The following is a 112,973-nucleotide window of genomic DNA, read 5'->3' on the forward strand; positions in this document are numbered from 1 at the left end:
TCCTTCGTCACCACGCTGAAATATATGGCGGTCGCCGACGCGATCGCGATCTTCTTTATCGAGCCGATCATCGTGACGATCCTCGGCGGCATTTTCCTCGAGGAGACGATCGGCTGGCGGCGCTATACCGCCTGCGGCGTCGGCTTCTTCGGGGCGATGCTGATCATCCAGCCCAGTTTCGAGGAGGTCGGCTACATCGCGCTCCTGCCTGTCGTCAGCGCGCTCTGCGTTGCGATCTTCGTGTTGATGACCCGCGTCCTCTCGCACCGGGAGGACCCCTGGTCGATGCAGTTCCAGATGGGCATCTGGGGCTTGCTCTTCTGCGCTTTCCTGCTTTTTGTCGGCGAAGGACGCGGCTCCGATCTCTTCGATCCCGTCATGCCTGCAGGCAGCGCCTGGTTCTACGTGGCCGGCGTCGGCGCCATGGCCGCGATCGCTGGCATCCTCGGCGTCTATGCCTTTCGTGCGGCACCGGCGTCGACGCTGGCGCCGCTGCAATATTTCGAGATCGTTTCGGCAACGATCTTCGCCTGGCTTGTTTTCGGCGATTTTCCGGATGCGATCAAATGGCTCGGCATCACGATCATCATGGCGTCGGGCTTCTACATCCTCTGGCGCGAGCGCCGCTTTGCTTCAAAGCCGGTATCCGATACATCTGAGGTGACGCTGGCGCCGTAGACACCGACGGGAGGAACATGACCGAGACCGCGACGAACATGCCGCCGCTTGCCGGCATCCGGGTGATCGAGCTTGCCCGCGTGCTCGCCGGCCCCTGGGCGGGCCAGATGCTTGCCGATCTCGGCGCCGACGTCATCAAGGTGGAAAATCCCGACGGTGGCGACGACACCCGCCAATGGGGCCCGCCCTTCGTCGAAGGTGCCGACGGCGAAAATCTCTCGGCCGCCTATTACCACGCCGCCAATCGCGGCAAGCGCTCAATCACCGCCGACCTCAAGAGCCCTGGAGGCCAGGAACTCGTCCGTCGTCTCATAGCCACAGCCGATGTGGTGATCGAGAATTTCAAGGTCGGAGGCCTCGTCAAATACGGGCTCGATTACGACAGCCTGCGCAAGCAGAACCCGAGGCTCGTCTATTGCTCGATCACCGGCTTCGGCCAGACCGGCCCCTATGCCGGTCTCGCCGGCTACGATTACATCGTCCAGGGCATGTCCGGCTTCATGTCGATAACAGGCGAGCCGGACGGCCAACCGATGAAGGCGGGCGTGGCGATCGCCGACATCTTCACCGGCATCTATGCCGTCTCGGCGATCGAGGCCGCTCTGATCCATGCCTTGAAAACCGGACAAGGCCAGTTGATCGACATGGCCCTGCTCGACGTGCAATCGGCTGTCCTCGCCAATCAGAACATGAATTACCTCATCTCCGGCGCAGCACCGACCCGCCTCGGCAACGCCCATCCGAACATCTCGCCCTATGAGGTCGTGCCGACGGCCGACGGTTATCTCATCCTGGCCGTCGGCAACGACGGCCAGTTCCGCCGCCTGTCTACCATCCTCGGCCTGGAGACGATCGCGGATGACGAGCGTTTCTCCACCAACAAGGCCCGCGTCGCCAACCGCGGCGAGGTGCGCCGCCTGATCTCCACGGAGACGCTGAAATGGCAGAAGGCGGATCTCCTGAAGGCCTGCGAGCAGAACGCGGTTCCATCGGGCGCGATCAACACGATCGAGGAAATGTTCGCCGACCCGCAAGTGAAGGCTCGCGGTCTGCGCATCGACCTTGCCGATGCCGCCGGCACCGTCATCCCCGGGGTCAGGACGCCGGTGGGGCTGTCGGAAACACCATTGCGCTACGTCAGGCCGAGCCCGCGTCTCGGCGAACACAGGGAAGAAATTCTGGCGGAACTCGCCGAGCTTGAGAGGAAGACATCGTCATGAAGAAGGTATCATTATGAAACAAACGGGCGGGGAACTGATCGTCGAGGCGCTGAAGGCGAACGGTGTCAAACGCCTCTCCTGCGTGCCCGGCGAGAGTTTCCTCGCCGTGCTCGACGCCTTGCGTGACAGCGATATCGACGTCCTCGTCTGCCGGCAGGAAGGCGGGGCGGCGATGATGGCGGATTGCTGGGGCAGGCTCACCGGCGAACCCGGCATCTGCATGGTGACCCGCGGCCCCGGCGCCACCAACGCCTCCGCCGGCCTGCATATATCAAGGCAGGATTCGATCCCGATGATCCTCTTCATCGGCCAGGTGCAGCGTGATGCACGTGAGCGCGAGGCCTTCCAGGAGGTCGAATTCCGCCGCGCCTTCACCGAATTCGCCAAATGGGTGGGTGAAATCGACGATGCCGCCCGAATTCCCGAATTCGTCACCCGCGCCTTTGCGATCGCAACCTCCGGCCGTCCCGGCCCCGTGGTGCTGACGCTGCCGGAAGACATGCTGCGCGACGAGGTCGAGGCGCCCCTCGCCAGGCGTTATGCCAACGTCGAGGCGCATCCCGGCCCCAGCCAGATCGACGATCTCTATCTGCGTCTGCTCAAAGCTGAGCGACCGGTGGTGATCCTCGGCGGCACGCGCTGGGATGCCGATGCCGTCGCCGATTTTGCAATCTTCGCCGAGCGTTTCCAATTGCCGGTCGGCTGCTCCTTCCGCCGGCAGATGCTGTTCGATCACCTTCATCCCTGCTATGCCGGCGATGTCGGCATTGGCATCAATCCGGCGCTCGCCAAGGAGATCAAGGAGAGCGACCTGGTGATCCTGCTCGGCGCCCGCATGTCGGAAATGCCCTCGTCGTCCTACACGCTGATCGACATCCCCTACCCCCAGCAATCGCTGGTCCACGTCTATCCCGATGCGTCCGAACTCGGCCGTATCTATCGCCCGGATCTGGCGATCTGCGCGGCACCGGCCGATTTCGTCGCTGCACTTACCGATCTGAAAGCGCCGACCGAGCCGCACTGGGCGGAGCGCACGGAGCGCATGCACCAAGCCTATCTCGCCTGGTCGAAGCCGCCAGCGATAGGTCCTGGCGCTGTCCATATGGGACCGATCATGGAGTGGCTGGAGGCGAATACCAGGCAGGACGCAATCTTCACCAACGGCGCCGGCAACTATGCCACCTGGCTGCATCGCTTCCATCGTTTCCGCCGCTTCAACACCCAGGCCGCGCCCACCTCCGGCTCGATGGGTTACGGGTTGCCCGCCGCGGTGGCCGCCAAGCGGCTTTTTCCCGAGCGTGAGGTCATCTGTTTTGCCGGCGACGGCTGTTTCCTGATGCATGGCCAGGAATTCGCCACCGCCATCCGCTACGGTCTGCCGATCATCGCAATCGTCGTCAACAACGGCATGTACGGCACGATCCGCATGCATCAGGAGCGCGAATATCCCGGCCGCGTCAGCAGCACCGATCTCACCAACCCCGACTTCGCGGCCCTTGCCCGCGCCTATGGCGGCCACGGCGAGACGGTGGAAAGCACGGAGGAATTCGCCCCGGCTTTCGAGCGCGCGCGAAGAAGCGGCAAACCGGCGATCATCGAGGTGAAGCTCGATCCGGAAGCGATCACACCGACCAGAACGCTTTCGGAAATCGCGCAAACAAAAAGCCGGTAAGGGCGCCCCACCGGCTTTGAGAGACGGAACTGCGGCGAACTTAGTCGAGCGCAGCCGTAACGATGAACTCGACCTTGTATTTCGGCGCGGCGAGCTTGGCTTCGCTGGTGGCGCGTGCCGGCGGATTGGCCGGATCGATCCAGGCTTCCCAGGCTGCGTTCATCTCGCCGAAATAAGCGATGTCGGAAAGATAGACGAGGGTCTGCAGGATCTTCGACTTGTTACTGCCGGCGGCCGCCAGCAGACGGTCGACTTCGGCGAGCGCAGACTTGCACTGATCGGTGACGCTTTCGCCCTCACCCACCTGGCCTGCGAGGTAGACCGTGTTGCCGTGAATGACGGCGCCGCTCATGCGCGCGCCGACGTCGATACGCTTAATGCTCATTATCGTCTCCTGCATCAATGAAAGGTGCCGGCGCTGAGGTTCAACGCCGGAAGTAGGAGCCCGGAAAGGGCGGTTAATTGCGGATATGCTGAGTTTTCTGATAGATCGCCGTCGAGCGCGCGCCCGAGCGGCAATAGCCAAGCATTGGCCGCGGGAATTCGTCGAGCGCGTCGACCATGCCCTGCACTGCCTCTTCGGTCACGCCCATCGGTCCAACCGGCACATGAGCGATGTCGAGTCCGAGCTCTTTGGCACGCGCCTCGATGACGGAAAACGACGCCTGGTCGTGGCTTTCATGGTCGGGGCGATGGCAGACGATCGATTTGAAGCCCAACGCCTTGATCTCATCGAGGTCCTCAAGCGTGATCTGTCCCGAAACCGAATATTCATCGTCGATCTGGCGAATATCCATCGTCTTGTCTCCTCAAAGATCGTGGGCTGAAGGTCTACGACGGGAGGCCCGCAAGCGTCAACAACACTTCACTCACAGGAAGGCAAAGGTCAGCGCATAGCTGCGGCTTTCGCCCGGGGCGAGCATGTTGAATTCACCGGCCGCATGAAGCTCGTCGCGCAATACCCAGCGATGCGACACCGGCTCGATGCCGATAATATGAGCGGGCGCCTTCTGGTTCCGCCAAACCTGCAGATAAGGCAGCGTATCGGCGCGGAAGCGCACGTTGAGCGTCCTGCCGCCAATTGCGGCGATCGGCCCGAGCCGGACTTCCGCCGAGCCCTCCTCCGTCGCCGTCGCCGGCACACAGAAGATGCCGCCGGGCTCCTCGCCGAATGTCCAGGGGAAGCCGCCATTCTCCAGCATCCGGCCTTCGAGCCGCGTGCCGTCGTCCAGCCATTTGCCGCCGACATTCATATGGTACATCAGGAAGGTCGGCACCGCCTGATCGCTGGTATTGATAACCCGGTCTTCGAGCCGCACCTCGCCGTTCGCGCCGTCGATCCGCCACAGCCGCTCGATGCGCTGCGGCAGTCCCTCGACCGTGGTAATGTCGATATCGGCGCGGCATTCGGCATTGCCATTCTCGTGTTTCGTCCACAGGATCTTGGCGGCGTGGCCGGAGGCCGATCCGTGCAGCGGATAGACCTTGCCGTCGGCACGGCCGGCGATCGGCTGGCGATGGCGGATATGGTCCGGGCCGCAGGTGAAGAGGAAACCTTCGAGCGAGTGATCGATTCGCGGATCGCCATCGTCCGGAATGGCACGCTTTGGCGCAATATCGACGCCGTCGACAATGCATCCGCCGATATCGAGCACCGATGTTTCATCCAGCATCAGGCGCGGCCCGCTTGCAGCGGCAAATTCGATCATCTCGGTCTCCTCAAGGTTAGCGGCCGCCGTAGCGTTAGAGCTTTTCCGGGTTAGATTGCAGCATTCTGTTGGCTCAAACGGTCGGATGGTCGACCGGCCGGCGCGCGTCGTAGCCAAGCTCTACGGCCAAGCCGGCCGGTCGATCAGCCGCCCTGTTTCAGCCAACCCTCCCGCAAATTTGGCTGGCAAATCTGCAAGACTTTGGAATCGCCGGACGCACATCGCTTCGCCACGGCGAAGCGGTGCGGCCGGTGGGCCGGGCATGTTTCCGCCAGGATCAGAGGCGATCGGCTCGGACGTACCTTGGGGTATGCCCTTCGCCAATCGCCTTTGCCCTGACGAAAACCTGCTCCGGCAGAATGCCGCAGTCTAACCCGGAAAAGCTCTAAGTTTCGCGCCCTCTTTCGTCAATCGCGCCGTTCTCCTCTTGCGCTTTTGCCGCAACCGTGGATTTTGCGGAACGGACACAAGGATGCAAACGTTTATGAGTAAAAGGAAATCTTAGGGATTTTCATATTTTGTTCAGCACGCTTTCATAAATTCCACACTAGCGTCAAAATTCGCGGGTGTGTGTCGGCCCAGTCACTGTTCGAGGTGTGAGACGTGAATCGCTTTTTGAAGTCGGCATTTTCGCTTGCGGCCGTGCTGGCAGCCGTTGCGGCTGCAGCACCGCAGGCCGGCGCGCAGCAGTTTCGTGACCGTCGCCAGAGCGATGTCGTGCTGGTCACGCCGAACGGCGAAATCCTCGATTATGTCCCGCGCGGCTTTGCCTATGCCCGCGACCGCAGCGGCAACCGCGTGCTGATCGACGCCTACGGCAACGTCGTCGCCACCGAAATGCGCGCCCGCGGCTACTATCCACCACGGCCCGGCCCGCGCGAGGTTTATACCGACCAGGGTGGCAACGATCCCTATTATGCCGACGACAATTCCTATGGCGATACGCGTTATTCCGAACGCGGCGCCGTCACCGGTGGCATTCCGCGCGACGCTGCAATCGAGCGCCTGCCGCTCGGCGAGGAGCCCTATCCGAAGGACAACAGCATTGGCAATCCGCAATCGGGCGACGATTACGCTTCGATCGATCCCGATCAGCAGATCCCGCCCGCCGATGCGCCGAAGGCAGCACCCGACGAGCCCGTGATCACGCTGAAGAACAAATCGAAGCCCGAGATCGTCGCGCTGCAGGTCTTCCTCGACCGCGCCGGCATCTCTCCCGGCGTCATCGACGGGCACATGGGCTCGAACGTCACCAAGGGCATTTATGCTTACGACCAGATGACGGGGTCAAAGCTCGACCCCAACGACACCGATGCCATTCTGGAAGAGCTGCGCATGAACGGCGGCCTGCCCGTCGTCAGCTATACGATCACGCCGGCCGATGCCGCCGGCCCCTTCGTCGCGGAGATCCCGGAAGATTATTCGCATAAGGCGCTGCTGCCGTCGCTCGCCTATACCTCGACCACTGAAATGCTGGCCGAGCGTTTCCATATGGACGAGGCCTTCCTCAAGGAGATGAATCCCGGCGCCGATTTCAGTGTTCCCGGCACGGTGATCAAGGTCGTCAATCCCGGCGAGATGAAGACCGGCGAGGTCGCCCGCATCATCGCCGACAAGGGGCGCAAACAGGTTTTCGCCTATGACGGCGCCGGCAATCTTATCGCCGCCTACCCGGCTTCGATCGGCTCAACCGACACCCCCTCCCCGTCCGGCACGGTGACGGTCGAGCGCGTCGCGTTCAATCCCGGTTATACCTACAACCCGAAGATCAACTTTCAGCAGGGCGCCAACGACAAGATCCTCAACATTCCCCCAGGCCCGAACGGCCCGGTCGGCACCGTCTGGATGGCGCTTTCCAGGCCGACTTACGGCATCCACGGCACGCCGGAGCCCTCCAAGATCGGCCGCACCCAGAGCCACGGCTGCATTCGCCTGACCAACTGGGATGCAACCGAGCTTGCGAAAATGGTCAAGCCCGGTGTGACGGTCGAGTTCGTCGACTGAGCCAAAGCCAAACTGGTCACAAACGATAAGGCCGCCGGATCGCCCCGACGGCCTTTCTGTTTCAATGCTTGGGTATTCAGGCCGCCGTCGCCATGCGAGCCGAGGCTGTCAACCGAACAGGCACCTTGCGCATGATTTCCTGGGCGAAACAGGCGGCGTTCTCACGCGCCTTGTCGAGATTGCTGACGCGCGTGGGGTCCATGGTCTGCAGCGTGCCGCCACAGTCGAAGATGTCGCGGAAGGCCGAACGTTCGATAATCGCCGTGTCCAGCACCGGCACGTGCCGCTCGCTGAGCAGCGACTTGACGAGTTGCAGCGCCCGGGTCGTCACCATCGAGCTGACGCGGGTCAGCACCACCGAATGGCCGATCTTGATGCCTGCCTTCTCGTCCAGATACTGCAGCAGTTCGAGCACCTGCGCGCCGCCGCGCGCATCCATGGCACAGCCCTGGATCGGGATCAGTACATGGTCGGAAAGACCGACGGCGGTGGCAAGCAGCGGATTGCGCGCGCCCGGCAGGTCGACGATGAAATAGTCGGTATTATGCTTGTTTTCGCTGATATGCTGCGGCAGCGAGGCGGTCGTCACGAAATCGATCACTGAAATATTAGGCACGTGCCCCGATATCTCGTGCCAACGTGAAATCCAATGCTGCGGATCGGCATCCAGAATGGTCACGCGATAGCCCTGACGGGCAAGCTCGGTCGCGAGCAAGAGAACAGCGGTCGTCTTGCCGGCGCCGCCCTTGGTATTTGCGAATGTAATGACTGGCATGTTCGGTCCTCGGAGGAAATGGCGCGAGCCGGCATCGCTCTTGTGCGCACTGTCGGAGCATCGTGCGGTTAACCCATCCTTTACAATCATGGTTAACAAATTGCGAACGCGCGCGGCGAAATTGCAGGCGGTATTTTTCACATCCCTAAAATTCAGGATGCCTCCAAAATGAAAGAGCCCGGAAAGCAAGAGCTTTCCGGGCCGATCTGCAGGTCCATCTGATCTTATCAGAAGCAGTCCCTGAAAAGCGCCTTGGTGTTTTCGAGCGTCATGGCAACCGGATTGCCCCCGGCGCTCGGATCTTCGATCGCCATGGCCGACAGTTCGTCGATGCGGTCGGACGCGATTCCCATTGCCGTCAGCGTATCCGGCACACCGAGATCGGAACGGAGCTTCAGCACATAATCGTAGAAGCCGTCGAAACCGCCCGAAATGCCGAGATAGGCGGCCGCCCGGCCGATCTTCTCCTCGATGACAGCGCGGTTGAAGCGCAGCACCGCCGGCATGACAACCGCATTGGTCATGCCATGATGGGTGTTGTAGACCGCGCCGATCGGGTGCGACAGCGCATGGATGGCGCCGAGCCCCTTCTGGAAAGCGACCGCGCCCATGGCAGCGGCGGCCATCATGTTGGCGCGGGCTTCGAGATCGGTCCCTTCCCGATAGGCGCGCGGCAGGAATTCCTTGACGAGACGCATGCCTTCGAGCGCGATGCCGGCCGACATCGGGTGATAGAAGGGCGAGGAATAGGCCTCCAGGCAATGGGCGAAGGCATCCATGCCGGTGCCGGCGGTGATGATCTTCGGCATGCCGACCGTCAGTTCCGGATCGGAGATGACGACGCCTGGCAGGAACTTCGGATGGAAGATGATCTTCTTCACATGTGTGACGGAATTGGTGATGACGCTGGCGCGGCCGACTTCCGAGCCGGTGCCGGCCGTCGTCGGCACGGCGACGATCGGGGCGATGCCTTCGAGGCTCGCGCGTGTCCACCAGTCGCCGATATCCTCGAAATCCCAGACTGGCCGGCTCTGGCCGGCCATGAAGGCGACGCACTTGCCGAGATCGAGACCGGAGCCGCCGCCAAAGGCGACGACACCGTCATGGCCGCCATCCTTGAAAGCCTTGACGCCGGCCTCGAGGTTCTTCTCGTTCGGGTTCGGATCGACATCGGCAAAGATCGCCCGGCCGAGACCGGCATCTTCGAGGATATCGAGCGCGTTCTTGGTGATCGCCATCGAGGCGAGGCCGCGGTCGGTGACGAGCAGCGGCTTTTTGATGCCAAGGCTCTTGCAGGCGTCGGACAGTTCCTTGATGCGGCCCCGGCCGAGCTTGACCGATGTCGGATAGCTCCAGTTTGCAGTGATGTTGCTGCTCATGCTGTGACTTTCTTCAGGTGGAAGGATTTCGGGCGAGTCAGATTCTGGAAACCGATGATCGAGAGCGAACCGCCGCGGCCGGTCTCCTTGACACCGGTCCAGCAGAGCGCCGGATCGAGATAGTCGGCGCGGTTCATGAAGACGGTGCCGGTTTCGATCTCGCGGCCAAGCCGCGCCGCCCGCTCGGCATCCTTGGTCCATAGCGAAGCGGTCAGCCCGTACTGGCTGTCGTTCATCAAGGCCAGTGCCTCTTCGTCGCTCTTCACCTTCATGATGCCGACCGCCGGGCCGAAGGTCTCCTCGCGCATGAAGGCCATGGAATGGTCGACATCGACGAGGACCTGCGGCGCGAGATAGGCGCCGCCGTCATCCTGTGGGAAAAGCTTGGGGTCGACAAGCGCCTTGGCGCCCTTGGAAACCGCATCGGCGATCTGCTCGCGCACGACCTTGGCGAAGCGCTTGTTCGCCATCGGCCCGAGCGAAGTCTCAGGATCGAGCGGATTGCCGAGCTTGTAGTTCGACACCCAGGCGACCGATTTCTCGACGAAGGCATCGTAAAGAGACTCATGCACATAGATGCGCTCGATGCCGCAGCAGCACTGGCCGGAATTATAGGTCGCGCCGTCCATCAACGTGTCGACGGCCGCATCGAGATCGGCGTCTTCCATGACGTAGCCCGGATCCTTGCCGCCGAGTTCGAGGCCGAGGCCCGTGAAGGTGCCGGCGGCGGCCCGCTCCATCGACCGCCCGCCTTCGACCGATCCGGTAAAGTTGACGAAATTGAAGCTGCCGGCGGCAATCAGCGCCGAGGTCGTCTCATGGTCGAGGAAGACGTTCTGGAACACATCCTCGGGAACACCGGCCTCGATAAAGGCCTGCACCAGCCGTTCGCCGACGAGCAATGTCTGCGAGGCATGTTTCAGCACCACCGTATTGCCGGCCATCAGCGCCGGCGCGATCGTGTTGATCGCCGTCATATAGGGGTAGTTCCAGGGTGCAACGACGAAGACGACGCCATGCGCTTCGCGTTCGATACGGCGCTCGAAACGGTCGCTCTCCTCGACGACAACAGGTGCCAGCGCACCCGCCGCAATCGACGCGACATAATTGGAGCGCTCGTTGAAGCCCTTGTATTCACCGCCGTATTTGATCGGCCGGCCCATCTGCCAGGCAAGCTCCGGCACGACGACGTCGGACATTTCGTTCAGCCGTGCGGCGCCTTTCAGGACAAGCTGGACACGCTCTTCAAGCGGTCGCCTCGCCCAGGCCTTCTGCGCCTTGCGGGCGCGCGCCACCACGTCCTTGGCGGCGTCGAGCGAAAGTGCCGGGCGCTCCGCGTAAACCGATCCGTCGACCGGTGAAATGCATTGGATCATTGCCATGATCGATTTCCTGTCCTCGTATTCATCAAAAATTGAGTGAGGCCGCAGCCCCTCATCCGCCTGCCGGCACCTTCTCCCCGCTTACGGGGAGAAGGGATATGCAGCACCGTTTTCCTCAACCGCCAGCCCCGCAAGGGCACGTCCCCTCCCCGTTTCTACGGGGGGAGGGTTAGGGTGAGGAGCAATCCCGCGAAATCCGTATTAAGCTCTTTCGAAACCCCGCGCCACTTCCCAATCGGTGATGCGGCGGTCGTATTCTTCCTGCTCCCATTCGGCAGCACGGGTGTAATGGTCGATGACGTCGTCGCCGAAGGCTTTGCGCAGCATCGCCGATTCCGTCATTTCAGTCGTTGCCGCGCGCAGCGTGCGCGGAATTTCGCGAATGTCCTTGCCGCCATAGGCGTCACCGACGAACGGAGCTTCGAGCTCCAGCTTGTTCTCGATGCCGTCGATACCGGCGGCAAGCAGCGCGGCGAAGGCGAGATAAGGATTGAGATCGGAGCCTCCGACGCGGCATTCGATACGGATTCCCTTGGTCTCCTCGCCGCAGAGGCGGTAGCCGGCAGTGCGGTTGTCCTTGCTCCAGATCGCCTTGGTCGGTGCGAAGGTGCCGGCCATGAAGCGCTTGTAGGAATTAATGTAGGGCGCCAGGAAATAGGTGATCTCGCTCGCATGGGCGAGAAGCCCGGCGATGTAATTGTGCATTAGCGGCGACATGCCGTATTTGCCGGTGTGATCGAAGAACAGCGGCTTTTCCTCGAGGCTCCAGAGCGACTGGTGGATATGCGAGGAGCTGCCGGCGGCATTGTAGTTCCACTTGGCGAGGAAGGTGATGGCCTTGCCCTTCGACCAGGCGATCTCCTTGCAGCCGTTTTTGATGATCGCATGCCGGTCGGCCATGGCGAGCGCGTCGGCATAGCGCACGTTGATCTCCTCCTGACCGGCGGAAGCCTCGCCCTTGGAGTTCTCGACCGGAATGCCGGCGCCCTGCAGCCCGGTGCGGATCGCCCGCATCACCTCTTCTTCCTTCGTGGTCTGGAAGATGTGGTAGTCCTCGTTGTAGGCGCTGGCGAGCTTCAGGTTGCGGTAACCCGAGGCATGCGCCGCCTCGTAGCTCTGGTCGAACAGAAAGAATTCCAGCTCGGAGGCCATATAGGCCTTCATGCCCATGTCTTCGAGGCGCTTCACCTGCTTCTTCAGGATCGCACGCGGCGAATGGGCGACTTCCTCATGCGTGTGATGGTCGAGCACGTCGCAGAGTACGAGCGCCGTGCCCTCGAGCCAGGGAATGCGGCGCAGCGTCGCAAGATCCGGCTTCATCGTATAATCGCCGTAACCCTTCTCCCAGCTCGTCGCCTTGTAGCCGGAGACGGTCTCCATCTCCATGTCGGTGGCTTGCAGGTAGTTGCAGCTGTGCGTTTCCTTCCAGGCGCTTTCGACAAAATATTCGGCCTGGAAGCGCTTGCCCATCAGCCGCCCCTGCATGTCCACCTGGCAGGCCAGAACGGTGTCGATGCGCCCTTCGGCAACATCCTTCCTGAGATCGTCGATTGTATAGCTGCTGCTCATGAGTAATCCGCCTGAAATTGGGATTGAAAAAATCGGGGCAACAAAATCGCATGCGCCCGGCCTAGTGTGGCGGCCCGATGCCTTTTCGTTGAACCGGTGATGGGGCCGCAGGAGCGGCCCCGCCATTTGAGAGGGAAGCCTCGTTGCTTAACGTTCGCCGCTTTCGCCGACGGCCGCTTCCGCCGCCGCGATTTCGGCCTGGCGCTTCGCCACTTCGGCGCCGATCGGCGGCCCCTTGAAGCGCCGGCTCTCGAAGCCGAACCAGACGATCGCCGTCAGCAAGAGGAACCCGACGGTAACGTAAAGCGCAGCACCGTTCGGCGGCTGGACTCCGAGAACGAAGATCAGGACCATCGCGATGATCGAGAGCACGGCAAAGAGCTTGAAGAGGCCTTCGCCGAGGTTCCACGGGCCCATCTTGTCCCACTTAGACGTACCCCAGGCGAAGAGGCCGAGCGTTATCGGGATCGCAAAGGAGAAGAACAGGAAGATGACCGTGCACGAAACTACGATCGTGTAAACCGGCGTATCGCCGATTTTCACGAAGTCGAGTGAGGTGAACCAAACGAACAGAACCGACAGGATCGATCCCGTCCAGATCGCGGCCACCGGAGTGCGGTATTGCGGGCTGACCTTCGACAGCGCCTTGGCGGCCGGAAGGCCACCGTCACGCGAGAAGGCGAAGATCATGCGCGAGACCGAGGTGACGGTCGCAAGGCCGCACAGCCATTGGCTGACGAAGATCGCTAGATAGAGGATGTCCTTGACGACGGGGTTTACCTGGCTGTCCATCGCCCAGAAGAACACGTTCCAGCCCTGTTTGGCCGCGTCGTCCATGTTCGGCAGCATGAGCACAAAGGCGCACAGCATGATATAACCGAACAGCGCCGACCACAGGACCGAGGCGACCATGCCGCGCGGCACCGAATGGGCGGCCTTGACCGTCTCCTCCGACGTATGAGCCGAGGCGTCATAGCCGGTGATGGTGTAGATCGGCAACAACAGGCCGAGAAGGAAGACCCAGGCGCCCGAGGTCGACGGCCATACGCTACCGCCGATTTCGCCGGAATAGTTGGCGAACGTGAAGAGGCGGCCGAACTCATAGGAAGGGGCCGCGATAAGGCAGACGGCCGCCAGCGCGATCGAGGTTGCGAAGATCAGGTAGCCCGAGAAGTCCGTGAGCTTCGCGGTCAAGCCAATCCCCATGTGGTTTACCAGCGCCTGCGCGCCGGTAATTATGACGAGGAAAATGATCCGCACCGTGATCGTGTCCGTCAGCCCGAGATAAGTGGTGCCGAAGGAGCCCATGAAGAAGTAATAGGTACCGACGTTGATGGCGCCGAGAACGGTGACGAGACCGAGCAGATTGAACCAGGCTGTCAGCCAGCCGGTGAAGCGGTTGCCGAGGATCGAGCCCCAGTGATAGAGGCCGCCCGCCGTCGGATAGGCGGAGCTGATCTGCGCCATGGCGACGGCGAAAACGAGCGAGATGAAGCATCCCACGGGCCAGCCGATGCCGATCGCCGCTCCGCCGGCGCCCGAAGTCGCCTGCGCCAGCGAATTGATGCCGCCGGAGAGAATGCAGATAATGGAGAATGAGACGGCGAAATTCGAGAATGAGCTCATTCGCCGTTCGAGTTCCTGGGCATAGCCCATGGAATGCAGGATGTGCACATCCTGCTTCTTGTCCAGTTCGGTGTAGTCCGACATGACTTCCCCCTGTTGACGAACCGGCCGCGGGATTGCAGGCCGGTTCAGTGCCAATTGCCCGCGGCATTTTCGCCGTGCGGACGTCCGCAGATAAACTGCTCCCTCGGGTCTTTTTTTATTCAGGCTTCCAGGCTGCGCTGGAGAAGCCCTGTCAGATAGTCGGCCATGACCCTTTGGCCGCCATCGTCTGCGACGAGGTCGTTGCGGACCTCGATCATCACATTGCGCAAGCCGTTCGAAAGCCCGTGCAGGATCAGCGTGTGGGTCACGCCGTCCTCCGGCCCATAAGGCTGGTTGCGTTCAGTCCTGTAAAGCGGCGCTTCAGCAGCAGCATCCATCATGCGGTCGGCCAGCCGGCTATCTTCGTCGTGCAGTATGCCAAGTTCGACGGCGCGTTGCCGGCCGTGATAGACCGGCGTGAAGCTGTGCATCGTCACGATAATGCTGTCTTGCCCCCTCGCCCTGCGATCGCGGATCAGCTCGCGAATGGCGTCGTGAAATGGCACGTAGAGCGCATCGGTGCGCGCCAGGCGTTCTTCGGCGGTCAAATCTTTGTTGCCGGGAATGGCATAGATTTCGCTGGTCTCCGGCATGGCGCCCGGTGAACTCGGCGGCCGGTTGCAGTCGTAGATGAGTCGGGAGAAGCGCTGGTAGACGAGCGTTGCGTCGAGTGCTTGCGATATGGCGCGGGCAACGGCGAGCGCGCCGGGGTCCCACGCAATATGGCTCGACAGCGCTTCGCTCGGCAAACCGAGATCGCTGAAGCAGGCAGGAAGCGCATTGGAAGCGTGCTCGCAGACGAGCAACACCGGGCTCTGGCCGCCGACGCGCTCGATCCCGACGCAGTTGCCGTCCGCTTCGCTGAGGATTTTCGGCCGGGCCAGCACCAAAGGCGCCACTCCTATCCATTAATAAAATGTTATAAGAAAAGAATTCTTCAGGTTTCCATCACTGTCAAGCATCCTCTGAAAAATTCTTTTCATGACACCGGTTGACATGGATTATGACAGCGTTGTTAACTTTGGTTGGGAAAGTGGCGCTAGACCATCCCGGGGAGCAAGATTAGGTGACAGTTGCGTCAAAGACGGTTTCGGACGTCATACACTCGCATTTCGGGCTGTTGACGCGCGCCGAAAAACAATTAGCTGAAAGCCTTCTCGACAATTATCCGGTGTCCGGCCTCGGCAGTATTACCACCATCGCCGAGAATGCCGGCGTGTCCACGCCGACCGTCGTGCGCATGGTGCAAAAGCTCGGCTTCAAAGGCTATCCGGATTTTCAGGCGCACCTGCATCTGGAGGTCGAAGCGACGATCTCCAACCCAATTGCCAAGCATGATCGCTGGGCGCAGAATGCACCGGGAACCCATATCCTCAACCGTTTCGCCGATGCCATCATGGGCAATCTGCGCCAGACGCTGACCGATCTCGACACCGCGACCTTCGACAGCGTCGCCTCGCTGCTGTCGGACCGCAAGCGCGGCCTCTACTTCGTCGGCGGCCGCATCACCGGCGCCCTTGCCGAATATTTCTTCACCCATATGCAGGTCATCCGGCCTGCCACGACGCTGCTGTCCTCCAATTCCAGCAGCTGGCCGCAATATGTCCTCAACATGAATGCCGGCGATATCCTGATCATCTTCGATATCCGCCGTTACGAACAGGAGATGGTGAGCCTGGCAACCGCCGCCCGAAAGCGCGGCGCCGAAATCGTCGTCTTCACCGACCAGTGGGGCTCGCCCGCCGCCAAGCTGGCCAGGCATGCCTTCCGTGTGCGGATCGAGGCGCCCTCAGCCTGGGATTCGTCCGTCGTTACTCTTTTCATCGTCGAGGCGCTGATCGAGGCCGTTCAGAATTCCACCTGGGATGAGACGAAGGAACGCATGAAGACCCTGGAGGGCTTGTTCGAGCAGACCACGCTTTTCCGCAAACTCGGTTAGGAGGACAAGACTAAAGGAGAGGAAAAACAATGACGGATTTGGCGGAAGTGAGCGATGCAGTCGCAATCGAAACATCTGTCGCAAGCGCCTGCTATCCCGGCAAAATTAACGTCATCCAACCGTCACACAAGCTTCATGTAAGCTGATTAACAGCATCGCCAGACACTGAAAACCCGAAGGAGAACAACAGTGATCTCTAATCTTTCTCGACTCCTGTCGCTTTCTACTGCGATGATCGTGGCTTCGACCGCGATTGCTGCCGCAGAACCGAGCGCTGAACTCATCGCCGCCGCCAAGAAGGAAGGCACGCTGACCACGATCGCCCTTCCGCATGACTGGTGCGGCTACGGCGACGTCATTGCCGGCTTCAAGGCCAAGTATGGTCTCGAAGTCAACGAACTGAACCCGGATGCCGGTTCGGGCGACGAAATCGAAGCCATCAAGGCCAACAAGGGCAACACCGGCCCGCAGGCTCCCGATGTCATCGACGTCGGCCTCTCCTTCGGCCCGTCCGCCAAGAAGGACGGCCTGATCCAGCCCTACAAGGTCTCCACCTGGGACTCGATCCCGGATTCCGCAAAAGATTCCGAAGGCTACTGGTACGGCGACTATTACGGCGTTCTCTCGTTCCTCGTGAACAAGGATCTCGTCAAGGAATCGCCGGCAGACTGGGCAGACCTGAAGAAGAGCGACTATGCAAACACCGTCGCACTCGCCGGCGACCCGCGCACGGCCAACCAGGCCGTCCAGGGCGTGTATGCCGCTGGCCTTTCCGCGTCCGGCGGTGATGCAGCCAAGGCAGGCGAAGAAGGCCTGAAGTTCTTCGCCGAACTCAACAAGGCCGGCAACTTCGTGCCGGTCGTCGGCAAGGCTGCCCCCTTCGCGCAGGGCTCCACGCCGATCATCGTCGCCTGGGACTACAACGCACTTTCGTGGGGTGAAAGCCTGAAGGGCAATCCTCCGTTCGAAGTCGTCGTTCCGAAGACCGGCGTCGTTGCCGGCGTCTATGTGCAGGCGATCTCCGCCTTCGCTCCGCACCCGAACGCTGCCAAGCTCTGGATGGAATACCTCTACTCCGACGAAGGTCAGCTCGGCTGGCTGAAGGGCTATTGCCACCCGATCCGCTTCAACGATCTTGCCAAGAACAACAAGATCCCGAAGGACCTGCTCGACAAGCTGCCGCCGGCAGCAGCCTATGAAAAGGCTGTCTTCCCGACGCTCGAAGAACAGGCTGCCGGCAAGGAAGCCATCACCAAGAACTGGGATTCCGTCGTCGGCGCAGCCGTCAAGTAATCTCCGATCCGGCCTCCCCGCCCAAAAGGCGGGGAGGCTTTCTCACTCCGACGCCCCAGGATGAGCTTTCCATGAGTACCGTTTCAACACCGATGGTAAGCAGCGCCCCCTTGATCAACAAAGACCGCGTGATCGACTGGCTGGGTATTGCACCCTTCATTATTTTTTCCCTGCTGTTCCTGATCATCCCCACGCTTTATCTCGTGGCCGGCGCGTTCCTGACGCCCGAGGGCGATTTCACGCTGAAGAATATCGGCGATCTCTTCACTCCATCCATTATCAGCGCCTACTGGATCAGTATTCGCGTGTCCGTCGCCTCCGCTCTCGGCGGCGCGCTGATCGGCTTCTTCCTCGCCTGGGCCGTCGTGCTCGGCGGCCTGCCCGCCTCGGTGCGCTCGACGCTTCTGACCTTCTCCGGCGTCGCCTCGAATTTCGCCGGCGTGCCGCTCGCCTTCGCCTTTCTCGCAACACTTGGCCGCACCGGGCTCGTGACGGTTTTCCTGCGGGAATGGTTCGGCTTCAATCTCTATGGCACAGGTTTCAACCTGCTGTCTTTCCTCGGCCTCACTATCACCTACATGTATTTCCAGATCCCGCTGATGGTGCTGATCCTGACGCCGGCGCTCGACGGCATGAAGAAGGAATGGCGCGAAGCATCGCAAATCCTCGGCGCCACCAACCGCCAATACTGGACGATGGTCGCCCTGCCGATCCTCTGGCCGAGCCTGCTCGGCACGACTCTGCTGCTCTTCGCCAACGCCTTCGGCGCCATCGCCACCGCCTTCGCGCTGACCGGCAGTTCGCTGAACATCGTGCCGATCCTGCTCTACGCGCAGATCCGCGGAGACGTTCTGCACAATGCCAACCTCGGTTACGCCATCGCTCTCGGCATGATTGTCATCACAGGCGTATCCAACATCCTTTATCTCATGCTGCGCATGCGCGCCGAGCGGTGGCAGAAATGAAAACACAACGTCTCGGAGCCTGGGCTGCCATCATTCTCGGCGCATCCTATTTCATCATCCCACTGATCGGCACCGTCGAATTTTCGCTGCGCATGCGCCGCGGCGAATACAGCCTCGACGCCTATCAGTCGGTTTTCTCGGACATTCAGTTCCGCGAGACCTTCGGCTATTCCATGCTGATGGCGTTGCTCACCATCGTCTTCGGCATGCTGCTCGTGGTGCCGACGGCCTATTGGGTGCGGCTGCGCCTGCCGCAGATGCGTCCGGTCGTCGAGTTCATCACGCTGCTGCCGCTCGTCATTCCGGCGATCGTCATTGTCTTTGGCTACCTCAGAATGTACAATTCGTCATCCTACTTGCCGCTGACGGGTTCGACGACAGGGACTAACGCCCTGCTGGTCTTCTCCTATATCACGCTGTCCCTGCCCTACATGTACCGCGCCGTCGATACCGCCATGCGCGCCATCGATGTCCGCACGCTGACGGAGGCGGCCGAAAGCCTCGGCGCCCGCTGGACGACCATCATGTTCCGCTGCATCTTCCCGAACGTGATGAGCGGCGTACTCTCCGGCGCCTTCATCACGCTGGCGATCGTCATGGGCGAATTCACCTTCGCCGCGCTGCTCAACCGCCCGGCCTTCGGTCCGTACCTGCAGCTCGTCGGCGCCAACAAGGCCTACGAGCCTTCGGCGCTCGCCGTCATCGCCTTCTCGATCACCTGGCTCAGCATGGGCCTGCTCAACCTCGTTTCCCGCTTCGGCAAAGCCCGCCCGGCAAAGGCTTAAGGTAACTGGCTCATGTCCTTTCTCGCACTGAACAACATTCAGAAATCCTTCGGCCCGGTCCAGGTCGTCAAGAACTTCAACATGAACATCGAGAAGGGTGAATTCGTCTCCTTCCTCGGACCGTCGGGCTGCGGCAAGACGACCGTTTTGCGCATGATCGCCGGCTTTGAAACACCGACCGGCGGCACGCTGACCATCAACGGCAAGGACCAGAGCTCGCTGAAGCCGAACCAGCGCAATATCGGCATGGTCTTCCAGGCCTACGCGTTGTTCCCGAACATGACGGTGCACGACAATGTCGCCTTCGGCCTCAAGGTCGCCGGCGCCGCCAAGCCCGAGATCGACGCCCGCGTCAAGGAAATGCTCGGCCTCATTAAGCTCGATCACCTTGCCGATCGCTTCCCTTACCAGATGTCGGGCGGCCAGCAGCAGCGCGTGGCGCTCGCCCGCGCGCTTGCCGTCAAGCCGCAGGTGCTGTTGCTCGACGAGCCGCTCTCCGCACTCGACGCCAAGATCCGCGTGTCGCTGCGCGAGGAAATCCGCCAGATCCAGCAACAGCTCGGCATCACCACTGTTTTCGTCACCCACGATCAGGAAGAGGCGCTGTCGATCTCCGATCGCATCGTCGTCATGAATGCCGGCAAGGCCGATCAGATCGGTTCGCCCTTCGAGATCTACAACACGCCAGCCACGCGCTTCGTCGCCTCCTTCGTCGGCACATTGAACCTCATTGAGGCCAAGGTCGTCGATCCCGATGCCAACCTCATCCAGATCGGCGATCAGAAGATCACGCTGAAGCAGTCGGTCGCAGCCAACAAGGCCGGCGAAACCATCTCGCTGGCGCTGCGCCCGGAAGCCGGCTCCCTCTCCGACAGCGCCAGAAGCGACACCGCGCTGACGGGCCAAGTCGTCTCGGCTCACTTCTTAGGCTCGGTCATCCGCACCCGAATGGATGTCGGCGGCAACGTCATCTCCTTCGACATGTTCAACAGCCCCGGCACCACGCCACCGCAGGCCGGCGAAACCGTGACGCTGCGCTTCATGGCAGCCGACCTGCTGATCATCCGCGACTGATCCGGAAACGCAACTCGTGCGAAAGGCGCCGCCGACGCAGCGCCTTTTTCATTTCAGGCCGCCCGAACTGTCAGAAAAGGTGATGCAGCCATCACGACAAAGCGCTTGAACTCTCCCAGCTTCGTGCCAGAAGTTGAATAAACCAAACGAGCCGGGCAGCCCGCGGCCCGGTATTTTGCGCGAGGGGATATTTCAATGATTACCTGCCACCTGCGCTATGTGATCGATCCATACAAGCTTGCCGAATTCGAGGAATATGCCCGGCTCTGGATTCCGATCGTCAATAGGATGGGCGGCACCCATCACGGTTATTTCCTGCCCTCTGAAGGCGCCAACAACATTGCCGTAGCATTGTTTTCCTTCTCAAGCCTTGCCACCTACGAGGACTACCGCACGCGCATGGCAAGCGATCCGGAATGTCAGGCGGCTTTCGAACTCGACAAGCGAAACCGCAGCATCGTCAGCTATGAGCGCAGCTTCATGCGGCCCGTCCTCGGCTGATCGAGCCCGCGCCGACTGGAAGCAAAAAGCCCCGCACGCTGGCGGGGCTATTCGTTCCGTCAACCGCTCAGCGGATCGCCCGGTCGTCGGCATCGAAGCGATGCACGCGCGCCTGGTCCGGCGTCGCATAGACGATTTCGTCGGGCTCATACTGGTGCTCGCCGAAGAGGCGCGCCGTCAGCAGGCCGCACTGGTCGGATTCCAGATAGATGATCGTGTCGGCGCCGAGATGCTCGACATGCACGACCTTCGCAGCCCAGCTCCCCTGCTCGCGCGACAGCGTCATGTGTTCGGGGCGCACCCCGATCGTCTTGGCGCTGTGATCGCCGACCTTCTCGCCCGGGATGAAATTCATCTGAGGCGAGCCGATGAAACCGGCAACGAAGACGTTGGCCGGGCGATTATAGAGTTCCATCGGCGAGCCGATCTGTTCGATCGCGCCGGCATTCAACACGACGATCTTGTCGGCAAGCGTCATCGCCTCGACCTGGTCGTGGGTGACGTAGATCATCGTCGCCTTCAGGCTACGATGCAGCCGAGCGATTTCCAGGCGAGTCTGCACGCGTAGCGCCGCATCGAGGTTCGACAGCGGCTCATCGAACAGGAAGAGTTCCGGTTCGCGCACGATGGCGCGGCCGATCGCGACGCGCTGGCGCTGGCCGCCGGAAAGCTCTGCCGGCCGACGTGCGAGATAAGGTGCCAGCGATAGCATGCCGGACGCCTTGCCGACGCGTTTGTCGATCTCCTCTCTGGAGGTGCCGGCCTGCTTGAGGCCGAGGCCCATATTGTCCTTGACCGTCAGGTGCGGATAGAGCGCATAAGACTGGAACACCATGGCGATGCCGCGTTTGGCCGGCGGCGTCAGCGTTTCGTCGCGGCCGTTGATGACCACGGCGCCCGAGGTGACATCCTCAAGGCCCGCAATGCTGCGCAGCAGCGTCGATTTCCCACAGCCCGACGGCCCGACAAAGATGACGAATTCGCCGTCCCTGACTTCGAGGTCGATGCCTTTCAGCACCTCATGCGTGCCATAGGTCTTGCGGATGGATTTGAGTTGAAGTGATCCCACTGTCTTTCCCTTACAATCTGACCGGCTGGCCGGTGCGCACGCTCTCGTCGGCGGCAAGGCAGATGCGCAGTGACGCCACCGCATCCGCCATATGGCGGTCGAGGTTCAGATCCTCACGGATCGCCCTCAGCATGAAGGCCTGTTCCAGGTCGCAGAGCTCCTGATGACCGGGCTCACCCGTCATCCTCATGTCCTGGTCTGGCCGGATGAACTTGCCGTCCGGGCCGGTTTCGGCCGTATGCAGACGGATCACGGAGGTCTTGGTGTGCGTGTCGATATCGTCGGACTTGGCGTTTGGATCCATGACAATCGACACCGCCCCCTTCGGCGACATCACGTCCTTCACGAAGAAAGCGGTCTCCGAGATCATCGGCCCCCAGCCGGCCTCGTACCAGCCGACCGAACCGTCCTCGAAAAGCACCTGCAGCTGACCGTAATTATACATGTCGGCAGCGATCTCATCGGACAGGCGCAGCCCCATGCCGCGCACCTCGACGGCCCTGGCGTCGGTGATCTGGCACATCACGTCGACATAATGAACGCCGCAATCGACAATCGGCGAGGTCGTGCGCATCAGCGACTTGTGCGTCGCCCAGGTCGGGCCGCTGGACTGCTGGTTGAGGTTCATGCGGAAGACGTAAGGCGGGCCGAGCTTGCGCGCCTCCTCGATCAGCTTCGTCCAGGATGGGTGATGCCGCAGGATATAACCGATCACCAGCTTGCGCCCGGCCTTCTCAGCCGCCGCCACGACCCGCTCGGCATCGGCGACGGTGGTCGCCAGCGGCTTCTCCACGAAAACATGACAGCCCGCCTCGAAAGCGGCGACAGCGTAGTCGGCATGACTGTCGGAATAGGTGTTGATCGAGCAGAGATCCGGCTTCAGCTCCGCAAGCGCCGTCGCGAAGTCGGGGTGGACAGTATAGCCCTGCAGCGCGGGCTCCAGCTCCGGTGTCGAGCGGTTGACGAGACCGACGATCTCGAAGCCCGGATTGTTGTGATAGGCGAGCGCGTGGCTGCGGCCCATAGTGCCGAGGCCGGCAACGAGGACGCGGATCGGTTTCTCCTGGCTCATTTGACGGCTCCCGACGTGATGCCGCGGATCAGCTGCCGCGAGAAGATGACGTAAAGGACGAGGATCGGCAGGATGGCGAGCGACAAGGCGGCCAGCACGGCGTTCCAATTGGTGACGAACTGACCGATGAAAATCTGCGAGCCGAGCGTCACTGTCTTGGTGCTTTCGGCAGGCGCCAGGATCAGCGGGAACCAGAGATCGTTCCAGATCGGGATCATCGTGAAGACGGCGACCGTCGCCATGGCCGGGCGCACCAGCGGTAGCACCAGGCGGAAGAAGATCGCATATTCCGAGAGCCCGTCGATGCGCCCGGCATTCTTCAGGTCGTCCGACACCGTGCGCATGAATTCCGACAGGATGAAGATCGCGAGCGGTATGCCCTGCGCGGTATAGACGAGGACGAGCGCCGTCAGCGTATTGACGAGGCCGGCCGCCACCATGCCCTGCAGGATCGCCACAGTGCCGAGACGGATCGGGATCATGATGCCGATCGCCATGTAGAGCCCGAGCAGCAGATTGCCGCGGAAACGGTATTCCGACAGCGCGAAGGCCGCCATGGCGCCGAAGAGCAGCACCAGCAGAATCGAAACAACAGTCACGATGAAGCTGTTCTGGAAATAGGTGGCGAAATCGCCCTGCCCGAGCACAGTCTGGTAGCCGACGAGGCTGAAGGTCGACGGCGTCGGGATCATCAGCGGTTCGCGAAAGATCGAGCTGCGATCCTTGAACGAATTGACGATGGTCAGGAACACCGGAAACAGCGCGACCAGGGTATAGGCGCCGAGCGCCAGGTGCACGAGGCCGGTGCGGATGGGAGATGTGCGTGCCTTGGACATGCGCGCTCCTCAGAACTGGTAGCGACGCATGCGCCGCTGGATGACGAAGAGATAAAGCGAGACGCCGGCGAGAATGATGAGGAACATCACGGTGGCGATCGTCGCACCCATCGAGCGGTCGCCGAGCTGCAGCTGGAAACCGAAGAAGGTGCGGTAGAGCAGCGTGCCGAGAATGTCGGTCGACATGTCAGGCCCGGCAAGCGCCCCCTGCACGGTGTAGATCAGGTCGAATGCGTTGAAATTGCCGACGAAGGTGAGGATAGAGATGATGCCGATCGCCGGCAGGATGAGCGGCAGCTTGATCTTCCAGAACTGCGCCCAGCCGGTGACGCCGTCGCATTCGGCAGCCTCGATCACCTCTTCGGGGATGCTGAGAAGCGCTGCATAGATCAGCATCATGGGAATGCCGATATATTGCCAGTTGGAGATCAGCGACACGGCGATCAGCGCCGAACCCGGCTTGCCGAGCCAAGGTGCGAACAGGAATTTCAGGCCGATGAGATCGAGCATCCAGGGCGCGACACCCCAGATCGGTGAAAGGATCAGCTTCCAGATGAAACCGACGATGACGAAGGAGAGCAGCGTCGGCAGGAACATCGCCGTGCGGTAGAAGGCGACACCGCGCAGCTTCGGCACCGAAAGCAGGGCTGCGAGCGCAATGCCGATCGGGTTCTGCACGCACATATGGATGGCGAAGAAGATCAGATTGTTGACGAGCGCGTTCCAGAAATCATGCGCCCAGCGCGGATCGCCGAACAGAACCTTGAAATTCGCAAGTCCGACAAAAGCTGATTGCCCGTCGACCGTGTTGTAAAGCGACAGCCTGAGCGTCTCGATGAGCGGCAGCACCATGACGGCGGAATAAACGATCACGGCGGGCAGCATGAAGACGAAGATGTGCCAGCGCACCGGGCGCTTGATCGGGACGATTTCGGCCGCGTTGTGGGTTTCGCTCATGGCTTTTGCCTTGTTGCTAGATAGATCTTGGAGCCGGGAAGCTGGACTTTTATGCACCGTCAGGGTGCTTCTTCGCTAAGGCGAACCGCCATGCCTCTGCGTGACGAAAGACCCCTTCTGGCCTTCCGGCCATCTTCCCCACAAGGGGGAAGAAGACTCGCGGAGCGATTCCCTCCCTGCCGGAACCGCTTATTTGCGGCAGGCTAAACCCCTCCCCTTGTAGGGAGGGGTTGGGGAGGGGTATCACATCACTTGGCCGGCTTGTACCAGCTGTCGAGGCCCTTCTGCAGCTTCTCGGCGGCGACCTTCGGCGTATCCGTGCCGTTGATCACATTGGCCGATTCGACCCAGGTCTCGTTTTCAAGGTTCGGCGTGCCGCGCGACAGGATCTGGTAGGTCGAACGCACGGTCGACTTGTACGGGCCGCGCCAGGAGACGAATTCCTGAGCAAGCGGATCGGACATCTTCACCGGGTTGGAGTTCAGGCTGAAGAAGCCCGGCAGTGCATTGGCGTAGATATCGGCGAACTCAGGCGAAGCGACCCAGCTGAGGAACTTCTTGGCTTCCTCGGCATGCGTGCTCTTCGCGTTCAAGGCGACGCCGATATCGGGATGGTCGGAGATGTAGCCCTGGTCACCGGCCTTCGGAACCGGCGGCGGGAAGGCGCCCATCTTGAACTGCGCCTGCGTGTTGAAGAGCGCAATTTCCCAGGAACCAGCCGGATAGATCGCGGCGCGGCCGAGCGTGAAGAGGTTCTGGCTGTCCGAATAGGTCTGGGCTTCGAAACCGTCACCGAGATAAGGCTTCCACTTGGCAAGCTCCTCAAACGGTTTGACCCACTCCGGATCGGTCAGCTTCTGCTTGCCCGCGATCAGGGCTTCGCGGCCCTCTTCACCCTTCCAGTAGTTCGGGCCGATGTTCTGGTAGCCCATGGTGGCGGCTTCCCAGAGATCCTTCGTGCCCATGGCAAGCGGAATATAGGTGCCATCGGCCTTGATCTTATCGAGGGCTGCGTAGAACTCGTCCTGCGTCTTCGGCACGGAGATGCCGAGCTTGTCGAAGGCATCCTTGTTGTAGATGAAGCCGTGGATGACCGAAGCCATCGGCACGCAGAAGGTCGACTTGCCGTCGTCGGTCGTCCAGGCGGCCTTGGCGACCGGCGAGAAATTCTCCATGCCCGGCAGGCTGGTGATATCGACGAGCTGCTTCTTATTGAAGAGTTCGAGCGAGGCATCGAACGGACGGCAGGTGATGATATCGCCTGCGGAACCGGCATCGAGCTTGGCGTTCAGCGAAGCGTTGTATTCAGTCGGCGCGGTCGGCGAGAAGACGACTTTGATACCGGGGTTTTTCGCTTCGAACGCCGGAATGATCTTTTCCTGCCAGATCTGCAGGTCGTCGTTACGCCAGCTTTCGACGGTCAGCGTGACATCGGCGGCATGGACGAGACCTGCCGACGTCAGCAGGCTTGAGGCAAGCAGCAGGCTTTTCAGAGCAGTGTTTTTCATTTCCCTCTCCTGTTTTTAGCGCCGGAAAGCGCCGTTTTCGATCTGAAACAAGCAATTGGCGTGTATGAGGAAACACCCAACGCCCCTTGGAGGACCGCCAGCGGCTGCCGGTCCCGAAAGCTCGACGGACACGAAGGCGGATCGCCTGCGGCCGGACTGCGCGCTTTTCGGTGACTGCACCGGACGCGCCGAAAATCATGGGAAAGCCATTGGATGCCTGAATTCCATCGCCGGACCAACAGGGCCGCTGGCATTCTGGCAATCATCCTCGAAGCGGTTCCGGCTTGGCTCTGCTGCCGGTTTTCGTGGGCTTCGAAACGCTGTTCCCTTTTGTCGAATTAAGGCCAAAAAAATACCAATTGTCCAGACGAATTTTAACTTTTTGGCCTCCACGGCTTCATTAAAAATTTTTATCAAGCAAAATCAAATAGATAAAAAGGCGCAATTTCTCAGCCATTCCCACTTGGTAAATGGTATTTTTTTGGTATTGTAGGAAAAACAGGTGGGAACGGCGTATTCGGAGGTCCGATGACAGAGCTTGCAATCGGCATAGATGGCGGCGGAACGAGCTGCCGGGCCGCGGTCGCGGACAGAAACGGCACTATCATCGGCCGCGGCAAATCGGGGCCTGCCAATATCCTGTCCGATCTGGACAATTCTCTTCTCAATATCGTCGACTCCGCCCGGCAGGCTTTGCGCGATGCCGGGCTCGCCGCGGAAACAATTTCCTCCGTCGCAGCGGTCGTCGGCGTCGCTGGCGCCAACGTCACGGATTATGGCCAGCGAATCGAAAAGGCCCTGCCCTTTGCCGAAGGCCGCGTTGTTACCGACGCGCTGATCGCGCTCCAGGGCGCGCTCGGCGATGGCGACGGCATTGTCGGTGCTTTCGGCACCGGCTCGGTCTATAACGCCCGGAAAGACGGTCGGCTGAACGGCATCGGCGGCTGGGGCTTCGTCGTCGGCGACCAGGCAAGCGGCGCCCGCCTGGGCCGCGACCTCATGGAACGATCGCTGCTCGCCCATGACGGCGTGCGCCCGGCTTCCGCGATCACCGAAGCGGTCATGGCCGAATACGGCAATGATCCCGAGCGCATTGTCGAATTTGCGCATTCGGCAAGACCGACGGATTTTGCCCGTTACGCGCCTGCAGTCTTCGAACATGCAACGAGGGGCGATACGGTCGCGGTCGCCATCGTCACGGACGCGGCAACGGCGATCGGCGAAAGCCTTGAAGCGCTGCTCTGGCCCGGATGCCCGTCAATCTGCCTGCTTGGCGGTCTTGCGGTAGCCTATGAGCCCTGGCTTCCCCAACGCTACAGGCCGCTGCTTGCCAAACCGAAAAACGATGCCCTTCAAGGCGCGGTGGAACTTGCGGTCAAGCTCCTGAATGAGCGACAGAGAGGTGCGGCATGACCGATGATCTCGCCACAATCCTCTCCCTGGAACGCCTGCAGGCGGCCGGCACCGGCCCGCTCTACGTCAAGCTGCGCCGCACGCTCGAAGAGGCCGTGCGCGCCGGCACGCTTGGTCACGGCGACGCGCTGCCGCCGGAGCGCGACATCGCCGAACTTGCCGCCGTCAGCCGGGTCACCGTGCGCAAGGCGATCGACGAACTCGTCGCCGACGGCCTGTTGGTGCGCCGCCACGGCTCGGGCACCTTTGTCGCCAAGCCGGTCTCCAAGGTCGAGCAGCGCCTGTCGCAGCTCACCTCTTTCACCGAAGACATGGCACGCCGCGGCATGTCCTCCCGCTCGGAATGGCTGCATAAGGGCATCCATACCCCCTCGCCCGACGAGATGATGATCCTTGGCCTCGCCGCGGGCGTGAAGGTTTCGCACCTCTCGCGCCTGCGGATCGCCGACGACCAGCCGCTGGCAATCGAGAATGCCAGCGTCTCCGGCGAATTCCTCCCCGATCCCTCCGCCGTCACCAATTCGCTCTACGCCGAACTCGAACGCCTCAACGTCCGTCCGGTGCGCGCCGTCCAGCGCATTTCGGCGACCAATATGAAGGAAGCCGACGCCCAGCTTCTCGGCGTCTCCGTGGGTGCGGCCGGCCTGTCGATCGAACGCATCTCCTATCTCGGCTCCGGCCGTGCCGTGGAGTTCACCCGCTCGCTCTATCGCGGCGATGCCTACGACTTCGTGGCCGAGCTGACGATCGGTGTGAGCTGACGGCTTGAGCTTATCCAAATTATACGTATAATCCGCGTATTGAAGTTTGGAATCCTATCATGACTCGAACCACGTCTCTGGAGTTTCAGCGAAAATTCGGTGAGTTTCAGCATCAGGCACAGCGCGAGCCTGTCGAAATCACCCGTCATGGCCGCCGCGAATTCGTGCTGATGTCGGCCGAGCACTATGATTGGCTGAGGGCCGCCGCGCAGCGGACGCACGTCACAGCCGACGCCTTGTCCGTCGTCATCGATGCTGTCGAAAGAGCGGAGATGGATGCCGCGCATGCCCCTCTCGATGAACTGCTGAAATAAAGCCGCATGGCCGCAATTCCCGAACCTAAGCCCGGCCTCGTCGTGCGCTATGATTACCTCTGGTCGCGCGAAGCATCGGCGGGTCGCGACCAAGGCAAGGACAGGCCCGCCTGCCTCGTCGCGGCAAGCGATAGCCTCGCCAATCCGCGCTACGTCGTTCTGCTGCCGATCACGCATACGCCGCCATCCGGCGACACGGTCGGAATAGAAATCCCGCCGAAAGTGAAGCAGGCAATCGGTCTGGACGACGCGCCGAGTTGGGTCATCGTCTCCGAACATAATATCGATGAATGGCCGAATGGCGGGCTTTCGCCCGTACCGGGCAGCGAGGGAATATTCGCCTACGGCTTCATTCCGCCCGGTCTGTTCGCAACGATCAAAGGGAAATTTCTTGATCTTGCCCAAGCCAGGAAGAGCGATCCCGTCCGCCGCTGATGCCTATCGCTCAAGAGCGGCTTTCGAGGGACGACATGCGGCAAAATCAAAGCTGCGGCATAGCTTTCACGTTCAATTTCAGAGGCATGAAGCCGGAAACTGAATCACTTGCCGGCTTCATCGTCTCTTGATTCATTGTATTAACAGCGGCGGCGAACGTCTCTACGCCGCGTCCTCAATCTCCTCATCCGCCTTGCGCGGCACATAATTCAGTACCGGCCCGAGCCAACGCTCGACATCGGAAACCTCCATGCCCTTGCGCTTGGCATAGTCCTCCACCTGATCGCGCTCGACCTTGGCGACGCCGAAATAATAGGAGTCGGGGTGGCCGATATAGATGCCGGATACGGAGGAGCCGGGCCACATCGCATAGCTTTCAGTCAGTTTCACTCCGGCGGCTTTTTCCGCATCGAGCAACTTGAAGAGCGTTGCCTTTTCCGTGTGGTCGGGCTGGGCGGGATAACCGGGCGCCGGACGGATGCCGGCATAGGCTTCGCCGATCAGATCCTCGTTGCTGAGGTGCTCATCTCTTGCATAGCCCCAATATTCGCGCCGCACCTGCTCATGCATGCGCTCGGCAAAGGCTTCGGCGAAGCGGTCGGCCAGCGCCTTGACGAGGATTGAGGAATAGTCGTCGTTCGACCGCTCAAACCGTTCGGCAATGGCGATTTCCTCGATGCCGGCCGTTACCACGAAGCCGCCGACATAGTCCTGAACGCCGCTGGTGACAGGCGCCACGAAGTCCGAAAGCGCCACGTTCGCCCGCCCGTCCCGCTTCGAAAGCTGCTGGCGAAGCGTGTAGAAAGTGGCAAGCTCCTTGCTGCGGCTTTCATCCGTGAAGAGGCGGATATCGTCGCCGACAGCGCCGGCCGGCCAGAAGCCGATGACGGCGCGCGGGCGGAACCACTTCTCGCCGATGATCTTCTTCAGCATGGCCTGCGCATCGGCCCAGAGCGCACGCGCCGCCTCGCCCTGCTTCTCGTCTTCGAGAATGGCCGGGAAACGGCCGCGCAATTCCCAGGTCTGGAAGAACGGCGTCCAGTCGATATATCTGGCAAGCTCGGCCAGATCGTAATCCTCGAACACCCGCGTGCCGAAGAACTCAGGCCTCGTCGGCTTGTAGGCCGACCAGTCGACCTTATGCGCATTCTCGCGGGCTCGTGCCAGCGGCAAGCGCACCTTCTCCGCTTCGCTGCGGGCATGAGCGGCGGCCACCTTGGCATATTCGGCTCTTACATCGTCGACGTAACCCTGCCGCGTTTCTGGCGAGAGCAGCGCCGAGACGACGCCGACGGCGCGGCTCGCATCGGTCACGTAGATCGCCTGTCCCTTGTCGTAGCCGGGATGGATCTTCACGGCGGTATGCACGCGGCTGGTCGTGGCACCGCCGATCAGCAGCGGGATCTCGAAGCCCTGCCGCTCCATTTCGGCCGCGACATGCACCATCTCGTCGAGCGACGGCGTGATCAGGCCGGAAAGGCCGATGATATCGACCTTTTCGGCGATCGCTGTTTCGAGGATCTTCGTCGCCGGCACCATGACGCCGAGGTCGACGATCTCGTAATTGTTGCAGGCGAGCACGACGCCGACGATGTTCTTGCCGATATCGTGCACATCACCCTTGACCGTCGCCATCAGGATCTTGCCTGCCGACCGCCGTTCCTCGCCGCCGTTGAGGCGCTTTTCCTCTTCCATGTAGGGCAGCAGTACGGCGACCGCCTGCTTCATGACGCGCGCCGACTTGACCACCTGCGGCAGGAACATCTTGCCCGAACCGAACAGGTCGCCGACGACGTTCATGCCGGCCATCAGCGGTCCTTCGATGACGTGCAGCGGCCGGGCGGCCTGCCGGCGCGCCTCTTCCGTATCGGCCTCGATATATTCGGTGATGCCGTTGACCAGCGCATGTTCGAGACGCTTCTCGACGCTCCATTCGCGCCAGGAGAGATCCTGGACACGACCCTCCTTTGCCCCGGCGCCGCGGAAACGCTCGGCCACTTCGAGCAGCCGCTCGGTGCTGTCGGCGCGGCGGTTGAGCACCACGTCCTCGCAGGCCTCGCGCAGCTCGGGATCGATGTTGTCGTAGACGGCGAGCTGGCCGGCATTGACGATGCCCATGTCCATGCCGGCCTGGATGGCGTGGTAGAGAAACACCGCATGCATCGCCTCGCGCACCGGCTCGTTGCCGCGGAACGAGAAGGACAGGTTTGAGACGCCGCCGGAAATATGCACGAGCGGCATGCGCTGACGGATCGTCCGCGTCGCTTCGATGAAGTCGACGCCGTAATTATTGTGCTCTTCGATGCCGGTCGCGACCGCAAAGATGTTCGGGTCGAAGATGATGTCCTCGGGCGGGAAACCGATCTTCTCGGTCAGCAGCTTGTAGGCGCGCGTGCAGATCTCGACCTTGCGGTCGTAATTGTCGGCCTGCCCGGTTTCGTCGAAGGCCATGACGACGACGGCAGCGCCGTAATTGCGCAGGAGCCGCGCTTGGGCGAGAAAGTTCTCCTCGCCTTCCTTCAGCGAGATCGAGTTGACGATCGGCTTGCCCTGCACTCGCTTCAGGCCGGATTCGATGATCGAGAATTTCGACGAGTCGATCATGACAGGCACGCGGGCAATGTCGGGCTCGGCGGCGATCAGGTTGAGGAACTCGACCATCGCCTTCTCGGAATCGATCAGGCCCTCGTCCATGTTGATGTCGATCACCTGCGCGCCGTTTTCGACCTGGTCGCGGGCGACGTCGAGTGCCGCCGTGTAATCGGCATTGGTAATCAGCTTGCGGAACTTCGCCGAGCCGGTGACGTTGGTGCGCTCGCCGACATTGACGAAAGGAATGTCCTTGGTCAGCTCGAAGGGTTCGAGACCCGACAGCGACATGAAGGGGCGATGCTCCGGGATCGGGCGCGGCTTGTATTTCGCAACGGTCTCGGCAATCGCCCTGATATGTTCCGGCGTCGAGCCGCAGCAGCCGCCGACGATATTGACCAGGCCTTCACGCGCGAAGCTGTCGATCTGTGCCGCCATCAGCTCCGGCGTTTCGTCGTACTGGCCGAACTCGTTCGGCAGGCCGGCATTCGGATAGGCGCAGATAAAGGTATCGGCGACGCCCGAAAGCTCCTGCAGGTGCGGGCGCATCGCGTTAGCCCCGAGCGCGCAGTTGAGACCGATCGTGAAAGGATTGGCGTGGCGCACCGAGTTCCAGAAAGCCGACGGCGTCTGGCCGGAGAGCGTGCGGCCGGAAAGGTCGGTGATCGTGCCGGAGATCATCACCGGCAGGCGCACGCCCTTGGCCTCGAAACGCTCCTCGCAGGCGAAGATCGCGGCCTTGGCATTCAGGGTGTCGAAGATCGTCTCGATCAGGATGATGTCGGCGCCGCCGTCGATCAGCCCGTCGATCTGCTCGCCATAGGCTTCCCTGAGGTCGTCGAAGGTGACGGCGCGGAAGCCAGGATTGTTGACGTCGGGCGAGATCGAGGCGGTGCGGTTGGTTGGACCGATGGCGCCGGCGACGAAACGACGGCGGCCGTCCTCGCGTTCGGCGCGGATCGCCGCGCGGCGGACGATCTCCGCACCTTCCTTGTTCAGCGCATAGACCTCGCCTTCCATCTGGTAATCGGCCTGGGCGATGCGGGTCGAGGAGAAGGTGTTGGTCTCGAGGATATCGGCGCCGGCCTTGGCGTATTTGTAATGGATTTCTTCGATCGCATCCGGCTGGCTCAGGATCAGAAGGTCGTTATTGCCCTTCTGATGGCAGGCGCAGCCGATGAAGCGGGTTCCGCGGAACTGGTCTTCGTCATAGCCGAGCCCCTGGATCTGCGTGCCCATGGCGCCGTCGAGAACAAGGATGCGCTCGCTCGCGGCCTTTTTCAAAGCGGCGAAAACTTCACTGCCGTCACGCTTGCCCGTTTCCGGACCAAAGAGATTGTCAAACACGGGCGGGCTCCTTGACGTCGTAAGACCAGACTTCCAGATCACATAAAGATATCTTTATGTCAATATATGACTATCGATTTCGTGCTTCGCAAAGCTTCGCCGATGACAGGCTCGCCCGAGCCCTATATAGGCCTTTGCCAGGCTTGTGCACGAAATCGGAGGAGTATCATGGCACCCGCAACCGGCAACGCCGCGCTTGGAAACTGGACAAGCCGCGCCTATCACCGCAGCTGGCTGCTGGCGCAGGCTAATGGTCTCTTCGATTTCTTCCAGCATGATTCGATCAATCCCAAGGGCGGCTTCTACGATCTCGACGACGCCGGCCGCCCCCTCGATGCCGAGGGCCAGGTGCGCGGCATCCATATCGCGGCGCGCGCGGTCCATTGTTTTTCGATCGGCGCCCTGCTCGGCCGTCCCGGCGCCTCCAATGTCGTCGACCACGGCATGGATTATCTCTGGAACCACCATCGTGACCGCAAGAATGGCGGCTATTTCTGGTCGCTCGACAATAATGGTCCGGTCGATTCCAACAAGCAGGGTTACGGTCATGCTTTCGTGCTGCTCGCCGCCTCGTCGGCCAAGACGATCGGCCATCCGCTTGCCGACGGCATGCTCGCCGATATCACCGAGATCCTGAACACCAGGTTCTGGGAGCCGCGCCACGGCGCCATCGCCGAGGAATTCACCGCCGACTGGCAGCCGCTCGAGGGCGGCGCCTATCGCGGCCAGAACTCCAACATGCACCTGACCGAGGCGCTGATGGCCGCCTTCGAAGCCACCGGTGACAAGGAATACCTCGCCAAGGCCGAAAGCATCGCCGATCTCGTCATCCGCCGCGCGGCCGGTTCGGTCGACTGGCGCGTCGCCGAACATTTCGATGCCGAATGGAACCTCGATAAGGATTACTATCATCCGAACGAAATGTTCCGTCCGGCCGGCACGACGCCCGGCCATTGGCTGGAATGGGCCCGCCTCATCCTGCAGCTCTGGGCGCTCGGCGGCAAACGCATCGAATGGATGCCGGATGCGGCGAAAGCCCTTTTCGAGCAATCCATGGTCCTCGGCTGGGACAACGACAAGGGCGGCTTCTTCTACACCCTCGACTGGGCGGATAAACCGGCCAAGCGCAACAAGCTCTGGTGGCCGGCCTGCGAAGGTGCTGCCGCCGCACACTTCCTCAACGAGCACCTGCCGAGCGACTACCACGAGGAATGCTACCGCAAGATCTGGAACGTTATCGAGCGCGCCTTCATCGATCACAGGAACGGCGGCTGGCATGAGGAACTGACGGAGGATCTCATCCCGTCGCACTCGCTTTTCCCAGGTAAGGGCGATATCTACCACGCCCTGCAGGCCTGCCTCATCCCGCTCTTTCCGGCAACCGGCAGCCTGACGAAGGGCATTGCCGACGTCGGCGGCAGGCTCTGAGACATCGATCCAAAGTTCACCGTCCCCCCAGCGCGTCTGAAAAGACGCGCTGGGCTGCAAACTTCAATAGCCCGGTGCCCTCAACTCTGCGGTGGGGTTGCGCTGGAACCACTCGACATCCTCGTTTACACGGTCGAGTTCGTCCTGCACGTCGCGCTGGTCGCGACGAATGTCGTGCATGTCGTCTTCGAGATCCTCGATCCGCCGGCGTAACTCCGACCTGTCGCCGTCCTTCGCATCCTTCAGCCTGTCGGACAGCTCGTCGATTTCAGCCTCCTTGGAGCTGTAATCGTTCTGCATCGAATTGAGTCGCTCCTGTAGCCCGTGCTGCTTGCTGCCGAGGTTGAAGCCGCGCAGGAAGCCGGATGCCGTTTCGGGCGGGCAGACATTGGCGTAGCCACTGCCCGCCTGGCCGCGCGCCAGACCGCTGAGGGGCGTGCAGTAACGCACCAGGCCGGACTGGTATCCCTGGAACCAGATCGTTTGATCCGGCACGATCTTCACGCGTTCGCAGGATTTCGCATGCGCGGCGAAACGCTGCTGCGGCTCATAGCCTGCGGCCCCGTCGCTCTCGCCGATCACCCGCCAGTCGGCGGCAACACATTCCTCCTTGGACAGCGTATTGCAGGAGGCAAGCAAAAGACCGAAACCGATGGCGGCGGCAAGCGCAAAGAACAAGCGGATCATAGCGTCCCGGGAAGGTTAAGGAGGGCGGATGCCGCACCTTAACTGCAGGACAAGGCCGCGTCACCGGAGCGGCGGCGCGATTTTGCATTTTTCATGGCTTTTTTCTGTCGAAATTAGGGCGGCGCGCGCCACCTCAGAGCGGAGCGAGCCGCAACGTATCCAGATCTTTCGCCAGCATCAGCGCTAAGGCCTCGACCACAAGATTGTGGTCGTCGCGCTGCGGCAGGCCGGAGACGGTCACGGCGCCGATGCAGCCGGTGCCTTTGACGTTGATCGGAAAACTGCCGCCATGCGGCGCATAATCGGCGCCATCAAGCCCGTTGTCCTCGACGGTCTTGCCATCCTTGCTGAGCTTCAGGCCGGAGGCATAGCTGCTGCGGAAATAGCGCAGAACCATGTTGCGCTTGCGGCGGACCCAGTTGACGTTGTCAGGCGTCACGCCCGGCAATGCTGCGTAGAAGACCGGCATCGAATGCAGCGTCACGTCGATCGCGATCCCGAGGCCGCGCTCGCTGGCGAGTTCCTGCAGAAGCTTGCCGAGCTGCCAGGCAGTGGTGAGATCGAAGGCGTCGAAGCTCAGCGCCTTTTCCTGCTCGGCGATCCGACTGAGATCGTTGTCGATTGTCATGATAGGCGCTCCTCTCCTGCAATGATCCGCTGCAGACCATTCTCATCAGAAGAGAAAAAGTAAAGCAAAACTTGGGTCTATCAGAGCTTCGGCGTCAGCATCTCGAAACGGTCGCGGATGGTGGCGCAGGTATCGCCGCCCAATCGCGCAATGGCATCGACCGCCGCAGGATCGACATGCAGCCTCTCGGGATCGACGACGCCGTCACGATAATGCGCGTAGAGGATTTCGCCCATGACGATCTGCCGCGAGCGGCCAAGCTCCAGCGTCACATGCCGCCGGCATTCGAAGGCGGCCGGTGCCTCGGCGATGAACGGCGACGCCACCTTCTCGCCCGGCACCGCCGTCAACCCGGCTTCCTTCAACTCGTCGATGCCGCGCGGATATTTGCTGCCGCAGACATGCATTGCCTCGGCGATGGCGAAGGAGACGATGTTGACCGTGAAGACTTCGGTCATGCGGATATTGTGCCCGGTATCCTTGAACGACATATCCGCATTGTTCTCGACGCCGATCGCCAGGATCGGCGGTTCGGCCGACAGGCAGTTGAAGAAGCTGAAGGGCGCCGCGTTGATCCGGCCATGCTCGTCGACCGTCGTCACCAGCGCGATCGGCCGCGGGATGATCGTGCCGATCATCAGCTTGTAACGCTCGCGCTCCGAAAGCTCTTTGAAATCGAAGGAGACGGCCATGGGTTAGCCGATTTCCGGGGCCGGCGAGAAACCGCTCATCGCGCCCATAAAGGGTTTCGGCAGCGGCGAGGCGTAGGAGCCGCGCTTGCTGGTGGAAAGCCCGAGCGACACCAGCGCCTCGGCCTGCTTGACGGCGGCCGCCACTCCGTCGACGACGGGCACGCCGTAAATCTCCTGCAATTGCCTGGCCAGATCCGTCATGCCGGCACAGCCAAGCACGATCGCCTCGGCGCCGTCTTCGGCAAGCGCCCGCTCGATCTCGGCCTTCAGCTTGCCGATCGCGCCCGAGGCCGCATTTTCCAACTCCAGTACCGGGATGTCGGAGGCGCGCACCTTGGCGCGCTCGCCCATGCCGTAGCGGCGCACCAGATTGTCGATCAGCACCCGCGACCGCTCCAGCGTCGTCACCACGGTAAAGCGCTGCGCCAGGAAGCCCGCCGTGAACACGGCGGATTCGCAAAGCCCGAGGATCGGCACATCGGCGAAGCTCCGTGCCGCGTCGAGCCCGGTGTCGTCGAAGCAGGCGATGACGGCTGCATCGTAGCCCGCCGCCTGCCGGGCGTGGAGTTCGGAAAGCAGGCCGGGGATAGCCAGCGCCCCATCGTAATGCCCCTCGATGGAGACCGGCCCCATGGTGGATGTCGCGGCGATGATCTCGGTGCCGGATGCTGCGACCACCCGCGCGGCGGCCGCAGCCTTCTCGGTCATGGAGGCCGTGGTATTCGGATTGACGATGAGGATGCGCATATCAGTCTATCTTTGCCTGCCGCCGCCCCAGCATCGTCATGATGCCGAGCGCAATGAGAATGATGGTGAAGGAAAACAGCGTCGTCACCGTGCCGAGTGCATAGAGCACCGGCGTCGTGACATTGGTCGTCATGCCGTAGATTTCGAGCGGCAGCGTATTGTAGCTGCCCGACGTCATCAATGTGCGCGCGAATTCGTCATAGGAAAGCGTGAAGCCGAACAGCCCGACGCCGATCAGGCTCGGGGCGATCATCGGCAGCACGACATGCCGGAACGTCTGCCAGGAGGTGGCGCCAAGATCGCGGGCCGCTTCCTCGTAAGCGGGCGAGAAACGGTTGAAGACGGCAAACATGATCAGCACGCCGAAGGGCAGCGTCCAGGTCAGATGCGCCCCGAACGCCGAGGAATACCATGCGGGCTTGAGACCGCCCTCCTGAAAGACGACGCCGATGCCGAGCGAAATGATGATCGACGGCACGACGAGGCTTGCGACCGTGGCGTAGAACAGCGCCGTCGATCCGAGGAAACGGCGGCGGAAGGCAAGGCCGGCCAGCAGCGACACGACGACGGTTACCACCATCACCATCAGCCCGAGGGTGAAGGAGCGACGGAACGAGGCGCCGAAATCGCCGACCGCCTGCTTTTCGAACAGGTTGAAGAACCAATGGGTGGAAATCCCGTTCATCGGGAAGGTCAGGCCGCCGTCCGGTCCCTGGAAGGAGAGGATGAGGATCGCCGAGAGCGGGCCGTAGAGGAACAGCACGAAGAGGACGAAGAAGGTCGCCAGCAGATAGAATTCGAGGCCGCGTTTTTCGTGGTTCATCTCAAAGCTCCTTGCGGATATCGACGACACGCAGGATGGCGGCGACCATCATGAGCACCACCGCAAGCAGCACCACGGCATTGGCGGCGGCGGCCGGATATTGCAGCAACGACATCTGGTTCTTCATCATCAGCGCCACCGAGGCGCTCTGGCCGCCGGACATCACCTGCACCGTCGAGAAGTCGGCCATCACCAACGTGACCACGAAGATCGTGCCGATCGCCATGCCGGGCTTGGCAAGCGGAATGACCACGTTCCAGAGCACCTGCCAGCCGGAGGCGCCGGCATCGCGGGCCGCCTCGAACAGCGACCGGTCGATACGCATCAGCGTGTTGAAGATCGGCGTCACCATGAACAGCGTATAGAGATGCACCATGGCGAGCACGACGGCGAAATCGGAATAGAGCAGCCATTCGATCGGCTGCGGAACGATGCCCATCTTGATCAGCGCCGAATTGACCAGGCCATTGCGCCCGAGCACCGGGATCCAGGAGATCATGCGGATGATGTTCGAGGTCATGAACGGCACCGTGCAGACGAGGAAGAGGATCATCTGCGTCGAGGTCTTGCGGATGTGGAAGGCCAGGAAATAGGCGACCCAGAAGCCGATGACCAGCGTCAGCGCCCAGACGATGGCGGTGAATTTCAGCGTGTTGAGATAGGTCTTCCACGTCACCCATGAACCGAGCGTGTCGGTGTAGTTCATGGTGAGGAAAGCGGGATAGAGGCCGGCGAAGTCGTAGTCCCAGAAGCTGACGACAGCGATCATTGCGATCGGTAGCAGGAAGAAGAAACCGAGGATGGCGATGAGCGGCGTCGCCTGGAGATAGGAGATGGCCGAGGGGGAGAGGCGGAAGGTATGGCGGTTCGCCGGCCGCGAAGCCTGATCCGTCTGCTCTGAAACGATCGTCGCCATTCCTTGCCCTTTCGGAAGTCATTTCATCATCCGCATGGGAGGGCTCGAAAGACCCCTCCCCAACCCTCCCCACAAGGGGGAGGGAGTTTCTGTGCCGCGCCACCTCCGGACTCCCTCCCCTTGTGCGGAGGGTTGGGGAGGGGAAAGCGGCAACCGCTTACGCCGCGATGAACTCGTTCCAGCGGCGGACCATGTAGCGGTCTTCGTCCATGACCGAGTTCCAGCAGGCGACCGCGCCCATGCGGGCTTCGAAGGAGCCGCCGTCGCGCACAGCGCCGGCCTTCTCCATGACCTTGCCTTCGGGCGAGAGGATATCGCCCTGTGCCGGCTTGCCTTCGATCCAGTAACCCCATTCGTCTGCCGTCATGAAGTTCTTGGCCGTCTCCATGCAGGCAGAATAGTAGCCCTGGCGGTTGAGGTAGCCACCGACCCAGCCCGACGTATACCAGTTGATATATTCGTACGCCGCATCGAGTTGTGCCCCCTTGAGATGCGAGGCGAGGCCGAGGCCGCCGCCCCAGGCGCGGTAACCTTCCTTGAGCGGCTGATACTTGCAGGCGATGCCCTTGGAGCGGACGGCGGCGACGGCCGGCGACCACATCGACTGGATGACGACTTCGCCCGAGGCCATGAGGTTGACCGACTCGTCGAAGCTCTTCCAGAAGGCGCGGAACTGGCCGTCGCCTTTGGCCTTGATCAGGAATTCGATCGTCTTGTCGATCTCCTCCTTGGTCATGTTGCCCTTGTCGGCATATTTGATGTTGCCCATGGCTTCCATGATCATCGCCGCATCCATGATGCCGATCGACGGGATGTTGAGGATCGAAGTCTTGCCCTTGAACTTCGGATCCATGATGTCGGCCCAGCTGGTAATGTCTCGGCCGACGAGATCGGGGCGGATGCCGAGCGTGTCGGCATTGTAGATGGTGGGAACCATCGTCATCCACTGCGTCGGCTCCTTGGCGAACTTCTTGGCGCCCTGCGCCTCGACGAAGCCGACCGTATGTGGCGCAGTGCCCTGGGCGATGACGCTGTCCGGCTTCAGCTTGCCGTTGATGAACAGCGGCACGATCTTGTCGTAATATTTGAGCTTCTTGACGTCCATCGGCTGCAGCACGCCTGTTGGAAACACCTTCTTGGCGATCCAGTATTCGATGTCGGCGATATCGTAGCTGTCGGGCTGGGTGACGGCACGCTGGGCCGCGGCGTCGGAATCAGTCGCCGTCATCTCCAGCGTGATGCCGAGGTCAGCTTTGCACTTTTCAGCGATGGCATTGATGTTGGAAACGCCGGTGCCGAACTGGCGAAGCGTGATGTTCGTCTTCGCCCAGATGGTGGGAAAGCCGGAGATAGCTCCGGAGCCGGCGATGGCGCCGACGGCGGCAGCACCCGTCTTCAAGAGCGTGCGGCGGGAAAGACCCTTTTCCGCCTTGGTCGATGTCGTTTCAGTCGTCATGTCAGTTCCCCTTTTCTTGATGTGGAAGTTGATGTTTTTGATTGCTCATGCAGAGGCGCGGCCGAGAAGCACCGCATCCTCACGTTCCCAGCTGAGTGAGACCGCGTCACCGACGGCGACCGGGCGGGCGAAATAGTCGCTATCGTCAGATATGACGGTGAAGTCGTCGCTGCCGGCGCCGAGAACGGTGATCTTCACCGAGGAGCCGCGATATTCGACGTTAGCGACGATGCCGTTGAAGCCGAGTGTCCACTCAGTCGCCACCTGCAGGCGCACGCGATCGGTGCGGATGCCGATATCGACCGGCTCGCCGACTTCCCTGCCCTCGCCCCGCACGGAAAAGCTCTGCCCCTCCGGCACGGTCATGACGAGCATGCCGTCCGCGCTCGACGTCACCCGGCCGGACAAGACGTTGTGATCACCCATGAAGCGGGCGACGAAGGCGGTTGCCGGCTTCTCGAAAACCTCGCGGGGTGCCGCCGCCTGCTCGATCCGGCCGTCATTCATGATGACGATGACGTCGGCGAGCGCCATCGCCTCTTCCTGGCTGTGGGTGACGTGGACGAAGGTGATGCCGAGCGACTTCTGCAGCTTCTTCAGTTCGGCGCGCATGCGGATCTTCAGGAACGGATCGAGCGCCGACAGCGGCTCGTCGAGCAACAGCGCCTCCGGATCGGTAATCAAGGCGCGGGCCAGCGCCACACGCTGCTGCTGGCCGCCGGAAAGCTGAGCCGGACGCCGGTTGGCATAGGGCTCCATCTGCATCAACTTCAGCATCTCGAGCGCCTTGGCCCGCCGCTGAGGCTTGTCGACGCCCTTCATCTTGAGGCTGAAAGCGACATTGTCGACCAGGTCAAGATGCGGGAAAAGCGCGTAGGACTGGAACATCATCGCCGTGCCGCGCCTGGCTGGCGGAAGATCGGTGACGACTGTTTTGCCGAGCCTGATGTCGCCCGAAGAAATGCTCTCATGGCCGGCGATCATTCGCAGCGTCGAGGTCTTGCCGCAGCCCGACGGGCCGAGGAAGCAGCAATAGGAACCGGCCGGAATCTTCAGGCTGATCCCATGCACGGCCGTCGTCGTTCCGTAAACCTTCGAAACGGATACTATATCGATCTCTGCCGCTTTCGACATCATGCCTTCCCCTTGTTCGGGAAAGACGATGCATCTGCCGTGCCAATCGCATCCAACCTCGACTAAGCTATTAACAGGAAAGGATTTTAATACTCGAGACCGTGCAGGCACATTTTATGGGCACCGCATCGTCTGCACATCATTTAGGCTATCGTCTGCAATTTACGCAGAAAATCGTATACAATTTAACCGGCGTTTCGATGACAAATTCCGTTTAACTTTTGCCGCGAAGCCGGGTATGGTTTGCCCGCCATCAGGGAATAGTCTTCATGAAATCCGCCGCCAAGGCCATCCAGGCCGAAGAAGTCGCCGAAACCGGCGCGCACCAGATCCGCGACGCCATTCGCGAGGCAATCGTCGAGCGCAGGCTTTCCCCCGGCACCAAGCTTTCCGAAGGCGATGTCGGCAAACTTTTCAACGTCAGCCGCACACTTGCCCGCGCGGCGCTGCAGGCGCTTTCCTATGAGGGCCTCGTCAGCGTCGAAAAGAACCGCGGCGCCTTCGTCGCCTATCCCTCCCCTGATGAGGCGCGGCAGATCTTTTCCGCCCGGCGCCTCGTCGAGCCCGGCATATTGCGCGAGGCGGCGGCGCGGATCACCCCCGATGACATCAGGAATCTGCGAGAGCTTTTGCAGGAAGAAGGCCGCCTGATGAACGAGCGCGGCCAGACGGCGCGGCGCGCCGAGATCAAGGCATCCGGCGATTTCCACCTGATGCTGGCGGAAATTTCGGGCAACGCCATCATGCAGCGTTTCATGGAGGAGCTCGTCGCCCGCTCATCCCTCGTCATCGCGCTCTACGGCCAGTCGACCGCTTCCAGTTGCGGCCATTCCGAACATGGCGACATCATCTCGGCGATCGAAGGCAACGAACTCGACCGCGCCTGTCGGCTGATGCTGCATCACATCGCCCATATCGAGTCCGATCTTGACCTGCGCGAACGCAAGAGCCTCGGTCTCAAGGAAGCCTTCGAACTCTGAACGGGTGGGCGCACGTCGCCCGCAGCTATCACGACGCCTTCTTCGGCAGCTTGTCCAGCGCGGCGAAAATTTCTTCCACCGTGCGCGGCTCGCCCGAACGCAGCTTCACCGAGCCGTCACGCCCGATCAGGATCAGCCCGAACTCGCTGTAAGGCGGTCCCTGCAGCCGCTCGCGAATATCGTCCGCATCAAGCTCCCAAGCATCGTCGAACAGCGAGAAGGCGCCGCCGCCGGCGATGATGAAAACTTCGACGTCTTCCTCGATGAGGCGCATCTGTGCGTTCCGCAACCATTCGTCCTGGATTGCTGGGCGGTCGTCCTGCGCATCGGCGAAGATGATCAGCACCCGTTTGCTGCCTCGAAACTGCTCGAGCGATTGCGGGAGTTCCGGCTCACGTCGCGGTGTGCCGATGATTTCATGAACGATGGATCTCAGCATGGTGCTATTCCTCGCCCGTCATCTCACGGGCTGTGACTGCGCATTCCAGCGGCCGCGTATTTCAAGACGAGCAAGAACGCTGTAACGCGCTGAATAACTGAATAATTCCCAAATCCGATACGAACTGGGATCATGCAGTAAACGGCTGGAATTGGGGGAGGTTCCGACGAAGCGGAAAAGGATCGCAGCTCCTAAAGCGCAACGCGATCTTTCAGATTCGCTTCTTGCGCTTTAGGTCTTTGTTTGACGCATGTCCTTATCGCAAAACCGCAGCACACTTTTGCGCGACATGCTTTGGCCGCGATTTCTTTCCCGTCAATCGCGGCTCTGGTCCTCGGCCGCATGCGCCGAGACGGCCACGAGGTCCGCTGTGCCGTTCGCAAGGAGGCGTTTGCGCACCAGCACGCGCATGACGCGTGCCGCCGTCGAGAAGGTCATCTGGTCGAGCGGACCTTCCCCCTCCCACGGCTTGGTCAGCCGCTCGGTGACGGCGCCGACGATATTCATCGGCACGATATCCGTGCATTCGCGCATGGCTTCGAAAACGAAGCTTATCGGGATGACCCTTCCTTCATGGGTCACGATCGGTTCGGTCAATTCGCTGTCCCACTCCTCGAAGGCGTAAAGTGCTTCGCGAAACAGCTGCTGGAGGGTAAACGGCGCGTGGCCGTTATGAAGTGGCGGCAGGGCATTCATCATGTCTGTCTCCTCTTGATGGATTAAGCCAAAATCCTCCTGGATCGGTCGGCATGAACGCGGGGAACACAGCGTCTTTTTTGCCCCTGCGGACCGAATAACACGATTGATTCTATAGAGTAACCTTTCGTGAATAAAGCCCATTTCTCGGCCGAGGTGGCACCCGTTTTCCTAAACGCATGAAATTCCTGCATGTTTTAGGCGAAATTTTCTCAGTACGCCGCGTTCCTGAAAATCCATGCCAGCCGCGTGAGCATGGTGCGGGAGGCGGAAAAAACCCTGAAAAATCACGGAACTTTTGCGGCTGTAATCTGTTTTGTTCGCGCACTTCGCAAAAGCAGATGGGGTTACCAGCAATGACGCAAATCCGTGAACCGGAGCGGCGGGCCAGAGTCCTGCGCGGCCGTCCTTACAGCCTTGATGAATTCGCCTCAAAATATGGCCTGCGCAGCGACCAGGCCGAGAGCCTGTTTACCCGTTTCGGGCCTTCCTCGATCGAACTCGATTTGCTGATGGCAGCCAAGCGCCGCGCGCCTGTTCTGCCGGACAGAATTGCCGAATAACGCCTTTCACGGACGGAACCGACGGATGAGCGACAGACGCCACGAATGGATTAGCAAGCGGGCCTATGCGATCTGGGAGGAACAGGGCCGCCCTGACGGCCGGGATAGCGAACATTGGCGCCAGGCGGTCGCCGAGCGGGACGCGCTGGAACGCACCCAGGCCTCCGTCGACGGACGTGAAGTGCTGGTGAAGTTTCGCCCGAAGCCGCCACGGCCGGAACTGCCGCGCGACGGCTGGCTCACCCCGCCGGCCAAGGCCGGTTGACCCCAGCGGCCAGCCGCGAGATTTTGCACGGCGCCGTTCAATTGCACTGCATCCCCGGATGCCGATGCCCTCGCTCTTCGAGCCGCGACGGGGCACATCAGGATATGGGCGGAGATAGGGTGCGGCTTGCCTCACCGGCGGCGGGAGCACCCTGGCGCCGGCGCGCTGCGCTCGCCATGCTAGCCTGCCGCCAGGGAAGTCACCGTCTGTATCCTACACTGCAGCGACGGCTCCCATTATACCGGGCTGACCAAGCAGGAGATCGAGGCACGCGTGTGGAGCACAATGCCGGGACCCATGCCGGCTACACTGCCAAGCGCCTCCCGGTCGACCTCGTCTTTACCAAAACCTATGACCGTATCCCCGTCGCGCAACCCGTTTATACACCAACGGCAACGGACAAGGATGAGGGCGGAGAGAGGGGCAGCTTGCCTCACGGATGGCGGAGAGAGGGATGCGGTGCCTCAGCCGAGGGCGGATAGAGGGGGCGGTTTGGCTCACCGGAGAACGGCGCACGGCGGAGCGTCAATAAATGGCACAGTCCAACCTCCTTCCCCGAACGCCGCTGTTTCCGCTTGAAACACTTCGTCAAGCATATTGGCACAAATCCACGGAGTACGGGTTTTTCTTTCACCCGCCCCCGACATTGCCCCTCGACACTCTCCTCGCAAAATCGGAAACGGAAACGGGGATGAAAAACTGCGCATGCGCGAAGCGTGGTTCCATCCGGCCGCGGCGCTGATTGATGCCCGGCCGAGCCTCTCATGTCGGGGAAGCCTCACGCCGCCCGCCGGGGCGGGCCATGTCAGAAGGCGTTGTTTTCCTGGCAAAGCGCCCGGTGGACCTCGGTCCAGAACAGTGCCAGCGGGGTGTCGCCGTTGCGCTCGGCAACAAGGGCGCGGATCAACGCTTCGGAACCTGCCATGTCCTGCCAGCTGGATTTCAGGCCTTTGGCGGCCTGTCGGCATTCGGCAATCTCGAACGGTCTCTTGCTGTCCATATGAGGTCTCCTCATGAAGGCGCTAGCAGGCGGCGGCCGGATTGTCATTCCCCGCATATGTGGGGATGCCTTGTATTTATGACGGTCCTCACGGTAGGATTGAGGGAACTGGGACAACGGAAATGATCGAGAATACCTACAGCGACAAGTTCGAACCCGCTTTCGAACAGATCAAGGCCGCAACCAATGTGGATGCCGCCATCCGTATTCTCCAGGCGGAATATGGCCTCGATTTCGTGACTTACCATCTCGCCCAGACGATCGCGAGCAAGATCGATTCCCCCTTCGTGCGCACCACCTATCCGGATGCCTGGGTCTCCCGCTACCTCTTGAACAGCTATGTGAAGGTCGATCCGATCGTCAAGCAGGGCTTCGAGCGCCAGCTGCCCTTCGATTGGAGCGAGGTCGAGCCGACGCCGGAAGCTTATGCCATGCTGGTCGACGCCCAGAAGCACGGCATCGGCGGCAACGGCTATTCCATTCCCGTCGCCGACAAGGCGCAGCGCCGCGCGCTCCTGTCGCTGAACGCCCGCATTCCGGCCGACGACTGGGCCGAGCTCGTGCGCCGCTGCCGCAATGAATGGATTGAGATCGCCCATCTGATCCACCGCAAGGCCGTTTATGAGCTGCATGGCGAGAACGATCCGGTGCCGACATTGTCGCCGCGCGAGATCGAGTGCCTGCACTGGACGGCGCTCGGCAAGGATTACAAGGATATCTCGGTCATATTGGGCATATCGGAGCACACGACGCGCGACTACCTGAAAACTGCCCGCTTCAAGCTCGGCTGCGCCACGATTTCGGCCGCGGCCTCGCGGGCCGTGCAATTGCGCATCATCAATCCCTGAGAATCGGAATCGATTTCCGAAAACACGTGTTGATTCAACAGCCGGAGGATCGCGATCCTTCCCGGCCGCGCCTCGTCTTTGCCCGTCGCCACCCAATCCTGATACTTTTGGGCTAATCCCCCCATCTGAGGGGGCCCATCTGAGGGAATTTCCGATCCGGCCCGCCTGAACCATTGTGCTCTCCACGAACTGCAAACGCTGGAGGGCAAAATGTTCGTTATCATTCAGGCACATGAGTATCAGAAACACGCCGCCGTACTCGAGCAGATGTTCCGCCTGCGAAAGAAGGTCTTCGCCGACCAGCTCGGCTGGGACGTTCCTGTCATCGGCCCTTACGAACGCGACAGCTACGATTCGCTTTCGCCGGCCTACCTCGTCTGGTGCAACGACAGCCGCACCCGCCTTTATGGCGGCATGCGGCTGATGCCGACGACCGGTCCGACGCTTCTCTACGACGTCTTCCGTGAGACCTTTCCGGCTGCCGCCGATCTCGTCGCCCCGGGCATCTGGGAAGGCACGCGCATGTGCATCGACGAGGAGGCGATTGCCAAGGATTTCCCCAATATCGATGCCGGGCGCGCCTTCTCGATGATGCTGCTGGCGCTGTGCGAATGCGCGCTCGACCACGGCATCCATACGATGATTTCCAACTACGAACCCTATCTCAAGCGCGTCTACAAACGCGCAGGCGCCGAAGTGGAAGAACTCGGCCGCGCCGACGGCTACGGCAAGTATCCCGTCTGCTGCGGCGCCTTCGAAGTGTCGGACCGCGTGCTGCGCAAGATGCGCGCCGCCCTCGGCCTGACCCTACCCCTTTATGTCAGACATGTTCCGGCCCGCTCGGTCGTGACGCAATTCCTGGAGATGGCAGCATGAAACGCCTCGTTGAAACCGCAACACCGAAAGACATCTCCGCCCTGGAGCGCCATGTCCTCGCATCCCGCGACATCGCCACGCAGATAGGGGATCCGTTCCTCTCCTATCTGCTTTCGATGGCGCTGTTCACAATCTACGAAAAGAAGGCTCAGCATGAGAATGAGGCGCTGAAGAGCAGCTTCGGCTGAGGGTGCGGTCCCCTCCGCCGCGCCTGAAGAGGGGCTCGCCTCGCAGCGCCTCGCGCGGCCGCAAAACCTGTCCCCGTTTTGCGGCCGCGCGCCCCGGTTAGCCGAGGTCGTCACCTCATCGGGGAGGACATTTATGCCATCAGGGAATCGATCGCCGCAATCAGCGTGTCGTGCAGATAGGGCTTGGGCAGGAAGGCGGTATTGGCGGGCAGCGCCATCGGATCGAGCCGCACCATGCCGGAGGTGATAATGATGCCGATATTCGGCCGCATCGCCCTCACCCGCTTGGCAAGCTGGATGCCATCCATCGAACCGGCCATGTTGACGTCAGTGAACAGGATATCGATATCCTGCCGCCCCTTCAGCACCACCAGCGCCTCATCCGCATTCGCCGCCTCCAGCGCCACATGGCCGACATCCTCCAGCACATCGAGGATATTGAACCGGATCAGCGGCTCATCCTCCACGATGAGCACCACGGCACTGTTCGAAGTCATCTGCAATCGCCCTTTCCGTGCGAAATATGATTCGAATAAGTGTATCCGCCATGCGAAGGTTCCAGTGCCTCTGCCCATGAAATATGCATCATCCACAGATGTTGCCCTGCCCGCTTGTGGCTCCCTGCAATATGAGCTAGAGCGAACCGATGCCGTGGGAACCATTGCCCCGGCAACCAGGCGTCGGACATCCGACGCTGAGGGCCTGTAGCTCAATGGTTAGAGCCGGCGGCTCATAACCGCTTGGTTGGGGGTTCGAGTCCCTCCGGGCCCACCATTTTTCTGGTTCGCTGTCACGCTTGAAGGTGACGTTGCAGTCGGAACGACCCTTCCTGACACAGTCGAGATCCACAATCCCAGATCAACCTGATTACGGCTATGTTGTCGTGTGCTCGTCAATCCGAAGGCCCGCGCGATGATCGAGGTCATCCAATAAGCTGAAAGCATCGCGGGCCCGGTTCCAAGGCCCGCGATTCCTCTATCATTCCACCTTCGTCCGCGTCAGGCTCCGTTCGCTCGGGGCAAACAGTTGATTCAGAATTACATCTACCGCGGTCAGCCGCGTCAGGTGACGTCTTAACCGCGGCGTCTCCTTTGTGCATTCAAGAAACGAAGGGACAATTTGTTCGTCGAATTTCGACCCGTTCCTTCGCGGTGGATCTTCACCGCCTGCGGTGCTCGTCCGGAGACGAAGACAGTGTTGTATCCCGCGCAGACCCTTCTTTAGCACGAGCCGAACCACGTAACAGGGGTCGGTTCGTAAAATCACTCCAATGGTCACGAGTGACAGATATGTTCTCCGATCTTGTCGGAATTCCCAGAACGCAAATTTTTGCGTGGCGTCGATTGCACTTCGAACCACGTATCGGGGGAGGTGCGGATTTGCGGCCAGCGAACGCCTGACGACTTCCAGAGCACCTTTGCCCATTCGCAGGTGATTGGAAGACATGCTGCCGGGATGCTGTCGGTATCCCACCAGCCGCTCGGGAACGACTTCGATGCAGTAGCGTGCCGCGAGCCTGAGCTCGAAATCAAGGTCTTCGCAGCCTCCGATACCCGTTGCTGCATATGAGCTATCAAATCCACCAATCTCAAGCGCAACGTTTCGCCGGACGAGAAGCGCGCTTCCATTGCCCACGTACTTAAAAGACAGATGCCGGGCATAGATATATCCTCTTGCGACATGGGAACTGCCAGGGCGAATAATTTCGTCGTCCTCGTTGATGAGGCAATGCTGCGCGTAGACCGCAGCCCACCGCGAGGACAACCGGTTGAGAGCGTTCACCTGTTTTTCGATTTTCGTCCGGTGCCAGAGATCGTCGGCGTCGAGGAATGCCACAAATCGACCTGATGATGCCTCGATGCCCGTATTCCTTGCGGCCGCGACACCGCGGTTAGGCGTGGACAGGAGGCGGATCCGCGAATCCGACATCGCTATCTGCGCGACGAGTTTTGCCGTGTCGTCCGTGGAACCGTCGTTGACGACAATAATCTCCAGGACAGTGTAGGTCTGGCGCAGGGCGGACCGAAGCGTGCGCTCAATATAGGTGGAAGCGTTGAAGGCCGGGATGACCACAGAGACCAAGGTCTGGTCAGAATTAGTGGTCCCTCGTCGATCCTCCTCTGTACATGACAGCATTGCAGATCTCTCGCCACGTCAACGACAAAGATACTTTCGTACGGATGAAGGAACTGCATTATTGATTTCCGGCGTTCTTCTACATTCACTTCGGAAGCGGGAAAATCTCAGCCGCCGACATCTTTAGACGATCGCCTTAAACGCCTACTCTCCAACTTTGATCTGCGGGCGCAACGGACTTTGGTCTGACGTAGCCCCCTCTACTTTCGTAGAAGGGATAGGTATGCCAGCCATCCGGAAGAAGATTATCTGAAAGGAAGTGCTAACCCCTCCCTCCCGTTTGCGTTGCGATGAGGTTTGATCAGTTTGGACCGAAGCGCTCCGCGACGCCGGCATGGCGCCACGTCACGCCAGGCATCCCGTCAGTGGACGATAGCAATCACAGGAATTCCGCTTCCTCTGCAGCGCGAATGAGGGCGGCAACCTCGCCAAGTGACGCCGGGTGAATATCTGAGCAAATTGGACTGCGCGGAAGCCTGTGGCCGAGATTAAGCTTGGCGGGACTCTCCTACGGCTGATCCAACGGCAGTCCTTAGAATTTTACACCGATTCCGAACTTGAGTTCGTGCTGGTTGAGGTCGACATCAACGCCGAGAATGTCTTTCTCGCCGAAGTCATTATACCGATACTCGCCACGGGCGAAGATGTTGTTGGTGATGGCAAAGTCGACGCCAGCGCCGACAGTGTAGCCGTTGAAGGTCTCCGTTTCCTTATCGAATCCCGGCAGGTCAACGTATCCACGCGCAGCGGTCCAACCGGCCGCGCCATAAAGCAGCGCTCTGTCAAAGGCGTAGCCGACACGACCACGAACTGCACCGGCCCAATCGGTGCCGACATCCGCCCCCAGCGCTTCCTCTTCGTTCCAGTTGTATTCGAGGTTGCCCTCGATGCCGACTACGATGTTGTTGTCGAACTGGAAATTGTAACCCGCAAATGCACCGAAGACGCCACCGTTGAAATCCTGGGAATCGCTGGCGCCGCCGGCGCTGAAGTCACCGTTTAGCCAACTGGCGCCGCCATCGATTCCGAGATACGGGCCCGACCAGGTGAAAACTGGCGCAGCCGCAACAGGTGCGGTCGGGACATCCTGCACGGCATCCGCTGCAAAGGCGGTCGTTGCGGCAAGTGCTAGAAAAGTTGTGGCGATCGTGAGCTTCATGTTCGTGACCCCATGTCTTGCAACACAACTGGAGGGTACAGCCTAGTTCAACAAATAGCTGTAACGCCAAAGACACACTCGCATAACTGCACGGTAGAGAACATATCCGCCGAAGCGGTCATGGCAAGTAGCGCACCCTCTAATAACTGCATGAACGCCCATCGCTTGGCCTGAACCCACCACCGCAGGCCGGATTGAGCGGCTGACTCTCGTAGTAGTAACCGCCGTCGATCGACGAAGTCTGGTCGATGTATCCTGATGATGTGCAGGCCGAAATGAGCGTGGCAAGGCTGATCAGCGTTCCGGTCGCGATCAATGCGAAAAATCGGTTCATCTGAGCTTCTCCTTCGGGCATGGCTTCAACCCAAGCCGTACAATTTACACGCCGCGGTGCAGAGAGCATTGATCTGCGGCAATCGACTGCCTCCGGTAGGTTCTTGTCACGCTAAAGTGATCGCCTTTCAGCCCATCTTTTCAAGACTATGCGCTGTCACATAACTGTCATGCAAAATTGCCCGTTGTTAAGGCAGCCTGCGCAAAATATATGCCGCCAGCTAACAAAAAAAAGAATGAGTGAACTGCCATGAGCCTACAGAAACTTTTCAACCGCAACCTCCTGACCCGTTTTGTCGCCGGTCTCGGTGCGGTTCCCCAGCGCATTCGCGAAGCGCGCGAAGAGCGCAAGCCCGCGATTCATCCCTCCTTCATGGATGATTTCGGCGCCTGACGCGCGGCGCAAAGCCGCCGCTGACCAATCTTTTCAAGCGGCGGATAACTCCTTCCTGAACCAGATTCTGTCGATCGGCCGGCCTTCGGCGTAGCCGCCAATCCTGCCGAATTCGATATAGCCGAGCTTCGAATAGAAGCTCGGCGCCTGGGTCGAGAGCGTGTCGACGCAGGCCACGACTGCGGCGCGGCGGCGCCCCTCCTCCGCCGCCGCCATCAGCTTCGTGCCGATGCCGTTGGGCCGTTCAGATTGCGTGACCCATAGATTGCCGATGAAGAGAACCGCCGATTGTCCTCAGAAATCGTGGAACTGCCGACCAGGCCCACAAAGTTCGTGCCGGTCTCGGTCCTGGAGGCGGGCGCCATATGTCGGCAGATCGTCATGCCGTTCTTCAACGGTGTTGCTCCAATCATCGGCCCGAAGGTTGCTTCGGAGCCGGAAAGCCGAGCCATCGGCGATTGATCAGCGCGTCACCCTCAACCTCCCTCATTCCTGTGCTCGTCAGGAATGAGGGATGAGAAGGAGGGGACCTTCACCCCAACCAACCTCCCCATGAGGAACCTAATGACGGGGCGAGACCCTAGCGGGGCCGGGGCAGCACCCCTCTCCTCCCGCACCCTCACATTTTTCTCCCGTTCCGCCACCGCTCCTCCCTTCCGCCGCAATAGCTTCACAATCAACCGACAGAAAGCTCATCGGGAAACGACAACTAGGGAATGAAACATGGCGCCGATTTTTTCCAAGACACTTGTGATGACTGCCCTTCTTGCTCTGCCGCTCGGCAGCGCCGCGCCTGTATTGGCGCAGGAGGCAAAGCCGCGTGAGGCGGTGATTTCGGTGACCGGCGATGGCGAATCGTCCTTGGCGCCGGACATGGCGGTCGTCAATCTCGCCGTCGTCAAGCAGGCGAAGACCGCCCGTGAAGCGCTCGATGAGAACAACAAGGCGATGAACGACGTGCTGAAGGCGCTGAAGGACGGCGGAATCGCCGAGCGCGATCTGCAGACCTCAGGCTTCTCCATCCAGCCGCAGTTCAATTATCCGCAGCCGGTCGACGGCCAGCAGCAGCAGCCGCAGCTGATCGGCTACCAGACGATCAACTCGGTTACCGTGCGCCTGCGCGACCTATCCAAGCTCGGCCAGGTGATCGACCAATCCGTTACCCTCGGCATCAACCAGGGCGGCGACATCCAGTTCACCAACGACAAGCCGGAGGCGGCGCTCGAAGAGGCGCGCAAGAACGCCGTCGCCGAAGCCGTCAAGAAGGCGAAAACGCTGAGCGAAGCCGCCGGCGTCAAGCTCGGCCGTATCATCGAAATCAACGAGAATGAGCCGCGTCCGCTGCCGCAGCCCGCTTATCGCGCCACGATGATGAAGGAAGCCGACGCTGCCGTTCCCGTCCAGGGCGGCGAGAACAATTACACTGTCAGCGTCACCGTGACCTTCGCCATCGAGCAGTAAACGGAAGCGCCGCGCGTCTTTTTTAGAGGCGCGCGGCATGCTGACTGCTGGCGTCGCCTGCTAGAGCTTTTCCGGGTTAGATTGAAACATTCTGTTGGCTCAAACGGAGTCGGATGGTCGACCGGCCGGCGCGCGCCGTAGCCCAGCTCTACGGCCAAGCCGGCCGGTCGATCAGCCGGCCCGTTTCAGCCAACCCGTAGGGCCGGGCATGTTTCCGCCAGGATCAAAGGCGATCGGCTCGGACGTACCTTGGGGTATGCCCGTCGCCAATCGCCTTTGCCCTGACGAAAACCTGCTCCGGCAGAATGCTTCAATCTAACCCGGAAAAGCTCTAGCGCCGACTGCTGCGCCTCACCTTAACCCTCTCTCCGTTCCGACGGGCAGAGGGGACGTGCCCCACGAGAGCTCAGCGGGGGACAGAGAGATAGCGAGATATCCCCTTCGCCCCGCCAGAGCGGGGAGAAGGTGCCGGCAGGCGGATGAGGGGCTGGTCTCGTTATTTCATCGGCAGGACAGCCGCGGCACAAGGCCCAGGAAAGGGAGCTCCTGCCATTAAACTGAAAGCCGCACGTCCTTCCAGGCGCGCGGCTTTGGAATCTCACAAAGAAACCGCCCGTGCCGGTTCAGCGAGACGGGCGCTGGACGATCAGCGGCGCAAAGCGGGGCAGCCGCGGACGTTGGCGAAGCTCATTTCATCGGGGCCACGGCGGGTCCAGCCCTGGACGATGACGCGGCGCGGGGTGATGTCGACGACGCGCGCGCGGCGGAAACCCCAATCGCGGGCGAGATCTTCCGCCAGACGCGGGTCGCAGCCGCGCGGGCGCCGGCCGAAGCCCGGCGGCGGAGGCGGACGGCGATAATCGCGCGGCGGATCACGATCCTGATCGCCGATAATGATACTAAACTGGGCGGCCGCCGGGACCACCGTGCCGGCAAGTGTGCCGGCGATCAGCATGGCGGCAAGGCCCGCCTTTGCCAGAAACTGCATCGTCGAAAAACCTTTCGTTCTATAGTCGGTTGCGGTCGAGCCGCTTTCCCCACTCTCCGCATCACGCCGAAGCGTCAGTGGAATCACTTAGACAAACCTGAGAAGAGACGGCTGAAAGTGCCGCCGTCAAGGCAAAAGGGGCGGCAAGCGCCGTCGGTGCCTGCCGCATCATCGTCAGCGCCGGATCAGCGGGCAACCGCGAACATTGGCGAAGACCATCCTGTCCCAGCCGCGCCGGTCGCGCCCGGCGACGACGACGACACGTGGCGACATGCGGGTGATATGGGCTCGGCGCAAGCCGAAATCGCGCGCCTTGTTCACGGCGTGCATCGGCGAGCAGCCGCGGATTGGACGATAATATTGCGCCTCGACGATGAAGTTCGTCTGCGGCCCCGCGGCTGCCGCCGTGGAAACAGTGGCCGGAATGGATGAGAGGGCGAGCACTGCGGCAAGGCAAGCCTTGGCGAGGAAATGCGTCATGGAGTGTCTCCGTCGATTGGTCTTTTAAGCTCTCCCTTCAGGGATTGCCTCGACACTAAACGCGGCAAGCTGAATGCTGTTCAAACCGGTCATTCAGTTTGCATTCACAAGAAGATGAGCGGTTTTCGACGGCTCTCCTTTCGATCGGGATTCGCATGATCTCCCGTCCGTGGGAGACCGTTCATCATCCGCCCCCCGTCCTTCGATGCTGCGGCCTATGGCCTAGGCGTCTCAGGATGAGGGCTGATCGGTATGCCGTGTGGCTGGTGGGTTGATCGATATGCCATAGCCTCGGCGAGGGCGCGCGGCGCCCTCAGCTCCCGAGATGCAGCACGATTTCGCGCCGGTGCGGCTGGTCGCGATGTTCGAAGAGATAGAGGCCCTGCCAGATGCCGAGCGTCAGACGCCCCCTGGCGACGGGAATGCCGATCGACACCTGCGTCAGCGCCGCCTTGATGTGCGCCGGCATGTCGTCCGGCCCCTCGGCCCTGTGCAGGACCCAGCCCATCGACGGATCCGAGGTCGGCGGTACGAGGCGGCGGAAGAAGGCGAGAAGGTCGCTGCGCACGTCGGGATCGGCATTTTCCTGGATCAGCAGCGAACAGGATGTGTGGCGCACGAAGACGGTGAGAAGCCCCTCCTCCCGTCCCGAGGCGCTGACAAAGGCCCCCGCCTGATTGGTGAATTCGTAAAGTCCCTGGCCGCGTGTGGACAGGGTGAGGATTGTCTGGGGCACGGGCGCTCTCCGTCTCGCAATGACATCCCCGCGAGTTGGCGCGCCATGACTGCCAAGTCAATGGCCTCATGGGGCAGGCGCATGCTCGTGTGGGGATCCATGCCCGCCACCCTCTCAGGGTCCATTCACCAGCTTGAGAATGAGCTGCTGGATATTGCCGCCGTCGCCCATTTCGACCTTGTCGAAGTCGCGGCCGCGCTGGCGCTGCCTTGCGGAAATCTCGCCGAGCCGCCGCGTCAGCTCGACCCTGATCTTCTGGCAATCCGGATCGTCGGCGACCGTGAGGCCGACGCTCATCGCCTCGATTTCCCTAACCATGTCCTTGATGGTTTCGCCATGCACCCGCTCATGTGCGGCAATGCCTGAAATGAAGCCATCCCAGCTGCTCTTGACGTCTGCCGGCAGCGCGGCTGAAGGCTTCGGCAGCGTGTAGGTGATGATGAGCTTCGGCCGGTTGGTGACGATGACGCAGGCATTGCCCTGCGGCTCGTATTTGCGGGTCCAGGTAAGCTTGAACGTCGTATGCGCGATGACCCTGCCGGTATCGCCGGCCTTGGGGCCCTGTGCCCCGATCGATTCATACAGTTCGGCGCCGGTCTTGCCTGAAATCGAATAAGGCCGCACCTCCTCGACCGCCTGCCATTCGGTCTGCGCCGCAGCCGGTCCCGCCGCGAAAACCGCCGCCAATACGTAGGGTAGAAAAGTCTTCGTCACGCACCGCCCCATCAAGTGATTTCCGCCAGCCTAACGGCGCCGTTCCTCCCTTTCAACGCGCATGCGATGCCGGTGATATCAGCGCGGCTCCCGGGAGATGCTGAGATAGGCGGGGTCGAATTCGGCGATCTCCTGCAGACGTTCCCAATCGACGATGGTGATCGTTCGGTTCTCCCAGGTGAAGACGCCCTCGCGCCTGAGCGCCTGCAGCGTCTTGTTGAGGTGGACCACCGATATGCCGAGCACGTCAGCCATCTCGATCTGCGTCAGCGGAAACTGAAAGCTTTCGCCCTGGGTCCGCCTGACGACCTTCAGCCGCATGAAGAGTTCGCAGACGAGATGGGCGATCTGGGCGCGTTTGGAGCGCCGCCCCATGGCGACGATCCATTCCCGGTGAATAGCGCCATCGACCAGCGTGTCGAGCCAAAGCAGCCGCGTCAAATGCGGCATGCGCTCGGTGATCGCCCTCAAGTCGGCATGATCGGCCAAGGCGACGTGGCAGGGTGAGAGCGCGACGATGCCATGATCCATTACCTTGACGGGAAAAGCATGAAGGTCAACAAAGTCGCCGGCAACATGAAGAGCGGTTATCTGCCGGCTGCCGTCCGCCATCACCTTGTAGCGCGCGGCGAACCCATCGAGCAGCAGCGTGCTGAAGGGCGGCCGGCTGCCTTGGGAAACGAGATCTTCTCCGACGGCGAATTGCCTGTCCTTGACGAGGATCGACCGAAGAAGGTTTTCCTCTTCGCTCGACAGCACATCACGGCTTCCAAGGTTCAGCAACAGGGACTCAATCACGGTCCTGTCTCCCGCTATCCCGATGGCTCGGGACCCTCTCGGGGCGACCTGTATTTTCTATAAAAATCAACGCCTAGCCTCGGGAACAATTGTCTTCATTGGTTATTTCTTCTCTGACGCGCAGGAAAGAACATGGCTCGCTACTATTTCGATCTACACAACGGGGAAGGTCCGACCCGCGACGAGCACGGCACCGAGCTCAAATCTCGTGAAGACATCCCCAAAGAGGTGACCCGCATCCTGCTGGACGTGGCGCGAGACGAATTGCCGGCAGGTGACCGCATGACGATTGCCGTTACCGTCCGCGACGAGCGCGGCGATCCTGTCACAGTCGCCAGTCTCGTCTTCAGCAATGAATGGCTCGACGTCATCCGATGACGGCCTCTGATTGCCGCCGGGTCCCATATAGGCATCAATCCAACTGGTCGAGGGATGCGTTCTAGCTCCTTGCTTTCATGCATGTCGTCATCCGCACACTTCCGGGAGCGACATGCATTAAGACCCCGCCCTGTCAGGCGGCAATTAAATTTGACATAGTTCCGCGATTGCCGGGAAGCGTCGACAGGGATTTCTCCGGTGGAGTTCAGGTCGCTTCTATTTCGCGATCTCTTCCAGAATCAGCCGAATTTCCGCAAGCGGTTTGCGGCTTTCGTCGAAAAGCTCGACCGAAAGCATGTTCAAAGGCGCAGTCGGCAGGCCTTCGGCTGCCATTTCCGCGAGGACCCTTCGCGCCTCTGCCTTGGCAGCCTCGACGGATTCGAATTCGTATCCAGTCTCGGTGCCGACACCATCGCGATCGAAGAGCTGGAAGTGGAATTTCGGCACGGCATGCTCCTTCGATGATGCCCCTAACGATGCTGAAGGCGACAGGTTCCGGCCGAACGATTTTCAGCGACCGCCGTCCGGCGATCCTCAGAAGGCGCCGGCCTCGGGTGAAGCCAATTCTTCGATTGCGACACGGTCGGGATAGAAGGCGAGATGGTCCTTGATGTTGCTGACGGCGGCATGCGGGGCTTCGTAGGTCCAAACCGCGTTCTCGGAGTGTTTGCCGCCCAAAGCAATGCTGTAATAGGAGGCATCGCCCTTGTAGGGGCAATGTGTGGCGTGATCGGTGCGCTGAAGCAGCGACATATCGACATCCCTGCGAGGGATATACTGGACCGGTGGATAGGAAGCCTCGCGCAGCGTCAGCGCGTTGCGACTATCGGCAATCGTCCTGCCGGCGACGGTGACGACGACGCGGCAGGGATTGTGCTCGACGGTGATCGGATGGTCCGGCCCCGGAATCTTGATCGACTTGTCCAACATGGGTTCGTCTCCAGAAGATGGGATGCCCCTGAGATAGGGCGCGCATGCCGCCGGCCCAACCCCCGAGCGTTTCCTTCCCTTACACCTGGAATGCGAAACGCGGCGATGCCTGACTGAGGGCGGCGGTCGCCGCTGTCACCGACCAGTGACACGCGAGCGCATCCGCGAGCGTCGCAACCAAGCTGGCGGTATCCTCGCCGGCCCCGGCATGCAGCGCCTCGGCGACGATCAGCACCGAGCGCGTCGTCTCCCGCACCGCCGACAGGCCGCTCTGCCGGTTCGTCCAGCGGCGGGCATGTGCTCTGCCTTCGTCATCCGCGAAGATCACCTCGTCCGGCTCCGGATGTTCGCTTTGACCGCTGAAGGTGAGATAGGTCTCATGCCCCGTTGCATGCCGCACCTGAAGATCGCCGGCAATGTTTTCCGTGTCGAAGACGGCGACAGGAATGGCAAAGGCGAGCGAAATCGCATTGCAGAGATCGATGAGCGGATGAAGGCGCGGCAGGGCGTGCTCCTGGCGGAAGCGACGCAGAAGCGCCTCGGATGCCGCGCGATACTGCGTCGGCTTCAAGCCCATGCGGGAAAAGCCGCGCCGCCACGCCTGGATCTCCGGAAATTCGCTTTCCTGGGCTTCCGCGAGGCGGGCCGCGGCGATCGCGCTGAAACTTGCGATTGCCTCTTCGACGTCAGCTGCCGCATGAATGCCTTCGGCAAAAAGCGCGCCGGCGGCAAGCTGCGGAAAAGCCTGCCATATCGCGTTGGAATGGCTGAACTGCATGATCATTTCCCTTCGATGAATTTCCTGTGGCTTCCTGCAAAGGCAAGCCCGGACACGGCCGCCAGCACGCAGGCGATGCCGGCAATCTGGTTGAAGCCGATCGGCTCGCCGAGGATGACGAAGGCGAGCATGACGGCCGAAACCGGCGCAAGCGCGGTGAAGAGCGCGGCTTCGGTGCCGCTCACCCTCTCTGCCCCCGCATACCACAGCAGAAAGCCGCCGACAGTCGGCACCAGAGCATAATAGACGACGGCAGCGGCAGCACTGGCTGAAAACCCATGCGTGAGGGGCGCCTCTAAAATGGCCGGAACGATCGAGACAGCGAAGCCGATGCCGGTCATCAGCATCGACTGGGCAACGGGCGGGATCTCGGCCGTCAGCCGCTTGTTCAAGAGAATGAACAAGCCCTCGCAGATGACCGCGAGAAAAATCAGCAGATTGCCGGCTAGCGAACCGCCGGTCGCCTCCGGTGTGAAGGCGATCGAAAACACGCCGACGCTCGCCAGCGCCACGGCCAGAAGCAGGGCGCGCCCCGGCCGTTCGCGCAGCAGCAGGATCGAAACCGCCGCCGAGACCACCGGCAGCGTGCCGATGATGACGCCCGCATCGGCGGCCGAGGTGAGGCTGAGGCCCGATATCAGCAGCGTCGTATAGCCGACACTGCCGGCGCCGGCCTGAATGACGAGGATGAGACGGTCATACCTGGAGAGCTTCGGCACCCGGGTTCCGCTTGCCCGCATCAGCAGGAAGAAGACGGGAAGAGCGAGGGCGAAGCGCAAGGCGGTGGCGGTAAACGGCGGCAGTCCCGAAGCAATGATCTTGCTCGCGATGACAGTGCTGCCGACCGTCAGCATGGCGAGCGCCAGATAGAAATAGCCTTGAACCTGTCTCGACATTCCGCGCCTCCGATTGGATGCGCCGAAGAAACAGCAGCGGCCGGTCGGGGTCTTGAACGAAATTGCAGGGCGTATGAATCAAAGCAGGTGGCCGGCCCCGTCCTTCGAGGCCAGAGAGAGGTGGGAGCCTGCGAAGCCCCGGGCATCCACGATCAGCCCTGATCCTGAGGCGCGTAGGCCAAGGGCGAAGCCTCGAAGGACGAGGGCGGTGGCTGCGTGTCGGACCTTAGAGAAAAGCGCCGGCGTAAAGCCGCGGCGACAGGCCGTATTTGCGCACGAAGACGCGCGTCATGTGGCTCTGGTCGGCAAATCCGCTGGCAAAGGCGGCTTCGGCAAGCGGCGTGCCCTGAGAAATCAGCCGCCGGGCGATGTGGATGCGGGCCTGGACGAGATAGGCGTGCGGCGTCAGTCCCGTCGCCCTGGCGAAGCCCCGCAGCAGCTGGAAGCGGCTAAGGCCGCTTTCCCGGGAAAGATCGGCCAGCGAGACGGCGGCAAGAGGATCGTCGTCGATCAGATCCCGCGCCGCGCGGATGGATGACGGCACCGGCGGCCTCGCCTCGCTGCCGTCGTCTTCCCGCATGACATCGGCGACGAGTTGCAGAAGCAATTCCTCGCAGAGCAGCCCGTCGGCAGCACTCGCGGTCACCGCGCGAAACAGCGTTCCGAAGCGGCTGGCGATCGCCGCATCGCGAATGACGGGATGGGAGATTTCCGAGCGCCTTGCGCCGATCTCTTGTGAGAGGCCGGTGACGATCTCGGGATCGAAATAGAGGATGCGCCACGATCGGCGCTCGCCGATCGGCGCGCCATCATGCACCTCATTCGGATTGACGGTGATGATATCGCCAGCCTCCGCCTCCACCATGCCGCGGCCGCTGAGCGATTTCTGCGCCCCCGACGACACGAGGCCGATGCCGAACTGCTCATGCGTGTGCCTAGCGAAACTGTGAGGCGTTTCGGCTTCCACCGCTTCGACGCCTGAAAGCGCCGAGCGCAGCATCCTGAACTGGTTTTTCGGCATTTGACATCCGCAGGTCCGATGCCGGCAACTCTGCCAGCCGCGCCTTGATGACGCAACCGTCTAAAAGAACTCGTCGAGCAGCTGATAGTAACTGAGCCTCGCCGGATCGGGCGCCGGAAGGCAGTAACGATGGAGAAATGGCTGCACCAGCGCCTTGCCGAAATTATCGGCGATGCTGCGGCAGGCGAGCGCGATATCCTGACAGCGGTCGGCGACGCCGAGGCGGCTGCAATCGATATAGCCTGAGAATTGGCCGTGTAGAGCGACGAAGTTCGGCAGGCAGGCATCGCCATGGGTGACGACGAGATCCGCGCTGCCCGGCCTTAAGCTCTCGAGCTCAGTGAAAAGTTCGGCAGCGCTCTTGCCAAGCCGGGCCGCATCGAAATCCTCTTCATCGACGATTCCCGCTTCCATGCGCAGCTTGGCTACCGGCAGGCGCTTTTCCAGGCGGTGGTCGAACGGACAGGAGGTGATCGGCAGGCGATGAAGAGCGAGCAGTGCCTCCGCCAGCAGCTCGACTCGCGCCAGCGGCGCCAGCGCCGAAGCACTGGCGAGATCGGTTCCCGGCAGCGCGCTGAGCAGCAGCCAGTTACGTTCGTCGTCGCTTTCACGGGCGATCACCTCCGGGCAAGGCAGGCCGGAGGCCTTGAGCCAGGCGAGCCGGGCCGCCTCATCGGCAAGTTCGCCGAACGGCCCCGCCGCCTCGACCTTCAGATAGAGCGCCGGCAGGCCCTCGCCTTCCAGGCGAAAGACGCTCGCGGCCGAACGGCCGAGCGCATCCCGCTCCATCCGGTAGCCAGACAGACGGGCAGCAAGCGGGCCAGGCAATCTCTCGAAAGATGTCAATGCAGCGTTTCGGCGGGCGCGGCTTCGACCAGGATCTCGAACGCCTCTTCAAGGGCCGCCACCAGAATATCGGTCAGCTCGTCGCCCTTGTTTTCCAGGAACAGCGCGCTGACGGCTTCATCCTGACGCTCAAGAAAACGCTCGATTTCGTTCGACATATCATTGTCCCTGCTTCACCGTACCATCACGGCCAATGAGGACAGGCTAGGTGCGGTTCCTTGCGCGTGGCTGGTTCCAGTGACGCCGTTGTGGATCGCGTAACTACTCACGAATGCTGTAGGTTGCGTACTGGTTGCGAGGGATCAGCCCACCGGCCTCATGGGCAAACGAGACGACTTTCGTGGCATCCCCGTTGACCTCGCAACGAAAACGGATTTTGTACCAGCCTTTAGCAGTGCGGAAAGCCGCACTTTTTATGTCGAGAACTGTGCCGCGGGATAGTGGGAAAGTGGGCACTATAATCGGCTGAAAGCTAGGCGAGCCATGAAAGAGCTGTTGCTGGAGCTCGTTGCCGCAAAGCTGGGCGACACGTTTGCCGCGCGGCACCCCGCTCATCGCTATCCTCGCCACTGGATCATCGTCAGCTGTCTGCGAAAATAACGTCTTTGCTTTGGGCAGGTCGTCCTTTGCAACTTCCGCCTTCGGCGGCTCAGGAGGGTTCTGCGCCTGTGGCTTGACGACTTCAATATCAGTCTTGGCGTCACCGTTAGTTTCTGCCAAAGGCGCATTGCGCTCGTGAGAAACATCAGCCGTAGCAACCTCAGGAAGCTTTACATCCTCCGGAACCGGCCTTTCCGGCGGCGTCTCAGTCTGCGGCTTTTCTGCAGAAGTCTCAGCAAGCGCCTGTTCCGGCTGTGTGTGATGCTGAGGTGCGGCTGTCGCAGGTTTAGCGTCGCCCTGGGATGAATTCCCCGCTGCCGATATTTCGGGTCCACTGTCCCTGTCACCGAACTCAAAGACAGGCTTCAAGCTTGGCATAGGGGTGGCAGGCTTGGCCTGTTCTGCTGTCCTGTTTTCAGCCGGAGGCGGCGGTGGAGGAGGAGGCGGTGGAGGCAACTCAGCCTTCGCCTGCTCTTGCGGCTTCTCTTCCTCTTTCGGTTTCTCCTCGACCTTTTTCTCCTCCGGCTTCTTCTCCTCCGGCGGCGGGACGAGCTCGACCTTCACGCTCTCGTCCTCCGGGGGCTTCGGTTCGATCTTCGGCAAGCCGAAAATCAGAAGCGCAACGACCGGCACGTGCAGAAGCACGGACACACCGATCCCCCAGCGGATTTCGGGCCGCCGTTTTGCCGTTTCGTGATTCGTCTCCACCAAGTCCACTTCGTCTGTCACAGCAGCGATGTGGCCTTTAAAGCCGGCAGCATCAAGCCGCAAAAGCAAAAAACCTCGTGATCGCCGCCCGGCTGATGGGCCGGCGGGGCCGTTGTCGCCACCTGATTGTGGCTCGGTCTAGCTGATCGAACCTATCAGATCCCGATAGGCCGCCTCCGGAAAGGCCTTCAGCGTCTCGGTCCGGACATTGCCGCCCATGGACAGAGACAGGGTGAAATGCGCCATGACGGCATCATCGGGCGCCTCGCAGACGGCGACCATGTCGTGCCCGCCCATTGTCAGAAAAAACTGGTTGAATGAGCCGCCGACGCTGGCGAGCAATTTCTTCGCCGCGTCCAGCCGTTTCGGCGAGTCTCGGACATTGCGGATGCCCTGGTCCGTCCAATCGATCAAAAGAATATAAGTGGTCATATCGCACCTCCCAGAGCGTGGTGCCGAAAAGGTGAGCAGACGACATCATGCTCTCTCCTGGATGAGATCCGGATTCGGATTTCAGGCCGGCAAGGCCTGCAATCATCTGGACCCGACGGAAGTTGGCCATGCAGGCAGATGTCGCCCCTCGCACGTTGCGATCGATCCTTCCCCCGCGGCCGGATTATAGGCTTGTCACCACAAGGCGACAAGAAGCCGCCGGGATCATTGGTACTAATCATAAAAGCAAAAGCCGGGCGTAAAACCCGGCTTTTCCAATTCATGACGGCATTGTCGAAGCGTCAGCTGTCGAGGAAGGAGCGCAGCTTTCTCGAGCGGCTCGGATGCTTCAGCTTGCGCAGCGCCTTCGCTTCGATCTGGCGGATACGTTCGCGGGTGACCGAGAACTGTTGGCCGACTTCTTCCAGCGTGTGGTCGGTGTTCATGCCGATGCCGAAGCGCATGCGCAGCACGCGCTCTTCGCGCGGCGTCAGCGAGGCGAGAACGCGGGTCGTCGTCTCACGCAGGTTCGCCTGGATGGCGGCGTCGATGGGCAGCAGCGCATTCTTGTCCTCGATGAAATCGCCGAGGTGTGAATCCTCTTCGTCGCCGACCGGGGTTTCGAGCGAGATCGGCTCCTTGGCGATCTTCAGGACCTTGCGGACCTTTTCGAGCGGCATGGCGAGCTTTTCGGCCAGTTCTTCCGGCGTCGGCTCACGGCCGATCTCGTGCAGCATCTGACGCGAGGTCCGGACGATCTTGTTGATCGTCTCGATCATGTGCACCGGAATGCGGATCGTGCGGGCCTGGTCGGCGATCGAGCGGGTGATCGCCTGACGGATCCACCACGTCGCATAGGTCGAGAACTTGTAGCCGCGACGGTATTCGAACTTGTCGACCGCCTTCATCAGGCCGATATTGCCTTCCTGGATGAGGTCGAGGAACTGCAGACCGCGGTTCGTGTACTTCTTGGCGATCGAGATGACGAGGCGAAGGTTCGCTTCGACCATTTCCTTCTTGGCGATGCGAGCTTCGCGCTCGCCCTTCTGCACCATATGCACGATGCGGCGGAATTCCGAGATCGAAATACCGGTTTCCGTCGCCAGATTCTGGATCTCCTGGCGGATGTCGCGGATCGTCGTATTCTCGGACTTGGCGAATTCCTTCCAGCCGCGGGCGGCCAGATTGCCGATCGACTTCATCCAGTTCGGATCGAGCTCGGCGCCCTGATATTGCTCGAGGAATGAGTCGCGCTTGACGCCGTACGATTCGGCCAGGCGCAGCAGGCGGCCTTCGTTCTGCACGAGGCGCTTGTTGATGTCGTAGAGCTGCTCGACCAGCGCGTCGATGCGGTTCTGGTTGAGCGACAGCGACTTGACCGCCTTGATCAGTTCGTCCTTGAGCTCCTTGTAGCGGCGCTCCTGGGCGGAAGACAACGTGCCGGTGGCCGCGAGGCGCTGCTCCACCTGCTGGTCCTGCAGCTTGCGCAGCTTCTTGTAAGTCTCGGCGATGATGTCGAGCGTTTCCATGACCTGCGGGCGCAGCTCGGCTTCCATCGCGGCGAGAGAGAGGTTGGATTCGTCCTCGTCTTCTTCCTCCTCTTCAGGAGGCAGGCCTTCGCCGCCGACATCGGTAATGTCGTCGTCACCGGAGCGGGCGCGCCGGGTCTTTTCCTTCTCTTCCGCCGCCTTGCGGTCGGCCTCGATCTTCTCGGGGCTCTGGAACTGCGGCGCGGCCTTGGCTTCCGGACCGGAATAGGTCGTCTCGAGATCGATGATCTCGCGCAGCAGCGTCGTGCCTTCGTTGAGTTCGTCGCGCCAGATGATCAGGGCCTGGAAGGTCAGCGGGCTCTCACAGAGGCCGGCGATCATCGTCTCGCGGCCGGCTTCGATGCGCTTGGCGATCGCGATTTCGCCCTCGCGCGACAGAAGCTCCACCGAGCCCATCTCGCGCAGATACATGCGCACCGGATCATCGGTACGGTCGGTCGGCTCTTTCTTCTTGGCGGTCGCCAGCGCGGTGCCAGCCGAAGGCGCGAGTTCGCCGCCTTCGCTGTCCTCATCGCCGCCGGCGTCATCGTCATCGCCGCTGCCGGAAGCACCAGCCTCTTCGGCTTCCTCGTCCTCGATAACGTTGATGCCCATGTCCGACAGCATCGACATCGTGTCTTCGATCTGCTCGGAGGTCACTTCCTCGGACGGCAGGACGGCGTTCAGCTCGTCCATCGTCACATAGCCGCGCTTCTTGGCGGCCTTGATCATCTTCTTGACCGCGTCGTCGGAAAGATCGAGAAGAGGGCCGTCGCTTGCGCCGTCGCGTTCGACTTCCGCGTCTTCGTTCTCTTTGACCTTGGTTGCCATTTATATCGTCGCCTTCCTGACGCTATCCAATCTCGCTACGGTGAATGGGCCGTCTCAGGGCCTGACGCGCCGCTCGCGTCGCCCTTCAATCACCTGAGCCCACCTAACGGGATGACATTTAAAGTCTGATTAACCACGATCGCCGGCACCGGACAGCAAAGTTTTCTTGCCTTTGGATTTCCGGCCATGGTTGCGCGATCCGCCTTGACCCTGTTCACCGCTTCAACAAGTCGAACGGTGATTCCCACATTTTTTGTTCTCGTCAAGCTTTTCCAGCAAAAAAGCCCGCGAAAACTCGGAAAAAGCCTTATCCACAGGCTTTGAACCGCGGCTGCGATTGCGAACCTTATTTAAGAAGCAGCAAACAAAAGACAAGGGCGGCCGAGATTTTGCTCGCCGCGCCCGTTGTTTCAGCTTATTGACGCAGTTGCGACGGGGATATATTTCCCTCTTTCCGGGCGGGTATCAGCGGGCTAATGCGCAGCGCCATCATAGGGCGTCACCTTCAGTGCGCCGAGATCGACAGCGGGAATGCAGCGCAGATTGATCGAAGCCATCGCCGAGCCATTAGGGGCCACGCCCTCGCCGAAGGGTGCGATGCCGCATTTGGCGCAGAAATGATGCCGGATGACGTGCCTGTTGAAAGTATAAGTCGAGATATTTTCCTCAGGTGTCTTCAGCACCAGCTTCTCGCGCGGCACGAAGGCAAGAAGGCCGCCCCGCCTGCGGCAGAGCGAACAGTTGCAGTCGAGCGCCTCTGTGAATTCGCCTTCGACAGTGAAAGCGATGTTGCCGCAATGACAGCTTCCATAGAGCATGTCGTCCTCCTCACATCCAATCCATCACGACCTTGCCTGAATTGCCCGACCGCATCGCCTCGAAACCGTCGCGGAAATCGTCGATCTTGATGCGATGGGTAATGATCGGCGAAAGATCGAGGCCGCCCTGGACGAAGGCAATCATCTTGTACCAGGTCTCGAACATCTCACGGCCATAGATGCCCTTGAGATTGAGCATCTTGAAGATCACCTTGTTCCAGTCGATCTCGAACCCGGCCGGTGCAATGCCGAGAATGGCGATCTTGCCGCCATTGTTCATCTTGTCGATCATATCGCGGAAGGCGGGTGCTGCGCCCGACATTTCGAGCCCCACGTCGAACCCTTCCGTCATGCCGATCGCCTTCATCACGTCGGCGAGATTTTCTTTCGATGCGTCGACGACATGGTCGATACCGAGCTTGCGCGCCAGGTCCAGACGATGCGGATTGATATCGGTGATGACGACCTTGCGAGCGCCGGAACGCTTGGCGACGAGCGCCCCCATGATGCCGATCGGGCCGGCGCCGGTGACGAGCACGTCCTCGCCGACGAGATCGAAGGAAAGCGCGGTATGCACGGCATTGCCGAAGGGGTCGAAGATCGCGGCGATCTCGTCGGATATATCGTCCGGGATCGGCACGACATTGCTTTCGGGAATGCAGACGAATTCGCCAAAGGAACCCGGCCGGTTGACGCCGACCCCCAGCGTGTTGCGGCAGAGATGCCCCCTGCCCGCGCGGCAATTGCGGCACTTGCCGCAGACGATATGCCCCTCGCCGGAGACCCGCTCGCCGACATGATAGCGGGTGACCGCCGAACCGACCTCGGCGATCTCACCGGAGAATTCATGACCGACGACCATCGGCACCGGAATAGTCTTCTGCGCCCACTGGTCCCAATTCCAGATATGAACGTCGGTGCCGCAGATCGCCGATTTCTTCACCCGGATCAGCACATCGTTCGGCCCGACCTCCGGCACCGGCACATTCTCCATCCAGAGCCCGACCTCGGGCCTCGACTTGACCAGCGCCTTCATCATGTTCGACATAGTTGTATCCTTGGTCAGTGCCTATTCCGGCTCCTCATCCGCCTGCTGGCACCGTCTCCCCGCGCGCGGGGCGAAGGGGATGTGCCGCACCGGTTTCGTCACCCTTAACGCTGCCTTTGCCACGTCCCCTCGCCCCGTTACGGGGGTCCGCAGGACGGATCGAGACCAGTGGCTCGACCCCGGCAAGGGTTAGGGTGAGGGGCAATCTTCCATTCTCAAATCACCCCCAACTCCCGCCCCGCCTCGGCAAAGGCTGCAATCGCCCGCTCGACATCTTGACGCGAGTGCGCCGCCGACATCTGCGTGCGGATACGGGCCTGGCCCTTCGGCACCACCGGGAAAAAGAAGCCGATGACATAGATCCCCTTCTTCAGCATCAGGCTTGCCATGTCCTGCGCGAGCTTGGCATCGCCAAGCATGACCGGGATGATCGGGTGGCCCTCGCCGGCGAGCCTGAAGCCGAGCTTCGTCATTTCAATGCGGAAGAGATCGGCATTGTCGGCAAGGCGCTTGCGTAGAGCATCGCCGTTTTCGATCAGGTCGAATACTTTGAGCGAGGCGGCAGCGATGACGGGGGCCAGCGTGTTCGAGAACAGATAGGGCCGCGAACGCTGCCGCAGCCATTCGACGACTTCGGCTCTCGCCGAAGTGTAACCGCCGGACGCGCCGCCGAGCGCCTTGCCGAGCGTTCCGGTGATGATATCGATCCGGCCCTCGACGCCGCAATGTTCCGGCGAGCCGCGACCGTTCCTGCCGACGAAACCAACCGCATGGCTGTCGTCGACCATGACCATGGCGCCGTATTTCTCGGCGAGATCGCAGACGCCACCGAGATTGGCGATGATGCCGTCCATGGAGAAGACGCCGTCGGTGGCAATCAGCTTGAAGCGGCTGCCTTCGGCCTTTTTCAGCTCCTCTTCCAGCGCCGTCATGTCGTTGTTGGCGTAACGGAAGCGCTTGGCCTTGGAGAGCCGCACGCCATCGATGATCGAGGCATGGTTCAGCGCGTCGGAAATGATCGCATCCTCTTCGCCAAGCAGCGTCTCGAACAGGCCGCCATTGGCATCGAAGCAGGAGGAATAGAGGATCGTATCCTCCATGCCGAGGAAGGAGGAAATGCGGGCTTCGAGTTGCTTATGCTCCTCCTGCGTGCCGCAGATGAAGCGCACCGAAGCCATGCCGTAGCCGTAGCGGTCGAGCGCCTTCTTGCCGGCCTCGGCCAGTTCCTCGTTGTCGGCAAGGCCGAGATAGTTGTTGGCGCAGAAATTCAGCACCCGCTCGCCGGTGGAAATCGCAATCTCGCCCGCCTGCTTGGAACTGATGACCCTCTCTGACTTGTAGAGGCCGGCATCCCTGAGCGCCGAAATTTCGGCCCGGAGATGGGAAAGAAATGGCGAGGTCATGGGCGGCCCTTCCTGACGTTTTTTATAGCAATCGGGTTAGCATATCGCTGCTTGCTTGTCTTCTCGCTGCACCAAAATCAGCGGGCCCGTTCAATCCTTGTCATGCGAAAGAATGATCTCCAGGAAAGCGTCGCCATAACGCTCGAGCTTCGATTGCCCGACGCCCGATATGCCGAGCAATTCCTTCCGGCTGCGCGGCCGTTCCGTCGCAAAGGCAATGAGCGTCGTATCGGGAAAGACGACATAAGGCGGCACGCCGAGCGATTTGGCGATCGCCATGCGCTCGGCTCTCAGCGCCTCGAAAAGCGTGCCGTCGGCCCCCGTCAGGCCCGATTTGCGCTCGCTGCGCTCGGCCTTCTTCGTGCGCCGTTCCGAGGCCGGCCGATCCTTGCGGAAGAAAACCTGCCGTTCATGCTTGAAGACGGCGCGCGCCTCCGGCTCCAGCTTCAGCGCCCCATAGGCCTCATGATCGATACGGATCAGCCCCATGGCGAGCAGCTGGCGGTAGACGGATTGCCAGGTGCGCGCCGGAATGTCCTTGCCGGCGCCGAAGACCGGCATATTCACATGGCCGAAACGCTCGGTCTTTTCGTTGATGTTACCGACCAGCACATCGATGACATGACCGGCGCCGAAACGCTCGCCGGTGCGGTAGACGGCGGCGAGCGCCTTGATCGCCGCATCCGTGCCTTCCCAGGTCTCGACCGGCTTCAGGCAGGTGTCGCAATTGCCGCATTGGCCGGCATGCGCCTCGCCGAAATGGGCAAGGATCGCCTGCCGGCGGCAGGAGGCGGTTTCGCAGATCGCGAGCAAAGCGTTGAGCTTAGCGCGCTCGATCCGCTTGATCTCGTCTGCGGCATTGCCCTCGTCGATCATGCGGCGGCGCTGGATGACGTCGGCCATGCCATAGGCCATCCAGACCTCGGACGGCAGCCCGTCTCGGCCGGCGCGCCCGGTTTCCTGATAATAGGCCTCCACCGAACCCGGCAGGTCGAGATGGGCGACATAGCGCACATTCGGCTTGTCGATGCCCATGCCGAAGGCGACTGTGGCGACCAGGCAGAGGTTCTCTTCTTTGAGGAAAGCATCCTGATTGGCGTCGCGCAGCGCCCGGTCCATGCCGGCGTGATAGGGTAGCGCACGGATGCCCTGCCCGTTCAGCCAGTCGGCCGTATCCTCGACCTTGGCGCGCGACAGGCAATAGACGATGCCGCTGTTGCCCTTGTGGCCGGAGAGGAAACGCAGGAGCTGCTGGCGCGGCTGGTCGCGCTCGACGATTTCATAGGCAATATTCGCCCGGTCGAAGCTGGTTGTGAAGATTTCGGCATTGCCGAGCCCCAGCCGCTCGATGATATCGTCACGCGTATGCGGGTCCGCCGTTGCCGTCAGCGCCACGCGGGGCACATCAGGATACTGCTCGGCGAGGCGGCCGAGCTCGCGATATTCCGGCCGGAAATCATGGCCCCATTGCGAGACGCAGTGGGCTTCGTCGATCGCAAACAGCGCGATCTTCTCACTGGCGATCAGCTCGCGGAAACCGTCCGTCAGGATGCGCTCGGGCGTCACGTAGAGGAGGTCGAGCTTTCCCGCCGAAAGCGCCCGGCGAACCTCGACGAACTCCTCGCGCGACAGCGACGAATTGAGTGCCGCAGCCCTGATGCCGAGCTGCTTCATCGCCTCCACCTGATCGCGCATCAACGCAATCAGCGGCGAGACGACGATGCCGACGCCGTCGCGGCAAAGCGCCGGAATCTGGAAACACAGTGATTTTCCCGCACCTGTCGGAAAGAGCACCACGGCATCGCCGCCCGAAACGATATGCTCGACCACCTGCTGCTGCTTGCCGCGGAAGGAGGAATAACCATAGACCTGCTTCAGGACGTCGAGCGGCGAGCGGCCGGCGGAAAACAGCGCATCGGAAGCGGAAAAGCCTGGCTCATTGCGTTCGCTGAGCGGCATCAGTGGCTCGCCGCCCCTTTGATACGGCCGGAAAGCACGCCGAAGCCGTCGATGATCGCCTCCTGGTTCTCGAGGCGTACGCCTTCAAGATGCACTTCCTGCTGCGCCCGTATCAGCTGAACGATCGCCTCGCCGTCGCCGGCTTCGGTCGCCAGCGCAATCTCGCGTTCGAGTTCCATCTTCTGCCGTCGCAGCGCCTTCGCCCGTTTGTGGAAGGCGAGCGCCTGACGATAGCCCTCACGGGCATCCTCCATCGCCGCCTCCTCGGTCGCCGTCCACAGCCTCGCATTGCGCACCTGCTGGTCGAGGCTCTTGATAAGCGGACCGAAGCCTTCGAATTCCAGCCGTTCAGTCAGATATTCGCGCGTCAGATGCGGCCCGGCGACGGCCGCGGCTGCGCCGAGCATCGCCGACCAGAGCCGCTGCAGCTCCCGGCTGTCATATTCGATCGCGGCGATCTCGTCATAATCGTCGATCATCAGGGCCGGATGATTGACGATGGTGAGCGCCAGCACGCTCTCGCGCAGCGCCGTATTGTCCCGGTGTCCGCGCACGGGGCCCGAGCGGGCGAGCCGGTCGGAAATCAGGCTGGGGCTTTTCGGTCCTGCCTTGGCCGCATTGTCACGGCCGTTCCGGGAATTGCCGCTGAAACCGCGCCGCTCGCCATTGTTGCGGTTCTGGAACTGCGGCTGGAAGAAGGCGTTCAGCCGGTCGCGAATATCCTGCTGGTAATGGCGGCGCACATTTTCGTCGGCGATGACGGCCACAAGCTGCTTCAGCCGCGCTTCGAGCTCGGCGCGCGCCTCGGGCGTATCGAACTTGCCGGTGTTGATCTCCCGGCTCCACAACATCTCCGAAAGCGGCTTTGCCTGGCTCATCACCTTGTCGAACGGCGCACGCCCCTCATCGCGTACGAGATCATCAGGGTCCTTGCCGTCGGGCAGAAGCGCGAAGCGGACCGAGCGCCCGGGCTTCAGATGCGGCAGCGCCAGTTCGGCGGCGCGATTGGCGGCGCGGATGCCGGCGCCGTCGCCATCGAAGCAGAGCACCGGCTGCGGCACCATCTTCCAGAGCAGCTCGAGCTGGTTTTCGGTGAGCGCCGTGCCGAGCGGCGCAACGGCGTTTTCGATGCCCGCCTGATAGAGCGCGATCACGTCCATATAACCTTCGACGGCGATGATGGTGCCGCTCGCACTGTCATCTTGATCGCCGCGGCCGGGACCCTGTATGGCGCGGCGCGCGCGGGCGAAATTGTAAAGGACATTGCCCTTGTGGAAGAGCTCGGTTTCGTTGGAGTTCAGATATTTCGCGGGTGCATCTGATGACATGGCGCGGCCGCCAAAGGCGATCACCTTTTCCCGCGACGAGAGGATCGGAAACATGATGCGGTCGCGGAAGCGGTCGTAGGAGACCGGCACGTTTTCATGAACGACCAGGCCGCAGGCCTCGATCTGCTCCTTGGAAACACCCTTGCCGGCGAGGAATTCCTTCAGCGCATTGCGGCTGTCAGGCGCATAACCGAGACGGAAGGTCTCAATGGTTCGCCCCGTCAGCCCGCGATCGCGCAGATAGGCGCGCGCCTTTGCGCCATGGGCCGTCTGCAGCTGGTCCTGGAAGAAGCTGGTCGCCATTTCCATGACGTCGATCAGCGAGCCGCGCTCCTTCTCGCGCTTCTCCATCGCGGCATCGACAAGCGGCATCGGCATGCCCGCCATGTCGGCAATCTGCTGCACGGCCTCGGGAAAACTCAAGCCCTCCAGCTCCGTCAGGAAGCGGAAGTGATCGCCGGTGACGCCGCAGCCGAAGCAGTGATACCGACCCTTTCGGTCCTCGCAGTGGAAGCTCGGCGATTTCTCGCCATGGAACGGGCAGCAGGCCCAGTAGTCGCCACGCGAGACATTGGTCTTGCGCTTGTCCCAGCTGACGCGGCGCGCGATCACGTTCGAAATCGGAACGCGGTCGCGGATCTCATCGAGAAAGGTGTTGGAAAAGCGCATTTATCCCTCTTGGCCAAACTCCATATAAGCTGCTTTGCCGCACCATGCCACGAAACTCGTCGGGAAAACCCGCTATTCACAGGCAAGTGCATCCAACGGTGGCGGCGTCGGTTATCCAATCAACAACGCGTGACCACCCCTGCGACAGGGGTGCGACATTATAGTCGCCGAACAGCCTGGGGTCGGCCACCGCAACAGTTGCGACATAAGTGCTGGCGAAACACGAAATCGAATTAAAATGTTTCAAAACAGGCTTTTATCACCAAGGTCGATCGCGCCTCTTGATCCGCGCGGCGCCAACCGAACCTTCGCCTCAAGGTCGCTCGAAGCGCCGTTTCCGGCAATCATTATTTTTTTGTAATTTGAACGGAGAACCGCACCGCCATAGGTTCGATCCCAACAAAGCGATCCCCGAGCGAAGCACCATCCCTACCCCCGGCGCCGCTTCGCAAGGGTGCCTTTGCAAAACCCTCCGGCTTGGGCCTCAGCCTGCGTTGCCGGCGGGAGCAAAGAGCAAGAAGGCAGGAGCGCCCCCAGCTCCTGCCTTCTTAAATTTTAGGCTCTGTTTGCCAACTCTCCCTTTGAAATTAACCGCTTATCGACAAAACCGTTGACAGACGGCGCGTGCATGAAAGATGTGTGCGCCGAACCCCTGGACCCTTCCCCAATGGCTTTCACCGCGGAAAATCTTGCAGCAGACGATCGCTTTCTCGCTGCGATCCTACAGTGCGCCAATCAACTGCTTGCGATCTATCGCGAGAGCCCGCGCATCGCATCGATTTTCGCCGCGCAGCAGCGCTGGCTGATGGCCCATGCCGGCTTCGCACTTCATTACGGTTATCCCGACGACGGCCAGAGCGGCGGCCTCTATTCCGGCCGCTTTGTCGATTTCGCAGTCAAGAATGACATTGCCAGCCGCAACACGGCCGCAGCCTTCATGCAGGAAATGCTGGCCTATCGTTTCCTGCGTGTGGTGCCCGGACCTGACAAGCGCACACGCTATCTGGAACCGACCGAAATTGCCGAACAGCATTTCACCCGATGGCTCGTCACCCATATGATGATCCTCGACAGCCTCGACGGCGGCGAACGCGCCGACCAGATCACCGCCGCCCCCTCCGCAACAATGGCTGCGATTCAGCCGCGGATCGCAAGGGCGATCATCGGCAGTGAGTCCGTGCGCAATCCCGGCCCCACCTTCAACCTCTTCAACCGGGCGAATTCCGGCGGACTCGTGATGGATTACCTGATCTCCCGCCTTCCGCAATTTCCTCGCACGGCCGAGCGCGTCGTTATCGGTCCCCTGTCGCTCCGGGAGCTCCGCGAACAATTCATGATTTCCAATACCCACCTGAAGCGGCTTCTGACCCAGGCCGCGACCATGGAAAGCGTCGGCTGGACAGAACCTTCGCGCAAGGGTGACCTCTGGCTGTCGCGCCGCTTCATCCTCGAATATTGGAACTATCAGGCGGCGAAGTTTGCCATCGTCGATGCCGCCGCCGAGGCCGTGCTCGGACCTGCGGTCCGTCGAGAGCCGCAGGCGAGACGGGCCATCTGATGCTTATCCGTTCAAAAGCTCCTTGACGGTTGCCGATGCCTTGGCGAAATCCATTTGGCCGGCATAACGCTCCTTGAGCGCCGCCATCACCTTGCCTATGTCCTTGACTCCGGCGGCACCCGTCTCCGCGATGATCGCCGAGATATTGGCGCGCACTTCGCCGTCGGAAAGCTGCTTCGGCATGAAGTCCTGAATGACGGCGATTTCCGCACGCTCCTTGGCAGCGAGCTCCGGTCGGGAATTCTCCTCATAGATCTTTGCCGATTCGTCGCGCTGCTTTACCATCTTGGCGAGGATCTGCAGGATCTCGTCGTCACTCGCCTGCTCCTTGCCGGCGCCGCGATTGGCAATGTCGCGGTCCTTGATGGCCGCCTGAATCAGCCGAACGGTCGACAGCCGCTCCGAATCCTTGGCCTTCATCGCCTCTTTCAGCTGGGTGGCGAGTTGATCGCGCAGCATGTCTTCACTCCTTTTTTGATGCCGCTTCATAAACCACGCCGATGCGACGGATCAAATAAATTGCGCGGTCGTCGCGATAAAGCGCAGGAAAACGGCCGCAATCCCGGCTACAAAGATTGACGCTGAGCGATTGCGTGGCTATTTACCGCCACCTGCACCAAAATTCGTGATCAGGCCTGAAGCGCGCGGCATTGCCGTGCCCACACGCCTGCGAGATCAAATGGCGACGAGCGCGGCTAGGCGCATCGGCCGCCGGAAACGGGATGAAGATGACCGCAACAGCACCCTGGACAACTGAAAAGCCGACCGCCCTGCTCGTTCTTGCCGACGGCACGGTGATCGAAGGCAGGGGCATCGGCGCCACCGGCAAGGTCCAGGCCGAAGTCGTCTTCAACACGGCGCTTACCGGCTACGAAGAGATTATGACCGACCCCTCCTATCTGGGCCAGATCGTCACCTTCACCTTTCCCCACATCGGCAATATCGGCACCAACGACGAAGATATCGAGGACCTGACCCCTGCGGCCCGCCACGGCGCCGTCGGCGTCATCTTCAAGGCCGACATTACCGACCCCTCAAACTACCGCGCCGCCAAGCATCTCGACCAGTGGCTGAAGGCCCGCGGTATCATCGGCCTTTGCGGCATCGACACGCGTGCGCTCACCGCCTGGATCCGCGAGAACGGCGCTCCGAACGCGGTGATCGCCCACGACCCCAACGGCGTCTTCGACATCGAGGCGCTGAAGGCCGAAGCCAAGGCCTGGAGCGGCTTGGAAGGTCTCGATCTCGCCAAGATCGCCTCGTCCGGCCAGTCCTCACAATGGGCGCAGACGCCGTGGGTCTGGAACGAAGGTTACGGCGAACTCGGCGCGGCGGATGCGAAATATCACGTCGTCTGCCTCGATTACGGCGTCAAGCGCAACATCCTGCGCCTGTTTGCCGGCCTCGACTGCAAGGTGACCGTCGTGCCGGCAACAACGAGCGCCGAAGACGTGCTCGCCTTGCAGCCGGACGGTATCTTCCTGTCGAACGGTCCCGGCGATCCAGCGGCAACCGGCGAATATGCCGTGCCTGTCATCAAGACGCTTGTTAAGACCGATATCCCGGTCTTCGGCATCTGCCTCGGCCACCAGATGCTCGGCCTCGCATTGGGCGCGAAGACCGAAAAGATGCATCAGGGCCATCACGGCGCCAATCACCCGGTCAAGGATCACACGACGGGCAAGGTCGAGATCGTCTCGATGAATCACGGCTTCGCGATCGACTCGAAGTCGCTGCCCGATGGCGTTGAAGAGACTCATATTTCGCTTTTCGACGGCACCAATTGCGGCCTGCGCGTGCTCGGCAAGCAGGTTTTCTCCGTCCAGCACCATCCGGAAGCCTCACCCGGCCCGCAGGACAGCCACTATCTCTTCCGCCGCTTCGTCAACATGGTGCGCGAGAAAAAGGGCGAACCGGCGCTCGCAGAGCGGTGATTTCGAGAGTGCCGATTTGGCAGGGGCGCGTTAAACCGGCAGCCACTAGAGCTTTTCCGGGTTAGATTGAAGCATTCTGTTGGCTCAAACGGAGTCGGATGGTCGACCGGCCGGCGCGTGTCGTAGCCCAGCACTACGGCCAAGCCGGCCGGTCGATCAGCCGGCCCGTTTCAGCCAACCCTCCCGCAGATTTGCTTGGCAAATCTGCAAGACCTTGGAATCGCCGGACGCACTTGTCGCTTCGCCCACGGCGAAGCGGTGCGGCCGGTGGGCCGGGCATGTTTCCGCCAGGATCAAAGGCGATTGGCTCGGACGTACCTGGGGTATGCCCGTCACCAATCGCCTTCGCCCTGACGAAAACCTGCTCCGGCAGAATGCTTCAATCTAACCCGGAAAAGCTTGTCTTATGATTTCCACGCTTCTTGTTGAGATAAAGAAGCGCCGGAGAGGACGGCCATCCTTCTCCGGCGATGGGGGACGGATCGTGAAATGGCAGGTCGACGTTCTTGCGAATGCCGGGCCGAGCTAGAGTTTGATCGCCCCCATCTTTTCCTATCGTCCTGAACGGATACCTGAGCTTTGGGCTCGGATGACAAGCATAGGAGGCGGAAAAGATGACGGATATTACCATCGGCGCGGACATCTCGAAAGACCATATCGACTTGCACCGCCTGCCGGACGGCCAAACGCTGAATGTTACCAATGACCGCAAGGGCTTTGCTGCCATTCTCAAATGGATCGGCCCAAAGGGCGCGGGGCGCATTGTCTATGAGCCAACCGGCCCCTATCACAAGGCCTTCGAGCGCTTCATGGCGATGCAGGGATTGCAGCTCTGCAAGGTCAATCCCCGCGTTGCCCGGCGCTTTGCAGAGGCCACCGGCCGGCTTGCGAAGACAGACAGGATCGATGCCGCACTGTTGGCCCGCTTCGGCGCGCTTCTTGAACCGCGCATCCTGCAAGCCAACACGCAAATCCACAATGATCTGAAAGAGTTGCATATGGCGCGGCTGGCCCTCATCAAGGACAGGACCGCCGCGAAGAACAGGGCGAAGAACCTGTCCAATCCACTGTTGAAGAGACATAACACCCACCGGCTCAGGCAGATCGAGCGCCAGATCAAGGCCGTGGACGAGGCCATCATGGCGCTCATTGCCGAAGACGCGACCCTGAAGGCCAGGCTCGAGATTCTCATCTCGATCCCTGGCGTGTCGCGGGTCACGGCCTTTACGCTGCTCATCGAGATGCCCGAACTGGGGGAACTTGACGAGAAGGCCGCAGCCGCGCTCTCGGGACTGGCGCCGATCTCCCGTCAGTCCGGACGATGGACCGGACGCGCTTTCATTGCCGGCGGAAGGGCCATCGTCCGGCAAGCACTCTACATGCCGGCCCTCGTTGCATGCCGCTTCAACCCGGAACTCAGCGCCAAATACGACCTCCTCATCAAAGCCGGCAAGCCGCCGAAGGTCGCCATCACAGCCATCATGCGAAAGATCATCCTGCTGGCAAACGCACTCCTGCGGAAAAACCAAAAATGGACACCAAAAGCCGCTTTGATCAAAACGGATACTCTAGCTATTACTCATCCTCCGTGCAAACGGCGGCAACGGGTTGAAGATCGGACATTAATCATTCGTCATTGTACGACACCGGCCTTGCGTAGCCCCTCCACGACAAGCTCGAAATCGGCGGGGTTCTTAAAGGGCAAGACTTTGCGGCGGTATTCCAGGGAGTATTCGGGATTGACCCGCAGCACTTCTTGCCACGTCGCGCGAGCCTCTTCGAAACGGCCGAGGTGCCCGTAACAGGCGGCCAAAAGCGCACGCGAGACATCAGTAACGGGGTTGCGGCTCACGCGCTGCAGCAGTAGTTCGACGGCCTCTTGGTACCTTCTCAATTGAAACAGAGCCAAGGCCTGAAAGTGCAGGACGACATCAGGAAAGTACGGGTTCAAGATCCTCGCCCGATCGAAACAGGCGAGTGCCTCCTCGGCTCTGCCTGAATAGATTAGTGCCTCGCCGAGGCTGACCTGCCCTTCAGCGAAGTTCGGATTGAGGACTATCGCGCGCTCGGCCTCGTTGATGGCTCTATCGTGCTGTCGCGAGTAAAGCTTGAGCACGCTCAGCGCCCAGTGTGCAACAGGATCGTTATCATCCCGCGCTACCGCCAGCGTCGCAGCCTCTTCAGCTTGCTCGATAGAGCGTTGCGGCGACGCGCTCCACCGGTTCAGGTAGTCGAGCCCGTGGGTAAGGGCGAGGAAGGCGTGCGCCGAGGCGAAGTCCGGGTCCAGTTCGACGGCACGTCGCAAAAGTTTGCGGGCGTCGCTGTTCGTCTGCTTCGTCAGCCGGTGCCACAGTTCCCGGCCACGCAGGAAGCAGTCATACGCCTCAGGGCGCCCGGTCTGCCCCGGCACCAGTCTTTTTCGATCCCCCTCTGTCAGGTTGACCGCCAGCGCATCGACGATCTGCTGCGTTACATCGTCCTGAACCGCGAATATGTCGGTTAGGTCGCGATCGAACCGCTCCGCCCATAAATGTCCGCCGGTGGTCGCGTCGATGAGCTGCGCGGTGATGCGTACCCTGTTCCCCGATTTGCGTACGCTGCCCTCAAGAACATGCCGCACGCCGAGCTTCGTGCCCACCTCCTGCACCTGGACGTTCTTGCCCTTGAAGGTGAACGACGAATTGCGGGCGATGACGAAGAGCTGCGACAGTTTCGATAGCGCCGTGATAATGTCTTCCGAGATGCCGTCGGCGAAGTAGTCCTGTTCGGCGTCACCGCTCATGTTGGCGAAGGGCAGGACGGCTATCGACAGCTTCGGCGACGTTGCCGTCGCCGGTTGGCTCGTCCCGGTTTCGGAAGTCGCGGCAGCCTTGGTCCCGGCGCTGCCGACTTGCAGCGAATAGACCCGGATCGGTTCGGCGATGTTCTTGAGTTGCGTGGTGCCGAGATCGCTGACCGAGAGATCAAGCCTCGCCTTGACCTGGCGATAGGCATCCTCGGACAGGCAGATTGTGCCCGCCGCGGCGACGCCCTCCAATCGCGAGGCGATGTTGACGCCGTCGCCCATCAGATCGCCGTCGCTTTCCTCGACGACGTCGCCCAGATGGATACCAATCCGGAACTCGATGCGACGGTCCTGCGGCACGCCGTCATTGCGCTCAACCATACCGTTCTGCACCTCAATGGCGCAGCGCACGGCGTCCACGACGCTGCGGAACTCGACCAGCGCCCCGTCGCCGGTGCGCTTCACCACCCGGCCATGGTGCACGGCGATCGTCGGATCGATGAGATCGCTGCGCAGTGCCCGTAACCTCGCCAAGGTGCGGTCCTCGTCGGCGCCGGCAAGCCGGCTGTACCCGACCACGTCTGCGGCCAGGATTGCAGCTAGCTTTCGGTTCTCGCTCATCGCGCCGTCTCCTCACTTCCAGAATAGCAGGGAGACAGAGGGCAAGAAAGAACTTCCAGCCGCGGCTTAGAGCGATCTTGGTTGAGATCGACTTTTCCAATGGCTCATGGACGCACCCGACGTTGAAGCTCCACGCAATGGTGCATCAAGCTTGGAAAATATCCCCGAAACAGGAAAGCAATGGGCATTCGACCGGCCCTTCCCCTTTCACTCTTGACCTCAAGCATGCTTGAGGAATTACAGAACTGCCTGCAGATCCGATGCAGGAGATATAGATGAGCGGAGCTTTCTATCGTATCGACAAGTTCATCGTGCCGGCGGCGGCGCGTGAGGAATTTCTTGTCAAAGTGATGATGACCCACAAGCTGCTGGAGGCACAGGAGGGCTTCATCGAACACAAGGTGCTGGAGCAGGTGGCGGGTCCCGGCGAATTCAATTTCGTCACCATTGCCGAATGGCAGAATACCGAGGTCGTCGAGCGCGCGCGGGCAGCCGTGATGGCCGCCCATAAGGCCGCAAATTTCGATCCGCAGGAAATGTTTTCGCGTCTCGGCATTCGAGCCGATATCGCCAGTTACAAGCCTGTCGCCGCCTGAGCATGAGACGGCCGGCTCAGGCGCCGGCCGTCGCTCCCTCCCGGCGAAGCAGAAGATAGAACCGTCCGCAGAGCATGGCGGCCGCCGCCGCCAGCCCGACGAGGAAGCCGAACCAGATGCCGATGCCGCCCAGACCCAGCGGAAAAGCGAAGGCCCAGGCCAGGAAGAAGCCAATCGGCCAGTAAGCGATCAGCGCCATGATCATCGGCACGCGCGCGTCCTTCAGGCCGCGCAGCAATCCGTTGGCGATCACCTGCAGCCCATCCACCAGTTGGAAAAGCCCGGCAACGACGATCAGCGGCCCGGCATAGGCGAGCACCTCGGGCGCCTCGGGCGAACTGACGTCGAGGAACCAGCTGCCGAGGAATTGCGGCATGGTGGCAAAGAGCACCGAGCCCACCGCCGAAATGGCGCAGGCGAGGATGAACACCATGATCGAAGCCCGCACCAGCCCGTCATAATCGCCCTGCCCGTGCGCGACACCCACGCGCACCGTCGCCGCCTGGCTGAGGCCGAGTGGGATCATGAAGGCGATCGAGGCCCATTGCAGGGCAATGCCGTGGGCGGCAAGTTCGATCGTGCCGATATAGCCCATCAGCAGCGAGGCAACCGTGAAAAGGCTGACCTCGGCAAGGATGGTGACGCTGATCGGGAAACCGAGCCGGATGACTTCCAGCAGCGCATGCCAATCTGGCTTCCAGAACCGCACGAAGATCTCGTAGCGGCGCGTCTCCTCCCGCCTCTGCACGAAGGCAAGGATGAAGAGGAAACCAGCCGTCTGCACCACGACCGACACGATCGCCGCACCCTCGAGCCCCATCGCCGGAAAGCCGAAATGGCCGAGCACGAGGGCATAGGCGAAGAACGCGTTCATCACCAGCGTAACAATGGTGACGTTGAGGATGATGGCTGCCTTGCCGATGGCGCTGACCAGCGCGCGCATCACGTTGAAGAGCAGTGCCGGCAGCACGCCGAACTGACCGATCATGATATAGCCATGCGCGAGCTTGGCCACCTCGGGCTTCTGCTGCGCGAAGAGCAGGATCTGCTCGGAATTGAAGAAAGCGGGCTGCATGACGGCCCAATATCCAATCACCACCCACAGCCCCATGCGCAGCGATCGGCGCACAGAGACGACGTCGCCGCGACCATAGGCCTGCGCCACCATCGGAACGACGGCGATGGCAAAACCCGAACCGAAGATGAGGATGGTGAAAAGGAATTGAGCCGACAACACCATTGCCGCCAGATGCTCGGCGCCGAGGCGCCCGACGATCATCACGTCGGTGGTATTGATGCCGAGCTGAGCGAGCTGCGCGCCGATCAGCGGAATGCCGAGCGCCAGTGTTGCGCGGAAATGCGCCCCCCAACGATTATCGCTTGTCGGCGCAAGGCTGCGCGCGTCGATCGGCGTGTCCATGACACCAGTCCTGTGATTGAGATCTGCAACGCCCCGTAGTTGGCGCAAAAATATCACTGGGGCTTAAATCAAAGCCCCGCAAAGAACTACCCCAAAACAGGCAGATGATGAAAAATTCATCATACCATCACCATTTCTGATCGGTTCAGCCCACGCCTTCCAGCGCCTCGGCCGGCTTGCGGGCTCGAACCCTCGTGAGGAATACCCCGGCGGCCAGAACAATGAGCACGGCAGCCGTGAGATAAGGCGCACCGGCAAAGGTGACGGGCGCCTCAGGCCGCGTGAAATAGCCGAACATCTGCGTGAAGATCAGCGGCCCGACAATGGTGGTGATGCTGCTGAGGCTGGTCAGCGCGCCCTGCAACTCGCCCTGCGCCGAAGGCGGCACCTTGCCGGCGGCAATACTGCGCAGCGCCGGATCGGCGACGTTTTCGATGACCGTCGCCACGATGACGACATAAACCACCCAACCCTCCCAGGCGAAGGCATAGCCGGTCAGCCCCGCAGCGGAAAAGCAGAGGCCGAGAAGCGCGGTCTTCCATTCACCGAGCAGCGGCACGACGCGCGGCAGGACCAGCCCCATGACGAGTGCTGCGCCGATGCCGTAAATGCCGAGCGAAAGACCGATCTGGCCCTCGCTCCAGCCATAGCGATAGGTCGAGACGAAAGACCAGACCGAGGGATAGACGGCATGCGCCAGGAAAAACAGGAACATGACGAGGCTGACCCCGCCGATACCAGGGTAATGGCGCATCTGGCGCAACGCGCCGAGCGGATTGGCGCGTTTCCACTCGAAGTGGCGGCGGTTCTTCGCCTCCAGCGTTTCCGGCAGCAGAAAGCAGGCGGCAATGAAATTGAGAAGCGACAAAGCGGCAGCGCCGAGGAACGGCACGCGTGGGCCAAATTCCCCGAGGAATCCACCGATGACCGGGCCGATGGTGAAGCCGACGCCGAAGGCGATGCCGATCAGTCCGAAGTTCTTCGCCCGGTTCTCCTCCGTGCTGATATCGGCGATATAGGCCGAACAGGTGGCGAAGCTGCCGCCGCTGATGCCGGCCAGCACGCGGCCGACGAACAGCATCCAGAAGCTGGTGGCGATGCCGCAGATGAAATTGTCGATTGCGAAGGTCAGCACTGAAAGAAGAAGGATCGGCCGGCGGCCGAAACGGTCGGAGAGGTTTCCGAGCAGCGGCGCGAACAGGAACTGCATGCCGGCATAAACCAGCATCAGCCAGCCACCGTCGATCGCCGCATCGCTGACACTGCCGCCGGTCAGTTGTTCCAGATAGGCGGGCAGCACCGGCATGATGATGGCGATGCCGATGATGTCAAGGAAGAGGATGATAAAGACCAGAAACAGGCCGCGGCGAACGAATTTGGGATCAAGCATGAAGCATCTCAACAGCAGTTATTTCTGAAAAGACGATCTCGTCGCCGGAAAGTGACATAGCTCAGAAAAGAAACCGAAACAATCCGTGAACACTCGACAGCATTGTTGAGTTGTACGGGAAAATCGTCAGATCCTCAACCGTCGGACGCGCACTGCTGTTTCCAATCGCCGAGGGGATGAATTCCCTTGCAATCGCCCCGGAGGCATCCAGATCAATCAAGGGATCGTGCATTGTGCATGCTCCCGCACAGCCTGTTCGGTGTCGTCCGATTATCACCCGGATGCGAAAGCGCTAAAACCGCATCGGCAGCGCTGCTTTGGCGTCGATGCCCGGTCACGCCAGGCTGGGCAACAAAGGAGAAGACAATGCAGACCTATCGTTTGGGACAGACCGGACCCGATGTCTCGGCCATCGGCCTCGGCTGCATGGGCATGTCGGGCATGTATGGTCCCGCCGACCACGCGGAGAGCATTGCGACGATCCATGCCGCGCTCGATGCCGGCATCAATCTGCTCGACACCGGCGATTTCTACGGCATGGGCCACAACGAAATGCTGGTCGGCGAGGCACTGAAGGGCCGCAGGCGGGAAGACGCTGTCATCAGCGTCAAGTTCGGCGCGCTTCGCGATCCCGCGGGCGGATGGAGCGGCATCGATGCCCGCCCGGCGGCCGTGAAGAATTTTCTCGCCTACACACTGCAGCGCCTCGGCGTCGACTATATCGACATCTACCGCCCTGCCCGCCTCGATCCGAATGTGCCGATCGAGGACACCGTCGGCGCGATCGCCGACCTGATCCAATCAGGCTACGTCAAACACATCGGTCTGTCGGAAGTCGGCGCCGAGACGATCCGTCGCGCCGCCGCCACCGCCCCGATTGTCGACCTGCAAATCGAATATTCGCTGATCTCGCGAGGGATCGAGGATCGCATCCTGCCGACGACGCGTGAACTCGGCATTTCGATTACCGCTTACGGCGTGCTTTCGCGCGGCCTGATCAGCGGCCATTGGCAGAAGGGCCAGGCCGCCGCCGGCGACTTCCGTACCCATAGTCCGCGCTTTCAGGAAGGCAATATCGATCAGAACCTCGCGCTGGTCGAGCAGCTGCGCGAGATCGCCCGAGCAAAAAGCGTCTCGGTCGCCCAGATCGCCATCGCCTGGGTCGCCGCCAAGGGCAAGGATATCGTCCCCCTCATCGGCGCCCGCCGCCGCGACCAGCTGACCGAGGCGCTCGGTTCACGCGCCGTCGACCTGTCGCCGGAGGATTTCGCCGCGATTGCACGCGCCGTGCCAAAGGACGCGGCCGCGGGCGGGCGTTATCCGGAACATATGCTGCAGCATATGGATAGTGAGAGGTAAGGCGCGAGGGGGGTACAGCCCCTCACCCTAACCCTCTCCCCTAAACGGGGCGAGGGAACGTGCCATACGAGACTTGAGCGGGAAAACCGAGAGGCCGCGGCATATGCCCTTCGCCCCGCGTGCGGGGAGAAGGTGCCGGCAGGCGGATGAGGGGCATTTCAAACCGGCCCGGAAAACGTATCACACGCCGTCAGCTGCCCGCTATCGAAACCGCGCTTGAACCACCTGACACGCTGCGCCGAGGTGCCGTGGTTGAAGCTCTCGGGCACCACGTAACCCTGCGAGCGCTTCTGCAGCGTGTCGTCGCCGATCTGCTGGGCGGCGTTCAGCGCCTCCTCGAGATCACCGGCTTCCAAGATGCCCTTCTGCTGCGTGTATTTGCCCCAGATGCCGGCGAAGCAATCGGCCTGCAGCTCGACCCGCACCGACATCTTGTTGGCCTCCTCTTCGCTCATGCGCTGACGGGCCTGGTTGAACTTCGGCAGGATGCCGAGCAGGTTCTGCACGTGATGGCCGACCTCATGGGCAACGACATAGGCTTCGGCAAAATCGCCCGATGCGCCGAAGCGGTCAGACAGCTCCTGAAAGAAGGCCGTGTCGAGATAGACCTTATGATCTCCGGGGCAATAAAACGGGCCAGTCGCGGCAGAAGCGAAACCGCAGGCCGACTGCGTCTGGTCGGAGAAAAGCACGAGCCGAGGCTCCTCGTAATCTCGGCCCTGTGCCTGGAAAACGCCGCTCCAAGTATCCTCGGTCTCGGCAAGGACGGTACGGACGAAGGCGGTCATTTCGTCATTGGCGGGCGTTCGAGCACCGGATTCGCTCTGCTCATAACCGGGACCGCTTGACATGTCGCCGGTCTCGAGCACCTGCAGCAGATCGACACCCATCATCTTGAAGATGAAATAGATGATGACGAGGAAAATGATGGTACCGATGCTCAAGCCGCCGCCGGCGCGGCGGACGCCGCCGCCCGAGGGAAAGCTGAAACCACCACCACGGCCAAAACCGCCGCCTGAGGGACTGCCGCGACGATCTTCGATATTGTCGGACTGACGCCGGCCTCTCCATTCCATTTTCGTTCTCCCCGGCAATGCCCGTGCTTGCGCTCAAGGAATTTATATAACCGCCGACAGGAGGAATTCCAGCGGCTTCAACCGCATGCAACACAGGCGGTTGAGCAGCTCACTTTTTCCTCGGGTTTGGTTGCGCCGGTCCCTTTTCTCCGCCACTTTTACCGCCGCCATGCGACTTGCCTTGGCCCTGACGTGCCAGCTCCTTATCCACGGTCTCCCGCGAGCCTTCCGCCGGTTCCTTGTCTTTCGGATCCATCATCACAGCTCCAGTTTCTCGGCTCGAAAACTTCAGGGAGAGGATATTGTTCCCTCAGCCCGGTCGGCCGCAGCCATGCCTCGACATGCGTCTCCCATCACGTAAAGAAGATGCGTCAACCGCTTGACGCGACTCCTGCTTTCGCTCTTCCTGTTAGAAGGGGAGAATGCGGGAGGAGATGGCGATGAAGGCGGTACGTCTGCAAGCGACGGGACAGTTGCATCTTTGCGAAGTCGAAAGGCCGGCACCAGGTCCGGGTGAATTGCTCGTCCGGATCGAGGCCTGCGGCATCTGCGGCACCGACCGCCATATCTTCCACGGCGAATTTCCGTCGAAGCCGCCGGTGACGCTCGGCCATGAATTCGCAGGCATCATCGAGACGGTCGGACCGGGTGTGACCGATTTCCGCCCCGGCATGCGCGTGACCGGCGATCCGAACATTTCCTGCGGCGGCTGCGAGGAATGCCGGCGCGGCCGCGTCAATCTCTGCCGGAACCTCCGGGCGATCGGCATTCACCGCGACGGCGGCTTCGCGGATTATGTCTGCATGCCGCAAAGCCAGGCCTTCGCGCTGCCTGCCGATCTGGATCCGCTCCACGGCGCCTTCTGCGAGCCGCTCGCCTGCTGCATTCACGGCGTCGATCTCGCCGGGCTGCAAGCCGGCGCCTCGGTCATCGTGCTCGGTGGCGGCGTGATCGGCCTGCTCACCCTTCAGTTGGCCAGGCTCGCCGGCGCGACTCGCGTCGTGCTGGTGACGCGGAGCCCTGGAAAACGCCGGCTGGCCGAAAGCCTCGGCGCCACGGCAACAGCGGATCCGGGCAACGGCGATATCATTGCCCGTCTCACCGACGCGGACGGACTGCTGCCCGGCGGCGCCGATGTCGTGTTCGAATGCGCCGGTGTCACGGATACCATGCAGCAGGCGCCCCGGCTTGCCCGCCGCGGCGGCAGCGCCGTCATTCTCGGCGTCATGCCGCAGGGAGCAAAGATCGAGATCGAGCCCTTCGACCTGCTGTTTCGCGAAGTCCGGCTGATAAGCTCCTTCGTCAACCCTTTCACCCATGGCCGCGCCGCCGATCTGATTGCCACCGGCAGGATCAAGGTCGAGCCGTTGATCTCCCGCAGGATCGGGCTCGCAGAAGCCCCGGAAGCGATCATCAATCCGGCGCGCGGCGGCGAAATCCGGGTGCTGGTCATCCCTGGACAGGAATAGCCATTCGCGCCTATTCGGATTCCTGTCGATTCCGCGATTTATGGGGTTCCGTTTGCAAAAACATTTGCCTATAAGCCGCTTCTAGCCTGAAAAGACCCAGCATGCGCAACCGACCCGGTGATCTCCACCCTGGCCGGCTTTCTGCGCAGCCAGACAACGGATATCGCCCATGCCGAAGCGCCAAGACATCAAATCGATCCTCATCATCGGCGCGGGACCGATCGTCATTGGCCAGGCTTGCGAATTCGACTATTCCGGTACCCAGGCCTGCAAGGCGCTGAAGGAGGAAGGCTACCGCGTCATCCTCGTCAATTCCAACCCTGCGACGATTATGACCGATCCGGGTCTCGCCGACGCCACTTACGTCGAGCCGATCACCCCCGAAGTTGTTGCCAAGATCATCGCCAAGGAGCGCCCGGACGCACTGCTGCCGACCATGGGCGGCCAGACGGCACTGAACACCGCTCTCTCCCTGAAACGCATGGGCGTGCTCGACCGCTACAATGTCGAGATGATCGGCGCCAAGCCCGCCGCCATCGACATGGCCGAGGACCGCGCGCTGTTCCGCGAAGCCATGGCCCGCATCGGCCTGGAAACGCCGCGCTCGATGCTGGCAAACGCCACCGACATCAAGGATCTCGACCGCAAGACGCACGAGGCCGAGCGCAGCAAACTGCGCGAAAGCCTTTCCGGCCCCGACCTCGACAAGGCGCTGGACGAGCTGGAAAACCAGTGGAACCTCGGCGAGAGCGACCGCAAGCAGCGCTACCTGAACCACGCCATGGCGATCGCCGCCCAGGCGCTCGACCATGTCGGCCTGCCGGCCATCATCCGCCCCTCCTTCACCCTCGGCGGCACCGGCGGCGGCATTGCCTACAACCGCTCGGAATTCTTCGAGATCGTCGGCGGCGGCCTCGATGCTTCGCCGACCACCGAGGTGCTGATCGAAGAATCGGTGCTCGGCTGGAAGGAGTTTGAGATGGAAGTCGTCCGCGACACGGCGGACAACTGCATCATCATCTGCTCGATCGAGAATATCGATCCGATGGGCGTCCACACAGGCGATTCCATCACTGTCGCCCCGGCGCTGACGCTGACCGACAAGGAATACCAGATCATGCGCAACGCCTCGATCGCGGTGCTGCGCGAGATCGGCGTCGAGACCGGCGGCTCGAACGTCCAGTTCGCCGTCAATCCGAAAGATGGCCGCCTCGTCGTCATCGAAATGAACCCGCGCGTCTCGCGCTCCTCGGCACTCGCTTCCAAGGCCACCGGCTTCCCGATCGCCAAGGTCGCCGCCAAGCTCGCTATCGGCTACACGCTCGACGAGTTGGAAAACGACATCACCGGCGGCGCGACGCCGGCCTCCTTCGAGCCGTCGATCGATTATGTCGTCACCAAGATCCCGCGTTTCGCCTTCGAGAAATTCCCCGGCGCCTCGCCTGTTTTGACCACGGCCATGAAGTCGGTCGGCGAAGTCATGGCGATCGGCCGCACCTTTGCCGAATCGCTGCAGAAGGCGCTGCGTGGCCTCGAGACCGGCCTGACCGGCCTCGACGAAATCGAGATTCCCGACTTCGAGGAAGGCGAGTCCAGCCAGAACGCCATCCGCGCCGCCATCGGCACGCCGACGCCGGACCGCCTGCGCATGGTCGCCCAGGCGCTGCGCCAGGGCCTTACCATCGAAGAGGTGCATGAAGGCTGCAAGATCGACCCCTGGTTCATCGCCGAGCTCAAGAACATCGTCGACATGGAAGCCCGCATCCGCGAGCACGGCCTGCCCAATGATGCTGCCAACCTCCGCATGCTGAAGGCCATGGGCTTCTCCGACGCGCGCCTGGCGACGCTGACCGGCAAGCGCCCGAAGGAAGTCGCGGAACTGCGGAACGGCCTGAACGTCCGTCCGGTTTTCAAGCGCATCGACACCTGTGCGGCCGAATTCGCTTCGCCGACCGCCTATATGTATTCGACCTACGAGACGCCCTTCGTCGGCGCCGCCCGCTCGGAAGCTTTGGTGTCCGACCGCAAGAAGGTCGTCATCCTCGGCGGCGGCCCGAACCGAATAGGTCAGGGCATCGAGTTCGACTATTGCTGCTGCCATGCCGCCTTCGCGCTGAAGGATGCCGGTTATGAAGCGATCATGATCAACTGCAACCCGGAAACCGTGTCGACCGACTACGACACGTCGGACCGCCTCTATTTCGAGCCGCTGACGGCCGAAGACGTGATCGAAATCCTGCGCGCCGAGCAGGAGAAGGGGCAAGTCGTCGGCGTCATCGTCCAGTTCGGCGGCCAGACGCCGCTGAAGCTTGCCGAGGCGCTCGAAAAGAACGGCATTCCGATCCTCGGCACCGCGCCTGATATGATCGACCTCGCCGAAGACCGCGACCGCTTCCAGAAGCTTCTGATGAAGCTCGACCTCAACCAGCCGAACAACGGCATCGCCTATTCGGTCGAGCAGGCCCGCCTCGTCGCCGCCGAAATCGGCTTCCCGCTTGTCGTTCGCCCGTCCTACGTACTCGGCGGCCGCGCCATGCAGATCCTGCATTCGGAGGGCCAGCTGCAGACCTACCTGCTGGACACGGTTCCGGAACTGGTGCCGGAGGACATCAAGCAGCGTTATCCCAACGACAAGACCGGCCAGATCAATACCCTGCTCGGCAAGAACCCGCTGCTCTTCGACAGCTACCTGACCCATGCGATCGAAGTCGACGTCGACTGCCTCTCCGACGGCACCGACGTCTATGTCGCCGGCATCATGGAGCACATCGAGGAAGCCGGCATCCATTCCGGCGACTCGGCCTGTTCGCTGCCGCCGCGCTCGTTGCCGGTCGAACTGCTCGACGAGCTGGAGCGCCAGGCGAAAGCCATGGCCAAGGCGCTCAATGTCGGCGGCCTGATGAACGTCCAGTTCGCCATCAAGGACGGCATCGTCTACGTGCTCGAGGTCAATCCGCGCGCTTCCCGCACCGTGCCCTTCGTCGCCAAGACCATCGGCGCGCCGATCGCCAAGATCGCCGCCCGTGTCATGGCCGGCGAGAAACTTGACGCCACCTTCGCCGCCTACGGGCCGAAGCCCGATCCGCGTAAGCTCACGCACATCGCCGTCAAGGAAGCCGTCTTCCCCTTCGCCCGCTTCCCCGGCGTCGACACGCTGCTCGGCCCGGAGATGCGCTCGACCGGCGAAGTGATCGGCCTCGACACCGATTTTGCACTGGCCTTCGCCAAGTCGCAGCTCGGCGCGGGCGTCGAACTGCCGCGTGACGGAACGGTTTTCGTCTCCGTGCGCGACGAGGACAAGCCGCGCGTGCTGCCGGCGATCCGCATCCTCGTCGAAGAAGGCTTCAAGGTGCTGGCAACTGGCGGCACCGCCCGCTTCCTCGGCGAAAACGGCATCACCGCCACCAAGATCAACAAGGTTCTGGAAGGCCGCCCGCATATCGAGGACGCCATCCGCAACCGCCAGGTCCAACTCGTCATCAACACCACCGACGGCAACAAGGCGATCTCGGACTCCAAGTCGCTGCGCCGTGCGACGCTGATGCAGAAGGTGCCCTATTACACGACGATGGCCGGCGCCGAAGCCGCCGCCCAGGCGATCAAGGCGCTGAAGGCCGGCAATCTCGAAGTGCGGCCGCTGCAAAGTTACTTCGCTTGAGACAGGGCAGCGCCACCGCTCGACGGGCAGTGGCGCGAACTCCACCGGAATCAATTTATCCGGCTGAGACCATAAGCCGCTGAACCTTCAGCATATCCACGCGAAACCGGGCCAGCTCCTCCGCCTTCAGTCGCTCGTCCGGAATGCGCAGCAGATAGGACGGATGCACCGTCACGAAGAGCGTGCGCCCTCCTTCGATCGCCATCGCCCTTCCCCTGACATCCTGCAGGCGCTCTTTGACATCGGTCAGCGCCGCAAGCGCCGTCGCCCCCAATGCGACAATCAGTTTCGGCTTGAGGAGCGCCATCTCGCGATCGAGCCACCAGCGGCAATGCTTCACCTCATTCATATTCGGCTTCTGATGGATGCGACGCTTGCCCCGCGGCTCGTATTTGAAATGCTTGACGGCATTGGTGACGTAGAGCCTCGAGCGGTCGATGCCCGCCTCCGATATCACCTGATCGAGAAGCCTGCCGGCGGGACCGACGAAGGGACGCCCGGAAATATCCTCCTGGTCGCCCGGCTGCTCGCCGACGAACATCACCTGCGCATCGCGCGGCCCCTCTCCGAATACCGTCCGCGTCGCATTTGCATGAAGCGGGCAGCGTGTGCAGACAGCGGCCTCCGCGCGAAGTGCTTCCAGCGTGCCCGCAGTAGCCGCTGGTTCTGCGGGGAGATTGCGCGCGGCCCGCTGCAAGCGGTCGTGAAACGGCAGCGACTGCGTCGCCTCCCGCGCCGCCATCTCCCGCACCTTGCTTTCGGCCGATGCAATCAAGCCAGGAATGAGGTCGGCCTCCGGCAGGTTCTTCCAGTATTTCTTCGGCATCTCCGCCTGCATCGCCTTCACCTTCAACCGCGCGGGGTTGAAGATGCTGGCATAGTAGGTTCGCCAGAGTTCGTCCGTGGCATCGGTGAGATTAGGCCTTTCGCATGGCTCGTCGGCAATCGTCAGCCGCTCGCCGTTCCAGGCCGCCGAGCCCTTGGGCGTGGCGATCAGCCAGTCCATGTCGCTGAAACGGCGCTGGAAAAAGGGAGCCGTGCGCCTGACGACATGATGGTCCGGCTCGAACCAGGCGAGGAATTTCCGACGACCTGCCGATACCGCGCCGACTTCCTTGAAACGGACGAAGGCCGTCATCTTGTGCGCGTCGCGCCGAATGTTCTTCGCCATCAGCCTGGCCCGCACAACATCCTCGTCGGAGGTCACCTCCAGCAGTTGCCGATCCAGCTGCAGCCTCCAGAGGAGACGGTACAGCAGAGAAAATCGCGCCGGATCGGAATGGCAGAGGACGGTCTCAGCAAGCTCGATGAAAGCGGGCGGCACCGTCATCGGCTTACGCGTTGTCGCAGGCGCTGGCGGCATGGCGTCCCGTTGAAACGACAGATCGGCCTCGGCGCTTTTTTCGCGCCAGTCGATCTCCTCGGGCAAGATGCCGGCTGCCGCCAAAACGCGTGCGGCATCGCGCCATTCGCCAAGATCTCCACGTCCTGCAAGCACGACCCGGCGCATCACAGCAAGGACAATTGTTCATGCTGCGGCTCGAACACGGCGCGCAGGTCCGGGCGGTCGACCAGCCGTCGCGGCGACCAGCCTTCCGCGGAGACGAAGGATTGGACTTTCTTGATCGAAACTCCGAGTCGGGAGAGATCATCAAGCCGCAGGCGACGAAAACGGCGCGCAGAGACGATCGCTTTCACGGTTTTGGTGCCGAGGCCCGGCACACGCAGCAACCGCTCGCGCTCGGCCTTGTTGATGTCGACGGGAAATTCGCCCCGGTTGGCAAGCGCCCAGGCAAGCTTCGGATCGAGATTGAGATCGAGCATGCCGTCCGCCTGGTTCGCAGTAATCTCCTCGATGTCGAAACCGTAGAACCGATAGAGCCAGTCGGCCTGGTAAAGCCGATGCTCGCGCATCAGCGGCGGCTTGATCAGCGGCAGGTTTTTCGAGGAGTCCGGGATGGGGCTGAAGGCGGAGTAATAGACGCGCCTCAGGCCATAGCTGCTGTAGAGCCGGCCGCTGCTCGCCAGAATAGTCGCGTCATTGGCCCCATCCGCCCCGACGATCATCTGCGTGCTCTGGCCGGCTGGCACGAAACGCTGGCGTTTCCCGGTCTTAAGCGTCGGTTCATCGGCAGCCTCGATCTTCGACCTGATATCCGCCATCGATCGTCTGATATTGACGGGCTTCTTTTCCGGCGCGAAACGGGAAATCCCGCTGTCGGTCGGCAGCTCGATATTGAGCGACAGCCGATCGGCATGAAGCCCCGCCTCCTCGATCAGATGCGGCGACGCCTCGGGGATCGCTTTCAGATGGATATAGCCGCGGAAATTATGCGTCACCCGCAGCTCGCGGACGATGCGGACCATCTCCTCCATCGTGTAATCGGAAGAGCGAATGATGCCGGAGGAAAGGAAGAGGCCTTCGATATAGTTGCGTCGGTAGAATTCGAGCGTCAGCCAGACGACTTCCTCCGTCGTGAAGCGTGCGCGCTCGACATTGCTGGAGGAGCGATTGACGCAATAGGCACAGTCGTAGATGCAGAAATTGGTGAGCAGGATCTTCAGAAGCGAAATGCACCGTCCATCCGGAGCATAGGCATGGCAGATGCCGGATCCCTCGGTCGAACCCAGTCCGCCGCTTGCGCTCGAATCGCGTTTCACCGTGCCGCTGGAGGCACAGGAAGCATCGTATTTTGCGGCATCGGAAAGGATGGCCAAACGTTCGGTTAGCGACTTCTTCATTAGTATGTTCACTATATGTTCCATGGCGCAAAGTCAATCCCGGCGCGGCTGCCGCTCCCCCGTTTGGCACGCATCACCCGACGTACCAGCGGGTATCCGTTTCATTTATGCGAATTTTCTGGAAATCAGCCGTGGCGATCTGCTATAAGCATGCAACTATGATTGTGGCACGGTTCCGAAGTTCCTCTTCGGGACCTGTTTTCTTTTGTGTGTGCCTGACTGTGCTGACGCAAGACGGCGGCCGCAAGGAGTGAAGGACAGAAAAATGGTTGATAAGGTACCGATGACACAGGGTGGTTTCGTCAAGCTGCAGGAAGAGCTGCGCTGGCGTCAGCAGGAGGAGCGCCCCCGAATCATCGAGGCGATCGCCGAAGCCCGTGCTCATGGCGACCTTTCCGAAAATGCCGAATACCATGCCGCCAAGGAAGCCCAGAGCCACAATGAGGGCCGCATCACCGAGCTGGAAGACCTGACGGCCCGCGCCGAGGTCATCGACCTCACGAAAATGTCCGGCGACAAGATCAAGTTCGGCGCCAAGGTGAAGCTCGTTGACGAGGACACCGAGGAAGAAAAGACCTACCAGATCGTTGGCGACCAGGAAGCCGACGTCAAGGCCGGCCGCATCTCCATCTCCTCCCCGATCGCCCGTGCGCTGATCGGCAAGGAAGTCGGCGATTCCATCGAGGTCAATGCGCCGGGCGGCTCCAAGGCCTACGAAATCCTACAGGTTTCCTGGGGCTGATCGCCCGTCAGACACGAGACCCATTCCTTGCCGGATATTCGTGACGTCGAGATCATCGCGCCCAACTTCAAGCGCCGGCTCTCCGGCGTCACGTCGACCATCGTTCAGCTCATCCCATGCCAGATCTGGCTTGGGATGCGCATAGCGACGCTCGGCCCCGGCCTGCCGGAGGGCTTGGCCAAACTGAGATGGGCGCAGCTTTTCGGGCTGTGGCGTCCGCCGGCCAGGCGACGTCACCGCGTCTGGCACGCCCGCCGCAACAATGAGATGGCCGTCGGCATCCTGCTTCGCCATGTCCTGCGCATGCCGCTGAAGCTGCTCTTCACTTCGGCGGCGCAACGCCGTCACACCGCCTATACGAAATGGCTGATCCGCCGCATGGACGCCGTGATCGCGACCAGTGACCGCTCAGGCTCCTTCCTCGAAGTGCCTCACACTGTCATCCAGCACGGCGTCGACCTTTCTCTCTTTCACCCACCGGAAACCGCCGACGACGGCATAACCGCGACCGGCCTGCCCGGCCGCTATCTCGTCGGCTGCTTCGGCCGCGTGCGCCATCAGAAAGGCACCGATCTATTCGTTAAGGCGATGATCGAGCTCTTGCCGCAGCATCCGGAATGGACAGCCGTCGTCTCCGGCCGCGTGACGGCCGAGCACACCGCCTTCGCCGAAAAGCTCAAGGCCGATGTCGCCGCCGCCGGGCTCACCGACCGCATCCTGTTTCTCGGCGAAGTGCCTGATATCAAGGTCTGGTATCGCCGCCTGACGCTCTACGTCGCCCCTTCCCGCAACGAGGGTTTCGGCTTGACGCCGCTCGAAGCCATGGCCTCGCGGACGGCCGTAGTGGCATCGGATGCGGGCGCCTATGCCGAACTCATTGCCGAGGGCGAGACCGGTTCGGTCGTGGCTGCAGGCGATGGCGAAGCGCTGACGCGGGCAATCGCCCCCTATATCGCAGATCCGGCGCTGGCGATCGTGCATGGCGAGAATGCATTGCGTCATGTCCGGGCGAATTTCGCGCTGGAGAAGGAAGCAAAAGCGATTGGCGCTGTTTACGATCGCCTTCTCGGCGACAACAGTGGTTAAAGCCGAAACGGGAAACTGCCTGCTGAAAAAGCCGGCCAACTTCTCCTTCGTCATGCTCAGGCTTCCCGAGCAACTGCCTCCGTTTGATAGGGCAGCAGATCCTTCGGCACAACAAGGCCGAGGATGACGTCGACTAGAGAACGAGAGTTATCAACGAGCGAACGGCCCATCGGATGACGGGCCGCTGCAAATATCCAAGAATGGCGAACAGGTCGGCCTGTTATTCCGCCGGCTGAAGTCCGGCAGCCGGAGCGCCCTGTTCTGCCTGGCCGCCCAGCGCTCTGGCGAGCTGCGCCGTATCCAGCTCGTTTTCCCAACGGGCAACGACGATCGTCGCGACCGCATTGCCGACGAGGTTGGTCAGCGCCCGGCACTCCGACATGAAGCGATCGATGCCGAGGATGAGCGCCATGCCGGCGACCGGCACGGAGGGCACGACGGAGAGCGTCGCGGCAAGGGTGATGAAGCCGGCGCCGGTGATGCCGGCAGCACCCTTGGAGCTCAGCATCGCTACCAGCAGCAGCAGGATCTGGTCACCCCAGGAGAGATTGATGCCGGTCGCCTGGGCAATGAAGAGGGCTGCCAGCGTCATGTAGATATTGGTGCCGTCGAGGTTGAAGGAATAGCCGGTGGGGATGACGAGGCCGACGACCGAGCGCTTGCAGCCGGCCTTTTCCATCTTGTTCATCAGTCCCGGAAGTGCGGCTTCGGAAGACGAGGTGCCGAGAACCAGCAGCAATTCTTCCTTGATGTAGCGCAGCAGCGCCAGGATCGAGAAGCCGTTATAGCGGGCGACGGCGCCGAGCACGACAAGGACGAAGAGCAGCGAGGTGAGGTAGAAGGTGCCGATCAGCATGGCGAGGTTGGCGATCGATCCGACGCCGTACTTGCCGATCGTGAAGGCCATGGCGCCGAAGGCGCCGATCGGGGCGGCCTTCATCAGGATGGCAACGAGCTTGAAGACGGGGGCCGTCAGGGCGTTGAGGAAATTGACGACCTGCTCGCCCTTTTCGCCAACCATGGCGAGCGCGATGCCGAAGAGCACCGAGAAGAACAGCACCTGCAGAATATCGCCATCGGCAAAGGCGCCGACGATCGTCGACGGGATGATATTCGTCAGGAAGCCGACGATGCTCTGCTCATGCGCCTTATCGGCAAAGGTGGCGACGGCCTTCGGGTCGAGGGATGCCGGATCGATGTTCATGCCGGCGCCGGGCTGGACGACGTTGGCGACGATCATGCCGATGACGAGCGCCAGCGTCGAGAAGGTCAGGAAGTAGAGCATCGCCTTGCCAGCGACGCGGCCGACCTTCTTCAGGTCGCTCATGCCGGCAATGCCGGTGGCCACCGTCAGGAAGATGACCGGCGCGATCACCATCTTGACGAGCTTGATGAAGGCATCGCCGAGCGGCTTCAGCTGGGTGCCGAGGTCGGGATAGAAATGACCGAGAATGATACCCGCAGCGATAGCGGCGAGAACCTGGACGTAGAGATGGGAATAAAAGGGCTTCCTGCCCTTGCTGTCTGCGACTGTATCGAGTGGTGCTGCGATCATGATTTCCTCCTAAAGGCTCGTCCGGAACGAACTCCGGCCTCCCGAGCCGTTCGCTTCAATCCAACAGCTCAGCCGTTGTTGCCATCTCTTTCGCAAGCGCCGTGCCAGTTTCGCGCCACCTTTCTAGAGCCTTGTATTTCCAGCAGAAAATCTTTCTGTAGGCCGATGGCACGTTCAGGAGATGCGAAAAGCCACACAAATCTATTTGCGTCTCGTGCGGAAAAATGCACAAATCCCCCATGTCCTTGTCAGTCTCGCAAAGGCCTTGGCCCGCCTTGCCCTTGCAGCACCGCATCCGCCGGATGTGGTGGGCCTATGCAGTGCTCGCCCTCTCGGCCATCGTCGCAAGCCTCTGGGTCAGCGGCGAGATCGGCCGGCGCCGGGCGGAGGCTGCCCTGGAGGAACAGGCCCGCAACGATGCGAGGATGAACGTGGCGCTGCTGCGCACCGTCCTCGAAAAATACCGGGCGCTGCCCTTCGTGCTGTCGCAAGATGCCGCGCTCGCCGCCGCCCTGGCTGGACGCGACGCCGGCACTTTCGAGCAGTTGAACCGGAAGCTTGAGACACTGGCCGCCGGCACGAAGGCCGCCGTCATCTATGTCATCGACAAGAACGGAATCGCGGTTTCAGCCAGCAACTGGCGCGAACCGACGAGCTTCGTCGGCAACGACTATCGTTTCCGCGAGTATTTTCAGGGCGCTGTCGCTCGAGGGCAGGCAGAGCATTTCGCGCTCGGCACCGTCAGCAAGAAGCCCGGCCTTTATATTTCCGAGCGGATATCAGGCGATGACGGTCTCCTGGGCGTCGTCGTCGTCAAGGTCGAATTCGACGATATCGAGACGGATTGGAATGGCTCGGGCGCCCCGTCCTACGTCATCGACGATCGTGGCATTGTCCTCATCACCAGCATTCCCTCCTGGCGGTTCATGACGATCGGCCGTATCGCCGAGGATCGGCTGACGGCGATCCGCGAGAGCCTTCAATTCGGCGACGCGCCGCTTCAGCCGCTGCCGCTCGATATCATCAGTCACCTAGGCGACAGGCTTGATGTCGTCGAGATCGTCACGCCCGGCGGCGCGGGAAAAACCAGCTTTCTCGATGTGGGGATGCCGATCCCTGCGACCGGCTGGCATCTGCAGCATCTTGTTGCATTGGGGCCGTCCATCGATGCCGCGGTCCGCGAAACGCGCATGCTGGCGCTGCTCTTGCTTTTGCCGCTGCTGGCGGGCGCAGCCTTCCTCTTGCGCCGCCGCCAGACGACCACCCTTCGAATTTTCAGGGAGCAGCAGGCGCGCGAAGAACTGGAACGGCGCGTGGCCGAACGGACGCTTGATCTCAGCCAGGCGCGGGATCGGCTGCAGGCCGAGATCGCCGGTCACCGCAGCACCGAGCAGAAGCTGCAGGCCGTGCAGCAGGATCTGGTGCAGGCCAACCGGCTGGCAATCCTGGGCCAGGTGGCCGCCGGCGTCGCCCACGAGATCAACCAGCCGGTGGCGACCATCCGCGCCTATGCGGACAATGCCCGCACCTTCCTCGACCGCGGCCAGACGGCGCCCGCCGGTGAAAATCTTCAGAACATCGCCGCTCTGACGGAGCGCATCGGCTCGATCACCGAGGAGCTGAAGAGCTTCGCCCGCAAGGGCCGCGGCAGCGCCGAGCCGACAGGCCTGAAGGACGTCATCGAGGGCGCGGTGATGCTGCTGCGTAGCCGATTTGCCGGACGCATGGATACGCTCGACATCGAGCTGCCGCCGGCCGAATTGCAGGTCATGGGCAGTAGGATCCGTCTCGAGCAGGTGCTGATCAACCTGCTTCAGAATGCGCTGGAGGCCGTGGCCCCGAAAGCCGACGAGGCGCGCGTCGAGGTCAGGACATCGAATGACCAGGAGATCGTGACGCTGACGGTCGCCGACAACGGCCCCGGCATTTCGCCCGATATCCGCAAGGGCCTGTTCACGCCCTTCAACACCTCGAAGGAAAAAGGTCTCGGCCTGGGCCTCGTTATCTCCAAGGATATCGTCGGCGATTACGGCGGCCGGATGGAGGTGGAGAGCGATGGCAGCGGGACAAGGTTCATCATTCATCTGAGGAGGGCCTGATCATGGCCACACCGATGCCCGTTGCGCTGATCGACGACGACAGGGATCTGCGCCGTGCCACGGCCCAGACCCTCGAACTCGCCGGCTTCTCCGTCTCGGCCTACGACGGCGCGAAAGCCGCCCTGGCGGAACTAACGGTCGATTTTGCCGGCCCCGTCGTCACCGATATCCGCATGCCCGAGATAGACGGGCTGCAGCTGTTCGCCACGCTGAAGGGCATGGACGGCGACCTGCCGGTGATATTGATGACCGGCCACGGCGATATTCCGATGGCCGTTCAGGCTATCCAGGACGGCGCCTATGATTTCATCGCCAAACCCTTCGCTGCCGATCGGCTCGTGCACAGCGTACGCCGCGCAGGCGAGAAGCGGCAGCTTGTTCTGGAAAACCGCGTGCTGCGCCGGGCCGCCGAAGACGCGCAGGAGACTTTGCCACTGATCGGCCAGACGCCTGCCATGGAAAACCTGAGGAAAATTCTGCGCCACATCGCCGATACCGATGTCGACGTGCTGGTCGCCGGCGAAACCGGCAGCGGCAAGGAAGTCGTCGCCCAGATCCTGCATCGGTGGAGCCACCGCCGGAAGGGCAATTTCGTGGCGCTGAACTGCGGGGCACTCCCCGAAACCGTCATCGAAAGCGAACTGTTCGGCCACGAGGCCGGCGCCTTTACCGGCGCGCAGAAGCGCCGTATGGGCCGCATCGAGCATGCAAGCGGCGGCACGCTTTTCCTCGACGAGATCGAAAGCATGCCTGTCGCCACGCAGGTCAAGATGCTGCGCGTGCTTGAAATGCGCGAGATCACCCCGCTCGGCACCAACGAGGTGCGCCCGGTCGATCTGCGCGTCGTCGCGGCCGCCAAGATCGACCTTGGCGACCCCGAGGTGCGCGGCGATTTTCGTGAGGACCTCTATTACCGGCTGAATGTCGTGACGATTTCGATTCCGCCGCTGAGGGAACGCCGCGACGATATTCCGCTGCTGTTTTCCCACTTTACCGCCCGCGCCGCCGAGCGCTTCCGCCGCGATGTGCCGCCGCTTTCGGAGGCGGTTCGCCACCACCTTGCCACCCATTCATGGCCAGGCAACGTCCGCGAACTCTCCCACTATGCCGAACGCGTGGTGTTGGGCCTCGAAGGCAGCGCAGACCCATCCTCTCCCCCGCAGCCGACCGGCGGCACGCTGCCCGAGCGGCTGGAGCGCTACGAGGCGGAAATCATCCGCGACGCACTCGCCAGCAACAACGGCGACGTGCGCCGCACCATCGAGGCGCTCGGCATTCCGAGAAAGACCTTTTACGACAAGCTGCAGCGCCACGGCATCCACCGGGGCGGCTACGCCTCGCGCAAATAGCCATGTCGCGCAAAAGTGTGCAGCGGTTTTGCGGCAACGACATGGGTAAAAGCAAAACCTAAAGCGCAACGAGCGAATCTGAAAGATCGCGACGCGCTTTAGGTTGTTTCAGACTTCGACCAATCCGAGCTTCTTTACCTGCCGGATCGTCAGCATGGTGCGCACGGTGTCGACATGCTCGTTCGCCGTCAGAATCTCTATGACGAAATCCTGGAAATGGGTGAGATTCTCCGCCACGCAATGCAACAGGAAATCGCTGTCGCCCGAGACCATCCAGGCCTGACGCACCAGCGGCCATTCGGTGGTGGCGGCGGCAAACGCCTTGAGATTGCCTTCCGACTGGTGTTTGAGCCCGACCATGCAGAAAGCGACCAGATCGAAGCCGAGCTTCGGGCTGTTCAACATGGCGTGATAGCCTTCGATGATCCCGGCTTCCTCGAGTTTGCGGACCCGGCGCAGGCAGGGAGGTGCCGAGATGCCGACGCGATCGGCGAGTTCGACATTTGTCATGCGGCCATCGGCCTGCAGCTCCCGTAGGATCTTTATGTCGATGACGTCGAGTTCAGTGCGACCCACATCGCGGCCTTTCTTTAATTCGTAGCGGCGAGCTTCTATATAAAGCGGCGAAATACGCAAGAAAGTTTCAAGCCGATGACGGAATCTTGCACAACAGCGTGATTTGCCTTGTTGGTAATGCAAGGCTGCCCTTGAATAATAGCATTGGACGTTCATAAATGGCGCATGGACCGCGAAACGGCCGCAATCGCCTTTTAGCCGCCGCCCTCCTGCCAGTCGAAAGGAAATGACATGCCCGCCCGCCATACGAAGGTGCTCATCATCGGTTCCGGACCCGCCGGCTATACCGCCGCGGTCTATGCCGCGCGCGCCATGCTGAAACCGGTCCTGATCGCCGGTCTCGAACAGGGCGGCCAGTTGATGATCACCACCGATGTCGAGAATTATCCGGGCTTTGCCGATCCGATCCAGGGCCCCTGGCTGATGGACCAGATGCTGCAGCAGGCAAAACATGTCGGCGCCGAGATCGTCAACGACCTCGTAACCGAAGTCGACCTGAACCAGCGTCCCTTCGTCGCCCGCACCGACAGCGGCCAGGTCTGGACCGCTGATACGCTGATCATCGCCACCGGCGCCAAGGCGAAGTGGCTGGGCATCGAAAGCGAGCAGCATTTCCAGGGCTTCGGCGTTTCCGCCTGCGCTACCTGCGACGGTTTCTTCTATCGCAACAAGGACGTCATCGTGGTCGGTGGCGGCAACAGCGCCGTCGAAGAAGCGCTCTATCTCTCCAATATCGCGAAGTCGGTCACATTGGTGCACCGCCGCGACTCCTTCCGCGCCGAGAAGATCCTGCAGGAGCGCCTGTTCGCCAAGGAAAACGTCAAGGTGCTGTGGAACACCGAGGTCGCCGAAATCACCGGTACCCCGGCCAAGCCGCCGATGCCGCAATCGGTGACTGGTGCGCGTCTGCGCGACGTCAGAACCGGTGCGATTACCGAAATGCCGATCGACGGCGTCTTCGTCGCCATCGGCCATGCCCCGGCAACCGAGCTTTTCAAGGGCAAGCTGAAGCTGAAGGACAATGGCTACCTCTGGACCGCGCCGGATTCGACCGCGACCAGCCTGGAGGGGGTCTATGCCGCCGGCGACGTGACCGACGATACGTTCCGCCAGGCAATCACCGCCGCCGGCTTGGGGTGCATGGCAGCGCTCGAAGCCGAGCGATATCTGACGGGCCACATGCCTATCGCCGTGGCTGCGGAGTAAGACCGGCATGAGGGGTGGGGGAATGCCATTGGATTGGGACAAGCTGCGTATCTTTCACGCAGCTGCCGAGGCGGGTTCGTTCACGCATGCGGCGGACAAACTGCATCTGTCCCAATCCGCCATCAGCCGCCAGGTCAGCGCGCTGGAGCAGGATGTCGGTACCAAGCTGTTTCACCGCCACGCGCGCGGCCTGATCCTGACGGAACAGGGCGAGTTGCTCTACCGCACCGCTCATGACGTGCTGCTGAAGCTCGAAACCGTGAAGATGCAGCTCACCGAGACGACCGAGACACCGTCCGGCAAGCTGCGTGTCACAACGACGGTCGGCCTCGGCCAGGGTTGGCTCACCGACAAGATCCAGGAATTCCTGCAGCTTTATCCCGACGTTCAGATCCAGCTGATCCTCGACAACGAGGAAGTGGATGTGAACATGCGCCATGCCGACTGCGCGATCCGGCTGCGCCAGCCGCAGCAATCCGACCTCATCCAGCGCAAGCTCTTCACCGTGCACATGCACGTCTATGCGGCCCCCTCCTATATCAATCGCCATGGCGAACCACAGAAGATCGAGGATCTCGACAATCACCGTATCATCACCTTCGGCGAGCCGGCGCCGAGCTACCTGCTGGACGTCAACTGGCTCGAAGTCGCCGGCCGCTCCTCCGACAACAAGCGCATCCCGCATCTGCAGATCAACAGCCAGACCTCGATCAAGCGCGCCTGCCTGCTCGGAATCGGCGTCGCCTGCCTGCCGGACTATATCGTCGGCCGCGACCCTGGCCTGATTCAGCTGCCGATCAATGCCGACGTGCCGTCTTTCGACACCTATTTTTGCTATCCCGACGAGATCAAGAATGCCGCCAAGCTGAAGGCTTTCCGCGATTTCATCGTCAGCAAAGCGAGAAACTGGAACTTTTGAGCCAGTTTTATGGAATGATTTCCATACTATGCATTGCGTGCATGACTGGCATGCACAAATGAGGGTTGCCGTTTGCCCAATAAACCACCATATCGCACATAGCTGATGCACATGGTGGCTTTTCCTCCCAGTTCCACCGCATTAGCTGTTCCCCTCTGGAGGTTTTTGAACCTTCACAATTATAAGGGCCCTGGTTTTCCAGCGGCCCTCTTTTTTGCCTTGCCGCTTCGAGAAATGCCGCGCCGCAAAAAAATTGTGCGGCGCATAGCAGGCATGCACAAAAAAGCATTGAAACCTGCCTAAGGAAGCACCATATCCAATCCAGCTGATGCATTTCGTGGTTTCTCTCCCAGTTCCACCGCATTAGCTGTTCCCCTCTGGAGGTTATTGACCTTCACAATTCAAAGGGCCCTGGTTTTCCGGTGGCCCTCTTTTTTTGCCCAAAATTTGCCCAATCAACAAAAGCTGCCGCCTCACGTCTCCGTGATTTGCATATCGGCATCCCACGATCAATATATCGTTCAAACACGATTTATAGTTCGGTAAGCGACGATGGACAAAGACGAGATCATCAAGGCTCTCGCCCACCCTACCCGGATGGACATTCTGAGCTGGCTGAAGAATCCCGCGGAACATTTCCCAACGCAGGAGCATCCCTTTGAAATGGGCGTCTGCGCCAGCCAGTTCGAGCGTTGCGGCCTATCTCAATCCACCGTCTCGGCTCATCTCGGAACCCTGCAGCGCGCCGGCCTCGTCACCACGAAACGTGTCGGCCAGTGGATCTTCTACAAGCGCAATGAAGAAACGATCGCTGCTTTCCTCAAGCAGCTGACACGGGATCTCTAGAATGCCCCTCGCCCTTCTCGTGCTCGCCTTGAGCTCCTTTGCGATAGGCACGACCGAATTCGTCATCATGGGTCTGCTGCCGGAAGTCGCCGCCGATCTCTCGGTGACCATCCCGCAAGCCGGACGGCTGGTGACGGGTTATGCGCTCGCGGTCGCGATCGGCGCACCCGTCATGGCAATTTCGACAGCGAAGCTGAAGCGCCGCATCGCCCTGATTGCGCTGATGGCCTTCTTCATCGCCGGCAACCTGCTTTGCGCTCTGGCGACCGATTATTGGGTGCTGATGATCGCTGGCATCGTGACCGCGCTCTGCCACGGCGCCTTCTTCGGCATCGGCTCGGTCGTCGCCGCCGGCTTGGTCGCCGAAGACCGCAAGGCCCGCGCCGTCGCGCTGATGTTCACCGGCCTGACCCTTGCCAACGTCCTCGGCGTGCCGCTCGGCACCGCGATCGGCCAGGCCTATGGCTGGCGCGCCACGTTCGGCGTCGTCACCGTCACCATTCTTGGCCTGATCGCCATCCTGCCGAAGGACAAGAAGCAGCAAACCGGCAGCATCCTGCGCGAGATTGCGGCACTCAGGAATGGCGGCCTTTGGCTGGCGCTTTCCACCGTCTTCTTCGCTGCCTCGATGTTCGCCCTCTTCACCTATATCGCGCCGCTCCTGCGTGACGTCACCGGCGTTTCGCCTGAGGGCGTCACCTGGACGCTGTTCCTGATCGGCCTCGGGCTGACTGTCGGCAATCTCATCGGCGGCAAGCTTGCCGATTGGCGGCTCGGCGTCACACTTGCCGGCGTCTTCGCCGCCGTCGCCGTCACTTCGATCGCCTTCAGCTATACGAGCCGTTTCTTCATCCCGGCTGAAATCACCCTCTTTCTCTGGGCGACCGCAAGCTTTGCCGCCGTGCCGGCGCTGCAGGTCGGCGTCGTCGGTTTCGGCAAGGATGCGCCGAACCTCGTCTCGACGATCAATATCGGCGCCTTCAACACCGGCAATGCGCTCGGCGCCTGGGCGGGCGGCCTGGTCATCGATGCCGGCTTCGATCTCACCCGCGTTCCGCTCGCCGCAGCCCTGATGGCCCTGATCGGCCTGGGTGCGACGGCGCTCACCTATCTCTCCGCCAGGGGCCGAGCTGCGCTTGCCCTCGCAGAGTGATCCTCCCGCAAAAGAAAGGACCATCATGGCCAAGCTTTTCGAACCCACCAAGGTTGGCGATATCGCCGTCAAGAACCGCATCGTCATGGCGCCGCTCACCCGCAACCGTTCGCCGGGCGCGATCCCCAACGACCTCAATGTCGAATATTACCGCCAGCGCGCCACGGCGGGCCTGATCATCACCGAAGCGACCGCGATCACCCATCAGGGCCAGGGTTATGCCGACGTGCCCGGTCTCTACAGCAAGGAAGCGCTCGACGGCTGGAAGCGCGTGACCGACGCCGTCCACACCGCCGGCGGCAGGATCGTCGTCCAGATGTGGCATGTCGGCCGCATCTCGCACACGACGCTGCAGCCGGACGGCGGCAAGCCGGTTTCCTCGACCAATCGCGTCGCCAAGGCAAAGACCTATCTGGTCAACGCCGACGGAAGCGGCAGCTTTGCCGATACCTCCGAGCCCCGCGCGCTCGAAACCTCCGAAATCCCCGGCATCGTCGAGGATTACCGCAAGGCAGCCCGCGCCGCGATCGATGCCGGCTTCGACGGTGTCGAGATCCATGGCGCCAATGGTTATCTGCTCGATCAGTTCATCCGCGATGGCGTCAACGATCGCACCGACCAATATGGCGGCTCGATCGAGAACCGCGCTCGCCTGACCTTCGAAGTCGTCAATGCTGTCGTCAGGGAAGTCGGCGCAGGCCGCACCGCAATCCGCATCTCGCCGGTGACGCCGTCGGGCGAAAGCTATGATTCCAATCCGCAGGCGACCTTCACCCATGTCGTCGAAGGGCTGGCGAAATACGGCCTCGCCTATATCCACGTCATCGAAGGCCAGACCGGCGGCGAGCGCGACTACAAGCAAGGCGACAACCCCTCCTTCGATTACAAGGCGCTGCGCCAGGCCTATGAAACCGCCGGCGGCAAGGCCAGCTGGATGGTCAACAACGGCTATGACCGCGATCTCGCGATCGATGCCGCCGAAAGCGGCCGCGCCGATCTCGTCGCTTTCGGCAAGCCCTTCATTGCCAATCCCGATCTCGTCGAACGGCTGGCAAAGAACCTGCCGCTCAACACGCCCGACCAGTCGACCTTCTACGGTGGCGCCGCCAAGGGCTACCTCGACTATCCCACCCTCGAAAAGGTCGCTTGAGACTTCTTCTACGCATCAAGAAATCCCATCGAGAGGTGGGATTTCTGCGTTGAGTATCCCTATATGGGACGCATGTTTGCTTCCCATCTCGATCGCTGGTCCCTCATATCGGACGGCGAGCCCATCATCACCCATTCGAGCCGCCTGCTGCCCGTCCTCTGGCAGGAGAGGCCCGCCATGTTGAAAGTCGCGACCGATATCGACGAACGATACGGCGCCCTGTTGATGCAATGGTGGGACGGCGACGGCGCTGCGCATGTCTATGCCCACGAAGACGACGCCGTATTGCTGGAAAGGGCAACCGGGAAACGCTCGCTGCTTGCCATGGCGATGAACGGAGAAGACGACGAAGCGAGCCGCATTCTCTGCCGCACCGCAGCCCGGCTGCATGCTCCGCGCGAAAGACCGCTCCCCGATCCCATTCCCCTCACCCGCTGGTTCCGCGAACTCGAGCCGGCCGCCGCCAAATATGGCGGCACGCTTGCCGATTGCTCGGCGGTCGCCAACGTCCTCCTTGCCGATCAGCGCGATCTCTCCGTCCTCCATGGCGACATCCACCACGGCAACATTCTCGATTTCGAGGAGCGCGGCTGGCTGGCGATCGATCCGAAACGGCTCCGCGGCGAGCGCGGTTTCGATTTCGCCAATATCTTCGCCAACGAGGAATTGCCCACCATTACCGACCCCGCCCGTTTCCGCCGCCAGCTCGACATCGTCTCGGCAGAAGCCCGGCTGGAGCCGAAGCGGCTGCTGCAATGGATCGCCGCCTATTCGGGCCTTTCCGCCGCCTGGTTCCTTGGCGACCCCAATATCGAGCAGGCGGAGACGGCCTTGACGGTCGCGCGGATCGCGCTTTCCGAGCTTCGGGCCTAGAGCATGTCGCCGCGCAATGAGGTTCGCGCCTCAACTGGCGCTGGGTCGCGGATTCATTCCTCAGAGATTTTCCTTGAGAAGGACCTCGATCCTTATTCTCTCCTGTTCCGCCAGCGGCTCGCGGGCGTCCGAGCGAGCCCGCATGATACGGATTGCGCTTCGCACCGCATGACCAGGGTCCTGTGCGATGACGGCGTCGATGCGGTCGTCGCGCAAGGCTTCCTCGCTGAACGGCGTACGCTCGTGGACGACCACTGCGAGGTTGACGAGATCGACTTTCCCAGCGGTTGCCGAAAGAGGAATGCGCGCCTCGGAACTCAGAACATAAACGGCAATGATGTCCTTGTTGTTATCGAGCACGCGCCCGATGATCTCGTTCGCGCGCCGCTCATCGGCATGCGTCTCTATCGAAGGAAGAGACCTAAGGAACGGGAATCGCTCATTAATTATGGTGTCGAAACCGTGCCGGCGCTGAATGCTGTCAAGCGATTGCATCGTCTCGGCCACCACCATCACCTTGCCCGGCGTCCGGCAGGCAAATGTGCCGATCAGCTTTCCGGCGGTCGCCCCGGCCGCGAAATTGTCCACGCCGACGAAATCGGCCGCGGGAAGCTTTTCCTGGCCGGACAGAAACTGCACGACCTTGATGTTTCGTTCGAGCAGCCGCGCCACGGCATCGCGCACCTGGGGCGATTCCGGCGCCATCAGCGCCACTCCGTCGAGTTCTTCCTCACCTATTCCAGCAAGATACTTCGCCACCCCATGCGCGTCGTCGGTGGAGATTTGAACATAATCGATATCGGTAAGATCGCCCTTCAGGGCTTGCCCCAACTCCTCCACCCGTCGCAAAAGCTCGCGAAGATAAAGATCGCCAGACTTGGGCAGGACAAACCTGAACCGATAGCTCTTGTTGCGCGCCAGGCTCACAGCCGCCGGGTTGCGGATAAAGCCAATCCGTTGAATGGCTTCGTGAACGCTGCGAACCGCTTTTTTGCTCACGTTCGGGCGATCGTTCAATACGCGATCAACGGTCGCGAGGCTGACGCCGGCGGCTTCCGCAAGGTCTTTTGCTGTTGGCCGCATAAGGGCTCCTGATGCGATTTGGACGGTTCACGTTTCCCTCAAAAAAATGAAAATTGCAAGAATTGAAGTGCGCACCTCAAAATTTGCTTGCGCTGAGGTGCGCACCTCAGTTATAGATAACGGGCTCTTCGGGCCAGACCGGAAAGGGCAGTCGATAACGCGGCCACAGCGCGCTCCAGCATATGCGCCCTTGCCGCAATGCTTTTCATTCACCCTCGCGATGGAGGTCGGGAGGTTCAACGGGAGGATCGCAGTTATGAAGTCTCTTTTGATGAGCTCGGCACTCGCTGCCGGGATGTATATCGTCGCGTCTGCCAGTACGGCTTCGCATGCCCAGGCCGCAGACCTCACCCTGTGCTGGGCGGCATGGGATCCTGCCAATGCGCTCGTCGAGCTCAGCAAGGATTTCGAGGCGAAGAGCGGCAACAAGATGCACTACGAATTCGTGCCGTGGCCGAATTTTGCAGATCGCATGCTCAACGAACTGAATTCCGGCGGCAAACTCTGCGACCTGCTGATCGGCGACAGCCAGTGGATCGGCGGCGCGGCCGAGAACAAGCAGTACGTCAAGCTCAACGATTTCTTCGACAAGGAAGGAATCAAGATGGACGATTTCATCCCGGCTACCGTCGTCGGATATGCCGAATGGCCGAAGAACTCGCCCAACTACTGGGCAATGCCGGCCTTCGGCGACGTGGTCGGCTGGACCTATCGCAAGGACTGGTTCTCACGTCCCGAATTGCAGGCCGAGTTCAAGAAGAAATACGGCCGTGATCTCGCCGTTCCGAAGAACTGGGACGAATTGGTCGATATTGCCCAGTTCTTTCAGGGGCGCGAAATCGACGGCAAGAAGGTCTACGGCGCGGCGATCTATACGGAACGGGGCTCCGAAGGCATCACCATGGGCGCCATGAATGCGCTCTACAGCTACGGCTTCGAATATCAGAACCCGAAAAAGCCCTACGATCTCGAAGGTTTCGTCAACTCGCCCGATGCAGTCGCCGGGCTTGAAGAATACAAGAAGCTCTACGATTGCTGCACGCCGCCCGGCCATTCCGACGCCTACATGACCCAGGACGTCGACGCCTATAAATCCGGCCAGGTCGCATTGCAGATGAACTTCACCTTCACCTGGCCGGGGATCAACGCCGATGGCAATGTCGGCGGCGACAAGTCTGGCTACTTCCCCAATCCGGCCGGCCCGAAGGGTGTGCAGTTTGCCCAGCTCGGCGGCCAGGGCATTTCGGTCGTCGCCGCTTCCGACAAACAAACGGAAGCGCTCGACTACATCAAGTGGTTCGGTCAGCCTGAAATCCAGCAGAAATGGTGGAAGCTCGGCGGCTACTCCGCGCTCCGGGCAGTCGTGGAAGATCCGGGCTTCGCCTCCAGCCAGCCCTACTCCAAGCCGTTCCTCGATTCGATGGCGATCGTGAAGGACTTCTGGGCCGAACCTGCCTACGCCTCTCTCCTCCAGGCATCGCAGAAGCGCTTCCACGACTATGTGGTCGCAAACCAGGGCAGCGCTAAAGTCGCGCTCGACGGCCTCGTGAAGGATTGGACGGGCGTCTTCGAGGACGACGGAAAATACTGACGCTGACAGCCGCTTTCTCCCAGCAGTGAGCGTCGCGCAGGGCCGGCCATGTGGACCGAGCCGGCCCTGCATACCACCATCTTTCATGCCAAGGAGATGAACATGCTCCATTCCCCGATCGATCGGGTCGCCAGCGCGACTCCGCCTGCAATCGCGGCCCGGGTCAAAGGCCTGTCCGATCGCGCAATAGCCTGGCTCTTCGTAACACCGTCGATCGTGTTGCTGCTCGCCATCAACATCTTTCCACTGATCTGGACGATCAGGCTGAGTTTCACCAACTTCAGGGTGAACCGGCCCAACGCGCCGATCGAGTTCGTCGGCTTGCGCAACTACATCAACATCCTGACGGATAGCGATATCTGGCAGAGCATGCAGGCCACCGCTCATTTCCTGATCTGGACCATCGTGCTGCAGGTGCTGATCGGCTTTTCGCTTGCCTATCTGATCAACAAGAAGTTCCGCGGCAACGACCTATGGACGACGATCATCGTGCTTCCGATGATGCTGAGCCCCGCCGTCGTCGGCAACTTCTGGACCTTTCTCTACCAGCCGCAAATCGGCCTGTTCAACTACGTGGTCGGCTTCCTCACAGGGAACGATCCTTCCAGCTTCTCGATGATCGCCAACACGTCGCTGGCACCTTGGGCCATCGTCATCGTCGACACCTGGATGTGGACGCCCTTCGTGATGCTGATCTGTCTTGCAGGACTGCGCTCCATTCCAGACAGCATTTACGAGGCGGCCGAATGCGACCGCGCGAGCAAATGGCGTCAGTTCTGGACCATCACCATCCCGATGGTGCTGCCGTTCCTGATGCTGGCCGTCCTCTTCCGCGGCATCGAGAATTTCAAGATGTTCGACCTCGTGGTTCAGCTGACCGGCGGCGGTCCGGGATCGATCACCGAACTGACCTCGATCAATTTGAAGCGCGCCGCTTTCGAGCAATGGCGAACCGGCTACGCATCCGCCTACGCCGTCATTCTTTTCGTCACCGTCTTCGGCCTTGCGTCGATCTACGTCAAAGCTCTGAACAAGGTGAAACAACGATGAGCTATTCCGTAACCGAACCATCCGGGCGTCAGAAGTGGGTTGCCGGTATTCTGGTCGTCTTCTACGCCGTCGTCACCCTCCTTCCGCTGCTGTGGATCATCGGGACCGGTTTCAAATCACCTGAGGACGCGATCGCCTATCCGCCCAAAATGGTGTTCCAGCCGACGGTCGAGGGATATGTGAACCTCTTCACGACCCGCACCCGCGTGCCTGAGGATCAACTCAAGGCACTGGGCGAACCGACGACCTGGTACGATAAACTGGTCCGCAAGGAGGGCGTCGTCATTACCGGTGCTTCGCGCTTTGCCGAGCGGTTCTATAATTCCGTCATCATCGGATTTGGCTCGACCGTCCTGTGCATCACGCTCGGCACGGCGGCTGCCTATGCCTTTTCGCGGTTCAAGGTGCCGTTGAAGGACGATCTTCTCTTCTTCATTCTGTCGACGCGCATGATGCCGCCGATCGCCGTCGCCATCCCGATCTTCCTGATGTTCCGATCGCTGGGTCTCAGCGACACGCATGCCGGCATGATCCTGCTCTATACCGCGGTCAACCTGTCCCTCTCGGTCTGGCTGCTGAAGGGATTCATCGACGAAATCCCGATCGAATACGAAGAGGCGGCACTGATCGACGGCTATACGCGCTTTCAGGCCTTCTACAAAGTCGTGCTGCCCCAGGCCGTCACCGGCATCGCATCGACGGCGATCTTCTGCCTGATCTTCGCATGGAACGAATATGCCTTTGCCGTCCTCCTCACATCGGGCAACGCGCAAACGGCGCCGCCGTTCATCCCGACGATCATCGGCGTCAGCGGCCAGGACTGGCCCGCCGTCGCCGCCGGCGCCACCATCTTCCTGGTGCCGGTCATGGTCTTCACGATCCTGCTTCGCAAACATCTCCTGCGCGGCATTACCTTCGGAGCGGTCCGCAAATGACGACCTTTCTCAATCGCCTGTTCCGCCTGCGCCGCGATGCATGGGAAATGGTGGCGTCGATCCTGATCGCGCTTGGCGTCGTCATGCTGATGCAGCCCCTGTCGCTGTCGCTCTACTCCTACTCTTTCATCGTGACGCTTGTGGGAACAGTGATGTTCGTCGTCGTCAGCCATTTCCCGGAGTGAAGCATGGCACAGATCAGAATTCAGAATGTGCGCAAGGATTTCGGAGCCTTCAACGCGGTGAAGGCTTCCACCTTCACCGTTGAAGACGGCGAGTTCTTCATGCTTCTCGGCCCGTCCGGCTGCGGCAAGACGACAACCCTGCGGATGATGGCTGGGCTCGAGCTTCCAACCAGCGGCGAAATCTACATCGGCGGCGAAGAGGTGGGGATGAAGAGGGCGAGCGAGCGCGACATCGCCTTCGTCTTCCAGATGTTCGCTCTCTATCCCCACATGAACGTCCGCAAGAACATTTCCTATCCCTTGGTGAGCCAGGGCATGAGGAGGGCCGAGGTCACCGCGCGCGTCGCGGAAGTCGCAAAGATCCTGAAGATCGAGAACATCCTCGATAAGCCGGTCGGTGGCCTCTCCGGCGGCGATCGGCAGCGCGTCGCGCTCGGTCGCGCCATCGTGCGCAATCCGAAGGCCTTCCTCATGGACGAGCCGCTCGGCGCGCTCGACGCCGAGTTCCGCGAGCACATGGCCGAAGAATTGCGGGCTCTGCATGATCGCATGGGCGCGACCACCGTTTATGTGACCCATGACCAGCTGGAAGCCATGCAGATGGGCGACAAGATCGTGGTGATGAACCACGGCGTCGTCGAACAATTCGGCAAGCCCCAGCAGATCTACGACTGGCCAGCGACGAAGTTCGTTGCGAAATTCATCGGCTCGCCGCCGATGAATTTCCTCGAATTTGAAGGCTCGATCGGCGCCGGCGACGACCAGGTCAGCCTCGCCGGACACGTGATGAAGGTTCCGGTCTGCCGGGACGAACGCCTTGGCAAACTCGCCCTGGGCGTAAGACCCGAACATATCAGCTTCAGCGACGATTCAGCCTATCGCGGGCGGGTTATTGCCGTCGAATATCTCGGCACGACGCAGATCGTCACGATCGACACCGCCCACGGTGAGATCAAGGCCCGCACACCGTCCAATCAATCCGCACATGTCGACGAACTGATCGGCCTGGATTTCGATTCCAGGAACCTGACGATCTTTGACTCTGCGACCGGAAACGCGCTTGTTTCCGAGGCCAACGAAGGAGTGGTGCGCCGTGGCTGAGGTCATCCTGAAAAACATCACCAAATCCTTCGCCGGCCATCGTGCACTCGATGACGTCTCGATGATCGTCCCCGACGGCTCGTTCGTGGTCCTTCTCGGACCGACGGGTGCGGGCAAGACGACGACTTTGCGCATGGTGTCCGGCCTCGACAACCCCGATGTCGGCGAAGT

The 112,973-nt window shown here is 61.3% G+C and carries 111 protein-coding genes, 1 tRNA gene and 4 pseudogenes (2 of these 116 only partly in view); 53 read left to right on the top strand and 63 right to left on the bottom strand.

The window, feature by feature from the left end; all coding sequences use genetic code 11:
* The 3 genes in view from NL154_RS13530 to NL154_RS13540 are tightly spaced (at most 17 nt apart) and all read left to right on the top strand, a layout consistent with a single transcriptional unit that may run on beyond the window.
* On the top strand, positions 1-678 hold the 3' portion of the coding sequence (locus NL154_RS13530) for a DMT family transporter (protein ID WP_434732812.1). The gene continues 279 nt to the left of window position 1, outside the view; the window shows 678 of its 957 coding nt (coding positions 280-957); its start codon lies beyond the left edge, outside the window; the stop codon is at positions 676-678.
* Between the two features lie 17 nt (positions 679-695).
* Positions 696-1,898, top strand: coding sequence for a CaiB/BaiF CoA transferase family protein (locus NL154_RS13535; protein WP_434732813.1), 1,203 nt, complete (start codon positions 696-698; stop codon positions 1,896-1,898).
* Positions 1,899-1,911: 13 nt separating this feature from the next.
* Positions 1,912-3,570, top strand: coding sequence for a thiamine pyrophosphate-binding protein (locus NL154_RS13540; protein WP_221122652.1), 1,659 nt, complete (start codon positions 1,912-1,914; stop codon positions 3,568-3,570).
* Positions 3,571-3,610: 40 nt separating this feature from the next.
* Here NL154_RS13540 and NL154_RS13545 read toward each other — a convergent pair whose 3' ends face one another.
* The 3 genes from NL154_RS13545 to NL154_RS13555 form a co-directional block, all read right to left on the bottom strand.
* The gene (locus tag NL154_RS13545; protein ID WP_097593761.1) at positions 3,611-3,955 is read right to left on the bottom strand and encodes a RidA family protein; all 345 of its coding nucleotides are present in this window, start codon (positions 3,953-3,955) and stop codon (positions 3,611-3,613) included.
* 73 nt (positions 3,956-4,028) lie between these two features.
* Positions 4,029-4,367, bottom strand: coding sequence for a TIGR01244 family sulfur transferase (locus NL154_RS13550; protein ID WP_221153416.1), 339 nt, complete (start codon positions 4,365-4,367; stop codon positions 4,029-4,031).
* 72 nt (positions 4,368-4,439) lie between these two features.
* Positions 4,440-5,279, bottom strand: coding sequence for a DUF4432 family protein (locus NL154_RS13555; RefSeq protein WP_221122651.1), 840 nt, complete (start codon positions 5,277-5,279; stop codon positions 4,440-4,442).
* Positions 5,280-5,364: 85 nt separating this feature from the next.
* Between NL154_RS13555 and NL154_RS13560 the strand changes: the two genes are divergently transcribed.
* Both NL154_RS13560 and NL154_RS13565 read left to right on the top strand, forming a co-directional pair.
* Positions 5,365-5,652 carry a hypothetical protein gene (locus tag NL154_RS13560; RefSeq protein ID WP_405049217.1) on the top strand — a complete coding sequence of 96 codons (288 nt, stop codon included), beginning with the start codon at positions 5,365-5,367 and terminating at the stop codon, positions 5,650-5,652.
* A gap of 230 nt (positions 5,653-5,882) precedes the next feature.
* Complete coding sequence (locus tag NL154_RS13565) at positions 5,883-7,283, top strand: L,D-transpeptidase (RefSeq protein ID WP_434732814.1); 1,401 nt, start codon at positions 5,883-5,885, stop codon at positions 7,281-7,283.
* Between the two features lie 76 nt (positions 7,284-7,359).
* On the opposite strand, the gene NL154_RS13570 is transcribed toward NL154_RS13565, so the two are convergent.
* The 6 genes from NL154_RS13570 to NL154_RS13595 form a co-directional block, all read right to left on the bottom strand.
* Positions 7,360-8,058 carry a ParA family protein gene (locus NL154_RS13570; protein ID WP_221102473.1) on the bottom strand — a complete coding sequence of 233 codons (699 nt, stop codon included), beginning with the start codon at positions 8,056-8,058 and terminating at the stop codon, positions 7,360-7,362.
* A gap of 227 nt (positions 8,059-8,285) precedes the next feature.
* Entirely contained in the window at positions 8,286-9,437 is a 1,152-nt protein-coding gene (locus NL154_RS13575) for an iron-containing alcohol dehydrogenase (RefSeq protein ID WP_210630582.1), read from the bottom strand.
* Positions 9,434-10,819: an aldehyde dehydrogenase family protein gene (locus NL154_RS13580; RefSeq protein WP_210630581.1), complete on the bottom strand. Its 1,386-nt coding sequence runs from the start codon at positions 10,817-10,819 to the stop codon at positions 9,434-9,436. The genes NL154_RS13575 and NL154_RS13580 overlap by 4 nt, the downstream gene beginning before the upstream one ends.
* 201 nt (positions 10,820-11,020) lie before the next feature.
* Positions 11,021-12,388, bottom strand: a complete 1,368-nt coding sequence (locus NL154_RS13585) for a glutamine synthetase family protein (protein ID WP_210630580.1) — start codon at positions 12,386-12,388, stop codon at positions 11,021-11,023.
* Positions 12,389-12,535: 147 nt separating this feature from the next.
* Positions 12,536-14,098 (bottom strand): amino acid permease, encoded by a 1,563-nt coding sequence (locus NL154_RS13590; protein ID WP_210630579.1) that lies wholly within the window; start codon positions 14,096-14,098, stop codon positions 12,536-12,538.
* 119 nt (positions 14,099-14,217) lie between these two features.
* A complete protein-coding gene (locus tag NL154_RS13595; protein WP_210630578.1) occupies positions 14,218-14,988 on the bottom strand; it encodes an N-formylglutamate amidohydrolase in 771 nt (256 codons plus the stop codon).
* Positions 14,989-15,164: 176 nt separating this feature from the next.
* Here NL154_RS13595 and NL154_RS13600 point away from each other — a divergent pair, with 176 nt between their 5' ends.
* From NL154_RS13600 to NL154_RS13625, 6 genes are all read left to right on the top strand, one after another.
* Positions 15,165-16,037 carry a MurR/RpiR family transcriptional regulator gene (locus NL154_RS13600; protein ID WP_210630577.1) on the top strand — a complete coding sequence of 291 codons (873 nt, stop codon included), beginning with the start codon at positions 15,165-15,167 and terminating at the stop codon, positions 16,035-16,037.
* Positions 16,038-16,226: 189 nt separating this feature from the next.
* Entirely contained in the window at positions 16,227-17,330 is a 1,104-nt protein-coding gene (locus NL154_RS13605; RefSeq protein WP_210630576.1) for an ABC transporter substrate-binding protein, read from the top strand.
* Between the two features lie 71 nt (positions 17,331-17,401).
* Positions 17,402-18,295 (top strand): ABC transporter permease, encoded by an 894-nt coding sequence (locus tag NL154_RS13610; protein WP_184459279.1) that lies wholly within the window; start codon positions 17,402-17,404, stop codon positions 18,293-18,295.
* Positions 18,292-19,080 (top strand): ABC transporter permease, encoded by a 789-nt coding sequence (locus NL154_RS13615; protein ID WP_210630575.1) that lies wholly within the window; start codon positions 18,292-18,294, stop codon positions 19,078-19,080. Before NL154_RS13610 ends, NL154_RS13615 begins: the two co-directional genes overlap by 4 nt.
* A gap of 12 nt (positions 19,081-19,092) precedes the next feature.
* On the top strand, positions 19,093-20,154 hold the full coding sequence (locus NL154_RS13620; RefSeq protein ID WP_210630574.1) for an ABC transporter ATP-binding protein: 1,062 nt from the start codon (positions 19,093-19,095) through the stop codon (positions 20,152-20,154).
* A 195-nt stretch (positions 20,155-20,349) separates the two neighbouring features.
* Positions 20,350-20,655 (top strand): NIPSNAP family protein, encoded by a 306-nt coding sequence (locus NL154_RS13625; protein WP_210630573.1) that lies wholly within the window; start codon positions 20,350-20,352, stop codon positions 20,653-20,655.
* Positions 20,656-20,722: 67 nt separating this feature from the next.
* Here the strand turns inward: NL154_RS13625 and NL154_RS13630 are convergent, their stop codons facing one another.
* The 5 genes from NL154_RS13630 to NL154_RS13650 all read right to left on the bottom strand — a co-directional run bounded on the left by NL154_RS13630 (position 20,723) and on the right by NL154_RS13650 (position 26,097).
* Complete coding sequence (locus NL154_RS13630; RefSeq protein WP_210630572.1) at positions 20,723-21,724, bottom strand: ABC transporter ATP-binding protein; 1,002 nt, start codon at positions 21,722-21,724, stop codon at positions 20,723-20,725.
* Between the two features lie 10 nt (positions 21,725-21,734).
* Entirely contained in the window at positions 21,735-22,796 is a 1,062-nt protein-coding gene (locus NL154_RS13635) for a Gfo/Idh/MocA family protein (protein WP_434732815.1), read from the bottom strand.
* A complete protein-coding gene (locus NL154_RS13640; protein WP_221145599.1) occupies positions 22,793-23,632 on the bottom strand; it encodes a carbohydrate ABC transporter permease in 840 nt (279 codons plus the stop codon). The genes NL154_RS13635 and NL154_RS13640 overlap by 4 nt, the downstream gene beginning before the upstream one ends.
* A gap of 9 nt (positions 23,633-23,641) precedes the next feature.
* Positions 23,642-24,589, bottom strand: a complete 948-nt coding sequence (locus tag NL154_RS13645; RefSeq protein ID WP_210630569.1) for a carbohydrate ABC transporter permease — start codon at positions 24,587-24,589, stop codon at positions 23,642-23,644.
* Positions 24,590-24,837: 248 nt separating this feature from the next.
* On the bottom strand, positions 24,838-26,097 hold the full coding sequence (locus NL154_RS13650; protein WP_210630568.1) for an ABC transporter substrate-binding protein: 1,260 nt from the start codon (positions 26,095-26,097) through the stop codon (positions 24,838-24,840).
* Positions 26,098-26,161: 64 nt separating this feature from the next.
* Between NL154_RS13650 and NL154_RS13655 the strand changes: the two genes are divergently transcribed.
* Genes NL154_RS13655 through NL154_RS13675 form a run of 5 tightly spaced genes read left to right on the top strand, consistent with a single transcriptional unit; the run spans position 26,162 to position 29,020 of the window.
* Entirely contained in the window at positions 26,162-26,590 is a 429-nt protein-coding gene (locus tag NL154_RS13655) for a hypothetical protein (protein ID WP_434732816.1), read from the top strand.
* Between the two features lie 35 nt (positions 26,591-26,625).
* Complete coding sequence (locus NL154_RS13660; protein WP_210630567.1) at positions 26,626-27,510, top strand: N-acetylglucosamine kinase; 885 nt, start codon at positions 26,626-26,628, stop codon at positions 27,508-27,510.
* Positions 27,507-28,271, top strand: coding sequence for a GntR family transcriptional regulator (locus NL154_RS13665; RefSeq protein WP_434732817.1), 765 nt, complete (start codon positions 27,507-27,509; stop codon positions 28,269-28,271). Before NL154_RS13660 ends, NL154_RS13665 begins: the two co-directional genes overlap by 4 nt.
* A 59-nt stretch (positions 28,272-28,330) precedes the next feature.
* Positions 28,331-28,585: a type II toxin-antitoxin system prevent-host-death family antitoxin gene (locus NL154_RS13670; RefSeq protein WP_210630565.1), complete on the top strand. Its 255-nt coding sequence runs from the start codon at positions 28,331-28,333 to the stop codon at positions 28,583-28,585.
* A 6-nt stretch (positions 28,586-28,591) separates the two neighbouring features.
* Positions 28,592-29,020, top strand: coding sequence for a hypothetical protein (locus NL154_RS13675; RefSeq protein ID WP_221124056.1), 429 nt, complete (start codon positions 28,592-28,594; stop codon positions 29,018-29,020).
* Between the two features lie 162 nt (positions 29,021-29,182).
* Here the strand turns inward: NL154_RS13675 and metH are convergent, their stop codons facing one another.
* A complete protein-coding gene (gene metH / locus NL154_RS13680) occupies positions 29,183-32,956 on the bottom strand; it encodes a methionine synthase (protein WP_434732818.1) in 3,774 nt (1,257 codons plus the stop codon).
* Positions 32,957-33,124: 168 nt separating this feature from the next.
* On the opposite strand from metH, the gene NL154_RS13685 reads away from it, so the two are divergent.
* The gene (locus NL154_RS13685) at positions 33,125-34,384 is read left to right on the top strand and encodes an AGE family epimerase/isomerase (RefSeq protein ID WP_221153409.1); all 1,260 of its coding nucleotides are present in this window, start codon (positions 33,125-33,127) and stop codon (positions 34,382-34,384) included.
* Between the two features lie 63 nt (positions 34,385-34,447).
* Here the strand turns inward: NL154_RS13685 and NL154_RS13690 are convergent, their stop codons facing one another.
* From NL154_RS13690 to NL154_RS13725, 8 genes are all read right to left on the bottom strand, one after another.
* Positions 34,448-35,071: a DUF2799 domain-containing protein gene (locus NL154_RS13690; RefSeq protein WP_210630561.1), complete on the bottom strand. Its 624-nt coding sequence runs from the start codon at positions 35,069-35,071 to the stop codon at positions 34,448-34,450.
* Positions 35,072-35,204: 133 nt separating this feature from the next.
* Positions 35,205-35,699 (bottom strand): heme-degrading domain-containing protein, encoded by a 495-nt coding sequence (locus NL154_RS13695; protein WP_064803906.1) that lies wholly within the window; start codon positions 35,697-35,699, stop codon positions 35,205-35,207.
* 80 nt (positions 35,700-35,779) lie between these two features.
* Positions 35,780-36,391: a flavin reductase family protein gene (locus NL154_RS13700; RefSeq protein ID WP_210630560.1), complete on the bottom strand. Its 612-nt coding sequence runs from the start codon at positions 36,389-36,391 to the stop codon at positions 35,780-35,782.
* A gap of 3 nt (positions 36,392-36,394) precedes the next feature.
* Complete coding sequence (locus NL154_RS13705; protein ID WP_221145609.1) at positions 36,395-37,138, bottom strand: aspartate/glutamate racemase family protein; 744 nt, start codon at positions 37,136-37,138, stop codon at positions 36,395-36,397.
* A 1-nt stretch (position 37,139) separates the two neighbouring features.
* On the bottom strand, positions 37,140-37,961 hold the full coding sequence (locus NL154_RS13710) for an ABC transporter permease (protein ID WP_434732819.1): 822 nt from the start codon (positions 37,959-37,961) through the stop codon (positions 37,140-37,142).
* A gap of 1 nt (position 37,962) precedes the next feature.
* Complete coding sequence (locus NL154_RS13715; RefSeq protein ID WP_221122648.1) at positions 37,963-38,877, bottom strand: ABC transporter permease; 915 nt, start codon at positions 38,875-38,877, stop codon at positions 37,963-37,965.
* A gap of 157 nt (positions 38,878-39,034) precedes the next feature.
* Positions 39,035-40,333 (bottom strand): ABC transporter substrate-binding protein, encoded by a 1,299-nt coding sequence (locus tag NL154_RS13720; RefSeq protein ID WP_210630556.1) that lies wholly within the window; start codon positions 40,331-40,333, stop codon positions 39,035-39,037.
* A 45-nt stretch (positions 40,334-40,378) separates the two neighbouring features.
* Positions 40,379-41,467 (bottom strand): ABC transporter ATP-binding protein, encoded by a 1,089-nt coding sequence (locus NL154_RS13725; protein ID WP_210630555.1) that lies wholly within the window; start codon positions 41,465-41,467, stop codon positions 40,379-40,381.
* 269 nt (positions 41,468-41,736) lie between these two features.
* Here NL154_RS13725 and NL154_RS13730 point away from each other — a divergent pair, with 269 nt between their 5' ends.
* A complete protein-coding gene (locus NL154_RS13730; RefSeq protein ID WP_210630554.1) occupies positions 41,737-42,447 on the top strand; it encodes a GntR family transcriptional regulator in 711 nt (236 codons plus the stop codon).
* 28 nt (positions 42,448-42,475) lie between these two features.
* On the opposite strand, the gene NL154_RS13735 is transcribed toward NL154_RS13730, so the two are convergent.
* Positions 42,476-42,886, bottom strand: coding sequence for a DUF4174 domain-containing protein (locus NL154_RS13735; RefSeq protein ID WP_210630553.1), 411 nt, complete (start codon positions 42,884-42,886; stop codon positions 42,476-42,478).
* Positions 42,887-43,201: 315 nt separating this feature from the next.
* Complete coding sequence (locus NL154_RS13740; protein WP_038690240.1) at positions 43,202-43,585, bottom strand: hypothetical protein; 384 nt, start codon at positions 43,583-43,585, stop codon at positions 43,202-43,204.
* 353 nt (positions 43,586-43,938) lie between these two features.
* On the opposite strand from NL154_RS13740, the gene NL154_RS13745 reads away from it, so the two are divergent.
* The 3 genes and pseudogenes from NL154_RS13745 to NL154_RS13755 all read left to right on the top strand — a co-directional run.
* Positions 43,939-44,145 carry a hypothetical protein gene (locus NL154_RS13745; protein WP_210631590.1) on the top strand — a complete coding sequence of 69 codons (207 nt, stop codon included), beginning with the start codon at positions 43,939-43,941 and terminating at the stop codon, positions 44,143-44,145.
* A gap of 25 nt (positions 44,146-44,170) precedes the next feature.
* Positions 44,171-44,410, top strand: a complete 240-nt coding sequence (locus NL154_RS13750; protein WP_210630552.1) for a DUF2934 domain-containing protein — start codon at positions 44,171-44,173, stop codon at positions 44,408-44,410.
* A 210-nt stretch (positions 44,411-44,620) separates the two neighbouring features.
* Positions 44,621-44,772 (top strand): annotated as a pseudogene (locus NL154_RS13755) (GIY-YIG nuclease family protein); the annotation flags it as partial.
* 443 nt (positions 44,773-45,215) lie between these two features.
* On the opposite strand, the gene NL154_RS13760 reads toward NL154_RS13755, so the two are convergent.
* A complete protein-coding gene (locus NL154_RS13760) occupies positions 45,216-45,410 on the bottom strand; it encodes a hypothetical protein (protein WP_020921837.1) in 195 nt (64 codons plus the stop codon).
* A gap of 122 nt (positions 45,411-45,532) precedes the next feature.
* On the opposite strand from NL154_RS13760, the gene NL154_RS13765 reads away from it, so the two are divergent.
* The 3 genes from NL154_RS13765 to NL154_RS13775 all read left to right on the top strand — a co-directional run bounded on the left by NL154_RS13765 (position 45,533) and on the right by NL154_RS13775 (position 47,322).
* Complete coding sequence (locus NL154_RS13765) at positions 45,533-46,258, top strand: LuxR family transcriptional regulator (RefSeq protein ID WP_210630551.1); 726 nt, start codon at positions 45,533-45,535, stop codon at positions 46,256-46,258.
* Positions 46,259-46,468: 210 nt separating this feature from the next.
* Positions 46,469-47,134 carry an acyl-homoserine-lactone synthase gene (locus tag NL154_RS13770; protein WP_210630550.1) on the top strand — a complete coding sequence of 222 codons (666 nt, stop codon included), beginning with the start codon at positions 46,469-46,471 and terminating at the stop codon, positions 47,132-47,134.
* Positions 47,131-47,322 (top strand): hypothetical protein, encoded by a 192-nt coding sequence (locus NL154_RS13775; protein ID WP_020921840.1) that lies wholly within the window; start codon positions 47,131-47,133, stop codon positions 47,320-47,322. Before NL154_RS13770 ends, NL154_RS13775 begins: the two co-directional genes overlap by 4 nt.
* 131 nt (positions 47,323-47,453) lie before the next feature.
* Here the strand turns inward: NL154_RS13775 and NL154_RS13780 are convergent, their stop codons facing one another.
* Positions 47,454-47,819, bottom strand: coding sequence for a response regulator (locus NL154_RS13780; RefSeq protein ID WP_210630549.1), 366 nt, complete (start codon positions 47,817-47,819; stop codon positions 47,454-47,456).
* A 201-nt stretch (positions 47,820-48,020) separates the two neighbouring features.
* Between NL154_RS13780 and NL154_RS13785 the strand changes: the two genes are divergently transcribed.
* Together NL154_RS13785 and NL154_RS13790 are read left to right on the top strand one after the other, a co-directional pair.
* Positions 48,021-48,096, top strand: a tRNA-Ile gene (locus NL154_RS13785).
* Between the two features lie 12 nt (positions 48,097-48,108).
* Positions 48,109-48,255: pseudogene (locus NL154_RS13790) on the top strand (DUF1236 domain-containing protein); the annotation flags it as partial.
* 45 nt (positions 48,256-48,300) lie between these two features.
* On the opposite strand, the gene NL154_RS13795 reads toward NL154_RS13790, so the two are convergent.
* The 3 genes from NL154_RS13795 to NL154_RS13805 all read right to left on the bottom strand — a co-directional run bounded on the left by NL154_RS13795 (position 48,301) and on the right by NL154_RS13805 (position 50,951).
* The gene (locus tag NL154_RS13795; protein ID WP_434732820.1) at positions 48,301-49,458 is read right to left on the bottom strand and encodes a glycosyltransferase family 2 protein; all 1,158 of its coding nucleotides are present in this window, start codon (positions 49,456-49,458) and stop codon (positions 48,301-48,303) included.
* Positions 49,459-49,990: 532 nt separating this feature from the next.
* Positions 49,991-50,617 (bottom strand): outer membrane protein, encoded by a 627-nt coding sequence (locus NL154_RS13800; RefSeq protein WP_210630547.1) that lies wholly within the window; start codon positions 50,615-50,617, stop codon positions 49,991-49,993.
* 139 nt (positions 50,618-50,756) lie between these two features.
* Positions 50,757-50,951: a hypothetical protein gene (locus NL154_RS13805; protein WP_085778846.1), complete on the bottom strand. Its 195-nt coding sequence runs from the start codon at positions 50,949-50,951 to the stop codon at positions 50,757-50,759.
* Between the two features lie 249 nt (positions 50,952-51,200).
* Between NL154_RS13805 and NL154_RS13810 the strand changes: the two genes are divergently transcribed.
* Positions 51,201-51,344 (top strand): hypothetical protein, encoded by a 144-nt coding sequence (locus NL154_RS13810; RefSeq protein ID WP_168296739.1) that lies wholly within the window; start codon positions 51,201-51,203, stop codon positions 51,342-51,344.
* Positions 51,345-51,377: 33 nt separating this feature from the next.
* On the opposite strand, the pseudogene NL154_RS13815 reads toward NL154_RS13810, so the two are convergent.
* Positions 51,378-51,629: pseudogene (locus NL154_RS13815) on the bottom strand (GNAT family N-acetyltransferase); the annotation flags it as partial.
* Between the two features lie 3 nt (positions 51,630-51,632).
* Here NL154_RS13815 and NL154_RS13820 point away from each other — a divergent pair.
* Entirely contained in the window at positions 51,633-51,806 is a 174-nt protein-coding gene (locus NL154_RS13820; protein WP_210630546.1) for a hypothetical protein, read from the top strand.
* A 261-nt stretch (positions 51,807-52,067) separates the two neighbouring features.
* Positions 52,068-52,805: an SIMPL domain-containing protein gene (locus tag NL154_RS13825; RefSeq protein ID WP_221145628.1), complete on the top strand. Its 738-nt coding sequence runs from the start codon at positions 52,068-52,070 to the stop codon at positions 52,803-52,805.
* Between the two features lie 646 nt (positions 52,806-53,451).
* On the opposite strand, the gene NL154_RS13830 is transcribed toward NL154_RS13825, so the two are convergent.
* From NL154_RS13830 to NL154_RS13850, 5 genes are all read right to left on the bottom strand, one after another.
* Positions 53,452-53,793 carry a hypothetical protein gene (locus NL154_RS13830; RefSeq protein ID WP_221145630.1) on the bottom strand — a complete coding sequence of 114 codons (342 nt, stop codon included), beginning with the start codon at positions 53,791-53,793 and terminating at the stop codon, positions 53,452-53,454.
* Positions 53,794-53,967: 174 nt separating this feature from the next.
* Entirely contained in the window at positions 53,968-54,273 is a 306-nt protein-coding gene (locus NL154_RS13835) for a hypothetical protein (protein ID WP_221145632.1), read from the bottom strand.
* Positions 54,274-54,586: 313 nt separating this feature from the next.
* Entirely contained in the window at positions 54,587-55,009 is a 423-nt protein-coding gene (locus tag NL154_RS13840; RefSeq protein ID WP_221145634.1) for a secondary thiamine-phosphate synthase enzyme YjbQ, read from the bottom strand.
* 114 nt (positions 55,010-55,123) lie between these two features.
* Positions 55,124-55,735 (bottom strand): DUF922 domain-containing Zn-dependent protease, encoded by a 612-nt coding sequence (locus NL154_RS13845; RefSeq protein ID WP_434732821.1) that lies wholly within the window; start codon positions 55,733-55,735, stop codon positions 55,124-55,126.
* A gap of 66 nt (positions 55,736-55,801) precedes the next feature.
* Positions 55,802-56,521, bottom strand: coding sequence for a Crp/Fnr family transcriptional regulator (locus NL154_RS13850; protein WP_221156784.1), 720 nt, complete (start codon positions 56,519-56,521; stop codon positions 55,802-55,804).
* Positions 56,522-56,653: 132 nt separating this feature from the next.
* On the opposite strand from NL154_RS13850, the gene NL154_RS13855 reads away from it, so the two are divergent.
* On the top strand, positions 56,654-56,899 hold the full coding sequence (locus tag NL154_RS13855) for a DUF6894 family protein (protein WP_085778853.1): 246 nt from the start codon (positions 56,654-56,656) through the stop codon (positions 56,897-56,899).
* A gap of 216 nt (positions 56,900-57,115) precedes the next feature.
* Here NL154_RS13855 and NL154_RS13860 read toward each other — a convergent pair whose 3' ends face one another.
* The 15 genes from NL154_RS13860 to dnaG form a co-directional block, all read right to left on the bottom strand.
* A complete protein-coding gene (locus tag NL154_RS13860; protein ID WP_020921849.1) occupies positions 57,116-57,346 on the bottom strand; it encodes a DUF6894 family protein in 231 nt (76 codons plus the stop codon).
* An 87-nt stretch (positions 57,347-57,433) separates the two neighbouring features.
* Entirely contained in the window at positions 57,434-57,829 is a 396-nt protein-coding gene (locus NL154_RS13865) for a DUF427 domain-containing protein (protein ID WP_434732822.1), read from the bottom strand.
* A gap of 79 nt (positions 57,830-57,908) precedes the next feature.
* A complete protein-coding gene (locus tag NL154_RS13870; protein WP_434732823.1) occupies positions 57,909-58,607 on the bottom strand; it encodes a B3/B4 domain-containing protein in 699 nt (232 codons plus the stop codon).
* A 2-nt stretch (positions 58,608-58,609) separates the two neighbouring features.
* Positions 58,610-59,503 carry a DMT family transporter gene (locus tag NL154_RS13875; RefSeq protein WP_434732824.1) on the bottom strand — a complete coding sequence of 298 codons (894 nt, stop codon included), beginning with the start codon at positions 59,501-59,503 and terminating at the stop codon, positions 58,610-58,612.
* Positions 59,504-59,729: 226 nt separating this feature from the next.
* Positions 59,730-60,524, bottom strand: coding sequence for an AraC family ligand binding domain-containing protein (locus NL154_RS13880; protein ID WP_434732825.1), 795 nt, complete (start codon positions 60,522-60,524; stop codon positions 59,730-59,732).
* Between the two features lie 60 nt (positions 60,525-60,584).
* Complete coding sequence (locus NL154_RS13885) at positions 60,585-61,313, bottom strand: APH(3') family aminoglycoside O-phosphotransferase (RefSeq protein WP_434734095.1); 729 nt, start codon at positions 61,311-61,313, stop codon at positions 60,585-60,587.
* 53 nt (positions 61,314-61,366) lie between these two features.
* Positions 61,367-61,528, bottom strand: a complete 162-nt coding sequence (locus NL154_RS13890; RefSeq protein ID WP_210630536.1) for a hypothetical protein — start codon at positions 61,526-61,528, stop codon at positions 61,367-61,369.
* A 103-nt stretch (positions 61,529-61,631) separates the two neighbouring features.
* Positions 61,632-62,741 carry a DUF930 domain-containing protein gene (locus tag NL154_RS13895; RefSeq protein WP_434734096.1) on the bottom strand — a complete coding sequence of 370 codons (1,110 nt, stop codon included), beginning with the start codon at positions 62,739-62,741 and terminating at the stop codon, positions 61,632-61,634.
* Positions 62,742-62,816: 75 nt separating this feature from the next.
* Entirely contained in the window at positions 62,817-63,110 is a 294-nt protein-coding gene (locus NL154_RS13900; RefSeq protein ID WP_221156790.1) for a GYD domain-containing protein, read from the bottom strand.
* Between the two features lie 302 nt (positions 63,111-63,412).
* Entirely contained in the window at positions 63,413-65,470 is a 2,058-nt protein-coding gene (rpoD, locus tag NL154_RS13905) for an RNA polymerase sigma factor RpoD (RefSeq protein ID WP_210630535.1), read from the bottom strand.
* Between the two features lie 473 nt (positions 65,471-65,943).
* On the bottom strand, positions 65,944-66,288 hold the full coding sequence (locus NL154_RS13910) for a GFA family protein (RefSeq protein ID WP_210630534.1): 345 nt from the start codon (positions 66,286-66,288) through the stop codon (positions 65,944-65,946).
* A 10-nt stretch (positions 66,289-66,298) separates the two neighbouring features.
* Positions 66,299-67,336 carry an L-threonine 3-dehydrogenase gene (gene tdh, locus NL154_RS13915; RefSeq protein ID WP_210630533.1) on the bottom strand — a complete coding sequence of 346 codons (1,038 nt, stop codon included), beginning with the start codon at positions 67,334-67,336 and terminating at the stop codon, positions 66,299-66,301.
* A 215-nt stretch (positions 67,337-67,551) separates the two neighbouring features.
* Entirely contained in the window at positions 67,552-68,739 is a 1,188-nt protein-coding gene (locus tag NL154_RS13920) for a glycine C-acetyltransferase (protein WP_434732826.1), read from the bottom strand.
* A gap of 90 nt (positions 68,740-68,829) precedes the next feature.
* The gene (recQ, locus tag NL154_RS13925; RefSeq protein ID WP_434732827.1) at positions 68,830-70,698 is read right to left on the bottom strand and encodes a DNA helicase RecQ; all 1,869 of its coding nucleotides are present in this window, start codon (positions 70,696-70,698) and stop codon (positions 68,830-68,832) included.
* A complete protein-coding gene (gene dnaG / locus NL154_RS13930) occupies positions 70,698-72,695 on the bottom strand; it encodes a DNA primase (protein ID WP_434732828.1) in 1,998 nt (665 codons plus the stop codon). Before dnaG ends, recQ begins: the two co-directional genes overlap by 1 nt.
* 667 nt (positions 72,696-73,362) lie before the next feature.
* Between dnaG and NL154_RS13935 the strand changes: the two genes are divergently transcribed.
* Positions 73,363-74,253, top strand: coding sequence for a hypothetical protein (locus tag NL154_RS13935; protein WP_434732829.1), 891 nt, complete (start codon positions 73,363-73,365; stop codon positions 74,251-74,253).
* A 3-nt stretch (positions 74,254-74,256) separates the two neighbouring features.
* On the opposite strand, the gene NL154_RS13940 is transcribed toward NL154_RS13935, so the two are convergent.
* Positions 74,257-74,712 (bottom strand): GatB/YqeY domain-containing protein, encoded by a 456-nt coding sequence (locus NL154_RS13940; RefSeq protein WP_210630528.1) that lies wholly within the window; start codon positions 74,710-74,712, stop codon positions 74,257-74,259.
* A gap of 269 nt (positions 74,713-74,981) precedes the next feature.
* Here NL154_RS13940 and carA point away from each other — a divergent pair, with 269 nt between their 5' ends.
* Positions 74,982-76,187 carry a glutamine-hydrolyzing carbamoyl-phosphate synthase small subunit gene (gene carA / locus NL154_RS13945; protein ID WP_210631588.1) on the top strand — a complete coding sequence of 402 codons (1,206 nt, stop codon included), beginning with the start codon at positions 74,982-74,984 and terminating at the stop codon, positions 76,185-76,187.
* Positions 76,188-76,801: 614 nt separating this feature from the next.
* Positions 76,802-77,731, top strand: a pseudogene (locus NL154_RS13950) (IS110 family transposase); the annotation flags it as partial.
* An 89-nt stretch (positions 77,732-77,820) separates the two neighbouring features.
* Here NL154_RS13950 and NL154_RS13955 read toward each other — a convergent pair.
* Positions 77,821-79,593 carry an adenylate/guanylate cyclase domain-containing protein gene (locus NL154_RS13955; protein WP_210630527.1) on the bottom strand — a complete coding sequence of 591 codons (1,773 nt, stop codon included), beginning with the start codon at positions 79,591-79,593 and terminating at the stop codon, positions 77,821-77,823.
* A gap of 275 nt (positions 79,594-79,868) precedes the next feature.
* Here NL154_RS13955 and NL154_RS13960 point away from each other — a divergent pair, with 275 nt between their 5' ends.
* Positions 79,869-80,189 carry an antibiotic biosynthesis monooxygenase family protein gene (locus tag NL154_RS13960; RefSeq protein ID WP_210630526.1) on the top strand — a complete coding sequence of 107 codons (321 nt, stop codon included), beginning with the start codon at positions 79,869-79,871 and terminating at the stop codon, positions 80,187-80,189.
* Positions 80,190-80,205: 16 nt separating this feature from the next.
* Here the strand turns inward: NL154_RS13960 and NL154_RS13965 are convergent, their stop codons facing one another.
* The 3 genes from NL154_RS13965 to NL154_RS13975 all read right to left on the bottom strand — a co-directional run bounded on the left by NL154_RS13965 (position 80,206) and on the right by NL154_RS13975 (position 83,231).
* Entirely contained in the window at positions 80,206-81,609 is a 1,404-nt protein-coding gene (locus NL154_RS13965; protein WP_210630525.1) for an MATE family efflux transporter, read from the bottom strand.
* Between the two features lie 145 nt (positions 81,610-81,754).
* A complete protein-coding gene (locus NL154_RS13970; RefSeq protein WP_221146995.1) occupies positions 81,755-82,999 on the bottom strand; it encodes a TCR/Tet family MFS transporter in 1,245 nt (414 codons plus the stop codon).
* Between the two features lie 61 nt (positions 83,000-83,060).
* Entirely contained in the window at positions 83,061-83,231 is a 171-nt protein-coding gene (locus NL154_RS13975; RefSeq protein WP_434732830.1) for a hypothetical protein, read from the bottom strand.
* 134 nt (positions 83,232-83,365) lie between these two features.
* Between NL154_RS13975 and NL154_RS13980 the strand changes: the two genes are divergently transcribed.
* Complete coding sequence (locus NL154_RS13980) at positions 83,366-84,358, top strand: aldo/keto reductase (protein WP_434732831.1); 993 nt, start codon at positions 83,366-83,368, stop codon at positions 84,356-84,358.
* Between the two features lie 158 nt (positions 84,359-84,516).
* On the opposite strand, the gene ypfJ is transcribed toward NL154_RS13980, so the two are convergent.
* Together ypfJ and NL154_RS13990 are read right to left on the bottom strand one after the other, a co-directional pair.
* On the bottom strand, positions 84,517-85,434 hold the full coding sequence (ypfJ, locus tag NL154_RS13985; protein ID WP_221146993.1) for a KPN_02809 family neutral zinc metallopeptidase: 918 nt from the start codon (positions 85,432-85,434) through the stop codon (positions 84,517-84,519).
* Between the two features lie 109 nt (positions 85,435-85,543).
* Positions 85,544-85,690 (bottom strand): hypothetical protein, encoded by a 147-nt coding sequence (locus tag NL154_RS13990; protein WP_221164441.1) that lies wholly within the window; start codon positions 85,688-85,690, stop codon positions 85,544-85,546.
* A 184-nt stretch (positions 85,691-85,874) separates the two neighbouring features.
* Here NL154_RS13990 and NL154_RS13995 point away from each other — a divergent pair, with 184 nt between their 5' ends.
* Positions 85,875-86,903, top strand: coding sequence for a zinc-dependent alcohol dehydrogenase family protein (locus NL154_RS13995; RefSeq protein ID WP_434732832.1), 1,029 nt, complete (start codon positions 85,875-85,877; stop codon positions 86,901-86,903).
* Positions 86,904-87,072: 169 nt separating this feature from the next.
* On the top strand, positions 87,073-90,561 hold the full coding sequence (gene carB / locus NL154_RS14000) for a carbamoyl-phosphate synthase large subunit (protein ID WP_210630519.1): 3,489 nt from the start codon (positions 87,073-87,075) through the stop codon (positions 90,559-90,561).
* A gap of 55 nt (positions 90,562-90,616) precedes the next feature.
* Here the strand turns inward: carB and NL154_RS14005 are convergent, their stop codons facing one another.
* Positions 90,617-92,071 carry a UdgX family uracil-DNA binding protein gene (locus tag NL154_RS14005; RefSeq protein ID WP_210630518.1) on the bottom strand — a complete coding sequence of 485 codons (1,455 nt, stop codon included), beginning with the start codon at positions 92,069-92,071 and terminating at the stop codon, positions 90,617-90,619.
* Complete coding sequence (locus NL154_RS14010; RefSeq protein WP_434734097.1) at positions 92,071-93,303, bottom strand: putative DNA modification/repair radical SAM protein; 1,233 nt, start codon at positions 93,301-93,303, stop codon at positions 92,071-92,073. Before NL154_RS14010 ends, NL154_RS14005 begins: the two co-directional genes overlap by 1 nt.
* 265 nt (positions 93,304-93,568) lie before the next feature.
* Here NL154_RS14010 and greA point away from each other — a divergent pair, with 265 nt between their 5' ends.
* Together greA and NL154_RS14020 are read left to right on the top strand one after the other, a co-directional pair.
* A complete protein-coding gene (gene greA / locus NL154_RS14015; protein WP_004672775.1) occupies positions 93,569-94,045 on the top strand; it encodes a transcription elongation factor GreA in 477 nt (158 codons plus the stop codon).
* A 27-nt stretch (positions 94,046-94,072) separates the two neighbouring features.
* Positions 94,073-95,131 carry a glycosyltransferase family 4 protein gene (locus NL154_RS14020; RefSeq protein ID WP_210630517.1) on the top strand — a complete coding sequence of 353 codons (1,059 nt, stop codon included), beginning with the start codon at positions 94,073-94,075 and terminating at the stop codon, positions 95,129-95,131.
* A 220-nt stretch (positions 95,132-95,351) separates the two neighbouring features.
* Here the strand turns inward: NL154_RS14020 and NL154_RS14025 are convergent, their stop codons facing one another.
* On the bottom strand, positions 95,352-96,686 hold the full coding sequence (locus NL154_RS14025) for a dicarboxylate/amino acid:cation symporter (protein ID WP_210630516.1): 1,335 nt from the start codon (positions 96,684-96,686) through the stop codon (positions 95,352-95,354).
* A gap of 224 nt (positions 96,687-96,910) precedes the next feature.
* On the opposite strand from NL154_RS14025, the gene NL154_RS14030 reads away from it, so the two are divergent.
* Complete coding sequence (locus NL154_RS14030; RefSeq protein WP_434732833.1) at positions 96,911-98,785, top strand: sensor histidine kinase; 1,875 nt, start codon at positions 96,911-96,913, stop codon at positions 98,783-98,785.
* A gap of 2 nt (positions 98,786-98,787) precedes the next feature.
* Positions 98,788-100,134 carry a sigma-54-dependent transcriptional regulator gene (locus NL154_RS14035; protein ID WP_434732834.1) on the top strand — a complete coding sequence of 449 codons (1,347 nt, stop codon included), beginning with the start codon at positions 98,788-98,790 and terminating at the stop codon, positions 100,132-100,134.
* A 108-nt stretch (positions 100,135-100,242) separates the two neighbouring features.
* Here the strand turns inward: NL154_RS14035 and NL154_RS14040 are convergent, their stop codons facing one another.
* Positions 100,243-100,710: an Lrp/AsnC family transcriptional regulator gene (locus NL154_RS14040; protein WP_064695956.1), complete on the bottom strand. Its 468-nt coding sequence runs from the start codon at positions 100,708-100,710 to the stop codon at positions 100,243-100,245.
* 231 nt (positions 100,711-100,941) lie between these two features.
* On the opposite strand from NL154_RS14040, the gene trxB reads away from it, so the two are divergent.
* The 6 genes from trxB (at position 100,942) to NL154_RS14070 (ending at position 106,857) form a co-directional block, all read left to right on the top strand.
* On the top strand, positions 100,942-101,916 hold the full coding sequence (gene trxB / locus NL154_RS14045; RefSeq protein WP_210630513.1) for a thioredoxin-disulfide reductase: 975 nt from the start codon (positions 100,942-100,944) through the stop codon (positions 101,914-101,916).
* A 22-nt stretch (positions 101,917-101,938) separates the two neighbouring features.
* On the top strand, positions 101,939-102,835 hold the full coding sequence (locus NL154_RS14050; RefSeq protein ID WP_085778879.1) for a LysR family transcriptional regulator VtlR: 897 nt from the start codon (positions 101,939-101,941) through the stop codon (positions 102,833-102,835).
* A 552-nt stretch (positions 102,836-103,387) separates the two neighbouring features.
* Positions 103,388-103,681 (top strand): ArsR/SmtB family transcription factor, encoded by a 294-nt coding sequence (locus tag NL154_RS14055; protein ID WP_210630512.1) that lies wholly within the window; start codon positions 103,388-103,390, stop codon positions 103,679-103,681.
* 1 nt (position 103,682) lies between these two features.
* Positions 103,683-104,834 carry an MFS transporter gene (locus NL154_RS14060; protein WP_434732835.1) on the top strand — a complete coding sequence of 384 codons (1,152 nt, stop codon included), beginning with the start codon at positions 103,683-103,685 and terminating at the stop codon, positions 104,832-104,834.
* A gap of 25 nt (positions 104,835-104,859) precedes the next feature.
* A complete protein-coding gene (locus tag NL154_RS14065; protein WP_221146986.1) occupies positions 104,860-105,984 on the top strand; it encodes an alkene reductase in 1,125 nt (374 codons plus the stop codon).
* Between the two features lie 72 nt (positions 105,985-106,056).
* Positions 106,057-106,857, top strand: a complete 801-nt coding sequence (locus NL154_RS14070; RefSeq protein ID WP_434734098.1) for an aminoglycoside phosphotransferase family protein — start codon at positions 106,057-106,059, stop codon at positions 106,855-106,857.
* Between the two features lie 60 nt (positions 106,858-106,917).
* Here NL154_RS14070 and NL154_RS14075 read toward each other — a convergent pair whose 3' ends face one another.
* Entirely contained in the window at positions 106,918-107,940 is a 1,023-nt protein-coding gene (locus NL154_RS14075) for a LacI family DNA-binding transcriptional regulator (RefSeq protein WP_434732836.1), read from the bottom strand.
* 256 nt (positions 107,941-108,196) lie between these two features.
* On the opposite strand from NL154_RS14075, the gene NL154_RS14080 reads away from it, so the two are divergent.
* The 6 genes from NL154_RS14080 to NL154_RS14105 form a co-directional block, all read left to right on the top strand.
* Positions 108,197-109,531: an ABC transporter substrate-binding protein gene (locus NL154_RS14080; protein ID WP_434732837.1), complete on the top strand. Its 1,335-nt coding sequence runs from the start codon at positions 108,197-108,199 to the stop codon at positions 109,529-109,531.
* A 102-nt stretch (positions 109,532-109,633) separates the two neighbouring features.
* Positions 109,634-110,581 carry a carbohydrate ABC transporter permease gene (locus NL154_RS14085; RefSeq protein WP_210630507.1) on the top strand — a complete coding sequence of 316 codons (948 nt, stop codon included), beginning with the start codon at positions 109,634-109,636 and terminating at the stop codon, positions 110,579-110,581.
* A complete protein-coding gene (locus tag NL154_RS14090; RefSeq protein WP_210630506.1) occupies positions 110,578-111,516 on the top strand; it encodes a carbohydrate ABC transporter permease in 939 nt (312 codons plus the stop codon). The genes NL154_RS14085 and NL154_RS14090 overlap by 4 nt, the downstream gene beginning before the upstream one ends.
* Entirely contained in the window at positions 111,513-111,701 is a 189-nt protein-coding gene (locus NL154_RS14095) for a hypothetical protein (protein ID WP_097610864.1), read from the top strand. The genes NL154_RS14090 and NL154_RS14095 overlap by 4 nt, the downstream gene beginning before the upstream one ends.
* A gap of 3 nt (positions 111,702-111,704) precedes the next feature.
* Positions 111,705-112,802, top strand: a complete 1,098-nt coding sequence (locus tag NL154_RS14100) for an ABC transporter ATP-binding protein (RefSeq protein ID WP_221146983.1) — start codon at positions 111,705-111,707, stop codon at positions 112,800-112,802.
* Positions 112,795-112,973 carry the 5' portion of an ABC transporter ATP-binding protein gene (locus NL154_RS14105; RefSeq protein WP_221146982.1) on the top strand. Its footprint extends 817 nt past the window's final position, so only the first 179 of its 996 coding nucleotides appear in the window; the start codon lies at positions 112,795-112,797; its stop codon lies off the right edge, out of view. The genes NL154_RS14100 and NL154_RS14105 overlap by 8 nt, the downstream gene beginning before the upstream one ends.

The organism is Rhizobium sp. YTUHZ044, from assembly GCF_051123975.1.
Taxonomy (GTDB): Bacteria; Pseudomonadota; Alphaproteobacteria; order Rhizobiales; family Rhizobiaceae; genus Rhizobium.

Bases quoted from the DNA above. Each gene is read 5' to 3' on its own strand.
- trxB (WP_210630513.1), top strand. From the start codon at position 100,942: ATGCCCGCCCGCCATACGAAGGTGCTCATCATCGGTTCCGGACCCGCC.
- NL154_RS14030 (WP_434732833.1), top strand. From the start codon at position 96,911: ATGCACAAATCCCCCATGTCCTTGTCAGTCTCGCAAAGGCCTTGGCCC.
- carA (WP_210631588.1), top strand. From the start codon at position 74,982: ATGACCGCAACAGCACCCTGGACAACTGAAAAGCCGACCGCCCTGCTC.
- NL154_RS13770 (WP_210630550.1), top strand. From the start codon at position 46,469: ATGTTCGTTATCATTCAGGCACATGAGTATCAGAAACACGCCGCCGTA.
- NL154_RS13625 (WP_210630573.1), top strand. From the start codon at position 20,350: ATGATTACCTGCCACCTGCGCTATGTGATCGATCCATACAAGCTTGCC.
- NL154_RS14070 (WP_434734098.1), top strand. From the start codon at position 106,057: ATGTTTGCTTCCCATCTCGATCGCTGGTCCCTCATATCGGACGGCGAG.
- NL154_RS13960 (WP_210630526.1), top strand. From the start codon at position 79,869: ATGAGCGGAGCTTTCTATCGTATCGACAAGTTCATCGTGCCGGCGGCG.
- ypfJ (WP_221146993.1), bottom strand. From the start codon at position 85,434: ATGGAATGGAGAGGCCGGCGTCAGTCCGACAATATCGAAGATCGTCGC.
- NL154_RS13920 (WP_434732826.1), bottom strand. From the start codon at position 68,739: ATGACCTCGCCATTTCTTTCCCATCTCCGGGCCGAAATTTCGGCGCTC.
- NL154_RS13865 (WP_434732822.1), bottom strand. From the start codon at position 57,829: ATGTTGGACAAGTCGATCAAGATTCCGGGGCCGGACCATCCGATCACC.
- NL154_RS13800 (WP_210630547.1), bottom strand. From the start codon at position 50,617: ATGAAGCTCACGATCGCCACAACTTTTCTAGCACTTGCCGCAACGACC.
- NL154_RS13540 (WP_221122652.1), top strand. From the start codon at position 1,912: ATGAAACAAACGGGCGGGGAACTGATCGTCGAGGCGCTGAAGGCGAAC.
- NL154_RS13620 (WP_210630574.1), top strand. From the start codon at position 19,093: ATGTCCTTTCTCGCACTGAACAACATTCAGAAATCCTTCGGCCCGGTC.
- NL154_RS13575 (WP_210630582.1), bottom strand. From the start codon at position 9,437: ATGAGCAGCAACATCACTGCAAACTGGAGCTATCCGACATCGGTCAAG.
- NL154_RS13535 (WP_434732813.1), top strand. From the start codon at position 696: ATGACCGAGACCGCGACGAACATGCCGCCGCTTGCCGGCATCCGGGTG.
- NL154_RS13765 (WP_210630551.1), top strand. From the start codon at position 45,533: ATGATCGAGAATACCTACAGCGACAAGTTCGAACCCGCTTTCGAACAG.
- NL154_RS14060 (WP_434732835.1), top strand. From the start codon at position 103,683: ATGCCCCTCGCCCTTCTCGTGCTCGCCTTGAGCTCCTTTGCGATAGGC.
- NL154_RS13555 (WP_221122651.1), bottom strand. From the start codon at position 5,279: ATGATCGAATTTGCCGCTGCAAGCGGGCCGCGCCTGATGCTGGATGAA.
- NL154_RS13585 (WP_210630580.1), bottom strand. From the start codon at position 12,388: ATGAGCAGCAGCTATACAATCGACGATCTCAGGAAGGATGTTGCCGAA.
- NL154_RS14065 (WP_221146986.1), top strand. From the start codon at position 104,860: ATGGCCAAGCTTTTCGAACCCACCAAGGTTGGCGATATCGCCGTCAAG.
- NL154_RS14025 (WP_210630516.1), bottom strand. From the start codon at position 96,686: ATGATCGCAGCACCACTCGATACAGTCGCAGACAGCAAGGGCAGGAAG.
- NL154_RS13735 (WP_210630553.1), bottom strand. From the start codon at position 42,886: ATGCTGAGATCCATCGTTCATGAAATCATCGGCACACCGCGACGTGAG.
- NL154_RS13640 (WP_221145599.1), bottom strand. From the start codon at position 23,632: ATGTCCAAGGCACGCACATCTCCCATCCGCACCGGCCTCGTGCACCTG.
- NL154_RS14050 (WP_085778879.1), top strand. From the start codon at position 101,939: ATGCCATTGGATTGGGACAAGCTGCGTATCTTTCACGCAGCTGCCGAG.
- NL154_RS13685 (WP_221153409.1), top strand. From the start codon at position 33,125: ATGGCACCCGCAACCGGCAACGCCGCGCTTGGAAACTGGACAAGCCGC.
- NL154_RS14100 (WP_221146983.1), top strand. From the start codon at position 111,705: ATGGCACAGATCAGAATTCAGAATGTGCGCAAGGATTTCGGAGCCTTC.
- NL154_RS13610 (WP_184459279.1), top strand. From the start codon at position 17,402: ATGAGTACCGTTTCAACACCGATGGTAAGCAGCGCCCCCTTGATCAAC.
- NL154_RS13965 (WP_210630525.1), bottom strand. From the start codon at position 81,609: ATGGACACGCCGATCGACGCGCGCAGCCTTGCGCCGACAAGCGATAAT.
- NL154_RS13810 (WP_168296739.1), top strand. From the start codon at position 51,201: ATGAGCCTACAGAAACTTTTCAACCGCAACCTCCTGACCCGTTTTGTC.
- NL154_RS13740 (WP_038690240.1), bottom strand. From the start codon at position 43,585: ATGATGAATGCCCTGCCGCCACTTCATAACGGCCACGCGCCGTTTACC.
- NL154_RS13845 (WP_434732821.1), bottom strand. From the start codon at position 55,735: ATGGGGCGGTGCGTGACGAAGACTTTTCTACCCTACGTATTGGCGGCG.
- carB (WP_210630519.1), top strand. From the start codon at position 87,073: ATGCCGAAGCGCCAAGACATCAAATCGATCCTCATCATCGGCGCGGGA.
- NL154_RS13700 (WP_210630560.1), bottom strand. From the start codon at position 36,391: ATGGCCGTCTCCTTCGATTTCAAAGAGCTTTCGGAGCGCGAGCGTTAC.
- NL154_RS13975 (WP_434732830.1), bottom strand. From the start codon at position 83,231: ATGCACGATCCCTTGATTGATCTGGATGCCTCCGGGGCGATTGCAAGG.
- NL154_RS13730 (WP_210630554.1), top strand. From the start codon at position 41,737: ATGAAATCCGCCGCCAAGGCCATCCAGGCCGAAGAAGTCGCCGAAACC.
- NL154_RS13690 (WP_210630561.1), bottom strand. From the start codon at position 35,071: ATGATCCGCTTGTTCTTTGCGCTTGCCGCCGCCATCGGTTTCGGTCTT.
- NL154_RS14075 (WP_434732836.1), bottom strand. From the start codon at position 107,940: ATGCGGCCAACAGCAAAAGACCTTGCGGAAGCCGCCGGCGTCAGCCTC.
- recQ (WP_434732827.1), bottom strand. From the start codon at position 70,698: ATGCCGCTCAGCGAACGCAATGAGCCAGGCTTTTCCGCTTCCGATGCG.
- NL154_RS13705 (WP_221145609.1), bottom strand. From the start codon at position 37,138: ATGCGCATCCTCATCGTCAATCCGAATACCACGGCCTCCATGACCGAG.
- NL154_RS14035 (WP_434732834.1), top strand. From the start codon at position 98,788: ATGGCCACACCGATGCCCGTTGCGCTGATCGACGACGACAGGGATCTG.
- NL154_RS14005 (WP_210630518.1), bottom strand. From the start codon at position 92,071: ATGCGCCGGGTCGTGCTTGCAGGACGTGGAGATCTTGGCGAATGGCGC.
- NL154_RS13980 (WP_434732831.1), top strand. From the start codon at position 83,366: ATGCAGACCTATCGTTTGGGACAGACCGGACCCGATGTCTCGGCCATC.
- NL154_RS13665 (WP_434732817.1), top strand. From the start codon at position 27,507: ATGACCGATGATCTCGCCACAATCCTCTCCCTGGAACGCCTGCAGGCG.
- NL154_RS14095 (WP_097610864.1), top strand. From the start codon at position 111,513: ATGACGACCTTTCTCAATCGCCTGTTCCGCCTGCGCCGCGATGCATGG.
- NL154_RS13880 (WP_434732825.1), bottom strand. From the start codon at position 60,524: ATGCCGAAAAACCAGTTCAGGATGCTGCGCTCGGCGCTTTCAGGCGTC.
- NL154_RS13645 (WP_210630569.1), bottom strand. From the start codon at position 24,589: ATGAGCGAAACCCACAACGCGGCCGAAATCGTCCCGATCAAGCGCCCG.
- NL154_RS13870 (WP_434732823.1), bottom strand. From the start codon at position 58,607: ATGCAGTTCAGCCATTCCAACGCGATATGGCAGGCTTTTCCGCAGCTT.
- NL154_RS13590 (WP_210630579.1), bottom strand. From the start codon at position 14,098: ATGTCGGACTACACCGAACTGGACAAGAAGCAGGATGTGCACATCCTG.
- NL154_RS14090 (WP_210630506.1), top strand. From the start codon at position 110,578: ATGAGCTATTCCGTAACCGAACCATCCGGGCGTCAGAAGTGGGTTGCC.
- NL154_RS13560 (WP_405049217.1), top strand. From the start codon at position 5,365: ATGGTCGACCGGCCGGCGCGCGTCGTAGCCAAGCTCTACGGCCAAGCC.
- NL154_RS13670 (WP_210630565.1), top strand. From the start codon at position 28,331: ATGACTCGAACCACGTCTCTGGAGTTTCAGCGAAAATTCGGTGAGTTT.
- NL154_RS13990 (WP_221164441.1), bottom strand. From the start codon at position 85,690: ATGGATCCGAAAGACAAGGAACCGGCGGAAGGCTCGCGGGAGACCGTG.
- NL154_RS13745 (WP_210631590.1), top strand. From the start codon at position 43,939: ATGACGCAAATCCGTGAACCGGAGCGGCGGGCCAGAGTCCTGCGCGGC.
- NL154_RS13775 (WP_020921840.1), top strand. From the start codon at position 47,131: ATGAAACGCCTCGTTGAAACCGCAACACCGAAAGACATCTCCGCCCTG.
- NL154_RS13795 (WP_434732820.1), bottom strand. From the start codon at position 49,458: ATGCTGTCATGTACAGAGGAGGATCGACGAGGGACCACTAATTCTGAC.
- NL154_RS13910 (WP_210630534.1), bottom strand. From the start codon at position 66,288: ATGCTCTATGGAAGCTGTCATTGCGGCAACATCGCTTTCACTGTCGAA.
- NL154_RS13570 (WP_221102473.1), bottom strand. From the start codon at position 8,058: ATGCCAGTCATTACATTCGCAAATACCAAGGGCGGCGCCGGCAAGACG.
- NL154_RS14055 (WP_210630512.1), top strand. From the start codon at position 103,388: ATGGACAAAGACGAGATCATCAAGGCTCTCGCCCACCCTACCCGGATG.
- NL154_RS13550 (WP_221153416.1), bottom strand. From the start codon at position 4,367: ATGGATATTCGCCAGATCGACGATGAATATTCGGTTTCGGGACAGATC.
- NL154_RS13695 (WP_064803906.1), bottom strand. From the start codon at position 35,699: ATGACAATCGACAACGATCTCAGTCGGATCGCCGAGCAGGAAAAGGCG.
- NL154_RS13750 (WP_210630552.1), top strand. From the start codon at position 44,171: ATGAGCGACAGACGCCACGAATGGATTAGCAAGCGGGCCTATGCGATC.
- dnaG (WP_434732828.1), bottom strand. From the start codon at position 72,695: ATGCGCTTTTCCAACACCTTTCTCGATGAGATCCGCGACCGCGTTCCG.
- NL154_RS13885 (WP_434734095.1), bottom strand. From the start codon at position 61,313: ATGGAGCGGGATGCGCTCGGCCGTTCGGCCGCGAGCGTCTTTCGCCTG.
- NL154_RS13580 (WP_210630581.1), bottom strand. From the start codon at position 10,819: ATGGCAATGATCCAATGCATTTCACCGGTCGACGGATCGGTTTACGCG.
- NL154_RS13650 (WP_210630568.1), bottom strand. From the start codon at position 26,097: ATGAAAAACACTGCTCTGAAAAGCCTGCTGCTTGCCTCAAGCCTGCTG.
- NL154_RS13760 (WP_020921837.1), bottom strand. From the start codon at position 45,410: ATGGACAGCAAGAGACCGTTCGAGATTGCCGAATGCCGACAGGCCGCC.
- NL154_RS13780 (WP_210630549.1), bottom strand. From the start codon at position 47,819: ATGACTTCGAACAGTGCCGTGGTGCTCATCGTGGAGGATGAGCCGCTG.
- NL154_RS13635 (WP_434732815.1), bottom strand. From the start codon at position 22,796: ATGAGCCAGGAGAAACCGATCCGCGTCCTCGTTGCCGGCCTCGGCACT.
- NL154_RS13805 (WP_085778846.1), bottom strand. From the start codon at position 50,951: ATGAACCGATTTTTCGCATTGATCGCGACCGGAACGCTGATCAGCCTT.
- NL154_RS13715 (WP_221122648.1), bottom strand. From the start codon at position 38,877: ATGGCGACGATCGTTTCAGAGCAGACGGATCAGGCTTCGCGGCCGGCG.
- NL154_RS13935 (WP_434732829.1), top strand. From the start codon at position 73,363: ATGGCTTTCACCGCGGAAAATCTTGCAGCAGACGATCGCTTTCTCGCT.
- tdh (WP_210630533.1), bottom strand. From the start codon at position 67,336: ATGTCGAACATGATGAAGGCGCTGGTCAAGTCGAGGCCCGAGGTCGGG.
- NL154_RS13710 (WP_434732819.1), bottom strand. From the start codon at position 37,961: ATGAACCACGAAAAACGCGGCCTCGAATTCTATCTGCTGGCGACCTTC.
- NL154_RS13720 (WP_210630556.1), bottom strand. From the start codon at position 40,333: ATGACGACTGAAACGACATCGACCAAGGCGGAAAAGGGTCTTTCCCGC.
- NL154_RS13890 (WP_210630536.1), bottom strand. From the start codon at position 61,528: ATGTCGAACGAAATCGAGCGTTTTCTTGAGCGTCAGGATGAAGCCGTC.
- NL154_RS13995 (WP_434732832.1), top strand. From the start codon at position 85,875: ATGAAGGCGGTACGTCTGCAAGCGACGGGACAGTTGCATCTTTGCGAA.
- NL154_RS13545 (WP_097593761.1), bottom strand. From the start codon at position 3,955: ATGAGCATTAAGCGTATCGACGTCGGCGCGCGCATGAGCGGCGCCGTC.
- NL154_RS13675 (WP_221124056.1), top strand. From the start codon at position 28,592: ATGGCCGCAATTCCCGAACCTAAGCCCGGCCTCGTCGTGCGCTATGAT.
- NL154_RS13955 (WP_210630527.1), bottom strand. From the start codon at position 79,593: ATGAGCGAGAACCGAAAGCTAGCTGCAATCCTGGCCGCAGACGTGGTC.
- NL154_RS13660 (WP_210630567.1), top strand. From the start codon at position 26,626: ATGACAGAGCTTGCAATCGGCATAGATGGCGGCGGAACGAGCTGCCGG.
- greA (WP_004672775.1), top strand. From the start codon at position 93,569: ATGGTTGATAAGGTACCGATGACACAGGGTGGTTTCGTCAAGCTGCAG.
- NL154_RS13970 (WP_221146995.1), bottom strand. From the start codon at position 82,999: ATGCTTGATCCCAAATTCGTTCGCCGCGGCCTGTTTCTGGTCTTTATC.
- NL154_RS13900 (WP_221156790.1), bottom strand. From the start codon at position 63,110: ATGACCACTTATATTCTTTTGATCGATTGGACGGACCAGGGCATCCGC.
- NL154_RS13855 (WP_085778853.1), top strand. From the start codon at position 56,654: ATGGCTCGCTACTATTTCGATCTACACAACGGGGAAGGTCCGACCCGC.
- NL154_RS13875 (WP_434732824.1), bottom strand. From the start codon at position 59,503: ATGTCGAGACAGGTTCAAGGCTATTTCTATCTGGCGCTCGCCATGCTG.
- NL154_RS13830 (WP_221145630.1), bottom strand. From the start codon at position 53,793: ATGCAGTTTCTGGCAAAGGCGGGCCTTGCCGCCATGCTGATCGCCGGC.
- NL154_RS13940 (WP_210630528.1), bottom strand. From the start codon at position 74,712: ATGCTGCGCGATCAACTCGCCACCCAGCTGAAAGAGGCGATGAAGGCC.
- NL154_RS13615 (WP_210630575.1), top strand. From the start codon at position 18,292: ATGAAAACACAACGTCTCGGAGCCTGGGCTGCCATCATTCTCGGCGCA.
- NL154_RS13655 (WP_434732816.1), top strand. From the start codon at position 26,162: ATGAGGAAACACCCAACGCCCCTTGGAGGACCGCCAGCGGCTGCCGGT.
- NL154_RS14080 (WP_434732837.1), top strand. From the start codon at position 108,197: ATGAAGTCTCTTTTGATGAGCTCGGCACTCGCTGCCGGGATGTATATC.
- NL154_RS13825 (WP_221145628.1), top strand. From the start codon at position 52,068: ATGGCGCCGATTTTTTCCAAGACACTTGTGATGACTGCCCTTCTTGCT.
- NL154_RS13725 (WP_210630555.1), bottom strand. From the start codon at position 41,467: ATGTCGAAAGCGGCAGAGATCGATATAGTATCCGTTTCGAAGGTTTAC.
- rpoD (WP_210630535.1), bottom strand. From the start codon at position 65,470: ATGGCAACCAAGGTCAAAGAGAACGAAGACGCGGAAGTCGAACGCGAC.
- NL154_RS14010 (WP_434734097.1), bottom strand. From the start codon at position 93,303: ATGAAGAAGTCGCTAACCGAACGTTTGGCCATCCTTTCCGATGCCGCA.
- NL154_RS14085 (WP_210630507.1), top strand. From the start codon at position 109,634: ATGCTCCATTCCCCGATCGATCGGGTCGCCAGCGCGACTCCGCCTGCA.
- NL154_RS13835 (WP_221145632.1), bottom strand. From the start codon at position 54,273: ATGACGCATTTCCTCGCCAAGGCTTGCCTTGCCGCAGTGCTCGCCCTC.